Origin of the sequence: Gimibacter soli (assembly GCF_028463845.1) — a bacterium.
GTDB classification, from domain to species: Bacteria; Pseudomonadota; Alphaproteobacteria; order Sphingomonadales; family Kordiimonadaceae; genus Gimibacter; species Gimibacter soli.
Genome location: NZ_CP116805.1, coordinates 114,647 through 227,566 on the forward strand (window position 1 = coordinate 114,647; position 112,920 = coordinate 227,566).

At 62.0% G+C, this 112,920-nt stretch carries 109 protein-coding genes and 2 tRNA genes (2 of these 111 only partly in view); 50 read left to right on the forward strand and 61 right to left on the reverse strand.

Annotated elements, in window-relative coordinates; all coding sequences use genetic code 11:
- The 11 genes from PH603_RS00505 to PH603_RS00555 all read right to left on the reverse strand — a co-directional run.
- Positions 1-254 carry the 5' portion of a CatB-related O-acetyltransferase gene (locus PH603_RS00505; protein ID WP_289503957.1) on the reverse strand. The gene continues 385 nt to the left of window position 1, outside the view, so only the first 254 of its 639 coding nucleotides appear in the window; its start codon is at positions 252-254; its stop codon lies off the left edge, out of view.
- Between the two features lie 150 nt (positions 255-404).
- The gene (gene trmB, locus PH603_RS00510; RefSeq protein ID WP_289503958.1) at positions 405-1,127 is read right to left on the reverse strand and encodes a tRNA (guanine(46)-N(7))-methyltransferase TrmB; all 723 of its coding nucleotides are present in this window, start codon (positions 1,125-1,127) and stop codon (positions 405-407) included.
- Positions 1,128-1,173: 46 nt separating this feature from the next.
- The gene (locus PH603_RS00515; RefSeq protein ID WP_289503959.1) at positions 1,174-1,587 is read right to left on the reverse strand and encodes a helix-turn-helix domain-containing protein; all 414 of its coding nucleotides are present in this window, start codon (positions 1,585-1,587) and stop codon (positions 1,174-1,176) included.
- A 117-nt stretch (positions 1,588-1,704) separates the two neighbouring features.
- Positions 1,705-3,297: an apolipoprotein N-acyltransferase gene (gene lnt, locus PH603_RS00520; RefSeq protein WP_289503960.1), complete on the reverse strand. Its 1,593-nt coding sequence runs from the start codon at positions 3,295-3,297 to the stop codon at positions 1,705-1,707.
- Positions 3,290-4,180, reverse strand: coding sequence for a hemolysin family protein (locus tag PH603_RS00525; protein ID WP_289503961.1), 891 nt, complete (start codon positions 4,178-4,180; stop codon positions 3,290-3,292). Before PH603_RS00525 ends, lnt begins: the two co-directional genes overlap by 8 nt.
- The gene (gene ybeY / locus PH603_RS00530) at positions 4,173-4,640 is read right to left on the reverse strand and encodes an rRNA maturation RNase YbeY (protein WP_434783334.1); all 468 of its coding nucleotides are present in this window, start codon (positions 4,638-4,640) and stop codon (positions 4,173-4,175) included. Before ybeY ends, PH603_RS00525 begins: the two co-directional genes overlap by 8 nt.
- Positions 4,641-4,768: 128 nt before the next feature.
- Positions 4,769-5,821: a PhoH family protein gene (locus PH603_RS00535; protein ID WP_434783335.1), complete on the reverse strand. Its 1,053-nt coding sequence runs from the start codon at positions 5,819-5,821 to the stop codon at positions 4,769-4,771.
- Between the two features lie 126 nt (positions 5,822-5,947).
- On the reverse strand, positions 5,948-7,342 hold the full coding sequence (miaB, locus tag PH603_RS00540) for a tRNA (N6-isopentenyl adenosine(37)-C2)-methylthiotransferase MiaB (protein WP_289503964.1): 1,395 nt from the start codon (positions 7,340-7,342) through the stop codon (positions 5,948-5,950).
- Positions 7,343-7,436: 94 nt separating this feature from the next.
- Positions 7,437-8,351 carry a lysophospholipid acyltransferase family protein gene (locus PH603_RS00545; protein WP_289503965.1) on the reverse strand — a complete coding sequence of 305 codons (915 nt, stop codon included), beginning with the start codon at positions 8,349-8,351 and terminating at the stop codon, positions 7,437-7,439.
- Positions 8,352-8,395: 44 nt separating this feature from the next.
- Positions 8,396-8,821, reverse strand: a complete 426-nt coding sequence (locus PH603_RS00550; RefSeq protein ID WP_289503966.1) for a Fur family transcriptional regulator — start codon at positions 8,819-8,821, stop codon at positions 8,396-8,398.
- Between the two features lie 174 nt (positions 8,822-8,995).
- Positions 8,996-9,418: a Ros/MucR family transcriptional regulator gene (locus tag PH603_RS00555; RefSeq protein WP_289503967.1), complete on the reverse strand. Its 423-nt coding sequence runs from the start codon at positions 9,416-9,418 to the stop codon at positions 8,996-8,998.
- 165 nt (positions 9,419-9,583) lie between these two features.
- Between PH603_RS00555 and PH603_RS00560 the strand changes: the two genes are divergently transcribed.
- A complete protein-coding gene (locus PH603_RS00560; RefSeq protein WP_289503968.1) occupies positions 9,584-9,835 on the forward strand; it encodes a hypothetical protein in 252 nt (83 codons plus the stop codon).
- 28 nt (positions 9,836-9,863) lie between these two features.
- On the opposite strand, the gene PH603_RS00565 is transcribed toward PH603_RS00560, so the two are convergent.
- The gene (locus tag PH603_RS00565; protein ID WP_289503969.1) at positions 9,864-10,379 is read right to left on the reverse strand and encodes a GNAT family N-acetyltransferase; all 516 of its coding nucleotides are present in this window, start codon (positions 10,377-10,379) and stop codon (positions 9,864-9,866) included.
- The gene (gene tsaB, locus PH603_RS00570; protein WP_289503970.1) at positions 10,376-11,035 is read right to left on the reverse strand and encodes a tRNA (adenosine(37)-N6)-threonylcarbamoyltransferase complex dimerization subunit type 1 TsaB; all 660 of its coding nucleotides are present in this window, start codon (positions 11,033-11,035) and stop codon (positions 10,376-10,378) included. The genes PH603_RS00565 and tsaB overlap by 4 nt, the downstream gene beginning before the upstream one ends.
- A 126-nt stretch (positions 11,036-11,161) precedes the next feature.
- Between tsaB and PH603_RS00575 the strand changes: the two genes are divergently transcribed.
- Positions 11,162-12,211: a polysaccharide deacetylase family protein gene (locus tag PH603_RS00575; RefSeq protein WP_289503971.1), complete on the forward strand. Its 1,050-nt coding sequence runs from the start codon at positions 11,162-11,164 to the stop codon at positions 12,209-12,211.
- A gap of 28 nt (positions 12,212-12,239) precedes the next feature.
- Entirely contained in the window at positions 12,240-13,202 is a 963-nt protein-coding gene (locus tag PH603_RS00580; protein ID WP_289503972.1) for a proline iminopeptidase-family hydrolase, read from the forward strand.
- Here the strand turns inward: PH603_RS00580 and PH603_RS00585 are convergent.
- Positions 13,199-13,762, reverse strand: coding sequence for a NifU family protein (locus tag PH603_RS00585; RefSeq protein WP_289503973.1), 564 nt, complete (start codon positions 13,760-13,762; stop codon positions 13,199-13,201). The two genes, PH603_RS00580 and PH603_RS00585, sit on opposite strands and share 4 nt — an antisense overlap.
- A 61-nt stretch (positions 13,763-13,823) precedes the next feature.
- Positions 13,824-14,375: a TetR/AcrR family transcriptional regulator gene (locus tag PH603_RS00590; protein WP_289503974.1), complete on the reverse strand. Its 552-nt coding sequence runs from the start codon at positions 14,373-14,375 to the stop codon at positions 13,824-13,826.
- A 264-nt stretch (positions 14,376-14,639) separates the two neighbouring features.
- On the opposite strand from PH603_RS00590, the gene PH603_RS00595 reads away from it, so the two are divergent.
- On the forward strand, positions 14,640-16,754 hold the full coding sequence (locus PH603_RS00595; RefSeq protein ID WP_289503975.1) for a transglycosylase domain-containing protein: 2,115 nt from the start codon (positions 14,640-14,642) through the stop codon (positions 16,752-16,754).
- Here PH603_RS00595 and PH603_RS00600 read toward each other — a convergent pair.
- The 3 genes from PH603_RS00600 to PH603_RS00610 are packed head-to-tail and all read right to left on the reverse strand — an operon-like array spanning position 16,734 to position 18,553.
- Positions 16,734-17,504 (reverse strand): M48 family metallopeptidase, encoded by a 771-nt coding sequence (locus tag PH603_RS00600; protein WP_289503976.1) that lies wholly within the window; start codon positions 17,502-17,504, stop codon positions 16,734-16,736. The two genes, PH603_RS00595 and PH603_RS00600, sit on opposite strands and share 21 nt — an antisense overlap.
- 9 nt (positions 17,505-17,513) lie before the next feature.
- A complete protein-coding gene (locus PH603_RS00605; protein ID WP_289503977.1) occupies positions 17,514-17,942 on the reverse strand; it encodes a YcgN family cysteine cluster protein in 429 nt (142 codons plus the stop codon).
- Positions 17,942-18,553, reverse strand: coding sequence for an SCO family protein (locus PH603_RS00610; RefSeq protein ID WP_289503978.1), 612 nt, complete (start codon positions 18,551-18,553; stop codon positions 17,942-17,944). Before PH603_RS00610 ends, PH603_RS00605 begins: the two co-directional genes overlap by 1 nt.
- A gap of 194 nt (positions 18,554-18,747) precedes the next feature.
- Here PH603_RS00610 and PH603_RS00615 point away from each other — a divergent pair, with 194 nt between their 5' ends.
- From PH603_RS00615 to PH603_RS00630, 4 genes are read left to right on the forward strand one after another with little or no spacing between them, the layout of a single operon-like run.
- Positions 18,748-19,308, forward strand: a complete 561-nt coding sequence (locus PH603_RS00615; RefSeq protein ID WP_289503979.1) for an ankyrin repeat domain-containing protein — start codon at positions 18,748-18,750, stop codon at positions 19,306-19,308.
- A 43-nt stretch (positions 19,309-19,351) separates the two neighbouring features.
- On the forward strand, positions 19,352-20,302 hold the full coding sequence (locus PH603_RS00620; protein WP_289503980.1) for a hypothetical protein: 951 nt from the start codon (positions 19,352-19,354) through the stop codon (positions 20,300-20,302).
- Positions 20,289-21,593: an ActS/PrrB/RegB family redox-sensitive histidine kinase gene (locus tag PH603_RS00625; RefSeq protein ID WP_289503981.1), complete on the forward strand. Its 1,305-nt coding sequence runs from the start codon at positions 20,289-20,291 to the stop codon at positions 21,591-21,593. The genes PH603_RS00620 and PH603_RS00625 overlap by 14 nt, the downstream gene beginning before the upstream one ends.
- Entirely contained in the window at positions 21,593-22,123 is a 531-nt protein-coding gene (locus PH603_RS00630; protein ID WP_289503982.1) for an ActR/PrrA/RegA family redox response regulator transcription factor, read from the forward strand. The genes PH603_RS00625 and PH603_RS00630 overlap by 1 nt, the downstream gene beginning before the upstream one ends.
- 6 nt (positions 22,124-22,129) lie before the next feature.
- Here the strand turns inward: PH603_RS00630 and PH603_RS00635 are convergent, their stop codons facing one another.
- Positions 22,130-23,362 (reverse strand): EAL domain-containing protein, encoded by a 1,233-nt coding sequence (locus tag PH603_RS00635; protein WP_289503983.1) that lies wholly within the window; start codon positions 23,360-23,362, stop codon positions 22,130-22,132.
- Positions 23,363-23,401: 39 nt separating this feature from the next.
- Positions 23,402-24,193: a transglutaminase-like cysteine peptidase gene (locus tag PH603_RS00640; protein ID WP_289503984.1), complete on the reverse strand. Its 792-nt coding sequence runs from the start codon at positions 24,191-24,193 to the stop codon at positions 23,402-23,404.
- Between the two features lie 109 nt (positions 24,194-24,302).
- Between PH603_RS00640 and PH603_RS00645 the strand changes: the two genes are divergently transcribed.
- Positions 24,303-26,369: an HD domain-containing phosphohydrolase gene (locus PH603_RS00645; protein WP_289503985.1), complete on the forward strand. Its 2,067-nt coding sequence runs from the start codon at positions 24,303-24,305 to the stop codon at positions 26,367-26,369.
- On the opposite strand, the gene PH603_RS00650 is transcribed toward PH603_RS00645, so the two are convergent.
- Positions 26,366-26,755, reverse strand: coding sequence for an Hpt domain-containing protein (locus PH603_RS00650; RefSeq protein WP_289503986.1), 390 nt, complete (start codon positions 26,753-26,755; stop codon positions 26,366-26,368). The genes PH603_RS00645 and PH603_RS00650 overlap by 4 nt on opposite strands.
- 116 nt (positions 26,756-26,871) lie before the next feature.
- Here PH603_RS00650 and PH603_RS00655 point away from each other — a divergent pair, with 116 nt between their 5' ends.
- Positions 26,872-27,096 carry a DUF3126 family protein gene (locus PH603_RS00655; RefSeq protein ID WP_434783314.1) on the forward strand — a complete coding sequence of 75 codons (225 nt, stop codon included), beginning with the start codon at positions 26,872-26,874 and terminating at the stop codon, positions 27,094-27,096.
- Here the strand turns inward: PH603_RS00655 and PH603_RS00660 are convergent.
- From PH603_RS00660 to PH603_RS00675, 4 genes are all read right to left on the reverse strand, one after another.
- Positions 27,093-27,920, reverse strand: a complete 828-nt coding sequence (locus PH603_RS00660) for a substrate-binding periplasmic protein (protein WP_289503988.1) — start codon at positions 27,918-27,920, stop codon at positions 27,093-27,095. The genes PH603_RS00655 and PH603_RS00660 overlap by 4 nt on opposite strands.
- Positions 27,892-28,425, reverse strand: coding sequence for a hypothetical protein (locus tag PH603_RS00665; RefSeq protein ID WP_289503989.1), 534 nt, complete (start codon positions 28,423-28,425; stop codon positions 27,892-27,894). The genes PH603_RS00660 and PH603_RS00665 overlap by 29 nt, the downstream gene beginning before the upstream one ends.
- Before the next feature lie 126 nt (positions 28,426-28,551).
- A complete protein-coding gene (locus tag PH603_RS00670; protein WP_289503990.1) occupies positions 28,552-29,112 on the reverse strand; it encodes a cytochrome b in 561 nt (186 codons plus the stop codon).
- Positions 29,113-29,129: 17 nt separating this feature from the next.
- Complete coding sequence (locus PH603_RS00675; RefSeq protein WP_289503991.1) at positions 29,130-31,217, reverse strand: TonB-dependent receptor domain-containing protein; 2,088 nt, start codon at positions 31,215-31,217, stop codon at positions 29,130-29,132.
- 190 nt (positions 31,218-31,407) lie between these two features.
- On the opposite strand from PH603_RS00675, the gene PH603_RS00680 reads away from it, so the two are divergent.
- Both PH603_RS00680 and glk read left to right on the forward strand, forming a co-directional pair.
- Positions 31,408-32,457 carry a DUF6607 family protein gene (locus PH603_RS00680; RefSeq protein WP_289503992.1) on the forward strand — a complete coding sequence of 350 codons (1,050 nt, stop codon included), beginning with the start codon at positions 31,408-31,410 and terminating at the stop codon, positions 32,455-32,457.
- Positions 32,458-32,608: 151 nt separating this feature from the next.
- Positions 32,609-33,595, forward strand: coding sequence for a glucokinase (gene glk / locus PH603_RS00685; RefSeq protein ID WP_289503993.1), 987 nt, complete (start codon positions 32,609-32,611; stop codon positions 33,593-33,595).
- A gap of 314 nt (positions 33,596-33,909) precedes the next feature.
- Here the strand turns inward: glk and PH603_RS00690 are convergent, their stop codons facing one another.
- Positions 33,910-35,421, reverse strand: coding sequence for a tryptophan halogenase family protein (locus tag PH603_RS00690; RefSeq protein WP_434783315.1), 1,512 nt, complete (start codon positions 35,419-35,421; stop codon positions 33,910-33,912).
- A gap of 94 nt (positions 35,422-35,515) precedes the next feature.
- Positions 35,516-38,287: a TonB-dependent receptor gene (locus tag PH603_RS00695; RefSeq protein WP_289503995.1), complete on the reverse strand. Its 2,772-nt coding sequence runs from the start codon at positions 38,285-38,287 to the stop codon at positions 35,516-35,518.
- Between the two features lie 435 nt (positions 38,288-38,722).
- On the opposite strand from PH603_RS00695, the gene PH603_RS00700 reads away from it, so the two are divergent.
- The 3 genes from PH603_RS00700 to PH603_RS00710 are packed head-to-tail and all read left to right on the forward strand — an operon-like array spanning position 38,723 to position 43,806.
- On the forward strand, positions 38,723-40,315 hold the full coding sequence (locus PH603_RS00700; protein WP_289503996.1) for a sodium:solute symporter: 1,593 nt from the start codon (positions 38,723-38,725) through the stop codon (positions 40,313-40,315).
- Positions 40,316-40,327: 12 nt separating this feature from the next.
- Positions 40,328-42,181 carry an alpha-amylase family glycosyl hydrolase gene (locus PH603_RS00705; RefSeq protein ID WP_289503997.1) on the forward strand — a complete coding sequence of 618 codons (1,854 nt, stop codon included), beginning with the start codon at positions 40,328-40,330 and terminating at the stop codon, positions 42,179-42,181.
- A gap of 2 nt (positions 42,182-42,183) precedes the next feature.
- Positions 42,184-43,806 carry an alpha-glucosidase family protein gene (locus PH603_RS00710; protein ID WP_289503998.1) on the forward strand — a complete coding sequence of 541 codons (1,623 nt, stop codon included), beginning with the start codon at positions 42,184-42,186 and terminating at the stop codon, positions 43,804-43,806.
- Positions 43,807-43,812: 6 nt separating this feature from the next.
- On the opposite strand, the gene PH603_RS00715 is transcribed toward PH603_RS00710, so the two are convergent.
- Positions 43,813-44,856: a LacI family DNA-binding transcriptional regulator gene (locus PH603_RS00715; protein ID WP_289503999.1), complete on the reverse strand. Its 1,044-nt coding sequence runs from the start codon at positions 44,854-44,856 to the stop codon at positions 43,813-43,815.
- 213 nt (positions 44,857-45,069) lie between these two features.
- Here PH603_RS00715 and PH603_RS00720 point away from each other — a divergent pair, with 213 nt between their 5' ends.
- Genes PH603_RS00720 through glpD form a run of 4 tightly spaced genes read left to right on the forward strand, consistent with a single transcriptional unit; the run spans position 45,070 to position 50,912 of the window.
- Positions 45,070-45,789, forward strand: coding sequence for an ABC transporter ATP-binding protein (locus tag PH603_RS00720; protein ID WP_289504000.1), 720 nt, complete (start codon positions 45,070-45,072; stop codon positions 45,787-45,789).
- Positions 45,786-48,176, forward strand: coding sequence for an ABC transporter permease (locus PH603_RS00725; protein ID WP_289504001.1), 2,391 nt, complete (start codon positions 45,786-45,788; stop codon positions 48,174-48,176). The genes PH603_RS00720 and PH603_RS00725 overlap by 4 nt, the downstream gene beginning before the upstream one ends.
- A gap of 19 nt (positions 48,177-48,195) precedes the next feature.
- Positions 48,196-49,413, forward strand: a complete 1,218-nt coding sequence (locus tag PH603_RS00730) for an efflux RND transporter periplasmic adaptor subunit (RefSeq protein WP_289504002.1) — start codon at positions 48,196-48,198, stop codon at positions 49,411-49,413.
- Positions 49,410-50,912: a glycerol-3-phosphate dehydrogenase gene (gene glpD, locus PH603_RS00735; RefSeq protein WP_289504003.1), complete on the forward strand. Its 1,503-nt coding sequence runs from the start codon at positions 49,410-49,412 to the stop codon at positions 50,910-50,912. The genes PH603_RS00730 and glpD overlap by 4 nt, the downstream gene beginning before the upstream one ends.
- Here glpD and PH603_RS00740 read toward each other — a convergent pair.
- Both PH603_RS00740 and PH603_RS00745 read right to left on the reverse strand, forming a co-directional pair.
- On the reverse strand, positions 50,896-52,098 hold the full coding sequence (locus PH603_RS00740; RefSeq protein WP_289504004.1) for a hypothetical protein: 1,203 nt from the start codon (positions 52,096-52,098) through the stop codon (positions 50,896-50,898). The two genes, glpD and PH603_RS00740, sit on opposite strands and share 17 nt — an antisense overlap.
- A 62-nt stretch (positions 52,099-52,160) precedes the next feature.
- The gene (locus tag PH603_RS00745) at positions 52,161-52,595 is read right to left on the reverse strand and encodes a DUF1330 domain-containing protein (protein ID WP_289504005.1); all 435 of its coding nucleotides are present in this window, start codon (positions 52,593-52,595) and stop codon (positions 52,161-52,163) included.
- 199 nt (positions 52,596-52,794) lie between these two features.
- On the opposite strand from PH603_RS00745, the gene PH603_RS00750 reads away from it, so the two are divergent.
- Entirely contained in the window at positions 52,795-54,855 is a 2,061-nt protein-coding gene (locus tag PH603_RS00750; protein ID WP_289504006.1) for a methyl-accepting chemotaxis protein, read from the forward strand.
- Positions 54,856-54,884: 29 nt separating this feature from the next.
- On the opposite strand, the gene PH603_RS00755 is transcribed toward PH603_RS00750, so the two are convergent.
- From PH603_RS00755 to PH603_RS00770, 4 genes are all read right to left on the reverse strand, one after another.
- On the reverse strand, positions 54,885-56,468 hold the full coding sequence (locus tag PH603_RS00755) for an ABC-F family ATP-binding cassette domain-containing protein (protein ID WP_289504007.1): 1,584 nt from the start codon (positions 56,466-56,468) through the stop codon (positions 54,885-54,887).
- A 196-nt stretch (positions 56,469-56,664) separates the two neighbouring features.
- Positions 56,665-57,708 (reverse strand): LPO_1073/Vpar_1526 family protein, encoded by a 1,044-nt coding sequence (locus PH603_RS00760; protein WP_289504008.1) that lies wholly within the window; start codon positions 57,706-57,708, stop codon positions 56,665-56,667.
- Positions 57,705-57,866: a hypothetical protein gene (locus tag PH603_RS00765; protein ID WP_289504009.1), complete on the reverse strand. Its 162-nt coding sequence runs from the start codon at positions 57,864-57,866 to the stop codon at positions 57,705-57,707. Before PH603_RS00765 ends, PH603_RS00760 begins: the two co-directional genes overlap by 4 nt.
- Positions 57,867-57,996: 130 nt before the next feature.
- Positions 57,997-58,073 (reverse strand) — tRNA-Arg (locus PH603_RS00770).
- 158 nt (positions 58,074-58,231) lie between these two features.
- On the opposite strand from PH603_RS00770, the gene PH603_RS00775 reads away from it, so the two are divergent.
- Positions 58,232-58,723, forward strand: coding sequence for a hypothetical protein (locus PH603_RS00775; RefSeq protein ID WP_289504010.1), 492 nt, complete (start codon positions 58,232-58,234; stop codon positions 58,721-58,723).
- Here the strand turns inward: PH603_RS00775 and PH603_RS00780 are convergent.
- Positions 58,720-59,619, reverse strand: a complete 900-nt coding sequence (locus tag PH603_RS00780; protein ID WP_289504011.1) for a P1 family peptidase — start codon at positions 59,617-59,619, stop codon at positions 58,720-58,722. The genes PH603_RS00775 and PH603_RS00780 overlap by 4 nt on opposite strands.
- 3 nt (positions 59,620-59,622) lie before the next feature.
- On the reverse strand, positions 59,623-60,972 hold the full coding sequence (locus PH603_RS00785; RefSeq protein ID WP_289504012.1) for a sensor histidine kinase: 1,350 nt from the start codon (positions 60,970-60,972) through the stop codon (positions 59,623-59,625).
- Positions 60,973-61,283: 311 nt separating this feature from the next.
- Here PH603_RS00785 and rpmH point away from each other — a divergent pair, with 311 nt between their 5' ends.
- The 7 genes from rpmH to PH603_RS00820 all read left to right on the forward strand — a co-directional run bounded on the left by rpmH (position 61,284) and on the right by PH603_RS00820 (position 66,372).
- On the forward strand, positions 61,284-61,418 hold the full coding sequence (rpmH, locus tag PH603_RS00790) for a 50S ribosomal protein L34 (protein ID WP_289504013.1): 135 nt from the start codon (positions 61,284-61,286) through the stop codon (positions 61,416-61,418).
- A 113-nt stretch (positions 61,419-61,531) separates the two neighbouring features.
- Positions 61,532-61,963 (forward strand): ribonuclease P protein component, encoded by a 432-nt coding sequence (gene rnpA, locus PH603_RS00795; RefSeq protein WP_289504014.1) that lies wholly within the window; start codon positions 61,532-61,534, stop codon positions 61,961-61,963.
- Between the two features lies 1 nt (position 61,964).
- Entirely contained in the window at positions 61,965-62,198 is a 234-nt protein-coding gene (gene yidD, locus PH603_RS00800) for a membrane protein insertion efficiency factor YidD (protein WP_289504015.1), read from the forward strand.
- 25 nt (positions 62,199-62,223) lie between these two features.
- Positions 62,224-64,002 (forward strand): membrane protein insertase YidC, encoded by a 1,779-nt coding sequence (gene yidC, locus PH603_RS00805; protein ID WP_289504016.1) that lies wholly within the window; start codon positions 62,224-62,226, stop codon positions 64,000-64,002.
- Positions 63,999-64,658: a ribosome biogenesis GTP-binding protein YihA/YsxC gene (gene yihA, locus PH603_RS00810; protein WP_289504017.1), complete on the forward strand. Its 660-nt coding sequence runs from the start codon at positions 63,999-64,001 to the stop codon at positions 64,656-64,658. Before yidC ends, yihA begins: the two co-directional genes overlap by 4 nt.
- 128 nt (positions 64,659-64,786) lie before the next feature.
- Positions 64,787-65,137, forward strand: a complete 351-nt coding sequence (locus tag PH603_RS00815) for a YciI family protein (protein WP_289504018.1) — start codon at positions 64,787-64,789, stop codon at positions 65,135-65,137.
- Positions 65,138-65,157: 20 nt separating this feature from the next.
- On the forward strand, positions 65,158-66,372 hold the full coding sequence (locus PH603_RS00820) for an RNA polymerase sigma factor (protein ID WP_289504019.1): 1,215 nt from the start codon (positions 65,158-65,160) through the stop codon (positions 66,370-66,372).
- Here PH603_RS00820 and PH603_RS00825 read toward each other — a convergent pair.
- Positions 66,369-66,701, reverse strand: coding sequence for an Hpt domain-containing protein (locus tag PH603_RS00825; RefSeq protein WP_289504020.1), 333 nt, complete (start codon positions 66,699-66,701; stop codon positions 66,369-66,371). The genes PH603_RS00820 and PH603_RS00825 overlap by 4 nt on opposite strands.
- Positions 66,702-66,794: 93 nt before the next feature.
- Between PH603_RS00825 and bamJ the strand changes: the two genes are divergently transcribed.
- The 4 genes from bamJ to PH603_RS00850 all read left to right on the forward strand — a co-directional run bounded on the left by bamJ (position 66,795) and on the right by PH603_RS00850 (position 70,303).
- Complete coding sequence (gene bamJ / locus PH603_RS16490) at positions 66,795-67,781, forward strand: BamJ family beta-barrel-assembly machinery protein (RefSeq protein ID WP_353507358.1); 987 nt, start codon at positions 66,795-66,797, stop codon at positions 67,779-67,781.
- A gap of 159 nt (positions 67,782-67,940) precedes the next feature.
- Positions 67,941-69,113, forward strand: coding sequence for a ZIP family metal transporter (locus PH603_RS00840; protein ID WP_289504021.1), 1,173 nt, complete (start codon positions 67,941-67,943; stop codon positions 69,111-69,113).
- Complete coding sequence (locus PH603_RS00845; protein WP_289504022.1) at positions 69,113-69,874, forward strand: SDR family NAD(P)-dependent oxidoreductase; 762 nt, start codon at positions 69,113-69,115, stop codon at positions 69,872-69,874. The genes PH603_RS00840 and PH603_RS00845 overlap by 1 nt, the downstream gene beginning before the upstream one ends.
- A gap of 78 nt (positions 69,875-69,952) precedes the next feature.
- Positions 69,953-70,303 carry a hypothetical protein gene (locus tag PH603_RS00850; protein WP_289504023.1) on the forward strand — a complete coding sequence of 117 codons (351 nt, stop codon included), beginning with the start codon at positions 69,953-69,955 and terminating at the stop codon, positions 70,301-70,303.
- A gap of 31 nt (positions 70,304-70,334) precedes the next feature.
- On the opposite strand, the gene cysK is transcribed toward PH603_RS00850, so the two are convergent.
- The 3 genes from cysK to PH603_RS00865 all read right to left on the reverse strand — a co-directional run bounded on the left by cysK (position 70,335) and on the right by PH603_RS00865 (position 73,012).
- Complete coding sequence (cysK, locus tag PH603_RS00855; protein ID WP_289504024.1) at positions 70,335-71,246, reverse strand: cysteine synthase A; 912 nt, start codon at positions 71,244-71,246, stop codon at positions 70,335-70,337.
- 28 nt (positions 71,247-71,274) lie between these two features.
- Entirely contained in the window at positions 71,275-72,144 is an 870-nt protein-coding gene (gene epsC, locus PH603_RS00860) for a serine O-acetyltransferase EpsC (protein WP_289504025.1), read from the reverse strand.
- A 97-nt stretch (positions 72,145-72,241) separates the two neighbouring features.
- Positions 72,242-73,012 (reverse strand): lysophospholipid acyltransferase family protein, encoded by a 771-nt coding sequence (locus tag PH603_RS00865; protein ID WP_289504026.1) that lies wholly within the window; start codon positions 73,010-73,012, stop codon positions 72,242-72,244.
- Positions 73,013-73,137: 125 nt separating this feature from the next.
- Between PH603_RS00865 and PH603_RS00870 the strand changes: the two genes are divergently transcribed.
- Positions 73,138-73,473 carry a PilZ domain-containing protein gene (locus tag PH603_RS00870; RefSeq protein WP_289504027.1) on the forward strand — a complete coding sequence of 112 codons (336 nt, stop codon included), beginning with the start codon at positions 73,138-73,140 and terminating at the stop codon, positions 73,471-73,473.
- Positions 73,474-73,544: 71 nt separating this feature from the next.
- On the opposite strand, the gene PH603_RS00875 is transcribed toward PH603_RS00870, so the two are convergent.
- The 3 genes from PH603_RS00875 to PH603_RS00885 are packed head-to-tail and all read right to left on the reverse strand — an operon-like array spanning position 73,545 to position 74,988.
- On the reverse strand, positions 73,545-74,195 hold the full coding sequence (locus tag PH603_RS00875) for a glutathione S-transferase family protein (RefSeq protein ID WP_289504028.1): 651 nt from the start codon (positions 74,193-74,195) through the stop codon (positions 73,545-73,547).
- A 3-nt stretch (positions 74,196-74,198) separates the two neighbouring features.
- Positions 74,199-74,555 carry a DUF1428 domain-containing protein gene (locus PH603_RS00880; RefSeq protein WP_289504029.1) on the reverse strand — a complete coding sequence of 119 codons (357 nt, stop codon included), beginning with the start codon at positions 74,553-74,555 and terminating at the stop codon, positions 74,199-74,201.
- A 22-nt stretch (positions 74,556-74,577) separates the two neighbouring features.
- Entirely contained in the window at positions 74,578-74,988 is a 411-nt protein-coding gene (locus PH603_RS00885; protein ID WP_289504030.1) for a VOC family protein, read from the reverse strand.
- 116 nt (positions 74,989-75,104) lie between these two features.
- Here PH603_RS00885 and PH603_RS00890 point away from each other — a divergent pair, with 116 nt between their 5' ends.
- Positions 75,105-75,584 carry a MarR family winged helix-turn-helix transcriptional regulator gene (locus PH603_RS00890; RefSeq protein ID WP_289504031.1) on the forward strand — a complete coding sequence of 160 codons (480 nt, stop codon included), beginning with the start codon at positions 75,105-75,107 and terminating at the stop codon, positions 75,582-75,584.
- A 3-nt stretch (positions 75,585-75,587) separates the two neighbouring features.
- Here the strand turns inward: PH603_RS00890 and PH603_RS00895 are convergent, their stop codons facing one another.
- Complete coding sequence (locus tag PH603_RS00895; RefSeq protein WP_289504032.1) at positions 75,588-76,274, reverse strand: GntR family transcriptional regulator; 687 nt, start codon at positions 76,272-76,274, stop codon at positions 75,588-75,590.
- 191 nt (positions 76,275-76,465) lie between these two features.
- Between PH603_RS00895 and PH603_RS00900 the strand changes: the two genes are divergently transcribed.
- Genes PH603_RS00900 through PH603_RS00920 form a run of 5 tightly spaced genes read left to right on the forward strand, consistent with a single transcriptional unit; the run spans position 76,466 to position 83,136 of the window.
- Positions 76,466-78,022, forward strand: a complete 1,557-nt coding sequence (locus tag PH603_RS00900; RefSeq protein ID WP_289504033.1) for an amidohydrolase family protein — start codon at positions 76,466-76,468, stop codon at positions 78,020-78,022.
- A 5-nt stretch (positions 78,023-78,027) separates the two neighbouring features.
- The gene (locus PH603_RS00905; RefSeq protein ID WP_289504034.1) at positions 78,028-79,113 is read left to right on the forward strand and encodes a YkvI family membrane protein; all 1,086 of its coding nucleotides are present in this window, start codon (positions 78,028-78,030) and stop codon (positions 79,111-79,113) included.
- A gap of 12 nt (positions 79,114-79,125) precedes the next feature.
- Entirely contained in the window at positions 79,126-80,148 is a 1,023-nt protein-coding gene (locus PH603_RS00910; RefSeq protein WP_289504035.1) for an N-acetyltransferase DgcN family protein, read from the forward strand.
- A gap of 1 nt (position 80,149) precedes the next feature.
- Positions 80,150-81,151 (forward strand): dipeptide epimerase, encoded by a 1,002-nt coding sequence (locus PH603_RS00915; protein WP_289504036.1) that lies wholly within the window; start codon positions 80,150-80,152, stop codon positions 81,149-81,151.
- Positions 81,152-81,201: 50 nt separating this feature from the next.
- Complete coding sequence (locus tag PH603_RS00920) at positions 81,202-83,136, forward strand: serine hydrolase domain-containing protein (RefSeq protein ID WP_289504037.1); 1,935 nt, start codon at positions 81,202-81,204, stop codon at positions 83,134-83,136.
- 21 nt (positions 83,137-83,157) lie between these two features.
- On the opposite strand, the gene PH603_RS00925 is transcribed toward PH603_RS00920, so the two are convergent.
- Entirely contained in the window at positions 83,158-84,366 is a 1,209-nt protein-coding gene (locus PH603_RS00925) for a BaiN/RdsA family NAD(P)/FAD-dependent oxidoreductase (RefSeq protein ID WP_289504038.1), read from the reverse strand.
- A gap of 237 nt (positions 84,367-84,603) precedes the next feature.
- Here PH603_RS00925 and PH603_RS00930 point away from each other — a divergent pair, with 237 nt between their 5' ends.
- A complete protein-coding gene (locus tag PH603_RS00930) occupies positions 84,604-86,859 on the forward strand; it encodes a methyl-accepting chemotaxis protein (RefSeq protein WP_289504039.1) in 2,256 nt (751 codons plus the stop codon).
- Between the two features lie 151 nt (positions 86,860-87,010).
- Here PH603_RS00930 and PH603_RS00935 read toward each other — a convergent pair whose 3' ends face one another.
- Positions 87,011-87,397: a TonB family protein gene (locus PH603_RS00935; RefSeq protein ID WP_289504040.1), complete on the reverse strand. Its 387-nt coding sequence runs from the start codon at positions 87,395-87,397 to the stop codon at positions 87,011-87,013.
- 195 nt (positions 87,398-87,592) lie between these two features.
- Here PH603_RS00935 and PH603_RS00940 point away from each other — a divergent pair.
- Positions 87,593-87,682, forward strand: a tRNA-Ser gene (locus tag PH603_RS00940).
- A 235-nt stretch (positions 87,683-87,917) separates the two neighbouring features.
- Entirely contained in the window at positions 87,918-90,143 is a 2,226-nt protein-coding gene (locus PH603_RS00945) for a xanthine dehydrogenase family protein molybdopterin-binding subunit (RefSeq protein WP_289504041.1), read from the forward strand.
- A gap of 15 nt (positions 90,144-90,158) precedes the next feature.
- On the opposite strand, the gene PH603_RS00950 is transcribed toward PH603_RS00945, so the two are convergent.
- The 7 genes from PH603_RS00950 to PH603_RS00980 all read right to left on the reverse strand — a co-directional run bounded on the left by PH603_RS00950 (position 90,159) and on the right by PH603_RS00980 (position 97,174).
- Entirely contained in the window at positions 90,159-90,647 is a 489-nt protein-coding gene (locus tag PH603_RS00950) for a hypothetical protein (RefSeq protein ID WP_289504042.1), read from the reverse strand.
- Positions 90,648-90,735: 88 nt separating this feature from the next.
- On the reverse strand, positions 90,736-91,083 hold the full coding sequence (locus PH603_RS00955) for an ArsR/SmtB family transcription factor (RefSeq protein ID WP_289504043.1): 348 nt from the start codon (positions 91,081-91,083) through the stop codon (positions 90,736-90,738).
- Entirely contained in the window at positions 91,080-91,562 is a 483-nt protein-coding gene (locus PH603_RS00960) for an SRPBCC family protein (protein ID WP_289504044.1), read from the reverse strand. Before PH603_RS00960 ends, PH603_RS00955 begins: the two co-directional genes overlap by 4 nt.
- A gap of 82 nt (positions 91,563-91,644) precedes the next feature.
- The gene (locus PH603_RS00965) at positions 91,645-92,157 is read right to left on the reverse strand and encodes a DUF1697 domain-containing protein (RefSeq protein WP_289504045.1); all 513 of its coding nucleotides are present in this window, start codon (positions 92,155-92,157) and stop codon (positions 91,645-91,647) included.
- A gap of 146 nt (positions 92,158-92,303) precedes the next feature.
- Positions 92,304-94,469, reverse strand: a complete 2,166-nt coding sequence (gene katG, locus PH603_RS00970) for a catalase/peroxidase HPI (protein WP_353507430.1) — start codon at positions 94,467-94,469, stop codon at positions 92,304-92,306.
- A 281-nt stretch (positions 94,470-94,750) separates the two neighbouring features.
- A complete protein-coding gene (locus PH603_RS00975) occupies positions 94,751-96,580 on the reverse strand; it encodes a M2 family metallopeptidase (RefSeq protein ID WP_289504047.1) in 1,830 nt (609 codons plus the stop codon).
- Between the two features lie 120 nt (positions 96,581-96,700).
- Positions 96,701-97,174 carry an aminoacyl-tRNA deacylase gene (locus tag PH603_RS00980; RefSeq protein WP_289504048.1) on the reverse strand — a complete coding sequence of 158 codons (474 nt, stop codon included), beginning with the start codon at positions 97,172-97,174 and terminating at the stop codon, positions 96,701-96,703.
- A gap of 162 nt (positions 97,175-97,336) precedes the next feature.
- Here PH603_RS00980 and PH603_RS00985 point away from each other — a divergent pair, with 162 nt between their 5' ends.
- Positions 97,337-98,017, forward strand: a complete 681-nt coding sequence (locus PH603_RS00985; RefSeq protein ID WP_289504049.1) for a glutathione S-transferase family protein — start codon at positions 97,337-97,339, stop codon at positions 98,015-98,017.
- Positions 98,018-98,020: 3 nt separating this feature from the next.
- On the opposite strand, the gene PH603_RS00990 is transcribed toward PH603_RS00985, so the two are convergent.
- The 6 genes from PH603_RS00990 to PH603_RS01015 are packed head-to-tail and all read right to left on the reverse strand — an operon-like array spanning position 98,021 to position 103,667.
- Entirely contained in the window at positions 98,021-98,449 is a 429-nt protein-coding gene (locus PH603_RS00990) for a RidA family protein (RefSeq protein WP_289504050.1), read from the reverse strand.
- A 12-nt stretch (positions 98,450-98,461) separates the two neighbouring features.
- Complete coding sequence (locus PH603_RS00995) at positions 98,462-98,842, reverse strand: MGMT family protein (RefSeq protein WP_289504051.1); 381 nt, start codon at positions 98,840-98,842, stop codon at positions 98,462-98,464.
- Position 98,843: 1 nt separating this feature from the next.
- Positions 98,844-99,557, reverse strand: coding sequence for an aspartate/glutamate racemase family protein (locus PH603_RS01000; protein WP_289504052.1), 714 nt, complete (start codon positions 99,555-99,557; stop codon positions 98,844-98,846).
- Positions 99,558-99,561: 4 nt separating this feature from the next.
- Entirely contained in the window at positions 99,562-100,767 is a 1,206-nt protein-coding gene (gene purT, locus PH603_RS01005) for a formate-dependent phosphoribosylglycinamide formyltransferase (RefSeq protein ID WP_289504053.1), read from the reverse strand.
- 28 nt (positions 100,768-100,795) lie between these two features.
- A complete protein-coding gene (locus PH603_RS01010; RefSeq protein ID WP_289504054.1) occupies positions 100,796-102,190 on the reverse strand; it encodes an L-serine ammonia-lyase in 1,395 nt (464 codons plus the stop codon).
- Positions 102,191-102,230: 40 nt separating this feature from the next.
- A complete protein-coding gene (locus tag PH603_RS01015; protein WP_289504055.1) occupies positions 102,231-103,667 on the reverse strand; it encodes a helix-turn-helix domain-containing protein in 1,437 nt (478 codons plus the stop codon).
- A gap of 201 nt (positions 103,668-103,868) precedes the next feature.
- On the opposite strand from PH603_RS01015, the gene aceB reads away from it, so the two are divergent.
- From aceB to PH603_RS01045, 6 genes are all read left to right on the forward strand, one after another.
- A complete protein-coding gene (aceB, locus tag PH603_RS01020; protein WP_289504056.1) occupies positions 103,869-105,479 on the forward strand; it encodes a malate synthase A in 1,611 nt (536 codons plus the stop codon).
- A 35-nt stretch (positions 105,480-105,514) separates the two neighbouring features.
- Complete coding sequence (gene aceA / locus PH603_RS01025) at positions 105,515-106,798, forward strand: isocitrate lyase (protein WP_289504057.1); 1,284 nt, start codon at positions 105,515-105,517, stop codon at positions 106,796-106,798.
- Between the two features lie 299 nt (positions 106,799-107,097).
- Entirely contained in the window at positions 107,098-107,661 is a 564-nt protein-coding gene (locus PH603_RS01030) for a TIGR00645 family protein (RefSeq protein WP_289504058.1), read from the forward strand.
- A gap of 114 nt (positions 107,662-107,775) precedes the next feature.
- Positions 107,776-109,179 (forward strand): cytochrome ubiquinol oxidase subunit I, encoded by a 1,404-nt coding sequence (locus PH603_RS01035; RefSeq protein WP_289504059.1) that lies wholly within the window; start codon positions 107,776-107,778, stop codon positions 109,177-109,179.
- A complete protein-coding gene (gene cydB / locus PH603_RS01040) occupies positions 109,172-110,173 on the forward strand; it encodes a cytochrome d ubiquinol oxidase subunit II (RefSeq protein ID WP_289504060.1) in 1,002 nt (333 codons plus the stop codon). The genes PH603_RS01035 and cydB overlap by 8 nt, the downstream gene beginning before the upstream one ends.
- On the forward strand, positions 110,173-110,301 hold the full coding sequence (locus PH603_RS01045; RefSeq protein WP_289504061.1) for a DUF2474 family protein: 129 nt from the start codon (positions 110,173-110,175) through the stop codon (positions 110,299-110,301). Before cydB ends, PH603_RS01045 begins: the two co-directional genes overlap by 1 nt.
- An 18-nt stretch (positions 110,302-110,319) precedes the next feature.
- On the opposite strand, the gene PH603_RS01050 is transcribed toward PH603_RS01045, so the two are convergent.
- Positions 110,320-111,120, reverse strand: coding sequence for an acyl-CoA thioesterase (locus tag PH603_RS01050; RefSeq protein WP_289504062.1), 801 nt, complete (start codon positions 111,118-111,120; stop codon positions 110,320-110,322).
- A gap of 119 nt (positions 111,121-111,239) precedes the next feature.
- The gene (locus tag PH603_RS01055; RefSeq protein ID WP_289504063.1) at positions 111,240-112,022 is read right to left on the reverse strand and encodes an SDR family NAD(P)-dependent oxidoreductase; all 783 of its coding nucleotides are present in this window, start codon (positions 112,020-112,022) and stop codon (positions 111,240-111,242) included.
- Between the two features lie 157 nt (positions 112,023-112,179).
- Here PH603_RS01055 and PH603_RS01060 point away from each other — a divergent pair, with 157 nt between their 5' ends.
- Positions 112,180-112,920, forward strand: partial view of an AraC family transcriptional regulator gene (locus PH603_RS01060; protein ID WP_289504064.1) — the 5' portion only. It continues 183 nt past the right edge of the window; the window shows 741 of its 924 coding nt (coding positions 1-741); the start codon lies at positions 112,180-112,182; the stop codon falls past the right edge of the window.

Below are 112,920 nucleotides of genomic sequence, written 5' to 3' on the forward strand. Positions count from 1 at the left end.
GGGCTCATGATGAAAGTCGCCCCTTCGGCAATGGCACAGAAGCGGCCGATCACGAGCTTCTCCTTCATCCCCACGTGGCCATAGCGCACGTTGGTGCGCTCGAACGCCTCGGGATTTTCGGCGGCATGGTAATAGCTGAAGTCGCCGACCTCGATATAAGGCGCGGTGATGAAGGGCTTGAGGAAAATGACCTCGGCATTGCCGGGCAAGGGATAGCGGGTCGCCGGATCAGGCGCGTGCGGAAGTGCAGGCATCAGAACACTCTTTCTTTTCGAAAGGTCAAACGGTGCCGGTCACTGCCATCAGATGGCAGGCGGCGGGGTTCCGTATCAGTTCTGGTACTTGTCCATTGTCAGCGCACTCCCGAGATTAGCCGGGAACTATGCCAAGCCTGCCTCCGCAGGTCAACGCGGCAGGCGGCGGAAGCGGAAATAGGTGGCCCGGCCTTCAAGCGCCTTTGCCTCGTAGCGGGTTTCCGGCCAGTCGTCGGGGCGATTGAGCCAGTCCTCTGGCCCTTCGGCGAGCCATTCGAAATCGCTGCGCTGGCTCATCTGCAGGTTCACCCATTCGCGGTAGATCGGGTGATCGGTGCCGATACGGAACTCGGCACCGTCTTTCAGGATGCGGGCAATGTCATCGAGGTTCATCTGATTGACAAAGCGGCGGCGCGCATGGCGCGTCTTCGGCCACGGATCGGGATGCAGAAGGAAAAAGCGCGAAACGCTGGCGTCCGGCAGTTTCCAGATCACATGGCGGGCGTCGTCGCCGTAAATACGGATATTGGCGAGCTTCTCATCCTCGATCTGCGCCAGAAGCCCCGCCACACCATTGAGGTAAGGCTCGCAGCCGATGATGCCGACATGGGGATGGTTGGCCGCCTGCCAGTGCAGATGCTCACCCTTGCCGAAGCCGACCTCGAACCAGATGTCCGTCACTTCCGGCCCGAACAGGGTGAAGGGATCAAGCTTCTTGTCGTCACCCGCAGGCAGCGGCACGCCGATCTCGGGGAGCAGCGTTTCCATCAGGTTGATCTTGCGGGCGGTCAGCGGCTTGCCCTTGCGGCGGCCGAAATAGCGCTGCTCGGGAAGCTGGAAGCCGGGCTTCTGGATGTCATCGGGGTTCGTCATGCGCGCCCCTATAGCGCGTTTGAAGGCGGCTTGGAAGCCTTTCCGATCAGTCGGCGCCCGCCTGCTCGGCGTCTGCCACGGCGTCCAGAAGATCCTTCAGCCGCTGGCGCACACCTGATGCTTCGATCTTGTAAAAGACCCGGACAAGTTCCAGCGTTTCGCGGCGATTATAGCCTTGATCGGCTTCAAAGCCCTCAACTGCCTCATCCGCCATGCCCTTGCGGCCAAACCCGGCGATTTCCTCGGGCATGTCCTCGAAAAACCAGGACGGCGAAACATCAAGCACGCGGGCAATTTCCAGAAGCCGACTTGCACCCATACGGTTTGTGCCGCGTTCGTATTTCTGGACTTGCTGAAATGTAAGACCGAGTGCCTGACCTAATTTGTCCTGACTTAAACCAAGCAGTGTGCGCCGCATCCGTACACGAGAACCAACATGCACATCAATAGGATCGGGCATTGCCTCTCCCCGAAATAATTAAACTATTTTTTTTAGATATACCGTTCCAATTACGGTGGTCACAACAGGAAATACGCTGCGTTATGGTTAATTATTTCAAAAAAATGGCATTCGTTACTATTCGTTGTTTTTAATACTTATTTTTCCCCAGTAAATTGCGGCACCCGTGACTAGTGCCAAAAGGGCAGCGACCAGCAGCAGGCGCTGGCGCGTGGGGATGGCGGGGGCGGCCAGCGGCTTCGGCAGGCTGCTATCAAGCACACCCCGCTTGTTGAGCCCAAGCTTCGCGACCGTACGACCCAGGGGGTCAATCACTGCACTGATGCCGGTGGATGCCGCACGCACCAGCGGCAGGCCTTCCTCGATCGCGCGGAAACGAGCCAGCGCCAGATGCTGGTAGGGGCCGTCTGTCAGGCCGAACCAGCCGTCGTTCGTAACGTTCAACAGCCATTCGGGCCGGTCGCTGGCGTCGATGGCATCGCCGGGGAACACGGCTTCATAGCAGATCAGTGGCGACACAGGCGGCACGCCGGGCAGATGCAGCGTGGCGGGGCCGGGGCCATGATCCTGGCTGACTGCGCCTGTGAGGCTCGCGAGCCCGATGCTTTCGAGAAAATCGTTGAAGGGCAGATATTCGCCAAAAGGCACCAGGTGCGCCTTGTCGTACCGGGCATAGAGCGAGGTATCGGGGGCAACGGCGAAGAGGCTGTTATAATAGCGCACCTTTTCGCCGTCGATGTCGTAACGGATGCCGCCCGTGATGGCGAGGGCGCCGGGCTCCAGAAGCTGCGCCAGCCGCCAGCGCAGGATCGAGCCCTGACGGTCGAAGCTTTCGCGTTGCACGGCGGCTTCAGGCCAGATCAGCAGCTTCACATCGCGCGCCACCCCATCGGTGTCGCGGGCGCGGGACAGTTGCAGATGCTGGTCGAAATGATCGTCGATGAGCCACGAAACCCATTTCTCGCGCTGGGGGATATTGGCCTGCACAATGCGGAGCGTGGTTTCATTGTCATAGGCCGTCGGGTTGGCCGACAGGCGCAGGGCGCCGGCGACCCCGACAGCCGCGAGCGCCGCGAGCCCAGCCAGTGTCCAGCCGATCCGCGCGGTATCCTTGCTGCCGTCCAGCCACAGGATCGGTGTGGCAGCAGCAACCAGCGTGATGAAGGAAAGGCCGTAAAGCGTCAACCACCATGCCCCCTGCGCCATGAAGCCCCAATCGGACCAGAGCGACCCGATGGAATGCCAGGGAAAACCGGTGAGCGCCACGGCGCGGACCATTTCGGCAAGCGTCCAGACGGCGGCGAACAGTATGATGCGGGCGGCGCCCTTCGTGCCGAAGCGCTTCACGAACCAGAAGACGATCCCGTTATAGACCGCCAGACCGGCCGCGAGGGCAGCCACGGCAATGGGGGCGGTCCATGCCGGCACGGCGTCCTGCTGCGTGAAGCTGACGCCGATCCAGTTGATGCCGGCAGCATAGAGGCCGAAACCGACCCACCAGCCACGTCCGAACGCCTGTTTCGGCGTCTTCGCGCTGTCGATGGCCATTATCATGAACGGCACGGCGATCAGCAGCACCGGCGCCCAGTTTTCCGGGCTGAACACGCGCGACAGCAAAAGCCCCGCAATGAAGGCGGCAGCCGGCCAGACCGGGCCGGGCCGGGCATCCAGCCAGCGGGCGAAACGCCCTGAGAGCGTCGCCTCACTCATCGGTGATCGGGGCTCCCGGCTTCGGCGCATGGATCCGCACCTTGCGGATGCGGCGCGGGTCGGCATCCAGCACTTCGAAGCTGTAACCGCTTTCGTGCGGGATCACTTCGCCAATATCAGGCACGCGGCCAGCAAGCGAGAAGACAAGGCCGCCGAGCGTGTCCACGTCATCAGCATCTTCTTCGGGCAACAGGTCGAAGCCGAGCTTGTCTTCAAGCGCTTCAAGCTCAAGCCGTGCATCGGCATCGAAGCCACCGTTGCCGATATCGGTCAGCGCCGGCACATCGGTTTCGTCATGCTCGTCCTCGATCTCGCCAACGATCTGTTCGACAAGGTCTTCAATGGTCACAAGGCCGTCGGTGCCGCCATATTCGTCCACGACGATGGCCATATGGGTGCGGCTCTTGCGCATGCGGGCCAAGAGGTCCATCACCTTCATCGAGGGCGCCACAAACAGCACGGGGCGGGAAATGGAACTGACCCGGAAGTCGCGCGTGTCCGCCTCGTCCGCCACCAGTTTCAGCGCGTCCTTCACATGCACCATGCCAAGGATTTCATCGAGGGCATCGCGGTAGATGGGCAGGCGGCTATGACTGGCCGACGAGAAAAGCTTGATCAGGTCATCGAAGCCCACGGACGCCGAAACACCAACGATATCGGCGCGCGGCACCATGATGTCCTCAACCATCAGGGCGCTGTAATCTAGCACATTGAAAAGCATCGTCCGCTCGGCCTCGCCAAGGGCCGGGGCATCGGAATCTTCCTCATGCTCTTCAAGCGCCTCTTCAAGGCTTTCGCGCAGCGTTACTTCATTGCCGCGCCCGAATAGGCCACGCCAGAAGGCCGCAATGCTGCTTTCCTGTCGTTCCGGTTTCTCAGTCATGGATCAGTTCAACTTCATAGGGGTCGGCAATGCCGAGGTGGGCGAGGATATCGCGCTCAAGCGATTCCATCACTTCGGCCTCCTCGTCGTCGATATGGTCGTGGCCCGCCAGATGCAGCGTGCCGTGAACCACAAGGTGGGTGAGATGGTCGGCAAGGGTCTTGCCCTGCTCTTCGGCCTCGCGGGAGACAACCCCCCAGGCGAGCGTCATGTCGCCCAGCATCAGGGGCGGTCCGCCGGCGGCCGCAAACTCGGCGGCGTCCTCGATCTCGTCGGGTTCCACACCGGGGAAGGAAAGGACGTTCGTCGACTTGTCCTTGTCGCGGTAGTCGCGGTTCAGGCTGCGCTGGTCTTCATCATCCGTGAAAACCATCGAAAGCTCGGCGGGTACTGCAAGGATATCCACGCCGCCATCGTCGGCCTCGGCCTTCAGGGCGGCTGTCACCGCGCGCATGGCCATGGCCTCAAGGCCGCCGATCGTCTGCCACGCGTTGTCGCGTATCTCGATGTCGATGGTCAGGAGCGACGGCGAACCGGACGACCCGTCGGGCCGCGGTTCGCCGCGCCTACTAGAGGAACCGTCGCCGGTCATACAGCGCCCCCGGCTTCGGCGTCGTAAGCATCGACGATGCGGCCGACGAGCGGATGGCGCACGACATCCTTGTTGGTGAACCAGGTGAAGCCGATGCCTTCAACTTCCTTCAACACCTCCATCGCATGCACAAGGCCGGAATTGGTGTTGCGCGGCAGGTCCACCTGGCTCGGGTCACCGCAAATGACCATGCGGCTGTTTTCGCCAAAGCGGGTGAGGAACATTTTCATCTGCATCGCGGTTGTATTCTGGGCTTCGTCGAGGATCACATAGGCGTTCGAAAGCGTCCGCCCGCGCATATAGGCAAGCGGCGCGATCTCGATCTGGGTGCTCGCCAGCCGTTTTTCAACCTGCTCGGCGGGCATCATGTCGTAAAGCGCATCATAAAGCGGGCGCAGATAGGGATCGACCTTGTCCTTGAGGTCACCCGGCAGGAAGCCGAGATTCTCGCCGGCTTCCACAGCCGGACGCGACAGGATGATGCGGTCGATTTCACCCGCGAGCATCCGGGCCACGGCCATGGCAACGGCGAGATAGGTTTTGCCCGTACCGGCAGGGCCGATGCCGAACACCATCTCGTGGCTCGCCAGTTTCTCGATATAGTCGGCTTGACCCTGGCTGCGCGGCATGATCACCCGGTTACGGGTGGAAATCTTCATCTGGCTGCCGGGCACATTGCCGGCATCGTTGGAGCGCGGACGCGGCGCGGTATCAACGCGGGCGACCCCGTCATGCATGCGGATGATGCCATCCACGTCGCCGATCTCGATCGGCTGGCCGCGGCTGGCCATCATATAAAGTTCCTCAAGGATCGTATGGGCGAGGCGGGCGCGCACGGGCTCCCCCTCGATCACGATACGGTTGCCCCGATTGATCAGGACAACGCCCAAACGCTGCTCGATCCGCGCAAGGTTCCGGTCATGCTGGCCGAAAACGCTGGCGGCGAGGCGATTGTCGTCGAACTCGATCATCTGTTTACGGGGTGAGGAGGCGGAGTATGGCTTGCCGCGGTGATTGGCGGACGGGGCGGCAGAGGCTTTCGCGATGATGCTCAAACGGCTTCAGCTCCTTCCGGTCTTGCCGGATCAGCCGGATCACACCCGCACCATGCCGGTGTCTCACCGGTCGAGGGCCTGAGTGTTGTATCGCGGCCTGACCCCTTTCTATGAGGTCCGTCAGGCTGCAATTACGCCTCTCAGGTTTCCGGGTCCCGCGTCCCTTATCTCGACCCGGACCATCTGGCCCATGAGATCACTGTAAGTGGGAACGGTGCCCTCGTCCAGCGTGTAATCGCTGCCGGTTACATCGATGTGAACGGCCTGCAAATAAGGGCTGCGGCCAACCAGTTCGCCGGGCCGTTTTCCGGGCCGTTCGACCAGCACTTCAAGCGTCTTGCCAAGGCATGCCTCGTTGAAAGCAAGCTGCTGTTCGGAAAGCAGTGCTTGCAGTGCCGCGAGGCGCTCCGACTTCACGTCTTCGGGCACCTGGAAGGGCATGACAGAGGCCGGCGTGCCGGGGCGCGCGCTATATTTGAAGCTGAAGGACTGGGCGTAACCAACCTCGCGCACCAGCGCCATGGTCGCCTCGAAATCCTCGTCCTTTTCGCCGGGGAAACCGACGATGAAATCGGACGACAGCGCCAGATCGGGCCGCGCGTCACGCAGGCGGCGGATGACATCAAGGTAGCTTTCCGCCGTATGCTTGCGGTTCATGGCCGCCAGAATACGGTCCGACCCCGATTGCACCGGCAGATGCAGATAAGGCATGCAGGCCGCCACATCACGGTGGGCGCTGATCAGTGCGTCATCCATGTCGGTCGGGTGGCTGGTCGTATAGCGGATACGGGCGAGCCCGTCGATTTCGGCCAGCGAACGGATAAGGCCGCCAAGCGACCCTGTGCCGCCGTTGCCATCATCGCCGTGATAGGCATTCACATTCTGCCCCAGAAGCGTGATATCGCGCACACCTTTGGAGACAAGCCGCCGGGCTTCCTTCATCAGGTCCGCCACCGGGCGGCTGTATTCAGCGCCCCGGGTGTAGGGCACCACGCAGAAAGTGCAGAATTTGTCGCAGCCTTCCTGCACGGCCAGAAACGCCGCCGGGCCTTGCAGGTCGCTTTCCTCGGGCAGGAAATCAAACTTGCTCTCGCTCGGGAATTCGGTGTCGAGAAGATGGGCCGGCTTGCCGTTCTTGCGTCCGGCTTCGGCTGAGCGCACCAGTTCCGGCAGGCGGTGATAGGTCTGCGGCCCCAGCACCAGATCGATCACCGGGGCGCGCTTCATCATCTCGGCGCCTTCGGCCTGCGCCACACAGCCTGCGACCGCGATGGTCATTTCCGCCCCACCGGCCGCACAGCGTTCTTCCTTGATCATGCGGATACGGCCAACATCGGAATAGACCTTTTCGGCGGCCTTTTCCCGGATATGGCAGGTATTGAGGACGACAAGATCAGCCTCGTCCGGCGATTCCACCGTTTCATAGCCGTGCGGTTTCATCACGTCGGCCATGCGGTTCGAATCGTAAACGTTCATCTGACACCCGTAGGTCTTGATGAATAGCTTCTTCTTCAAGGTCGTCTCCTCGGCCTCCGGGGCCGTACTCCAAAGCCTCCGCATCCCGCGAAAGGCGCCGGAGACTAGCATCGAAGGCCGGAGAGTCAAGAAATCAGGCCGGCAGGCTGCCGTCCTCGAAGCCGGTATCCACCGCCTCGGGCGCCACCAGTTCCGGCAGTCGCTGCGGGCCGAAACGGGCTTCGTTCCGGTGGGCGCGTTCAAGCCCTGCCCGGATCGCGGTTTCGCAGTGGGTCGCCAGCACCTTGCGGCAGCCCATTTCCGTATAAGTCACAGGCTCATGAAACTCGACCGTTGCCGCCACCCGCCCGACGCCAATCAGCGCCTTCAGGTGGCCGACGAGTTCAGCATCGCCAAGCCATGCAACAATCGGCTTCAGCGCGCGGGTGAGCGGCATGCCGTTCACTTCTGTGTAGGCGATCGTGATCGGCTGGATGATCAGGTCATGATGCGCAGCTTCGTCAGCGCGTTCCGCGACCGAGAAAAGCGAGGATTTGAACTTCAGCACTTTCATGCCGTCCGTGGATGTGCCCTCGGGGAACAGGATCAGGCTCGATCCTTCCTGCACACGCTCGGCCAGCGAATCGCGCTGGGCCGCACTCGCGGTGCGGCGGGCGCGGTCCACATAAAGCGTGCGGTGAAGGCCGGCAAGCCAGCCGAACACGCCCCAGGTCTGCACCTCCGCCTTGGCAACAAAGCTCGCCTTCGGCAGCACGCCGCCAAGCACGAGGATATCGAGCCAGCTGATATGGTTCGCCACATAAAGGACAGGCTTGCCGTGGCGGCGGGGGGCCAGCCGCTCGATCCGGATACCGATCAGGCGGCAGGCGGTGCGATGCCAAAGCGTCGGCATCACCCACCAGTAGCGCGGCAGGATAACAAGAACGGTGCTTTGGATGGGAACCGTAACAAGGGTAATCAGCGCGACAACAGATGCGCGCCAAAGCCCTAGGGCAGACCAGCCCTTACCGGCCACATTCGCCTTCAATCCCGCATATTCAACGGCCACGTCCGGGGCACTCCTCCGCGCACCGGCATACCCGCCGGTGTCGATTACTTGTTGCGGCTCAGCGGCACGCCGTAAAGCTCCATCCGGTGGTCGACGAGCCTGAAGCCGTGCTTCTCCGCGATCAATTGTTGCAGACGTTCTATTTCATCATTGTGAAACTCGATCACTTCACCCGTTTCAAGGTTGATCAGGTGGTCGTGATGTTCGTCCGTCGCGGGCTCGTAGCGCGAGCGGCCATCGCGGAAATCGTGGCGCTCAAGGATGCCTGCTTCCTCGAAAAGCCGCACGGTGCGGTAGACGGTCGCGATGCTGATGCCGGAATCGACCTCGGTCGCGCGGCGATAGACCTCTTCCACATCGGGGTGGTCGGTGGCGGAACTGAGGATGCGCGCGATGACGCGGCGCTGGTCCGTCATCCGCATGCCTTTTTCGACGCAAAGCGCCTCGATGTCCACGGTGGCGTGTTTCATATTTCTTCTTCCCCTGGAATTCAGTCGCATCCGGCGTTGCGGATGCCCGAAGATGGCACAGCAGGTGCGCCCCCGCAAGCCGAAGCAGCCCCAAGCGGCGGCGAAAAGGGCATAAAAAAACAAAGGGTGGCACCGCTTAGCAGGCCACCCTTTGCAGAATTATTTCAGCGAGCCTTATTTGCGGCGACCGCGACCAAGACCAATCTGCTTTGCAAGCTTGCGGCGCTGGGCCGCATAGTTGGGCGCAACCATCGGATAGTCCGACGGCAGGCTCCATTTCGCCCGATATTCTTCAGGCGTCAGATTGTAGCAGGTCTTCAGGTGGCGCTTCAGCATCTTCAGCTTTTTACCGTCTTCCAGGCAGACAATATAGTCAGGCTGGACCGACCTACGGATCGGGACGGCAGGCTGCAGGGCGACTTCTTCTACCTTGGGTTGGGCACCGACCTCGGAAAGGGCTTTAAAGACATTTTCGATCAGACGCGGCAGGTCCGCCACGGCAACCGTATTGTTGGACACGTGCGACGCCACAATATCTGCCGTCAGCGCCAGCAACTCTTCAGTTGCAGCGCCTTTGCTGTTGTCCTGTTCATTCATTCCGAAACTCCCACGCTATACCGGAGAAACTATATTCTTCTATTTTCTTGCCAACCACTCGACTTGGTCGATATTCAGGAAACCAGAATTGCCCGTTTCCGGTTGCCTCCTATGGTTAACAATGAAAATATTCCGTTCCTTAACCTTGCAGGCGTCGGTTGCCCCATGGCTTTCGTACGCGCCCGCCTTTTCCTGGATGGCCTGCCTGATCGTGCGATCGCCCACATTATCTATGAGGAAACGGCAGCAAACGCACCTCTTGTCCGGTCCCTAAAGGCCCTTGGACACTGCGTCACCCCGCTACCTGCTTCTGCAATGACGGAATCAATCGAACGCGACCCGAGCCTCAAGGACACCCTTGAAAAGACTCGCGAAACACAGTTAACGATGATTCTCGTTCAAGTAAATAGCAATTGATAATTTTATATTCTTCAAATTTTACCAGTTAACAGGGAATGAGGTCCCGGCGCATACAAAGCGCATCCACCTTATGATTATCTAAGGTGGTATAATAATCCTTCCGCGCCCCGATATCGGCAAAACCAAGTCCGCGATAAAGCCGGATTGCCGGCTCATTGTCTTTGCGCACCTCAAGGAAAACTGTGCGAACACCGCACCCGGCGAGGCTTTTAAGACGTATTTCGAGCGCGCGGCGGCCGATCCCTTGCCCGGCCAGTGCCGGGATTACCCCGATGGTCACGATTTCGGCTTCATCGAGGATACGGCGGGTCATGGTAAATCCGGCCGGCTTGCCCTCAAGGATGATCGTGTGCGCTTCCATTCCCGGCGAGGCCAGAAGCGCGGTCATTGCAGCAGCATCCCAGCCCGCCTCGCGCTGCGGGGCATAGGCAGCCACATGCAGGGCAGACAGAAGCTCGGCAGCGGCATCAACGCCGGCCATGACGGGTTCGAGAACGGGCAAGGCCCAACCGGCCTTCGAAGGTTTCTGGGTGCGGGTCATACAGCTACTGGAAACAGGGGTGTTGCCTTCTTGGCGTCGGGCGGGCGGAAATAGGCGGGCTCCGGCGGGAATGCCGCCGGGTCGAGCCGTTCGGCAACGCGCGCAAGCCAGACGGGATCGATGCCGTCAAACGCGGCATCGGCACTACCTGCAGGCGTGGCACCGCTGCCGGCCACATGGCCCGGGCGCGCTGCAATTTTTTCGCGGATGATATCCATATCGAAGCAGCCGGCGTCGCTGACCGGGACCGGCAAGCCATCAGAATCAAATCCTTCGAAAGCCTGATGGAAGGCCTGCCCGCCGCGACCGTCAACCACGGCATGCACGGTGCCGCCCGTGCGTTCAAGCACCGGTCCCGCCACCAGCGACAGCCCCGTAATGCCGATCACCGGCTTTGAAAGCGCGAGACCCAGCCCGCGCGCCACGCTGAGGCCGATCCGGAGGCCGGTGAAGGTGCCGGGGCCAGTGACGACGGCCAGTCGCGTGACATCGCCAAGGCTGCAGCCGGCTTCCGCCATCAGTTCCTCGATCATCGGCATCAGGCGCTCGGCATGCCCGCGCCCGAGCTTCTCGCGCATCGAACCGAGGGCCGCGCCATTCGCGACAAGCGTGGCGCTGCACCAGGCTTCGGATGTATCGATGGCAAGAACAGACATGGGCGCCGGGGGCTCCGAGTTGGGGATTGCGCCCACATATAGGCCGCCTGCTGCCGTCTTGCCAGCCCCGTATCAGGCGATATGATGGCGCCACACCAAACGGGGACGGACAGGAAAGGACGGCTCATGGCCCTTCGGCAACGGTTTCTGCGGCTTCTGGCACCCCTCGGCGTGCTGGTAGCGGGCCTTGGAATTTTTCCAGTATCGGCAGACCAGTCGGCTGTGATCCTGATCTATCACCGTTTCGGCGAGGATAGCGTGCCCGCCACCAACGTGACCGAAGAACAGTTCCGGTCCCACGTTAACGAGCTGAAAGCCGGTGGCTATAATGTCCTGCCGCTTGAGGAAGCCGTCGCCAAGCTGCGCGCCCGGCAGGAGCTGCCGGCCCGCAGCGTGGTCATCACCGTGGACGATGCCTATACATCCTTCCGGACGCTCGGCTGGCCGATCCTCAAGGAAGCAGGTTTCCCCGTCACCCTCTTCATTTCGACCGACATGACCGACAAACCGGGCCAGGGCTATCTCGGCTGGAATGACGTTCGCGCGCTGCAGGCCGAAGGCGTGAAAATCGGCCACCATGGGGCCGCCCATCTTCACACCGTTCATGCCGGCATCAATGAAGCCAAGGCAGACCTTGCGCGGGCCAGCGCCCGGTTCCAGCAGGAACTGGGGAGCGTGCCGCCGATCTTCGCCTATCCTTACGGGGAATATGATCTGGCGCTGAGAAAAGCGGTGCAGCAGGCCGGCTTCACCGCCGCCCTTGCGCAGTTTTCAGGGGTGGCGGGTATGGGGTCCGATCCCTTCGCGCTACCGCGCTTCCCCTTCAACCAGAATTATTCGGGCCTCGACCGTTTCAAGCTGATCGCCAGCGCGCAGGCCCTGCCGGTGAGCGAGATCGTCCCTGCCGAACCGGTCCTCGCCGCTGATCGCAACCCGCCGCTTTTCGGCTTCACGCTCGAGCGCCCGGTGCCGGGCCTGAAGGCCCTCAGCTGCTATCCAAGCCATATGAGCGAACCGGCCAAAATCACCGTGATCGGCGAGCAGCGCGTGGAGGTCCGGTTCGACAAGCCCTTCCCGCCGGGCCGCAGCCGTATCAACTGCACCATGCCGGGGCCGGACCGCCGCTGGTACTGGCTCGGTCAGTTCTTCATGGTGATGGGCGGCACGCTCGATTGAGGCCGGATATTCTGAAGGGGGAAATTTCGTGAGCAAATTCATCAAGGCATTCATCGGGGCGCTCGTGCTCGCGCTCTCCTTCAGTGCGGCGCCCGTTTTGGCGCATACCGACCCCGAGGTCGCGGGCTATATCCCGGTTGATGGCGGGCGCGTCTGGTATCGCCTGAACGGGGCGCGCCATCTGGGCAAGAAGCCTGCGATCATCGTGATGCACGGCGGCCCGGGCGGCACTCACCGCAGCAACATGCCTTATGTGAAGCTTTCGGATACCTATCCCGTCATTCTTTATGACCAGCTCGACACCGGAAACTCAGACCGGCCGGGCGACCGCCGTAAATGGACGGTCGAGCATTTCGTCAGCGAGATCGATGCGATCCGCCGCGCGCTTGACCTGAAGGAAGTGATCATCGCCGGGCACAGCTGGGGTGGTACGCTCGCGGCTGAATATGCCGTCCGGAACCCGAAGGGCCTCAAGGCCGCCATCCTGTCGAGCCCGCTGCTGAATACCCGGCAATGGATCGCCGATAACCGCGAATGGATCGAGGCCATGCCCGAAAAGGAACGCACGGCGATCATCACGCATGAAGAGGCCGGCACAACCAACCACCCGGACTATCGCGCCGCAGAGGACGCCTTCTATGCCCGTCATATGTGCCGGAAATCCCCGTGCCCGAATGCGGATGACCGCACCGGCGGGCCGGAGAAGAATAATGACGTTTATGAATATATGTGGGGCCCGACCGAGTTTTTCGCACCCGGCACGCTGAGGGACTATGACGTGACGGCACGCCTTGACGCCATTCAGGTGCCTACGCTGGTGATCTGCGGCGAATTCGATGAGGCCGCCCCGAAATCATGCCGGAAATATACCGGCATGATCAAAGGCGGCGATTATCACACGATCCCCGATGCCGGTCATTCGACCATGCGGGAGAACGAGGCCCTGTATCTGGAAACGGTTCGGGCGTTTCTGGCAGGCGTCAGGGACTAAAGATCAACGGCGCGGACGTCGACAACTTCCGGCACATAATATTTCAGCAGGTTTTCGATCCCGTTTTTCAGCGTGATCGTGCTGCTGGGGCACCCCGAGCAGGCGCCCTGCATCTGCAGGTAAACCACGCCTTCCTTGAAGCCGTGATAGACGATATCGCCGCCATCCTGCGCCACGGCCGGGCGGATCTTCTCGTCCAGAAGCTGGCGGATCTGCGCGATAATCTCGGCGTCTTCCTCGGCGTCGCCCTGTCCGCCCATGGAGGCGAGATAGGCGGGATCGATGACCGGTGCGCCGGAGGCAAAGAAGGTCATGAGCGTGCCAAGCACCGCCGGCTTCACCAAAGACCAGTCGCTTTCGGTCGCTTTCGTCACGGTTACGAAATCATAGCCGACAAAAACCCCGCGCACGTCGGCAAGGCCGAAAAGTGCGGTGGCAAGCGGCGAGCCCTTGGCCGCATCCACATCGGTGAAATTGGCGGTGCCTTCATCCATCAGCATGCGGCCGGGCAGGAATTTCAGCGTGTCCGGATTGGGCGTGGCTTCGGTTTCGATAAACATGACGAATTCCTTCAGGATTGTTCGCCCCTCATGTGGCCCCGCGCGCGGCAAAGGTCAAGGGCTAAAGTCCGCCTCGCAGGGATGTGAGCGCGGCTTCAAGCGGGGCACGACTGCCCTCGACCCGGCAAAGGACCAGCGCCCCCTCGATCCGCTCCAGCGTCTGGCGGGCCGTATCGCGGGCCGCTGCTGTCGGCTTTCCGGCAGCTTCATGAACACCCGCCAGTGCCTGTTCCCACGCTGCGACGCCGCCAGCGACAATGGCGCCGAAGAGGCCACGGCCCTCGCCGACCAGAAGGCTGTTCATCAGCGAGCCCGGAATATCGCCTTCATAAAGTCGGGCGACGCCTTCAAGGCTTTGGCCAAGGCGCTCCGCCGGGCTTGCCGCTGAATGGAGAGGGGCGATCACCAGCGTTTGCAGCCGCGCACCCGCCCGCGCCAGCACGGCAGCGGCCATGTCGCGTTTGCCGTTCGGGAAATGATGATAAAGGCTCGCCTTCGAAAGACCGGCCGCCTTGGCGAGGAGCGACAGGCTGGCGCCTTCGTATCCGTAAGCCTCAAACACCGGGGTCAGCCGGTCCGCAAGCCCTGCCTTCGATAATTGCGCCTTCATCATCTGCCTCCCTGCCCGGTTTGAAGCATCCTAGCACGAGTGATTCACGTGAAACAGACCGAACGTTCGGCTACAACATTATGACGCCATATCCGGAATTGCGATGGAATGTGGCGCCGCGCCCACAAGATGCCGCAATCACGGGGCAAGGTGCCCCGGCCTGCCGACCCGACCTTTGCAATCCGGGCCGGTTGGGGGTAGGAACAAACGAGGTATCGAGTGGGACGATAGCGGCAAGGCATCGTCCACAATCCAATCGGCAGAAGCATGGCAGGCGATCAGGACGGCAAGGCAAAAAGGGCAAGCGGCGCGAAGCGGTCGGCGGGGGCATCCCGCGCGAACGGGCGGCGCGGCAGCGCACCCGCATCCAAAGCCGCCGACACTCCAAAGCCCAAAGCCAGCGCCCCGGCCAAAAAGCCGGCTGCACCGAAGAAACCGGCCAGCCGCCCGCGCGCGCCAGCCAAGAAGCGCTCCATCCTCGGCCATATCGTCTATGCCGGGGCCGTCCTTGGTGTCTGGGCGCTGATCGCGGGCATGATCGTCTTCGCCTATTTCGCGCACGACCTGCCGGACCTTGATAACCTGCCTGATCCCGGCGCCAACGACCCGGCTGTGGTCGTGAAGGCAGCCGGCGGCGAAACGCTTGTCCGCACCGGCCCGTTGCATGGCGACTGGCTGATGTTCGATGAAATTCCCGACGCCATGGTCTGGGCCATCCTGTCGATCGAGGATCGCTATTTCTTCGATCACGGCGGGATTGACGGGCGCGGACTGGCGCGCGCGGCTGCCACCAATCTTCGCTCCGGCGGGGTGCGGGCAGGTGGCAGCACGATCACCCAGCAGCTTGCCAAGAATATGTTCCTTACCAACCAGCGCTCCTTCAAACGGAAGGCGCAAGAAGCGTTGCTCGCCTTCTGGCTGGAGCAGCGCTTCACCAAGGAACAGATCCTGACGCTTTATCTGAACCGCAGCTATTTCGGCGGCGGGGCCTACGGGATCGATGCGGCGGCCCACCGGTTCTTCGATCACGGTGCCCGCAACCTTTCGATCCCCGAAGCTGCGATGCTCGCCGGCCTCGTACAGGCGCCCTCGCGCCTTGCCCCGCATATCAACCCCGAGGGGGCATGGGACCGCGGCAAGGTCGTTCTCAGCACCATGGCGGAATCAGGCCACCTGCCGACCGAGGCCGCCCGCAAGCTGATGGCCCGCCCGCCCAAGGTCGTGAAAGATTCGGTCGGCCCCGATGTGCGCTATTTCACCGACTGGGTGGAAGCCGAAGCCCGGCGCCTGTTGCCGAACGTAGGCAATATCAGCATCACGATCCATACGACGATTGACCTGAAACTGCAGCGGGCGGCCTCCGCTGCCGTCGAGGAAGGCCTCGCAGGCGAAGGCTCCACCGTGAATGCGGGCCAGGGGGCGCTGATCGCACTTGGCCTTGATGGTGCCGTACGCGCCATGGTCGGTGGGCGTGATTACCGGAAAAGCCAGTATAACCGTGCAGTGCAGGCCTCTCGCCAGCCGGGTTCCGCCTTCAAGCTTTTCACCTATCTCGCGGCGTTCGAGCGCGGTCACAAGCTGAACGAGATTGTCTCCGACCGGCCGATCACCATCGGCAAATGGAGCCCGCGCAACTATACCAACCGCTTCGACGGCGATGTCCGCCTGCGCGACGCGCTCGCCAAATCCACCAACACGGTGGCGGTACGCCTGTCGCAAGAGGCCGGCACCCCGTATGTCGCATCCCTTGCCAACCGCATGGGCATCACGACGCAAATCGCCCCGCATCCGAGCCTCGCGCTCGGCACCGAGGAAGTGAAACTGATCGACCTCGCCAACGCTTACCGCACCGTCGCAAGCGGCGGCATGGCAGCGTCCCCCTACGGCATTGTCGAGATCACCGAACTTGGTGGCCGTGTGCTTTACCGCCAGCCGCCCATGTCGATGCGGCAGGCAATTTCCTATGAAGTAGCCGCCACCATGACCGAGGGCCTGCAAGGCGTGATCGAATATGGCTCAGGCCGTGCTGCCAAGCTTGATCGCCCCGCCGCCGGAAAGACCGGCACCACACAGGACAGCCGCGATGCGCTGTTCGTGGGCTACACGAGCGACCTTGCCACCGCCGTCTGGGTCGGCAACGACAGCTTCGCTCCGATGAAAGATGTGACCGGTGGCCGCCTGCCCGCCCGCATCTGGGGCGCCTTCATGAAGCAGGCAAGCGAAGGCACACCGGTACGCCCCCTGCTGGCCGATGCAGGGCTCTATATCGCCTCGGCCCAATCCATGTCCCCGGACGAGCCGACCGAACCCGCCGAGAAAGAAGACGGCTGGCAGAAAACCAAGAAAAGCCTGTGGGAACGCCTATTCGGCAGCCGCGACTGAGGGCTCGCCTTCGGTGCCGCCGTCCAGCCGCACGGCCATGAGCGCAGCCCCTTCCTGCCGCAGCCAGCGGCGGGATTCCCCCCAGTTCGGCACCAGCCGCGCCACATGCGCCCAGAAGGCCGGAGAATGGTTCATCTCCAGAAGATGCGCCACTTCATGCGCAGCGACATAATCAAGGATAGGGCCGGGCGCGAGGATCAGCCGCCAGCTGAAGCGCAAGGTGCCGGTCGAGGAACAGCTGCCCCAGCGGCTGGACATATCGCCAACCGAAATCCGGCCATAGTCGACACCCAGCGCCGCCGCATGCCGGCGCACGCAAACCTCAAGATCGCCCTTGGCTTCTGCCTTCAACCAACGTGACAGGCGCGCCGATGCCTGATCAGCCGGGCCACCCACATGGATCGCGCCGTCTGCCACCGTCACCTGCCGGGGGCTGATGCCGGTGAAATGCAGCGCATGATCTTTGCCCCTGAAGGGCAGCAGGCCACCGTGCGCGAGGCTCGGGACCCCTTCGTGGCTCCGTCGTTCATTGAGGAGCCAGCCTGCATGCTTGGCAGCGAACCGCTCGACCGTCGCGGCCTTCGCACCCTTCGGCACCGTCACCCTTGCGCTGTCGGTGCGGGCGTCATAGCGCAGCACCATGCGCCGCGCCGTCGCATGCGGGCGCACCGCAACCCGCATCATGCCCCCGTCCGGCAGCGTGACATTCAGCTCGTCAGGCAGCGGGGTTATGAGGAGGCGACCGAGCATCCGTGCCCCCTATTCCGGCCAGCTAACGATATGGTCTTCAAAATCACCCGCCACGCGCTCGTCCACCGCGCGGCCAGCGACCGTCTGGCCGGCGGCCAGCGTGCTGGCAGGATCGCCGGTCACCAGCGGATGCCAGTCCGGCAGGTCCTTGCCTTCGGCGAGCAGGCGGTAAGCGCAGGTCGACGGCATCCAGGCGAAGCTTTCGATATTCTTCGCCGTCAGCACCGTGCAATTGGCGACATAGCGCTTGCGTTCGGGATAGCGTTTGCAGCGAGCGGTCGTCAGGTCGAGCATCCGGCAGGCGACATCCGTATAATGGATCTCGCCCGTGTCCTCGTCCTCAAGCTTGTGCAGGCAGCACTTGCCGCAACCATCACACAGGCTTTCCCATTCAGCCTGCGAAAGGGCGGCCAGCGGCTTGTCGTGCCAGAAGGCCATCAGGACGCTTTCTGAAGCAGCGGCTTCAGCGCTTCGGCGATGCTTTCCGGCGTATCGCGCGAGGTGAAGAGACGCTCATATTGGCCGTCCTTGCCCATCAGGAAAATGACCGACAGGTGATCCATCAGATAGCCCATGGCGCTGCCGGTATCGACCTTGCGGTAATAGACCCGATATTTCTTGGCGAGCTCGGCGATGGCTTCCGGCGTGCCGGTCAGGCCGATGAGGCGCGGGTGGAACTGCGGCACATAGCCCGCGAGCTCCTCTGTACTGTCGCGCTCGGGGTCCACACTGATGAAAATCGGCTGGATCGGCGTCGTGTCGTAGCCTTCGGCTTCAAGGTCCAGAAGGGCTGAAGTCAGCTTCTGCAGCTCCAGCGGGCACACATCGGGGCAGGCGCTGTAGCCGAAATAGACAAGCATGTAGCGGCCGGCGAAATCCGTGTCCGAAACGGTCTCGCCCGTGTGGCTTGTCAGCGTGAAGGCGCCGCCCGGCGTGGCGGCACCGAGGTCGGTCTTGGTCGGCTCCGGCGCACCGGTGAGAAGCCGCACACCGATCAGGACGACCAGCGCGGCAACGAGGGCCCAGGCAACGACGCGAATGATTTTCATGGCAAGCTCCGTAACAATCCGGCAACAATCCCGTGAACAGCGCGGATTGGCGGCTGGTCGGGACTTGAGAATCCAGTCCTTATATAGAAAGATGGGGCCGCAATGTCACGGGGGCGCCGTCACAAACGGCCCGCCGCTCCCGTAAATCGGCAGCACGCCTCAGCGCGCGCCGGAAAACTGACGATGGAGTTAACATGAAGATTCTCGCCCGCCTGGGGCTTGTCCTGTTTATGTCGCTGTTTGCGGCGAGCCACGCCGCCCATGCCATGAGCGACCAGTATGAACTGCTGAAGGCCGTTGAAACCAACGATATCGCCAAGCTGACCGAACTCCTGAACAAGGGTGCCTCCCCGAACACGCGCCAGCGCACAGGGGGCCAGCCGGCGATCCTGATCGCCGCCCGCAAGGGCAACCTTGTGATCATGAAGATGCTCCTTGATCATCAGGCCAACCCGGACATGACCGACCGCGGCGGCAGCGAAACCGCGCTGATGGTGCGGGCGATTTCGGGGGATGCCGAAGGGATCAAGATGCTGCTGGACGCGGGCGCGGATATCAACCGTACGGATGCGAGCCTCGAAACCGCGCTGACCAAAGCCGTGCGCAACCGTCAGTTCCGCGCCGCCCAGATTCTGATCGCGAACAAGGCAGACCCCAATGTGCAGGATGTTACCGGCAAGTCGGCGCTCGATTATGCCAAGGAACGTCGCAACAGCCGCATGATCCGCCTTCTGGAAGACGCCGGGGCCAACTGACCCCGGCCACCCGCCCCACAAGCCGCCTCGGAGCAAGCCCCGGATGACCGTCGCCGAAAGCATCGCCAACTGGAGCTTTCTCCTGATCGCCGCACTCTTGGTGGACCTTGCCCTCGGGGGCCGACGGCTTCTGGGCCGCCTGCCGGGGCCTGACCATCTGCTTTACGGACTAGTCGCTGCCATCGCTACGCGGCTCGACAGGCCAGGTCGTGGCGAGGGCACCAAGATGGCCCGCGGCTTTTTGCTGATCCTCATTCTCGCGCCGGCCCTCGCCGGCCTCGGCCATATGGTCGATCGCGTGGCCTTTGACGGCCGCACCGGCAGCCTTCTTGCCCTCGTGCTGCTTGTCCTCACGATCGGCCAGCGGGCGGTGTGGGACCTGACCCGCGCTATCGGCAAGGCACTGGCCGACGGCACCCGGCGGGCGGACGAGAACCGTTTCGGCGCGGCACGCTGGGCGCTGGAGCGGCTGGTGTTGCGGTTTACCGATGGCCTTGTCGTCAATGCCGCCCTCCTGATGATTGGCGGCTTCACGCTGCTGCTGCCCTTCCGTCTGATCGCGGTAGCCGTTTCGACAGGTGCACCGTCGGGTCTCCTGCGTCCCAAGGGGGCGTTCCACCGCGTGGCTGTGATCCTGCACGAGATCATTGCCTTCCCCGGCACGCTGATCGCCGGGCTGATTGTCGCCACCGCCCAGTTCTTTGCACCGCACGGATCTTTCCGCACCTTCCGGGGCTTCCTGCCGCGCAAGGGGCCTTATCTTCTATCTCGGGCACTTCCGATGGGCGCCCTTGCCTACGGCCTTGGCCTCAATTTCAAAAGCGATACGGAAATGCGCGATGATGCGGCCCTGTGGTTTGGCCCAGCCGATGGTCGCGCGCGACTGGGGCCCGCTGACATTCGCCGCTGCCAGCTCGTGGCGATTGCTGCAACGCTGATCATGTTCCTTCTGCTGATCGCCCTTCTTGCCGGAGCCCTGCATGTCAGCCGCTGACAGTTCCAGCGATAGCCTGATCGCACCGCTCAGCATCGGCGGTGTCGTCCGTCTTGGCAGCCTTGTCCAGATTCGCTGGATGGCGGTCGCCGGCCAGTTTGCCAGCATCCTTGTCGTCAATTTCTGGCTGGGCTTCAACCTGCCGCTTCTGGCGACCCTGCTGCTGATCGGCCTTTCCGCCTTCGTGAATGTGGCGGTCGGGGTGGGGCGCGACGCCAACACCCGCATCAGCGACGGCGAAGCCGCCCTGCAACTGGGGTTCGATCTTGTCGTCCTCGCTCTTCTCCTGTTCCTGACCGGCGGGCTCGCCAACCCCTTCTCGGTGCTGCTGCTGGCACCGACAAGCGTGTCGGCATCGGTCTTGCGCGCCCGCAGCACAGTCGCGCTTCTGGCCCTTGCGCTTGCCGCTGTTACCGGGCTTGCCTTCACACCTTACCCGCTGCCGTTCGGCGTTCATGGCTATACGCTTGATCCGCTGCATCTGGCGGGCGCGTGGGTTGCGCTTTCCTTCGCCATGATCTTTCTCGCGGCCTATACGGGGCATCTCGCCCGCGAAAGCCGGTCGCGCGCCGATGCGCTGGCGGCGAGCCATATCGCGCTTGAACGCGAGCAGCGCCTGTCGGCACTTGGCACGCTGGCCGCCGCTGCCGCCCACGAGCTTGGCACGCCGCTTGGCACCATCTATCTCACCGCGCATGACCTGAAAGACGCCTGCCCCGAGGGCAACCCGGCGCACGCCGATATCGAACTGATCATTGCCGAAACCGCGCGCTGCCGTGAAATCCTCGCCGAGCTTGGCGCCAGCCGGCAGGGCGCGGTGGACCATTTCGCGCAGCAAAGCCTTGAGGCGATCCTGCGCGAGGCTGCGTCCCCGCACGAACATCGCGGCATCCGTATCCGGTTCGAAGCCGTGGGCGACGTGCCGCAGATGGCACGAAGCGCCGAGGCCATCCACGCCTTCCGCAACATCATCGAAAATGCCACGGGTTTTGCGACCGGCGAGGTGACCATCCGCTTCGGATCGGAAGGTGGCCAGACGCTGGTGATTATCGGCGATGACGGGCCGGGGTTCGATCCGGCCATTGTGCGCGACCTCGGGGAGCCGTATGTAACGACACGCGAGATCGAAGCCGGACGCGATGGCGGCATGGGGCTCGGGCTATTCATCGCCCGCACGCTTCTGGAACGCACCGGCGCACGGGTCAGCTTCGGCACAAGTCCCGAAGGCGGTGCCGAGGTCGGCATCATCTGGAACGCGCCACCGAAGACGCCAGGGGAAGGAGATACCTGATGACGACAGACGACCGCCGCCTTCTGATCGTGGAAGATGACCGCGCCTTCCGCACGCGCCTGCAGCTGAGCATGGAGCGCCGCGGCTTCACTGTCGCAGCGGCTGAAAGTCTTGAAGAAGGCCAGCGTCTGGCGAGCGAAAACCCGCCTGCCTTCGCGGTACTCGATATGCGGCTGACGGACGGTAACGGGGTCGATCTGGTGCCCATGCTGCGCGAGCTGAACCCCGCCATGCGGATCGTCATCCTCACCGGATACGGCAATATCGCGAGTGCTGTGGCCGCCGTGAAAGCCGGCGCCGTTGACTATCTGGCGAAGCCGGCTAGTGCTGAGGAAATCGAGGCTGCCCTCATGGCGATCCGCGAAGCACCGCCGCCGCCCGACAATCCGATGTCGGCCGACCGGGTGAAGTGGGAGCATATCCAGCGCGTGTACGAGCTCTGCAACCGCAATGTCTCGGAAACTGCCCGACGTCTTGGCATGCACCGCCGCACGCTGCAGCGCATCCTCGCCAAGAAATCACCCCAGTAAGATGGATCAGATCGTGGCGGGCGCCACGGCCTTGCCCTGGAAAAGCGTCACGCCTTGCTTGGTCGCGACTTCGAGATCGCCCTTGTCATCGATCCCGTCCATGATCACCCGTGCCTTGCCGACGGCATCAATCAGATAGGCAACTGCCTTCTTGACCGGGGTCTCCCACCAGCCCGGCACGTCGCCCGCCGGGCAGCGCACCTTGAAGAATTCTACGGGCACGTTGCCGGGCTGGAACCAGGCAAGACCTTCGGCGCCGACATCCGATAGCGCAAGGCGGAAGCCGCGTTCGCGGGCAAAGTCGCATGCCTTGTTAAACTCGGCCGGCCGTTCGATGGCGTCCCGCGCCGAAAATTCAAGCACCACCTTGGCACGCGACAAGCCGCCGAGCGAACGTTCGAACATCTCGAAACCCTTGCTGTTCACCGCGTGGCTCGTCACCCGCACCATCGAGGCAAGCGAATGTTCGTTTGCCATGTTCGGCCCGCTCGCCAGCAGGCGTTCGGTCACGAAGTCCTCGATATAACCGGCAAGCCAGCGGTCGCTTTGCAGCTTCACGCCCGCAAGCAGGGTTTCCGTGATCACCGAAAAAGGGATCGAACGGTGGACCATCACCGGCGTTTGCGGCGCCCCCGGCATGACCGCCACAATGCCCTGCTTGCGCACAAGGCCGCTCACATCCGCGCCGTGCAGAGCCTTGGTGAGCGCCAGGAACAGCTCGGGGTCCAGCGATTTGACCACCGTCTGCTTGTCGGGCCGGTCAACCGGCACCAGCGAAATCTTCTTGGGCGCAATGCCTGTGGGCTTGGGATTGGCAATTGCCAGTTCCTCGCGCACCAGTTCATCCATCTGCGCCTTGAAGGTGGCACCATCGGTATCGAGATTATACCAGCCGACAAACATGTCGCTTTTGCCGGGGGCCGGGTTAAGCCCCTGAATGACGTCGGAATCCTTCAGGTCTTTCCGCGCCTTGACGAGATAGGCCTCGATTTCGACATCATCGATCCCGCGCACCGTGAAGACAATATCGCCAAGGCCTGCCATCGTCTGATGCAGCACACCGGGACGCGACAGCAGCGGCTTCAATGTTGCGGCCAGTGCGCGGCGGAAATAGCTGTCCCTGAAGTGCCGCTCAAGCCCCGAAAGGCGAACATGCACAGCGCGCCGTCCGTCCGGGTGTGCGACGGCGTTGGCGACAAAATCGGTGAACTGTTTCAGGGCTTTGGGATCAACCGCCATTCTTGTTTTTCTCAAATTCTGGATATTGGAGTGCCAGACTCAGGACCGGGCGCGGCGGCGCTGATGAAGCCACCAGCCGGTCTCATTGATCGAATAAACCGGTCGGTAATGCAATATCTTTTGCTGCGGCAACACGGCATCCACCTGATTGTCGAGGATGAATACATCCGATCCGAGTGTGACCGCGAGGACCGCGTGTGCAATCCGCAGGTTTTCATCCTGCACGATCACCAGCCTCATGGCAGCGGGATCGATGCCCAGCCGCTTCAGCGTCACATATTTGCTGATCGCATAATCTTCGCAGTCGCCGTCCTTCAGGAAAAATTCGCGGGGTGTCGCCCAATAGTCCGGCACGCCCCAGTTTTCGGGATCGATGATATAGGGCGTGCGGTTCATATAATCATTGACCGCCTTCAGCTTTTCGGCTGGCGATCTTTGCTGTGCTTCGGCGACCAGCTTCTCCCAGGATTCCCTGCCGCAAACGAGCCGTTTGTCGCGCCCGCAGGCTTCTGCATCCTGCGCGCCCTGCACAGCGGCGGCAGCGTCAGCCCTGCCGATCTCATTGCGGTCGGCGGCGGTGCGGCGCCACATATCGCTCCATTTCGTGAAGGCGCTAAGATCCTTCGACGCGATCTCGGTGCTGCCGAACAGGCCGGGCACGGCTTTGGCCGGTGCAGGGGCTTGTGTCGGTGCAGTTGCTTTTACCGGAGCCGACTGAGCGGCCACAGGGCGGGAAACGGGCGCAGAGGCGGGCACCGGCAGGGCCATTCCCGCGTCCGGAGGCGGCGCCAGCCATATGCAAAAAACGATCGACTGGATAAGCGACGCCATCTGGCCTCTCAAAACAATTGTACCGATTCCCATTCTGATTCAACATAGTCGCCGTTTCAACCGACAGCTAGCATTGCTGTCGGAACCGGTGCGTGACGAGGGGGCGACAATGCAGACGATGGATCAGGGAAAAACCGGCTGGTGGATTGGCGGCGGACTCATCGCGCTGGCGCTTGTCACCGGGTTCCTGCTGATCAACCGTTTTGCCGATGCCCGCGAGGCCGAAGACCTTGGCCGCTGGCGCGACCGCATGGAAATCGTCGCCGACAGCCGCGCCGCCGACGCGTCCGCCTGGCTCAACCGGTATCTCGCGCAAGTCGAGGAAATCGCCGCCGACCCGACGGTCGAGCTTTATGCCGCTGGTCTCATGGGGATCGACGACCCCGCCGTTGTCGAAGCTCAGCGCAGTTATGTGCTGAACTATCTGTCGGCAGAAGCCGACCGTAGCGGCTTCCACGAGCAGCGCGCGCTTGACCCCGTCAATGCCAATGTAAAGCGCCCGCAGCGTGCCGGGCTCGGCCTTCTGTCCGTCAACGGCGGCGCCCCCCTCGTGGTAACGCGGGGCATGCCGTCGCTCGCCGGGCATGACTGGCGCGAAGGCCGCACCGGCAGCTTCATCGCACTCGGCCCCCAGCTTGAAGACAAGACACCGCTTGTGCTGTTCGCGGCCCCGGTGCGAGCGCCGGAAGGCGCCGCTGCCGGCCTCACCGCCGCATGGGTTATCGGTGCCCGGCCGCTCGATGAGGATTTCCTGGCGACCCTGAAGCAACCGGGTGATGCCACCCGCACGGCGGAAACCTATCTCGCCATGCCAGCAGGTGCGAGTGGCCCCGACACCGTCATCTCGCTGACCCCGCTTGCCGGTGGCGGCCGTGTGGGCGAGGTCCGCCGCGACGTGGCAGCGAGCCATGCCATCGCAACCCCCGGCGGCTTTGCCACTCTCGCGGGCTATACGGGCGACAAAGTACTGGTCACCGGGCGCGAACTGACAGCCCCCGTGCCGTGGATACTGGTCCACACAATCAGCGCCGCTGAAGCCATGGCCGATATCGAAGCCCGCCGCACCAGCCTTGAAATCACGCTCGGCATAACGGGCATCGCTCTTCTCGTTGTCCTTGTGCTTGTGTGGCGTTACGGCGTGTCGCAGCGCCTGATGACGGCCTACCGCACACAGGCGGCCCTCAGCACCGAGAACGAGCTTCTGAGCCAGTTCCTGCAGCATGTGAGCGACGCGCAGCCGACCGCCATTGCGGCCCTTGCCGACGATGGCACCGTGCGCTTCGTGAACCGCGGCATGACGGCGCTTGTCGGGCTTGACCGTGCCGACATGATCGACCGCCAGTTCCTGCCGGTGTTTGACCGCGACACCGCCCGCGCGCTCGGCGATGGCATTACCCATGCGCTTGCAGGCGACAGTTCACAGACTCTGGTGACCCATATTCTGGGCGGTCGCCAGCGTCATTTCCAGGTCGATTTCGTTGCGGTGGACGATGCGTCGCAGGGCACCTCGACCCTTGTCGTGATGCAGGACATCACCGACCTGATCGGCGCCCACGAGCGGAGCGAGGCGCTCCTCGGCCAGTTGATCGGGGTGCTGACCGATATCATCGATTCCCGCGATCCCTTCAGCCGCCACCATTCGGCACGGGTTGCCGAGGTCGCTGAAGCCATCGGCGCCGAACTCGGCTGGGATGAAGTGCGCCTGAAAGCCGTTTCCATCGCTGGCCGGCTCGTCAATATCGGCAAGATTTTTGTGCCGATTTCGGTACTGACGAAAGAGAGCCCGCTTGATGCGTCCGAGCTCGCGCTGGTGCGCGACAGCATCCGCAAGGGGGCGGCCCTTCTGAAGGACCTCGATTTCGAAGGCCCGGTCTATCGGAGCCTCGCCGAACTGCAGGCGCATATGGATGGCAGCGGCGATCCCGCCGGCCTATCGGGCGACGCGATCGAGCCCGCTGCCCGCGTGCTGGCTGTTGCCAATGCCTTCATCGCCATGGTCTCCGCCCGTGCCCACCGGGGTGGCCTCGGGTTCGACAAGGCGATGGCCCTGCTGATGGAAGAAGCCGGCAAGCGCTATGACCGCAAGGCCGTTGCCGCACTCCAGAATGTGCTTGAAAACAAGGGTGGCCGCGAAGACTGGGCTGGCTTCGGGGAAGTGCCAGGCACCGACGCCTAGCGCCCCGCCAGCACCTGCAGGCGCGCAAGCAGGCGTTCGCCTTCCGGACCGCCATCGCCGGGCATTGGTGTGTCGATGATCTGGATGATCGCATCAACATGAGCGCGCACCACATCGGTGCGGAAGTCGGCTGTCGGGCCGACATATTTGATATAGTGGCAAAGGCCACCAGCCACATCGGTCAGGAGCGCGAAGCCGAACGTAGAGCCGATCCCCTTGAGATTGTGGCTATGTTCGAAAATTTGTGTAGCCGCTTCCCGACCACGGGTATCCATCTCGGCACTGCAGCGCGCGAGCGTCCGCGCACTTTCCGAAACGAAGGCTGTAAATTCTGCGATGATTTCTGGGTCGAGGAATGGCTGATCCCCGGTTCGTCCATATTCCATGTCTGCCTCGCATCGACCCCGATTACATAATGAAAGATTTTCACAAGCTTGCCACGCTTTTTCTTGCATCCCCGCACCGGGCTTCGATACATGAACACACTGCCCAGCCAAAAAGGATGCCGCCCGTGAACGCGAAAGAGACCACCCGCCTGCAAGCCTATCTGCGCGACCTGTTTCAATCGGATGGGATAGTCCTCAAACGCCGCCCGAATGTTTCCGATTCGGTCGAGGTGATGCTGGACGATGAATTCATCGGCGTTGTGTACCGCGACGAGGATGAAGGCGAGGTTTCCTATCAGTTCCAGATGGCGATCATCGAGGAAGACCTGCCCGAGGCCTAATTGGCCTCTGTGAATGGGTCTTCTACCATCACCGGGAAGGTGCGGAACAGCGCCTGCCCGCCTGATCGTTCCAACAGCTTCGGCCATTCTTCGCTTGCCTGAAACCGCTCGATCGCGTCGTTGACCGCTGAAAGGTCGTCTGCCGAAAAATCGCGGCGCGACAGCGACAGCACCAGCGGCACCCGGTTCAGGGCGCGCGGCAGGAACGCATAGCGCCCCTTGAAGCCTGCCTTGTTGAATTGCCATGTGGCGCTGATCGCATTCACCACCGCCAGATCCACCCGGCTGCTGAGGAGCATGGTAAGGCTCGCGAGGTTGGTGTTCATGCGCATCATCAGGATGCCGGGTACGGGATCGATCGCCGGATAGGCGAAGCCGATACGACCGGCAACCGGATGCCCCACCAGCGCTTCAGGGCTTTCGATCAGGAACTGTTCAACTTCACCCGTCCGCACGATGAGTGCGGCATATTCGGTGATGATTGTGCGGGTCAGCCAGCCGTTCAATGCACGTTCGGGAGTCGGGAAAGTATCAAGGATGATGGCGTTTTTAGGCTCCATCTCCGGGTCCTGAATACGGTAGAGCCGCCCTTCCGGCACATTGCCCACAACATGCAGCTCCCAGCCAAGCTCACGGATCACATGCGCCGCCGTCTCGCCGACCACGCCTTGCAGTTCACCCGTCTCGGACACACTGACAAAGGGCGGGTTGTGCCGTGCATAAACCGTCACCTCGCGCGGTAAGGCCTGCGCTTCCGTTTCAGACGCAGATACCGGCGCTGCAGCGAGGCCGAGGCTAATGATGATTGGTGATGACCACCGCATGCAGGAGGACGCCGCAGATGACATCGGCCTCGCGGCTGTAGGGAACATAAAGCCCGCGCGCTTCATAATGCGGACGACCCGGCAGGATGCGCGGCACGCGGACTGCCACAGGGCGGCGAACCCGCCGGATAAACTGGATAACATCCCGGAAGCGCCGATCAGCATCGGCGTTGATTGCCTGCAGGCTGAGCAGGCCACGTTTGAGGCCATACCGGCTCGATAATTCCTCACCCACGATTGTGGCATTGGCGGCGAATTCTCCGTCATCTTCGAACCGAATATCTATCATGGCGATGTTTGGCAAGGCCACCGCAAAATCCTGCGGATGGATGGCGCTGCGCGGGACAACGCCATCGACAAACCGGGTGACACGGCCAAGCACCTGATCCAGCACAAACCGTGCCTGAGGATGCAGGTCATAGGCAGGCTGCAGGGGTGCGCCTTCCGAAACAAGTTCGACCGGTTCAAACGGGGAAAACTGACGTGCTGACGACGGGGCGGACATAGCCTTCCTCATCTCTGGAAACACATACAGTCGGGAACAGAGATGAGAATATCACAAAAATGACATGGTTAACATAAAATTAACCATGTCATTGGGTCAGCCTTGATGCTGATAATCTCTTTTATTTCAGGACTTTCCGGCGAACCACATGCGCCGCAGCGTGCCATCTTTCTGCACAAATGCGTGATAAAGCGCCGCCAGCACGTGAAGCCCGACAAGGACCATGAGCGCAATCCAGGCGCCTTCGTGGATTTCCTCATAAAGATGATGGAGATCCATGTCGCGCTCGAACGGCGACGGGATTTCAAACAGCCCGAAGAAGGGCACCGGCGTGGCGGTGGTCAGGATACTCATCATCCCCGCAGCGATCAGTGCGAAGACGTTGAGATACAGCAGATGGTGCATACCCACCGCCAGCTTGGCCTGCAGCGGTGTCGTGGTCTCAAGATCGGCGGGGCGGCCGGACCGCACCCGCCAGACAAGGCGAAGGACCATGAGGAAAAGCAGCAGAAGCCCGGTCGAGGCATGCATGTTGCGCAGCGCCGTTTTTTCGTCCCCGCGTGGCAGGTCGGAAAAATAGAGGCCAACGATGCTGAGGCCGAGGATCAGGAGCACTGCAATCCAGTGCAGGCCCTTGGCCGTGGCGTTATAGGAAGTAACCTGCGTTCCCTGCTGTTCTTCAGTCATTCAATCCCCCCGGATTTTCAGAAGCTCCCGCTCCAGCTGACACGGACCTTGGCATTGCGGCCAGGGTCAACGACGCCAGCGAAGACGCGCTCGACCTCTGTATCAAACAGGTTGTCGATGCGAAGATCAATACGCAGTCCTTCCAGCGCGCCCTTCGGCGCCCAGTTGAAGAAGATATCGACGGATTCGTAGGCCGCGCGCGCGTCCGCGGGGTCGGCGACCTTGTCAAACTTGCCGGCGATATCGAACCGCGTGCCGATGCGCGCGTCGATTTCCGGCAGTTTCAGCTCGCCCGTCATCAACAGGCGATTCGGCGCGAGGATGCCAACATAGTCGCCGGTCTCCAGATCTTTGCCATCAATCGTGCTGTAGGCCGCGACAATGCGGAAGCGGGGATGGTCGTAGGAACCTTCAAGTTCGATCCCGTCGAGCCGGGCTTCGCTTGTGTTGATATTGCGGCTGGTGCCGGCGTTGCAGCCACCGGGCATGCCCGGGATGAAACAACCGGGCGAGAAGGCGAAGTTGACCTCAAGATCGATCAGGTCTTTCACGTCCGAACGGAACCAGCCGCCTTTCAGTGTCAGCCGGTCACCGGTCGTCATCAGGTTTGCCTGATCGACGCCCGCGCCAAATTCCCAGCCCTTCGAGCGCTCGGGCGCCAGATCGGGGTTCGGGACGAAATAGTTGGGCGCCACCACCCCCGGCATCAGCGGGATTTCAAAGTGCAGGTCGTCGGCGAAAATCTCGTTGAAGGACGGCGCGCGGAAGGCCTCGCCATACTGGCCGTAAAGCATGAAGCCCTCGACCGGTTCCCATGTCACACCGATCTTCGGCGAGGTTGCCTTGTCGGTCGGGCGCTCGCCGCTGCCGATGGCTTCATTCTTGAAATGGTCGTAGCGCACCGCCGGGATGATCAGGAAATCGCCAATCGCCGTCGATGTGGCAATTTCAGCCTGCATGAACAGGCCCAGTGTCTTGGCCTTGGCATCCGGCACGCCGCCGCGAGTGCCGTCGACTGTCGTGTTATCGGTGCCCGTTTGCTTGTCTTCATAATATTCACCGCCATAGGTGAAGGTGATCGACGCGCCTTCGCCCAGCTTGAAACGGCTGCGGTTATCAAGCGCCACGCCGTTCGTCGTCACGCTGCGGCCGATTTCGCGGTCGCTATCCAGTTCGGCTTCATCCACCCGCGCCTTGTTCACATAAGCCACGAGCGAGGCATCGACATACTGGCTATCAACCGGGGCCAGATGCAGGTTGGCGCGGTAGGTGTCCGAACGGACCTTCTTGTCCACAAGGTCGCCCGTATTGTTGCCAAGGCCGTTGTTGGGCTCGATGGCATCGTTGCGGTAACCGACCCAGCCGAAGCTCGCTGTCAGGGCTTCCGATACCTTCACGGTGCCCTTCAGGAGCCCGGAGCCGATATCGTCATCCGACGGCAGCGTGGTGCCGTCGCCGAGCTTGATATCGCCCGAGCCGCGCTTGGTGAGGCTGGCCACACCATCAAACTTGCCGTCAGACGAACGCCCGAACAGCGTGGCGCTGCCCATCCATTCGTCGCTGCCATCCTGATAGCCGGTCGCGAGCCGGTAGCCCGCCGTTTCGCCTTCCTTCAGAAGGTCCGCCGCATCGACCGTGCGGAAGGCCAGCACGCCGCCGACCGCGCCCGAACCATAAAGGGCCGAGCCCCCGCCCCGCACCACTTCTGCCGATTTCAGAAGATCGGGTTCGATGAAGAAACGGCCATCATGACCGGAGAGGAAATTCTGGCGCACGCCATCGAAAAGGACGACAACGCCCTCGCCGGCCTGACCACGGATCGCCGGGGTTTCGCCGTTGCGGCGCGGACCGCCGTCGAACATCAGGCCCGGTACGGTCGCGAAAATGTCAGAGATGCTGGAAGCCACCATATCGTCGATCTCGGCCTTGTTCACCACGCTGACCGAACCCGGCACCGTGAAGGCCGGCATCGGGTTGCGGGTGGCAACAACGCTGATCTCGGTCATGTCTGCTGCACCGCCGGCGTCTGCCGCGAATGCAGGCGCGGCACTTGCCGCAACACCTGCCAGAAGCACCAGCCTCATTGTCCTCGTCCGGTTCGTCATTTTCTCAACCTTTCTTCCCTGGACCGGCTGACGGGTCTTGCACCTCGTTGATCGCCGGTTATAATTTGCGAACGATTCGCATTTGCGTTACACCCGTCTAATCCTGTCCAAATGCGATTGCAAGTGAGAATCAATCCTATTAAAAGGTTTTGAGAATCCTGACCGGACGAGAATGCGAGGACCAGAAACCATGAAACGCACACCCTTCACCTGCCTGACGCTGGCAGCCGCCCTGATGCTTGGCGCCTGCGCCGGCACCGGCCATCCGTCGGCCACGGCGCCCGCGCCTGCCATGGCAGCGGCATCCGTGACCGACCTTGCCGCCGACCGCACCGCCATCAAGGCGATGGCCGGCGACTATAAGGTCACCTTCCATTTCATCGAATCCGCCGCCTTCGTTGACGGCTACGAGCTGAAAGAGCCGAAAAAGTCCGGCGCTTACGAGGTTGTCCGGGTGATCGAGGAGCGGCCCGATTTTATCAGCCTGCAGCACATCCTTGTGGTGGGCGACGGCAAGGAAATGCCCTTCATGCCGATCAAGCACTGGCGGCAGGACTGGACCTTCGAGCCCAGCGAAATCCCCGATTATGTGGGCGCCAACACCTGGGTGCGGCGCGACCTGAGCCGGGCTGAGGCCAAAGGCAAATGGTCGCAGGTTGTCTATCAGGTGGATGATGCCCCGCGGTATGCCGGCCTTGCCGCCTGGAGCCATGAACACGGCGAGCATTCCTGGGCCTCGAACCGCAGCTGGCGCCCCCTGCCCCGCCGCGACGCCACCACGCGCAGCGACTATCACGCCATTGCCGCGGTCAACCGCCATGCCATCACCCCCACTGGCTGGGTGCATGAGCAGGACAACCAGAAACTTATCCTCACCGGCAACCAACCGCAGGTGCTGGCCCATGAGGTTGGCATCAACACCTACAAGCATTTCGACGGTTTCGATGTGGCGATTGCCACCGACTATCTGGAAAAAACCGAACCCTTCTGGGCGCTCATTCGCGCTGAATGGACGAAACTCGAACGTGACCATCCGAAATTCGGCCTGACGATCCAGGGCGAACCGATGGAAATGTATATGCCGATCCTTGGCATCGCCGGTGACGTGGCGGACGGCAAGCGCGCACCCGCAGAGGCGGCAAAAGAAGCCATCGATGTGCTGAAATCCTACGTCACCCTGAAGCCCGGCACAGTGCGCGAGCGTCTTGCTGCCGACAGCGCTGAGGCCAAACAGGACTAACCCGGAGACCCTCCCCTAGGGGTTTCCGGAACGGCCGGGGAAGCCCGACTTCCCCGGCCGTTTGCGTGTCTTAATTGACAGCGCTGTCAATGGTCCGTAAAACGATTGCAGAAAAGTTTCAGCACGTTTGTCCAGAATTGAAGGCCGCCAGATGGGAATGAAACCCGCGCCCCTTAATCGTCCGCTTGTCGTCGCCGATATCGGTGGCACCAACGGCCGCTTTGCGCTCGCTTCCACGGACACCCATACGGGCGGTATCCGGCTTGATGGCATCCAGCGCTATGCCTGCCGCGAATTCCCGAGCCTTGCCGTGATGCTGGGCGCCTATCTTGAAACGCTCGGGCAAGACGACCGTCCGTCGGAAGCGCACCTCGCGCTCGCCGGCCCCGTGCGGGCCACCGGCGGCCGCATCACCAATCTCGATTGGACGATTGATGCCGAAAGCGTGGAACGCGACACGGGCCTTGGCACCGTTTCCTTCCTGAATGATTTCGCCGCCCTCGCCCACGCCGTGCCATGGCTTGGCGACAGCGAAAGCATGGTCATCCGCGAAGGCCGCAGCGAGAAGGGCGCGCCGATCAGCGTCGTTGGCCCCGGCACCGGTTTCGGCGTCGCGATCCTGATGCCCACGAACGGCAACTGGACCGTGGTGCCGACCGAAGGCGGCCATATCGGCTTCAGCCCGAGCGATGACCGCGAACAGGCGCTTGTCAGCTTCCTGCAGCCCGATGCGGTGCATGTATCGGTCGAGCTGCTGATGTCCGGCCGTGGCCTCACCCGCATCTACCGTTTCCTCAGCCGCGAGGCGACGGGATCGGTCGTTGAACTGTCGGCCGCCGATATCAGCGCTGCTGCCGAAGCGGGCACCGACCCGCTGGCGGTCGAAACCGTTCATATGTTCCTCGATATCCTGGCGCGTACGGCGGGCGACATGGCGCTGGCCCATGGCGCGCGTGGCGGTGTGATGATCGGCGGCGGCATCCTGCCGAAGCTCGCCCATTTCATCGACCGCGACCGTTTCGCGAAGCTCTTCAGCGAAAAAGGCCCGGTCACCGATTACCTCACCCCGATCCCGGTTCGCCTCATCACCACCGATGCGGCAGCGCTGATCGGGGCGGCGCTGGCGTCCCCGGCCTGAGGGCCCGGGCGGAGACCAAAAAAAACCACGGGACAGTGACTGCCCGTGGTTTTGAGGGTCCCCAATGTAAGCTGGAACTGACGTCCGCCGAGGCGGGGCCGGTTCGAAACTTAAGGCTTCGCGCACGATTCGCCACGAAACCTGTGCAAATGGTAGCTGGTTTTATGCAAAAATCAAGCCAATTATCATGTTTTTGCATAAATAATTTGAACCACCGCCAGCCCGGAATTCGGCGATAGGTGTTTATCTATAGGTAGTTATGATGCCGACCCCGAACCGGATCGGCGATCCATCTTGTCATATTTTTGCAAAAATCAGACGGCGGATGCTATAAGCCGGGCGACAGCCTCGCGGTGGCCGGGCAAGCGTCCCGCGTTCGCATCGATGATCTGCCGCAGATCGGCGAGATACCGCCCCAGCTGATCGTCCGACAGCTTGTCGGCGAGCGGCGTGAAGCTTTCCGGCATCAGCCCCTGCCCCACCATCACCTGCAGCCAGGCAACTTCGGAAAACAGTTCATTATTTTCGCGGAAAATCCGCCCGGTCTGCCGGAACAGGTCCAGCCGGTGGGTCAGGCTTTCGGGCACTGCCATCTCGCGGCATGCCGTCCAGAAGGCGCTGTCGGTGCGGCGGTTGAGGTGATAGTGCAGGATGATGAAATCGCGCACGCGTTCATATTCGAACCCCACCTGCGCGTTATATTCGGCGATATTGGCGGCGGCGAAATTCAGATCCGGGAACATCTGCACCAGCCGCACGATGCTTGTCTGGATCAGGTGGATGCTTGTCGATTCCAGGGGTTCCAGAAAGCCCGACGACAGCCCGACCGATACACAGTTCTTTTCCCAGAATGTGGCCCGCCGCCCGGTGCGGAAGCGGATGGTGCGCGGATCGGCGAGCGGCTTGCCTTCAAGGTTGCCCATCAGGATGGCGGCTGCCTCGTCCTCGCTCATATGGTTGCTGGAAAACACATGCCCGTTGCCGGCGCGGTGCTGCAGCGGAATACGCCACTGCCAGCCTGCCTTGTGGGCGATGGACTGCGTATAGGGCCGAAGCCGAGGTCCGTTCTCGGCAGGCACCGCGATGGCGCGGTCGCAGGGCAGCCAGCGGGTCCAGTCCTCGTAACCAACCCCAAGCGCCTCGCCGATCAGCAGTGCGCGGAAGCCCGAGCAATCGATAAAAAGGTCGCCTTCAACCGTCTCGCCGGATTTCAGCGTCACCGACCGGATGAAGCCGTTTTCGCCGTCGCGGTTGACGCCCATGATCATGCCTTCGATCCGCTTCACGCCGCCCGCTTCGCTGCCTTGCCGCAGGAAACGCGCATAAAGGCCTGCGTCGAAATGATAGGCTTCAACGATGCCTTCAAGCGGCGAATTGGGGATACGGTCAAGCCGGGCGTAGCGGTCACGGGAAGCCGCCTGATAATTGAAGCTATAGTTCCAGAGGCTCCCGGCATCTGCCCTGCCCGCCTGCCGGGCGCGCAGCCAGAAATTATGGAAGGGTGTGAGGCCTAGCGGGCGGCCGATGGTGCCGAAGGCATGCATGTAGCGGTCGCCAAGCCCGCCCCAGTTTTCAAACTCGATCCCGAGCTTGAAGGTGCCGCCGGTGGCCTTCACGAAGTCGGCTTCATTCATGCCGATAGCCTGATTGAAAACCTGAATGGGCGGGATCGTCGCTTCGCCCACACCCACAGTGCCGATCTCGTCGGATTCGATCAGCGTGATGGAAAGCCCGGTGCCCAGCACCTTTGTCAGCAGGGCAGCGCTCATCCAGCCGGCGGTCCCGCCGCCCACAATCACCACCCGCCTGATCCGCATATCCTGCATCCGTGCCTGCCCTTCGTTTCCCGGAGGCTAGAAAGAAAAGCCCCCACCGGCAATACCAGCGGGGGCGATTTTAGAGAAGCACGCTTCCCGGACCTTACATCTTGTAGGTCACGCCGAAGAGGAAGGTGCGGCCATAGTTCTGGAAGTCGCGAACCTGACGCGGGTCGTTGTTATAGTAGGAGGTGAAGGGCTCGTTCGTCAGGTTGTTCACCTGGAACAGCAGGGAAAGGCCTTCAATACCCACTTCCGACAGATCGTAGCCGATCTGCGCGTCAACGATGGTCTCAGGCTTCACGTCCACAAGGGCGCGCGCAAGGCTGAGGGTCGAAACCTCGCCAAGGAAGCTCGAACGGTGACGCAGGCTGGCGCGAGCCTGGAAGCCGTGCTTTTCGTAGTAGATCGTGCCGTTCAGCACGGTCTTCGAAAGGCCCGGCATCTTGATCGGATCGCTGTCCGGGGTCTCGCGGATCGAGCTCTTGGTGAAGCTGGCCGAACCGAGTACGCCGAAGCCGTCAAGCGCCTCGGAGAACATCGAGAAAGGCACGCTCATCGAAAGTTCGACACCATAGATCTTGCCGCCATCGATATTGCCCGGACGCTCGATGAGGCCGGTATTCGAGGCTGCGTCGGTGATCCCGGCATTCGCCAGAACGTCGGTGAAGTCATACTCTTCGAAGGTCGTGAACGGGAAGCTCTGGACCTTCTTGTAGAAGCCGGCAACCGAGGCATAGCCGCCTTCACCGAAGTAGGTTTCGTAAGCGAGGTCGAACTGCCACGTCTTGAACGGCTCGAGGCGCGGGTTGCCGCCCTTGCCGCGAACGATGCGGGTCGTCTGGTCATAGCCGAGCTCGAAACCGGCATTCATCTGGTCCATGCGGGCACGGGCCAGAACCTGCGCGACGCCAAGACGGATCTTGTTGTCGTCATTCAGGTTGAAGGCGACGTTCATGCTGGGCAGGAAGTCCCAGTATTTCTTGCCGTCGGTCACTTCGAGAAGTTGGACGGTGTTCACACCGTTTTCAGCGACCACACGAACCGCCGAACCGGTCGAGCTCTGGTCCGAATGAACCGCCTGCACGCCGATGTTGCCGGTAACCGGCAGCTCGCCGAGCATGGTGTCGATATTGGCCTGAACATAGAAGTTCGAGACTTTCTCTTCGACAAGCCAGCTGTTGGTGGAGCGCGAAAGCTCGCTCTCGGATGCATCGGTCACGAGATAGGCGCCGGATTCGTAAAGCGCGCGGGCGTCATACGAAAGCATGTTGCCCATGCCGATGAATTCAAGCGAGGTCGGATCCAGGAGATACTGCGACGGAACCGGGAGCGTGTTGAAGGTCTGGTCCGCAGCAAACTCTTTCAGGGTCAGGAAGAAGCCCTGATCAAGCAGGCTCTTGGTGCGCTTCGAATAACGCGCGCCATATTCGATCGACGACAGGAAGCCGTTATCGAGCGTCTGTTCGGCACTCAGGTGAACAGCCCAAAGCTCGTCATCGGTTTCAGGCGCGTTGACGAAGCCGTCCTGGCCGCGGTCGTTGTCGAACACACCGGCACCGATCAGGCCACCACCCCAGCTGAGCGGACCGCCAAGCTGGATGAGGTTCGGGTCGGAATAGTCAAGACCGTGGGTGAAGATGGCACTACCATCCGGCGTGATGGTGAAGCCGATATTATCGGTCGCACCTACACCTGAACCACGGCCGGTACCGGAATAGGTCTCGGTGTTGCGCTCGGTGCGGTCAACGCTCGAATAGCTGAGGTCGGCTTCAAGGTGCCAGGTCTCGCTCAGCTCGTATTTGGTGTTCCAGCCGAGGGCGAGGGTTTTGGCCTTGCGGTCCACGAAGTCGTTACGAACCACAACCTCGGCGCCATTGAACTGGCCTTCGGTGATAAGGCCGTTATCTGCCGTCCAGCCGTCCTGCAGCGAAGCACCCGACCACGACAGCGGAATTTCGATGCCGCGCAGGGTCTGCTCGTCGTCGAATTTCGAATAATAGGCGTCAATCGTGGTGCTGAAGGCGCTGTCATGCGGCGCGAATTCGAGCACGCCAAGGAAACCGTCGCGAGTCAGTTCGTTCGACTTCACATAGGGCTTGGCACCACCGATGACGAGGTTGCCATCTGCATTGCCGTTATCGCTCGGGAAGCCCCAGGCATTCCAGCGCTCTTCCTGCGTCGGTGACAGCATGCGGGCATAACCGAGCGCGAGGCCGATGGTGTCGTCCGCGAACTGGTCAACGTAGGAAACGCTGCCGCGGTAGCCCCAGGCCGACGTGCCGGAGTTGAGGGCACCGAGATCGGCATATTCCGCGCGGGCGTTCACAACCAGTGCCTGCTTGCCATAAGCAAGCGGCTTGATGGTCTGCAGGTCAACGGTACCGCCGACCGCCTGGCTCGTCAGGCTCGCGTCCGGCGTCTTGTAGATCACGACGCCGTTGATCAGTTCCGACGGATACTGGTCATATTCCACCGCGCGGTTGTTGTTGGCCGAAACCTGTTCGCGGCCATTCAGCGTCGTGGTGGTGAAATCGGGGGCAAGGCCACGGATCGAGATCACGTTGGCGCGGCCATCAAGGCGCTGGGCAGCAAGGCCCGGCAGGCGCGCGATCGATTCAGCGATCGAGGCATCGGGCAGCTTGCCGATATCTTCCGCCGAAATGGCTTCTACGAGCGAGCTTGAAGCACGCTTCTTTTCAACCGACGACAGGATCGAGGCACGGATACCCGTGACGACGATCTCATCGAGTTCAGTTTCGTCAGCGCCCTGATCCTGCGCCGAAACACCGCCGGTTACCGCGAAAGCAAGCGCAGCACCGGTCGCCACACCGGCCAGCAGCCGAATGCGGAAATCCTTCTTAGTCGTTTCCATGACCCTCTCCGAAGAATGCACGTTTTTCCCTCCCGTACCGAACCGGCCACCCGATTTTGAGGGGCGGCGAAAGACGGCGCACACCCCCTTCCGGTCTGCTCCGCCAACGTTCGGTCGTTTGCAAAAATTATCCAACATATTGCAAAATACAAGCTGATTTTTGAAATTTGTTACAATCTTTGCAAAAGTTTGCATTGCACAAAAGATTAGACCAATTTTGCCGCAACGCACAAAAAATGGCTGAATACAACGTTTTTTCTTGATTTACCCGATAAGTCCTGATCCATAATGCGCCTCAAGATCGACCGAACATTGGTTGAAACGTTTTGCAAAAACGATGCGTAATTTTGCAAAACCATAGAAACGGCAAGCCGCTCCGGGCGATGCTTGCAACAAGGGGTCGGACCGCCACAGTGCGGCCAGGGGAGTGAATCGATGGTGTCATCTGCCAGTGCCATGCTCGGCAATCTCGATTATTCGATCATCGGCATCTATTTCAGCGCCATTTTCCTTCTCGGCATCTGGTTCGCCAAACGGTCCCATTCGGCCGAGGACTATTTCCTCGCCGGCCGCAAATCGACCTGGCCGATCATCGGCCTGTCGCTTTTTGCGTCCAACATCTCGGGTACCACGCTCGTCGGGCTCGCAGGCGACGCCTACGCCACGGGTATCTCGGTCTATAACTATGAATGGCTGGCTGCTGTCATCCTCGCTTTCTTCGCGATCTTCGTGCTGCCGTTTGTGCTGCGTTCCCGCGTCTTTACAATGCCAGAATATCTGGAACGGCGCTACGACAAGCGGGCGCGGGTCTATTTCTCGGTACTCACCTTGTTCCTCACCATCGTGATCGATACGGCCGCCACACTTTATGCCGGCGGGCTGATGCTGAAGCTCTTCTTCCCCGACACGCCGATGTGGGTAACGATCACCGGGCTCGCCACCTTTGCCGGCGCCTACACCATCGCCGGCGGGCTGGCGGCCGTGATGTATACCGATTCCGTCCAGGCGGTCATTCTCCTTGTCGGCTGCACCGTCATTTCGGTCATTGCCTATAATACGGTCGGGGGCTGGGATGCGATCACCGCCGCTGTACCAGAAACCAAACTTAGCCTCATCCGTCCGCTCGATGATCCGGGCATGCCATGGCTCGGCCTCCTGCTCGGGGCGCCGCTCCTTGGCTTCTATGTCTGGTGTAACAACCAGTTCATGGTGCAGCGCGTGCTTTCGGCCAAGTCGATCGAGCATGGCCGCTGGGGCGCGCTGTTCGGTGGCCTGCTGAAGTTGCCGGTACTGTTCCTGATGGTACTGCCGGGTACCGCCGCCATCATCCTGTTCCCGGAACTCGAACGCGCTGACCTCGTGTTCCCCACCCTGCTGACGCACCTGCTGCCTACTGGCCTTCTCGGCCTTGTGCTCGCCGGCTTCCTTGCTGCGATCATGAGCCAGGTGACCTCGACCGTGAATTCCGCCGCCACGCTCGTGACGATGGATTTCATCAAGCCGCGCTGGCCGGAACTGAAGGCCGACCGCATGGTCGCCGTCGGCCGCCTTGTCACGCTGTGCATCCTGCTCGCCGCGATCCTCTGGGCGCCGCAGATCGGCAAGTTCGATTCGCTCTTCAAATATCTGCAGAAGATCCTGACCTATGCGGTGACGCCGACCGTGGCGCTTTTCATCCTCGGCAGCTTCTGGCGCGGTGCGAACGCCACGGGGGCGATTGCCACGCTCGGCCTTGGCACGCTCGCCGGTGCCATCTGCTTCGTGCTGATTGAAGTCACCGGCACCTTCCATCTGCACTTCCTCTATATGGCGCCGATCCTCTTTGCCTTCTCCTGCCTCGTGCTGGTGGTGGCAAGCGGCCTGAAGCGCGGTTCGGAAGTCTCCGACGTCGAAAATTATGTCTGGACGGTTGCAGGCTACCGCGCCGAGACCGAGGCGCTGAAGGCTCTGCCCTGGTGGCAGAATTACCGCCTGCACGCGCTCGCGCTCACCGTGATTGCCACCGTCATTGTTGTCTCGTTCCGGTAAGGGGGTTGCCGAATGATTAGTCAGAAGTTTCTTACGGGCGCCTTCGCCAGCGTATCGCTTGCCGCCCTTCTTGCCGCCTGCAGCCCGGAGCAATCAACCGAACAGGCGAAAGCCCCTGCCGAGGCAACCGAGGGCGTGAAGGTTACAAGCCCCGCTGACCGGCCGGCCACGAACGAGGTGATCTATTTCATCCTGCCCGACCGCTTCGCAAACGCTGACCCGTCGAACGACCGTGGCGGCATCGCGGGCGAGACCCCCGACCATGGTTTCGACCCCACCCACAAGGGTTATTTCCACGGCGGCGACATCAAGGGCATCACCGAGAAGCTCGATTATATCGAAGGGCTGGGTGTCACCGCGATCTGGATGACGCCGATCTTCAAGAACAAGCCGGTGCAGGGCAACCCGGGCGACCAGTCGGCGGGCTATCACGGCTACTGGATCACCGACTTTACCCAGATCGATCCGCATTTCGGCACCAATGACGACCTGAAAGCGCTAGTGGCAGCGGCCCACGCGCGCGGCATCAAGGTGATTTTCGATATCATCACCAACCACACGGCGGACGTGATCAAGTATCTGGAATGCGCCGGGCCAGATACCGGCAAAATGATGCCCGAACAGGCCGATTGCCCGTATCGCCCGCTGGGCGAGCCCAAATATACGGCCTATGTGCCTGCGGCCGAAGCCGGGATCAAAAAGCCCGAATGGCTGAACGACACGCGCTATTATCACAATCAGGGTAATTCGACCTTCAAGGGCGAAAGCAGCCTTTATGGCGATTTCGCCGGGCTTGATGATCTGGATACCGACAATCCCGAAGTCGCCGCCAAAATGGCCGACATCTACAAATGGTGGATCAGCGAGTTCCGCATCGATGGCTTCCGCATCGATACCGCGCGCCATGTGAATGATGAATTCTGGCAGAGTTTTGCACCCGCGATCATCGAGCATGCCAAGGCCGAAGGCCTGCCGAACTTCTATATGTTCGGCGAAGTCTATGAATTTACGCCAAAGCAGCTCAGCCATTTCACCAATGTGGCGAAGCTGCCGTCCGTGCTCGATTTCGCCCTTCAGTGGACGATCCAGAAAACCATCGTCGGCATCCCGGAAGCCGGCAGCCAGCAGGCCATTTTCTCGACGGGCTTCCAGTCGGAGACTGCCCCGAAGGCAGGCTTCGCCCCCACACAGGCGCTTGCCGACCTTTTCGATGGCGACATCGAATACACGGGTGTGGCAGGCAAATCTGCGACCTTCCTGCCGACCTTCCTTGGAAACCATGACATGGGCCGCTTCGGCTTCTTCCTGCAGCAGGCACACCCGGGCGCAGACCCCGCAGAACTGCTGAAGCGGGCCGAGCTTGCCAACGCGCTTCTCTTCTTCGCGCGCGGCGTGCCCGTCATCTATTACGGCGACGAGCAGGGCTTCACCGGCGACGGCGGCGACCAGGCCGCCCGCGAGAATATGTTCCCGAGCCAGGTTGAGAGCTACAACGACAATGTCCTGATTGGCTCGGACGCAACCACCGCCGGGGACAATTTCAACCCCGATCATCCGCTTTACCGCCAGATCGCGACGCTCGCAGCGGTTCGCAAGGCCGAACCCGCCCTGATGCGCGGCAACCAGCGGACAGTCGCTGCCGGGGACGCGCCCGGTATCTTCGCCTTCGACCGCACCGATCTCGCGTCGGGTAGCGAACTGGTCGCGGCGATCAACACAAGCACCGAGGAAGCAAGCGCCGTTCTGGCGGTCGCCAATCCCGCCGGGCTTACCCCTGTTCTTTCCAGCGGCACGGCGGAACTCAGCCCTGATGGCACGCTCCGCCTTGCGCCGCTTTCCTACATTCTTTACCGCCGGACGAACTGATCATGACCGCACCCGCATTCAATCATCCTGCTGCTGTCGCTGCCCCCGACATTGTCTGGTGGAAGGGCGCGGTGATCTATCAGATCTATCCGCGCAGCTTTGCCGACAGCAACGGCGACGGCATCGGTGACCTGAAGGGCATCACCGCCCATCTCGACCATGTGGCAGCGCTTGGCGTGGACGGCGTCTGGATATCGCCCTTCTTCAAATCACCGATGAAGGATTTCGGCTATGACGTCGCCGACTACTGCGATGTCGACCCGATCTTCGGCACGCTGGCCGATTTCGATGCCCTTCTCGCCCGCGCCCATGCGCTTGGCCTCAAGGTCATCATCGATCAGGTCTATTCGCACACGTCCGCCGAATGCGAATGGTTCAAGGAAAGCCGCTCCTCGCGCGATAACCCCAAGGCCGACTGGTATGTGTGGGCCAACGCCAAGGCAGATGGCACCCCGCCCACCAACTGGCTGTCGGTCTTCGCAGGCCCGGCCTGGACGTGGGACGCCGGACGGCGCCAATATTATCTGCATAACTTCCTGTCGTCGCAGCCGGACCTCAACCTCCATAACCCCGACGTGCAGGAAGCCGTTCTTGCCACCGCGCGCTTCTGGCTCGATCGCGGTGTCGATGGCTTCCGGCTGGATGCCACCAACTTCTATATGCATGACCCGGAGCTTCGCGATAACCCGCCCTATCCGGGGGCGGCGGCGCGCGAGAGCTATACCTTCAACTTCCAGGAACAATGCTATAACCAGTCGCACCCCGATATCCTGCCGTTCATCGAACGTTACCGGGCACTTCTGGACAGCTACAGCGGCGACCGCTTCACGGTTGCCGAAATCGGCGGCCGCCGCGCCATCGAGGAGATGAGCGACTATACGAAGGGCAACAACCGCCTTTCGACCGCCTACAGCTTTATCTTCCTCGAATCGCCCGAACTTTCGGCCGGTGTCATCCGCAAGGCGCTTTCCGACTGGGATGCCGCGACCGATGCCTGGCCTTCGTGGACCTTCTCGAACCACGACCGGCCCCGCACGCTCGGCCGCTGGGGCAAGGAGGCAGACCCCGCCACCTTTGCCCGCACCATGAACATGCTGCTCCTCAGCCTGCGCGGCACCATCTTCCTCTATCAGGGGGAAGAGCTCGGCCTGCCGCAGGCCGATGTGCCCTTCAACCGGTTGCAGGACCCGGAAGCCCTCGCCAACTGGCCGAAAACACTTGGCCGCGACGGCACCCGCACCCCCATGCCGTGGAAGGCGGATACCCAGTTCGGCGGCTGGAGCTGCGATCCGTGGCTGCCGCTCGACCCGCGCCATATCTCCCTTGCCGCCGATGTGCAGACATCAGACCCCACTTCGACGCTCGCCTTCACCAAGGCCCTCCTCTCCCTGCGTCGGAGCCATCCCGCCCTGCGCGTCGGCGGCCACCGTTTCCTCGACACGCCCGAGCCGATCCTCGCCTTCACGCGGGAAGCGGACGGCGAAACGCTCCTCTGCGTTTTCAACCTGTCGAACGGTGATGTGCGCTTTGAGGGAGAGACCGGAACCGTGCTGCAAACCAGCGGCACCTGCGACCCGGCCACCGGCGCCATGGGGCCTTTCAGCGGCTGGATCGTGAAGCTTTAACCGGCTTCACGCCCCGCAGGATTCGCGAACGATCAGTTCGGTGGGCAGAAGGGCGGAGCGGACACGTTCACCCGCGATGCGGCGCAGGATTTTCGAAACGAGCAGCCGGCCGGCCTTCGCCACATCCTGCTTGATGGTGGTCAGCGCGGGGCTTGAATAAGCCGCCACATGGATATCGTCATAGCCGACGACCGACACATCCTTCGGCACCTGGATACCGTTGCGGATAAGGCCGCGAATGGCACCCATGGCGATCATGTCGGACGCCGCCACAATTCCATCCAGCGCGGTATTTTCTTCCAGAAGCACCTCGACCGCTTCCATTGCGGATTCGGGGAAGAAATGCGCAGGTCGCACGAGCTCGGGCCGCAGCTTGATGCCGGCGTCGGACAGGGCTGCCTTGTAGCCTTCGAAGCGGAGGGCGGATTCAGGCGCGTCGGTATCGCCGAGAAACGCAATTCGCGAACGGCCGAGCCGGATCAGGTGGTTGGTGGCGCGGTAGCCGCCCTGCCGGTTGTCGGACCCGACCGAACAATAGGCCTGATCCTGCATATGCGCCCCCCACACCACGAAAGGCGTATCGGTGGCGGCGAGCGCGTTGAGCTGCCGGTGCAGCGTGCTTTGACCGAGGAAAATCAGCCCGTCCGTCCGCCCGCCGGAGACAAGCGCGGTCACGGCTTCAACTTCCGTCGGCATCAGGTGCGAAATCAGAAGGTCGCAGTCACGTTCCCGAAGCGCGTCACCGATCCCGCCGATGAGGTCCAGAAGGAACGGTTCCGACAGGCGGCTGTCGCGACCTTGCGGCGGCGGCACCACGATCGAGATCGTCTTGGCGGGCTCGGCAACCTCGACCCGTTGGCGGGTACGGCCCACATAATTGTTGGCTTCGGCGATGGCGAGGATGCGGTTGCGGGTCCGCTCGCTGACCAGCGAACTGCCGGCAAGGGCGCGCGACACGGTGGAGATCGAGACCCCGGCGAGTTCCGCCAGGTCCTCAAGCTTGTTCAGCGCACCTTCTTCGCCGTCTTCCGGCTTCACCTTCGTCGTCATTCAGTCCTCGCAACCGGCCCATCCTTGTTTGCAAAATTTTTCAGGGCCACCCCAAGAGCTTAGCAGGGCAAAACAGGCGATGAAATTACTTTTTGCAAAACGGCGGGGCCTGCCACAGGGGCGGCAAGCCCGCGTCAATCCGCCACGCTTGGCAAGACTGCAATGCTGCCCATAAGATAGCTTTTGCAAACGAACGTCGTCAGGGATGCAAAGATGACACGCCGGGAGCGTGCCCCCTGTTTCGAAATCGGGGGGCTGACCAAGATTTACGGCGAAGGCGAAGCCGCCGTTGCCGCACTCAGGGGGATCGACCTCACCATTGGTGACGGCGAACTTGTTGTGCTTCTCGGCCCCTCGGGCAGCGGCAAATCCACCTTTCTCAATATCCTTGGCGGGCTCGATGCGCCAACGGACGGCCATGTGCGTTTTCACGGCGCCGATATCACAAAGTTCGAGGACAGGGACCTGACCCGCTGGCGGCGCGACAGCGTGGGCTTCATCTTCCAGAGCTATAACCTGATGCCGGGTCTGACGGCGGACGAAAATGTGCGGCTGGTGACCGAAATTGCCACCCACCCGATGCCGGTTGGCGATGCCCTTGCCGCTGTCGGGCTTGCGAAACGCGGCAAGCATTTCCCGTCCGAACTTTCAGGGGGCGAACAGCAGCGCGTTGCCATCGCCCGCGCCATCGCCAAACGGCCAAAGGTGCTGCTGTGCGATGAGCCGACGGGGGCACTCGACAGCGCCACCAGCCGCAAGGTGCTTGAAGTGCTGGTGGACGTTGCCCGGAAGGAACAGGCGACCGTCATCATGGTCACCCACCATCAGGGCATCGCCCCGCTTGCCGACCGGGTGATCCGCTTCCGCGACGGGCAGGTGGAGGAAGACGTGATGAACGACAATCCGCTGACAACGGCGGAGATTGTGCTGTGATCGCGCTCCTTGCCCGCCTTGGCCTGAAATCCCGGCCGCTGACCCTGAAGCTGATCCGCATGCTCGGCTCCATGCGGTTGCAGGTGCTGGCCGTTTCGCTTGTCGTCACCGCCGGCACCGCCGTGCATGTGATGATGAACGGGGTGGTCAATTCGCTCTTCATCACGCGGGATACCTATTATGCCGAGGCGATGATGGCGCATCTCTGGGCGCCCGCTGTGCGCATCCCCGGCGGCATCGTCGAAACGCTGGCGCACCACCCCGGCGTTGCCCGCGCCGAGCCGCGCATTGCCGCCGCCGCGATCCTTGACATGCCGGGCGAAGCCGCGCCGGTGAAAGCCCGGGTGATATCCCTGCCCGAAGGCCGTCAGCCCTTCATCAACCGGCTGCATCTGACAGGCGGCCACCTGCCCGATGCCCACACCGACGATCTGGTGATCGCCGACGAATTTGCCGAGGCCCACGGCCTGAAACCCGGCGATACGATCGAAGCGGTGCTGTACGGCGCCAAGAAAAGCTTCCGCATCACCGGCACCGCCCTTTCAGCGGAGTTCATTTACGCGATCCCGCCGGGCGAGCTGATCCCCGATCCGCGCCGCTTTGCCGTTTTCTGGATGCCCGAACGGGCGGTCTCGCGTGCCTTCAAAATGGAAGGCGCCTATAATGAAATCCTGATCCGCCTGCTGCCCGGCGCGATGGAAGCCGATGTGAAAGCGGCAGCCGACCGGCTGCTGCTGCCCTATGGCGGTGGCAACACCTATGGCCGCGATACCCAGCTTTCAAACCAGTTTATCGAAAGCGAATTCCAGCAGCTGAATGTGACAGGCGGCATCATCCCTCCCATCTTCATGGGGGTGGCGGCCTATCTCCTCAATATCGTTGTCTCGCGCATCACCGATCAGGAGCGCGGCCAGATCGGGCTGATGAAGGCCTTCGGCTACACCGATGCCGCCATCGCCCGCCACTATCTGATCTTTGCCTATGCCATGGTCGCCCTTGGCGTGGCCGCCGGCTTCATCGTCGGCACCCGAATGGGCGGGGGACTGGCCGAGATTTACCGGGCCTATTACCAGTTCCCGTCGCTGGAATTCACCGCGGGCCTGCCCGTTTACCTGCAAGGCTTGGGGCTCGCCTTTCTGGCCGCCACCGTTGGCGTTTTCATCGCCATGCGCCGGGTGATCGCGCTCCGCCCCGCTGTCGCCATGGCGCCGCCTGCGCCCACCGACTATAGCCATCTCCGGCTCGATAGCCCGCTCTTTGCCAAGCTCGACCAGGGACTAAGGCTCATTCTCCGGCATCTGGTGCGCTGGCCGGTGCGGTCGGCGCTTACCTGTCTCGGTATTGCGCTCGGCATGACCATCATGGTCGCCGCGCATTCGATGTTCGACGGCGTCAATTTCATGATGCAGCTGCAGTTCCAGTCGCTGAACCGGCAGGATGTGACCGTCGGCTTCATCGAAGACCAGGGCGAGGGCATCGTGCATGAAATGGCAGCCCTGCCCGGTGTGCAACGGGTGGAGCCCTTCTATGCCGCCCCCGCGATCCTCAAGGCCGGCACCTATGAGCGGGCCCTGTCGCTGACCGGGCGCTGGCCGGACACGAAACTGAGCCTGATGGAAAACGAGGCCGGCGAAGCCGTGCCGGTGCCGCCCTACGGCCTTGCCATTTCGGAAAGTCTGTCCGAACGCCTGCAGGTGGGTGTAGGCGACACGATCCATGTGGAGTTTCGCACGGGGGCCCGCAAGCGGGTGGACCTGCCGGTTGTTCACATCTTCACCACCTATATCGGCCTCTCGGCGCTTATCGACCATGACGAGCTTGCATCCCTCACCGGGCTCGGGCCGCGTGTCTCCGGCGTGCATCTGGAAGTGGACCCGGCCCGGATGGACGATCTTTACGCGGCACTCAAGAAGGCGCCGAAGGTGGCAGCGGTGACATCGAACGCCAACGCCTACAAAGTGATGCGGGCGATGATGGATGAAAACCTGAATACGATGAACCTGTTCAACACCGCCTTCGCCAGCCTCATCGCGTTCGGCGTGGTATTTTCAAGCGCGCGCATATCGTTTGCCGAGCGGGTCCGCGAGATTGCCACGCTCCGCGTCCTCGGCTTCAGCCGGGGGGACGTCAATCTGGTGCTGCTGGGTGAGCTTGGCATCCTGATTTTTCTGGCACTGCCGCTTGGCGGTTTCATGGGGCGGCAGCTCGCCGGCATGCTGGCGACGGAAATGAGCAGCGAGCTTTTCCGCGTACCCGAAGTGACTGCACCCTGGACCTATGGCTATGCCACCCTGATCATCGTCATCGCTGCCGCCATATCGGGCTGGATGGTGATGAAACAGGTGCGCACGCTGGATCTCGTTTCCGCCCTCAAATATTCTGACTGACAGACAAGGACATGCGACCGTGAAACTGAGCCCGAAACATATCCTGTTCGCCGCCATGGGGGCCGCTGCCGTTGGGGTCATCATCTGGGGGGCGATGCCGAAACCCGTGGATGTGGCGATGGGCAAGGTGGCCCGGCGCACGCTTGAAACATGGGTCGAGGACGATGGCTTCACCCGCGTGAAGGAGCTGTACACGGTTCATGCGCCGGTCGCCGGCCGGGTACTGCGCCTGCCGATGGAACGCGGCGACACGGTGGTGGGCGGCGAGACAATCGTTGCGACCCTGTTGCCCGCCGACCCAGCCTTCCTTGACGAACGCCGCGAAAGCGAGGCCGCCGCCACCATCGCGGCAGCTGACGCGGCGGTTGCCGCCGCACGGGACGAAGCCACCCGCGCCGAGGCCGCGCTGACGCTTGCCGAGGCTGATTATGCGCGGGTCGAACCGCTGGCGGCGAGCGGCACCTATGCCCCCGCGCGGCTGGATGCTGCCCGGCAGGCCCGCGACAGTGCCCGCGCCGCCCTTGCCGCATCCCGGTCCGCCGTGCGCGCCCGGGAAGCCGACCTCCGCGCCGCCCGTGCCTCGCTTATCGGCCCCGGCACCAGCGGCAAGGCCGGTGGCATCATCGAGCTGCGCGCCCCCGTTTCCGGCAAGGTCCTGACCCTGCTGCACGAAAGTGCGGGGGTGGTGGCCGCCGGCACGCCACTGATGGAAGTCGGCAACCCCGAAGACCTTGAAATCGTCGTCGATTACCTGAGCCAGCGGGTCGTGAACCTGCCACCCGGCACAAAGGCCGAAGTGCGCAACTGGGGCGGCACCGCCTTCCCGGCCCGCCTGCGGCTGATCGAACCCAAGGGTTACACCAAATATTCGGCGCTCGGCGTTGAAGAACAGCGGGTGGACGCGGTGATCGATTTCGACACCAAGGACGTGCCAAGGGTGGCGGGCGGGCTGCAACATGGTTACCGTGTGGATGTGCGGCTGATCGTATCAAGCGATGCGAATGCGCTGACGGTGCCCATTTCGGCACTGGTGCGCACCGGCGGCGATGGATGGGCGGTGTTCCGGGTGGACGGCGGCCGTGCCCGGCAGATGCCCGTCACGGTCGGGGCCATGAACAATGCCCATGCCGCCGTGATCGACGGGCTGACGGACGGCGACACGGTCGTCCTTTACCCGCCAGAAGGGCTTGAAGACGGCAGCAAGGTGCAACCGCGAAACGGCGAGATCGAACAATGAGCGATGCGACCGACGATCCCTTCGACCTTCTCGTCATCGGCGGCGGGATCAATGGTGCCGGGATCGCGGCTGATGCCGCGCTCCGCGGTTTTTCGGTCGCGCTGGTCGAACAGGCCGATCTGGCGAGCGGTACATCATCTGCGTCATCTAAGCTCATCCATGGGGGCTTGCGCTATCTTGAGTACGGAGAGTTTCGACTTGTCCGGAAGGCATTGAAGGAAAGGGCGCGGCTCCTGTCGCTGGCGCCGCACCTGATCAAGCCGCTGCGCTTCCGCTTGCCGCACGAGCCGCACCTGCGCGCCGTGCCGCTGATCCGGCTGGGGCTGTTCCTTTACGATCACCTCGCCATGCGCGGCAGCCTGCCGGGGTCGGCGGGCGTCGACATGGAACGCGACGAAGCTTTCCTGAAGCCCGACTTCAAACGCGGGTTCGATTATTCCGATGCCTGGGTCGATGATGCCCGGCTTGTGGTCATGAATGCCATCGCAGCGCGTGAGGCCGGTGCCTCGATCATGACCCGCACGATGGCCACCGGGGCACACCGGCACGGCAAGCACTGGCATCTGGCGGTCCGCGACCTTGAAACCGGGTCCGAAGGCACGCTCCGCGGTCGGGCCCTTGTCAATGCATCCGGCCCGTGGCTCGGGCAGGTTTCCGACCGGATCGAGGGCAGCGCCCCCACCCCTGTGCGCCTTGTGGCCGGCAGCCATATCATCGTACCGCGCTTCGCGAGCAGCGAGCACGCCTATATCCTTCAGCACGCCGATGGCCGCATTGTATTCGCCATTCCCTATCTCGACCGTTTCACGCTGGTCGGCACCACCGACCGCGCCTATTCGGGCGACCCGGCGGCAGTGAGCGCCAGCGAGGAAGAGATCAGCTATCTACTGGATATCATCGGCCATTATTTCCGCGAGGCACCAAAGCGCGCCGATGTGGTGGCAACCTATGCAGGCGTGCGGCCCCTGATCGGGGACGAGAGCACCCCGGCCGCTGCCCTTTCACGGGACTATAGCCTGCGGCTTGAAGGCGGGAAGGGCGAGCCACCACTTTTGACCATATTGGGCGGCAAGATCACCACATACCGTGTGCTCGCCGAAGAAGCCGTCGACAAGCTCGCCGAGACTGTCAACGACCGGCGCCGGGGTCGCACCGCAACCACCCCCTTGCCCGGCGGAGATATCGGCTCGTTCGAAGCGGGGATGGCGGCGATTACGGCCAAATATCCATGGGTCGCCGAAACCACTGTCGAGCGGCTGGTGCATGCCTATGGCAGCCGGGCGGACGCCATCCTGAATGGTGCGGAAGGCCCAGCCGGGCTTGGCACCCATTTCGGGGCCGATCTTTACGAGGCAGAAGTCCGCCACCTGATCAATGCTGAATGGGCGAAAAGCACGGACGATATCCTGTGGCGGCGCACCAAGCTTGGCCTGTCGCTTTCGGATACCGAGGTTGCGACCCTCAAGGGCTGGATCGACGCCTTCAGAAAACGGCTCTGAGGCTCACCTGCAGCTGATTGGCATATTCCACCCGCGCGAGACCGTCGGCTTCCCGCGCCGGCCGGGACTGGCGGCTGTGCAAGCCTTCGACCCACAGCTCGGCCCAGTCATTCAGGCGCCGGGCAGCGGCCAGCGTGACGGCATGGCCTGACTGGTTGTTGTTATCGATATTGACCCAGCTTCGGTCCGCGACCTCGAAAAGATCGACACGGCCGGACACCCGCCAGCCCTCGCCCCGCGCGCCCGGTAAGCGGACGCTGAGAAGCGCGTAGGCCGAACGGAAATGTGCGTCCACCGCGCGGCGGTCGGGTTCGGCCTTCAGGGGCCAGCCCATCTGGGTCGCCCCTTCCATGCCCTGCAGGATATAATGCCAGTCACGCCCGATATCGCCTTCAAGGCTGAGGCTCAGGAAGCGGGTATCCCAGCCATACTGGCCGTTCTCGACCTGCTGCGGGTCGGCGCGGTTGCTATAGTAAAGCGCGTCAACAACCGGCCCTTTCGGTGGTTGCCAGCGGGCGCGGAGATAATAGCCCAGCCGGTCGTCGACCTCGTAAACCGGCTTGGTATCCCACGCCTGTTCGGGGAACGCTGCTGGCAGCGCCGGCACCTGGCGCAGGGTGACCCCTTCATACGCCCCGACCATCCGGTCTGTCAGCGCCCAGCCGCGCCAGGCGAGCAGCGTACCCGCCGTGTCGTTGAAGCCGAACAGGGCAGCCGACAGCAGCAGATCATGCCCGCCGGCGCGCCAGCGCCAGCTTGCCTCGCTACCCAGCACCTTCAATTCCTCGCCAACCCAGCTGTTGATCGCGGACGGCGTGATCGTATAGGGGCTTTGCCAGCCATCGGCCACATTCTCGCGCGAGACGGGCGGGAACATCAGGCCGAAGCGCAGCGAAAGCGTGCGGTCCGGTGTCTGGTAGCGACCATAGGCTTCTATCAGGTCAAGCCCGCCCTGCGTATCGTAACGGACCTGAAACAAGCCATCGAACGTGCGGCCTACATAGGGGCGCAGCTCCAGCGAGGCAAAGGCAAGGCGCGCCGCGTTTGCCCCTTCGCCAAAGCGCACGAGCGATTGCCCGCCGGCGTGCGCGCCGCTGCCGTCAGCGTCCGAAAGGGTGAGGCGCACATCGGCGACCGTGACAAGGTCGATACCGGCCTCTGCCGCCACCGAGGGTGCTGCAGCCAAAAGCCCCGCCCCCAGAAACACTGCACGCCTTAAAAACCGCCCCATCACGCCGCTTGCACTCCTCAGAACATGTCGCCGCTGGTGTCCGGCGTGAACCGCATCAGGCGGCTGGTCAGCACAGCAGCCTGCCGGTGGACGACCGCGAGCCTGTAGTCGGGGTCGGTGACCATCGCGAGGAAGGCACCCGCGTTCGGATACTGGGCGATGAAAACATTGTCCCACTGTTTGTCATCCGGCCCGATCACCATGCCCTCGAACCGCCCGCGCCACAGGATGCTGCCGCCAAGCCGCGTGAAAATGGGGCCGGATGCCTTGCCATATTCGGCGTAAGCCTCGGCCCCGGTCAGCCCCTTGCCAGCCAGCGCATGGCCTGCCGGATAGGCGGCTTCCGCCCGGTAGCGGATCAGGTTCAGCATGTGGATGGGTGTATCGCGCGGCAAGGCCTTGAAGGCCTCGAACGCCTCACGATCCGGGTCGATATACCGATCTTCCGCCATGAACAGTCCCCCCTTATGGCAACCAGTAAGGGAGCCTAACAGGTGGCGCGAATGAACGCTACCAGACAGGACGCGCGTCGATATCTGGATAGTCCACCCAAAGGTGAAAATGCGCTCAAAGTTAACCGAATTTTGAGGCAATCCGTGCCTATGATCAGGCAACATTCGAAACACACATACTCTGACGTGGTGGCTGCCGATGTTTTCCTCCCTCAAGATCAGTGTCCGTATTGTTTTCTCGCTTATTCTGGTGGCAATCGTGACAGGGCTTCTGATTGCCCTTGTCAATGCCAGCATCCAGTCATCGGTGATTGCACAGGCCGAGGAGCGCGAGCTTCAGGCCTATAACCGGCAGTTGCTGGGCATGCTCGAACAGGAAGCTGGCAGCGCCGCCGCACTTGCCGAACAGGTGGCATCGATGCCGGTTGTGCAGGAAGCGATGGCCAATCAGGACCGTCAGGCACTCGCGGACCTGTTCGTACCGGGCTTCGCCACCATGAAACGGGACTATAATGTCGAGCAGTTCCAGTTCCATCTGGCACCGGCTGTATCTTTCCTGCGCGTCCACAGACCCGAAAAATTCGGCGACGACCTTTCGGAAATGCGGCCGTCTCTCGTTGAGACCAACAAGGCCGTCAAAAGTGTCAAAGGGCTTGAGTTTGGCGTAGCCGGGCTGGGCGTCCGGGGCATTACACCAATCCGCTTTCAGGGTCAGCATGTCGGTTCGGTTGAATTCGGCATGTCCTTCGGGCAGCCTTTCTTTGAAAGCTTCAAAGCGCGCACAGGTGCCGAGGTCGCTTTGCTTCTGCTCGAGGGGCAAGGCCTGAAGCCTTTCGCGTCGACCTTCCCAGAAAGCGTCTTGGATCTCGCCGACGCAACATTGCTATCCGCCCGGAACCAGCAAGCCATTCTGCAGCATGTCAGCTTCAACAGCAGGGAATATGCCCGCATCGCCGCCCCCATTGCCGACTATAGCGGCAAGACGATCGGTATTTTGGTCCTCGGCGTTGACCGCAGCTATTTCACTGCGCAGCAGCAATCTGCCACCCGTTCAACCATGCTGGTCTTTGCGCTCGCAATCGCGACGGCCGCTGTCCTTGCCTATTTCATCAACCGGTCGATTTCCGGCCCTGTTCTCAATCTGACCAATGTGATGCAGCGATTGGCCTCCGGTGCGCTCGATACAATCGTGCCGGACCGTGAACGGCGCGACGAAATTGGTTCGATGGCCAATGCTGTTGAGGTCTTCAAGCAAGCCAGCATCGAAAAAATCAGGCTGGAGCAGGCCGCTGAAGCCGAACGTATAGAGGCCGAGCGCCAGCGCGAAGAACGGCGCCTTGCCGAGCTCGAGGCCGAGCGTCAGGCGCGCGCTGATAAAGAGGCGCAGGAGACAGCCGCAGCCAACCAGCGCAAGCGCGACCGTCTGCAGATGGCCGATAATTTTGAACGGCGCATCGGCGACATCGTGAATGGCGTGAGCAGTGCCTCAAGCGAAATGGCCTCAACGGCCGAGATCCTGACGACCATTGCCGGCAAGACGACGGCCGAGACTGCTGCTGCGCTCAATGCCACCAAAACCGCCGAGGAGAATGTGCATTCGGTCGCAAGTGCGTCCGAGGAACTTTATGCCTCGGTGCAGGAAATCAGCGCCCAGCTCGCCAATGCCGCCGAGGTAACCCGTGGTGCCGTGGTACAGGCCAATACGGCCGCCGAAAATGTGGAATCGCTCAAGCTCGCAGGCGACAAGATCAGCAACGTGATCGACCTGATTAACGACATTGCCGAGCAGACGAACCTCTTGGCGCTCAATGCCACCATCGAGGCCGCCCGGGCGGGCGATGCGGGCAAGGGCTTTGCCGTTGTCGCCAGCGAGGTCAAAACGCTTGCAACCCAGACGGCAAGAGCCACGCAGGAAATCTCCGCCCAGATTGGCAATATGCAAAAGGCGACAGTTGAGACCGTATCCGTGGTTGGCCAGATCACCAAGACGATCGAACAGGTCAATTCGATCTCGGTCACCATCGCCAGCGCTGCAGAACAGCAGGCTGCCGCCACGCAAGAGATCAGCAAGAGCACGCAATATGCCGCTCAGGGCACGATGACGGTCACGCAAAGTATCTCGAGCGTATCGCGGCTGACGGACGAGAATGATGCTGCGACGACCGAGGTCCGCGAAGCTTCTTCCGAGCTCGCGATGCAGGCCGAGAAGCTGAATGAAGCGCTGAAAACTTTCCTTCAGGAAATCCGCAGCGACGCCTGAGGTCAGTATTGCCCGAGCCCCGGGGCCTCTCAGGCCGCCTTGCGGTCGGCCTGTGCGCGGTAGCGTTTATAGTCGAGAAGATTGCCGTCAAACTCGCTGACCGTGCCCTTGTCGATGAGCCAGTAGCGGTCAACCACGGTTTCGATAAGCGATGTATCGTGCGAGACGAGCACGACGGCGCCCTCAAATTCCTGCAGCGCGAGGGTGAGCGCCGCCCGCACCTCAAGGTCAAGGTGGTTGGTCGGCTCGTCAAGGAGCAAGAGGTTCGGCCTGTCCCAGATGATCATGGCAAGCACAAGCCGTGATTTCTCGCCGCCCGACATGGTGCCGGTTTCCTGGAACACGGTCTTGTCCGAGAAATCGAAGGTGCCAAGATAAGTGCGCAGTTCCTGCTCGCGCGCCTGCGGGGCCTTCTTCTTCATGTGCCAGAGCGGTGATTGCTCAGGGTCCAGCGTTTCCAGCTGGTGCTGGGCGAAATAGCCGATATTGAGCTTGCGGTCGCGGATCACTTCACCGCCAGCACTTTCGATCTCGCCAGCGATCATCTTGATGAGGGTCGATTTGCCGGCACCATTGCGGCCGAGAAGGCCGACCCGCGTACCCGCCCCGATATTCAGGGTGATATCGCCTAGGATTTGCTTGCCGGGATAGCCGGCATCAGCGCCGAGCGCTTCCCAAAGCGTGGTTGCCATCGCATCGGGCTCGCGGAACTTGAAGGTGAAGGGCGTGTCCACATGGGCGGCTGCCACGCGCTCCAGCTTCGCCAGCGCCTTGATACGGCTTTGTGCCTGACGGGCTTTCGAGGCCTGCGCCTTGAAGCGGTTGATGAAGGACGACATATGGGCGATCTGGCGCTGCTGCTTTTCATAAAGCGACTGCTGCTGCATCAGCTTCTCGGCGCGCATATTCTCATAATCCGAATAGCCGCCGGTATAGAGCGTGAGCGTGCCACCGGCGAGCTCGAGGATGCGGTCCACGGTGGCATCCAGGAAGTTGCGGTCGTGCGAGATCATCAGCACGGTGCCGTCAAACGCCTTCAGCCAGTCCTGCAGCCAGACGATGGCTTCAAGGTCAAGGTGGTTGGTGGGCTCATCGAGAAGCAGCAGATCCGACCGGCACATCAGCGCGCGGGCAAGGTTCAGCCGCATCCGCCAGCCGCCCGAGAAAGACGACACCGCATTTTCGTGAACGGCCTCATCGAAGCCGAGGCCGACCAGCAGCTCCGCCGCGCGGCGCTCGATCGAATAGGCGTCGATCCGCATGAACTCTTCATGGATACGGGCGATCTCGAAGCCGTCTTCGGCTTCCTCGGCCTTTGCAAGCTCGGCTTCCAGCGCGCGCAGCTCGATATCGCCGTCAATCGCGAACTGCAGGGCCGATTGCGGGCTGCCTTCGGTTTCCTGCGCCACATGGGCGATGCGCCACTTGGCCGGGAAATCGACCGTACCGCCCTCGGCGATCAGCTCGCCGCGCAGAAGCGCAAAAAGCGAAGACTTGCCAGCGCCGTTGCCGCCCACAAGGCCCATCTTCTCGCCGGCGTTCAGATTGAAGGAACCGTCCTTGAACAGCAGCTTGGCCCCGCGCCGCAGCGCCACGTCGGTGAAGGTGATCATGTGAGACAGTCCCGTGAATGCAATGAGCTGCGCTTATACAGAGTTCCACGCTGCATCGCACAAAAATATTGCTGTCGCTTTAACGCAAACAAAAAGCCCCGCCGGAAGGCAGGGCTTTTTGTTGGTCAGGGGGAAGTGGCGCGCGAGAGCGGGTGAAAATCAACGTAAGGTGATACTTGCCGCCATTAAGGGAAATCTATTTGATCCAAATAGATAAATCTGCACTAAATGAACTTACCCTCTTAAGATTTGCGTAAGCGATTGCGATACCTACTGAAGTCAACTCAAGATGCTTCAGAGGTGTCGTTTGCCATAACTCCACGAGATGCGGCAACTCATCAAAATACTTCTTACCATTCTCAACGAACTGCTCTTGGTTCATTACGCCCTCCATGTGAGCATTCCAAACCTGTTTCGCCTTATCTTCAATAGAATATTTTCTCATGCGCTCTACGAGGGACTCCAGATTTAATGCATCAGCCTGAAAGGCTGTTCCTCCGTTTATGCAGCCCACAATTATACCTGGGTAATCACTCTCAAAATTTTCTCCAAGTATAGCGGCGAATTTCTTACGTGGAGTACCTAGCGAAATAAGCCCACCATACGTGCCACTCATCATGTCCATAAAATTAATGGTTCCGATTTCAACGGACGCGCAAGCTTGAGCCGCGAGATACGAATAGCTCGAAGATTCTCTTGAAATATCTTTAAGTAGAGGACTGGAGGTCTCTTTTAGGTTCTCAACCAGTGCGCGGAAGTTAGTCAGCCCCAATTTCCGAGTAAAGCGAAGCAAGAAGGCAAGGGATAACTCTGCAAATTCGTTTTTGGTTAACAATGCCGAGCGCTCAACGGCATCATTCAAACTGAGCGTTAATCGCGATCTCTCGGCTTGCAACGACCGTTCGGCAATTAAGTCCACTAAGACATCTGCTGTTAATTGGTCTCCTGACCGTGCAAAAGCCTGCTGCGATTTGCCGAGTAAGTACTGAAAGTCCGGGTCTGAGAATGCCTTAGGATTTGCGCTTTCCGATGTCGAGAAGCGGTCCATGATTTTTTCTTCAAATGTTTTAAGCCTAGCTTCTACAATCTCAGCAGCAATTGCTGCGTATTTCGGCATTTGATCTGCCAGAGTCTCAACGATTTGCCGCATCTGCTCTGGCGACACGCCCAAATTGGTATCACGCCCACTTTGAATTACTGCGGAATTTGTTCCTGTAGTGATTTTCTGTGTAGGGATCATTTGATTTTCGTGTCCCTCCCTGACTGGATCACCACAGAAGCATCTCCCGTTCGAGCACGCTGGCGGGTCTTCTGGTTGACCTTTTTCACACCGATGAATGCCAACAAAATCGTAATTAAAATACCAATTGCCCACAAAACAATCTCAGAAACGCTCATGCCACCCCCCTTACGTCAAAAACGGCCAATAAGGCTTCTGAATGTTACCACTTTAGTGCGAGAAAATGAGACCAATAAAACAAAAAGCCCCGCCGTTTCCGGCAGGGCTTTTTCGTCGATCAGGGGGAAATGGCGCGCCCGAAGAGATTCGAACTCCTGACCCTCAGATTCGTAGTCTGATGCTCTATCCAGCTGAGCTACGGGCGCGCATTCCTCAGGGGCCGTCAAAACCGGCCCCGGCTGATGTGGGGCGCAACCTAATCAGATTGCCCAGCCAATGCAAGAGGGAAATGACTTTTTCTTGGCGGGGCGGGAAAAGGCCATTAGCGTAGCCCCCGAACCGACCGAAGAACGGGACAAAAGTGATGATCCTGCGCCCGCCCGCGCCCCTGATACCTGCCCTTGCTGCCGCCTTTCTCGTCGCCGGATGCGCCGGGCAGGCCGACTGGCCGTCGCTGACCGATCCGCTGCCGGATGCGGCGGCGCGCACCACGCCCTACAAGGACCCGAACGCCCGCCCGCGTGAGGTCGCACCGCCGACCGCGAGCGACGAGGCGGTGGATGCGATGCCCGAATCGGCGGAAGAAGCCGCCAGCCGCTTCGCCGAGGTTGAGGCGGCTTACGGGGCTGCGCTGAAGGCCTACGCCGATGTTCGCGATTCGATTGGCACTGCCCCCGACAAGGATGTGGCGGGGGATCGCTGGCGCGAGGCGCAGCTGCTGCTGACCCGGGCGAGCTTCGTGCGGGAACGCCTGATCCCCCTGACCGGGCTTTCGGAGGCGGCAGCCGCCCTTTATGCAGCGTCTGACAAGCTGGTCGCGACCGAGCGGCAGAAGCTGAAAGCCCTGACGCCCTAACCGGCAGCGGCGGACACGGCCTTTTCCACGGCGCGCGCCACACAGTCCGCCGCGAGCGTGCCGAGGATGGCAAGCGTGGTGGCCAGCGGGCCGGATGCCGCCTTTTCGCCGGTTGCCATCGCAAAAATCGTGTCGCCGTCAAACGACGTATGGATCGGGCGAATCGTCCGTGCGAGACCGTCCTGCGCCATGATGGCAAGGCGCCGGCAGGCGGCTTTATCGAGCACCGCATTCGTTGCCACGCAGCCGATTGTGGTGTTGCCGCCCACGAGGCCAAGCTTGGGCAGGGTCACCTCGCCGTGCTGCATCGCGCCCGGTGCTACCTCCCCGAAACAATTGACAGCGATTAGGGCGGCGACCGCCGTGCCGTCCGCAAGAACAAGGCTTGCCGTACCGATCCCGCCCGGCTGGCCGCCGGCAAGCGCGCCGTATCCCGCACCCGCGCGGCCCTGCCGAATCGGCTCCCCCGCTGCCATGAGCGCCTTGATGCCCAGATCGCGGTAAGGCGGCGTGTCGCCCCAGTCCTTGTCGCCGCCATTCGCGAGATCAAAGAGGATGGCCGACGGCACCACGGGTACAGCGCGGGGGCCAAGCGGCAGGCCAATGCCACGCGAGGAGAGCATTGCCGTCACGCCGTCGGCCGCCGCCAGCCCGAAGACGGACCCGCCCGACAGCACAAGGCCGTGAACCTTTTCAACTAGGCAGGTGGGGTCAAGCGCATCGGTATCCCGCGTGCCGGGCGCGCCGCCGCGCACATCCACCCCCATCGCAACAGGGGCGTCGGGCAGGATGACAGTGGTGCCGGTGCGGACACGGGCATCCTCCGCCTGCCCGACCTTCAGCCCCTTTATATCAAGGAGCGAATCACCGGGGCCGGGGCGGGCGGAAACCTGCATGGCTCAGTCCTCGCCGTCGGGATCGGGGCCCGGCAGGCAGACCCGAAAGGTGGTGCCGCCCTCGCCCGTTTCCTTCAGCCCGATCTGGCCGCCGTGGGCGAGTACGATATCGCGCGCGATGGCAAGGCCGAGGCCGGAGCCGCCCGCCTTGGCAACCGCCAGGAACGGCTTGAACAGGTTCGGCACCAGATGCGCCGGGATGCCGGGGCCCGTGTCGGTGATATCGATATGGAAGGTGCCGGTGTCATCCCGTTCCGCCGTGAAGGTGATCGAGCCCGATTGGCCCTGCGCCTCGTGCGCGTTGCGGGCGAGATTGAGGAACACGCGGTGCAGCTGATTGCCGTCACCCCAGATCCAGAAGTCTTTCGGGAAGTTGAAATAGACCTTGAAGTCGCCGTCGTCATCGAGCCCGAGCGTGGCGGCGACATCCTCAAGGAGCGGCAACAGCGGGGTTTCTCCCTTCACGGGTGCGGGCTCATCGGCGCGGCCATGGCGGAGCGTGCGTTCACAAAGGGCCACTGCGCGGCTTACCGAGGTCATCAGGCGGCGCGCCACCGGCACGATGCGCGGATCATCAACCTTCGAGAGCCGGTCGGTCGCCAGCTGCGCCGTCGTCAGGATATTCCTGAGGTCGTGATTGATCTTGGAAACCGCTTCGCCGAGCTCGGCAAGGCGGGTCTTTTCCTTCAGGTTCGCCTGCAGCTCGTCTTGCATGCGGACAAGTTCGCGGCTCACCACGCCGATCTCGTCGCGGCGGCGCACCAGCCGGCGGTGCGGGCCTTTGGCTTCGGGATGCAGGCGGAAGCTGACAATGGTGTTCTTCAGCCGCCGCATCGGGCGGACCATCAGCCAGTGAAGGGCAAGGTAAACACCGAGCCCCACCATCACCGAAACGATTATGGATAGAATAAGGACGTTGGAGCTGTAGGCCACCATGGCTTCATAGAGGCCCATTTCGCTCATGGTGATCTCGACCCAGCGGGTGCCAGGGAGCGATGGCTCGCCTACCACCCGGATGATACGCCCGCCTTCGGCCTGGAACGTATCGAAGGCATCGGCGATGAGCATGCCAAGCGACGCCTGACGGAGGTCGATCACTGCATCGGCTTCGGCCGGCATCAGGTCGAACCCGAGCATCAGGCTTTTGTCTTCCCGGCGCACGATCACGGCAATCACACCGGCGGTTTCCAGAAGCTGCTGTTCAAGCCGCGGGCTGACCATATGGCCCGGTGCTTCTTCAAGCGACAGGGCTGCCACCTGCGCGGCAATCAGCCGTTCTTCAAGGAAACCCTGCCGGTACGCGGCGATCCAGGGCATGAAGACAAGCAGCTCCACCACCGTGATGAAAAACACGGTGAGCGCCAGCAAACGGGAGCGCAGAGAGGAGGTGATGGGTCTGTATCTGTCTGGCATCTTTTTATCTGTTGGCGGCGCATGGCCGCGTGAGGTCAGATGAAACTATGCGGCCTTTCAAGCGCTTGGCAAGCCTTGTTCGCACCTCTATGATGGCAGGCGAAAAATTACGGCGCTTGTCCGTTTCGCCCGAAAATCGACCATTCCACGGTTGACTCATGCCATGGGCGGGGCTATACAGCGCGCTCGAATTTGATGCGCAGGCAGCCCCCATTGCGGCGGAACCGCGCGATAAAGCTGGAGTTGGACACGTGAAACGTACCTATCAACCGAGTGTGCTCGTCCGCAAGCGCCGTCATGGTTTCCGCGCTCGCAAGGCAACCGTTGGCGGTCGCGCCGTCCTTGCTGCCCGCCGCGCGCGTGGCCGCAAGCGCCTGTCGGCCTAAGGCCTGACACGGAGCGACGCGGGGCGCCATGGTGCCCCGGCGGAAAGCTGCATTTCGAATGCCGACCGAGAGTTATCCGGTCGGCTTTCGTCTTTTGAGGGGCTGAACAAGGCATGAGCGGGCAAGAGGCCAAGGCCGCCAAGGCGCTCCATCGGGTCACCGAACGGCCCGACTATCTCGCCATTGCCGCCACCGGCCGCAAATGGATCACCCCCGCATTCATCCTGCAAGCCCGCCCCGGCGAAACCGACGTGCCACCGCGTACCGGCTTCACGGTTTCCAAGAAGGTCGGCAATTCGGTGATCCGCAACAGGGCCCGCCGCCGCCTGAAGGAAGCCGCCCGGGCGATTCTGCCCGAAAAAGGCGTGCAGGGCTGGGATTATGTGCTCGTCGGCCGGCAGGCGGCTGTCGACTATCCGTTTGAAAAGCTGAAAGCCGATCTCGCCTGGGGCCTTTCAAAGCTCGGTGCCGGCGCTGACCTCACAGGTGGCAAGGCGAAGCCCGAGCGGCGCGAAAATGCGCAGAAACCCAAGGGAAAGCCTTGAAATGCGGTCCCCGCTTGCCATTTGTCTCACGGGGCTCGTGCGCTTTTACCGTTATTTCCTGTCGCCGCTTCTTGGCCAGAACTGCCGTTACCAGCCCACCTGCAGCGCCTATGCGCTTGAAGCTATCCGTCTTCATGGTGGACTTAAGGGTGGTTGGCTGGCAATAAGGCGCGTCACGAAATGCCATCCGTGGGGCGGCTCGGGTTACGACCCGGTCCCGCCCGCGGATAGATAAAGTCTAATCGGGATGAAACGTCACTATGGGTGATAACAAGAATCTGTTCATTGCGCTCGGTCTCGCGCTCCTTGTCATGATCGGCTACGACAAGCTTTACCTGCAGCCGAAAATGGAAGCCGCCCAGCGCGAGCTGGAAGCGCAGGACGCGCTGAAGAAAGCGGGCGAGCCCGGCGACGCGCTGTCGACCGCAACCCCTGCCCCGGCCGATGACCTTGCCATCGCCCCGCATGATGATCTCGGCACCGCCGCAGCAGCACCTGCCACCAAGGCTGTTGCTGCGCTCCCCGACGCCGGTTCGGTGAAGATCGAAACGCCGGAGCTGAAAGGCTCGCTGTCGCTGCGCGGCGCGCGGTTCGATGACCTTGTGCTTGTGAAGCATAGCGTTTCGCTTGAAGACGACCGCCCGGTTCGTCTCCTCTCGCCCCTCGCTGACGAGCGCTCCTATTATGTGCGCTTTGGCTGGGCTGCCAAAGGTCAGGGCACGGATTTCGTCCCCGGTGACCAGACGGTCTGGACCGCCGACAATGCGACCCTGAGCCCCGACAGCCCTGTCACTCTCTCCTGGACGAACACTGCCGGTGTGCGCTTCACCCAGAAGATCGAGATCGACAAGGAATTCATGTTCAAGGTGACCCAGTCGGTCACCAACTCCTCAGGCGAAGCGCTTGAGCTTGCCCCCTACGGCCTCATTAACCGGGACGGCCAGGTGAAGACCGAAGGCCTTTACATCCTTCACGAAGGTCCGCTTGGCGTATTCAACGGCACGCTTGAGGAAAAAAGCTATTCGGACCTTGAAGACGACGGCAACTTCGAAACCTCGTCCAAGGGTGGCTGGCTCGGCATCACCGACAAATACTGGATGACTGTCCTGATCCCCGATCAGGAAGCCGACCTTTCGCGCGCCCGCTTCGTGCGTCAGGCAACGGGCGGCATGCTGCGCCACCGTGTCGACTATGTTGAAAACTGGCAGGCCGTGGCCGCCGGCAACAGCCGCGAGGACGTGACCCACTTCTACGCCGGTGCCAAGATCGTTTCGGCGATCGATGACTATGAAACCAAGCTCGGCATCCCGCTTTTCGACCGCGCCATCGACTGGGGCTGGTTCTACTGGCTGACCCGCCCGATCTTCAAAGGGCTGCATTATCTCTTTGAACTGACCGGAAACTTCGGCATTGCCATCCTTGTGATGACCGTCCTGATCAAGGCCGCACTCTTCCCGCTTGCCAACAAATCCTATGTGTCGATGAGCCACATGAAGATGGTGCAGCCGAAGATCAAGGCCCTGCAGGAACGCCACAAGGACGACAAGGCCCGCCTGCAGCAGGAAATGATGGAGCTTTACAAGAAGGAAAAGATCAACCCGCTGGCCGGCTGCCTGCCGGTGCTGGTGCAGATCCCGATCTTCTTCTCGCTCTACAAGGTGCTGTATGTAACGATCGAGATGCGCCACCAGCCCTTCTTCGGCTGGGTGCAGGATCTGTCGGCACCGGACCATTTCACCCCGGTCAACCTCTTTGGTCTGATTCCGTGGGACCCGCCGGCCATGATCGCCATCGGCGTATGGCCGATCCTGATGGGCCTCACCATGTGGCTGCAGCAGAAGATGAACCCGCAAACGGGCATGGACCCGACGCAGGCGAAGGTCATGATGTTCCTGCCGATCATCTTCACCTTCATGCTGGCGCAGTTCGCCGCAGGCCTCGTGATCTACTGGACCTGGAACTCGCTTCTGTCGGTTGCCCAGCAATGGGTCATCATGCGCCGTGAAGAAGCCCGTGTTGCACGGAGCTCCAAGGCGTGACCGAAGAAGCCCGCTTCACACCTGAACAGATGGAAACCGGCCGGCTGATGCTGGCCGGTCCCGTCGAGTTCGTCATGGGTGCCGTGAAGCTGGACCAGCTTCTGGGTGCCGACCGCCCGGAAGTGGCCTTTGCCGGCCGCTCGAACGTCGGCAAATCGAGCCTTGTGAATGCCCTGACCGGCCGCAAGACACTGGCGCGTACCTCGAACACGCCGGGCCGCACGCAGGAACTGAACTATTTCCGCGCAGGTGAAGAGATGAACCTGCCGATGTATCTCGTCGACCTGCCAGGATACGGCTATGCCAAGATCGAGCGCAAGCGCGTGGAGCGCTGGACCCATCTGGTGAAATCCTTCCTGCGTGGTCGCCCGACCCTGCGCCGGGTGCTCCTTCTCATAGACAGCCGGCATGGCCTCAAGGAAAACGACCGCGAGATCATGAAGATGCTTGATGACGCTGCGGTCAATTACCAGATCGTGCTGACGAAGCTCGACAAGCTGACCACGCCCGAACGCGCCAAGATCATCGAGAAGACCGCGGCTGACGCCAAAACCTTCATCGCCTGCCACCCTGTCGTGCTTGCTACATCGAGTGAGAAGGGCTGGGGCCTTGAAGAAGTGCGCGCCGAAATCGCCCAGATCGCCGCGAACGGCTAAGGCCTTCCCGACTTTATTTTCACGCCCTGTCGAATCCCGCCTGCGTCCTGCGTCATCAGGATACAGCGCCTGCAAGCTTGCCCGGTTTGCCGCGCGCTGGCACGCTGGCAACCAAAGGGAGACACACAATGGCGCAATTCATCCTGTTCCTGCACGACCGCACCGATGCCTTCGCCGGCCTCTCGGGCGACGAGATGATGGCGATCATCAAGGACTATATGGCCTGGACCGAGAAGATGAAGGCCGAGGGCCGCTATGTCGGCGGCCAGAAACTGACAGACGAGCCGGGCCGTGTGATGGGCACCAAAGGCGGATCGGTTGAAATCCATGATGGCCCCTTCGCCGAAGCCCATGAAATCCTCGGCGGCTATATGACGATCGAGGCCGCCGACTATGACGAGGCCTGCGCGCTCGCCAAAACCTGCCCCCATCTCAAATATGGCCGGATCGAAGTGCGGATGATCGACGCAATAGAATGAAGCCCGGGTCCGACAGCCCCTTGAACGAAACCCTCGACCAGCTGTTCCGCCGCGAGGCCGGACGGCTGGTCGCCACCATTGCTCGCAGACTTGGCGCCGGGCAACTGGCCCTCGCCGAAGACATCGCACAGGATGCGCTTGTCGCTGCAGCCCGCGCCTGGACCTACGAAGGCCCGCCGGAAAATCCTGCCGCGTGGCTCCACCGCGCCGCCTACAACCGGATGATCGACCGCCTGCGCCGCACCCGGCCGGAAACCGGGCTCGACGAGACCATGGCGGGCCACAGCAGTGACCCGACACCGGGGGTCGAGGACGACGAGCTGCGGCTCATCCTCCTGTGCGCCCATCCCGATTTGGCCGAACCCGACCGGCTGGCGCTCACGCTCAATACCGCGCTTGGCTTCACGGCACGCGAAATTGCCGGGCTCTTTCTCGTGCCCGCCGCGACGATGAGCCAGCGCCTGACGCGTGTGAAGGCCCGCATTCGTGATAGTGGCCTCACGCTCGACTGGCCACTGCCCGCCGATCTTGCTGCTCGGCTGGAGACCGTCCACAAGGTCATCTATCTGGCCTTTTCGCTCGGCTATGCACCGAGCATGGGGGAAGGTGCCGTGCGGCGCGATGTGGCGCTTGCGGCCCTGCGTCTTGCTGAAACCCTGGCCGGCGCCAAGATGACAGCCTCGCCGGACGCCAGTGCGCTCGCCGCCCTTCTGAACTTTCAGGCGTCCCGGCTGGGGACCCGAACCGATGAAGCCGGGCGCTTCGTGCGGCTGGCCGATCAGGACCGAAGCCGCTGGGACTGCAATAGTATCGAAAACGGGTTTCTGTATCTGAGGCATGCACAGGGGGCGAACCGTTTGAGCCGCTATCATCTGGAAGCCGGGATCGCCGCCGCCCACGCTGTCAGCCCCGACTGGGCATCAACCGACTGGGAGGCCATCTGCACGTCCTATGATCTTCTGGCTGAAATGACAGGTTCACCCATTGTCGCACTCAATCAGGCGATTGCCACCGCCATGCGCGGTGACGCCGGTGCGTCACTCGCCCGGCTTGATGCATTGGCCGCCCATCCAGCGCTGGCGACCTACGGCCTTTACCATGCGGCGCGCGGTGAAATCCTGCTGACCTGCGGGGATGCAGCGGGTGCAGCGACCGAGTTTCGCGCCGCCCTCGCCCACGGCGGTACGACCCCCTCGGTGGAGCATCTGGAAAGCCGGCTCGCGGCCTGTTTCTAGGTAGTGGCCTCAAGCGTGGCGATAATCGTCTCGCGAAGCATCGCCATCGCTTCCTCGCTCACGCCGCCGGCTTCCGCTTCCTTTTCGACCCGTTCCGCCGCCTCGCCAAGCGCCAGCGCGCCGAAGGTGCGGGCCGTACTTTTCAGCGCGTGGGATTCGACATCCAGGAGTGCCCAATTCCCGCCATCATGATGGGCGAAAAGGGCCTCGAGTGCGTCTTCGACCTCGGCCCGGAAGCTCGCCATCAGCACACGGGCGGTTTCTTCGCCCACATCGGCCTTTATGCGTTCGAACGGGTCTGGATCGAAGGTCGGAACGTCGGTCATCATTCAGCGTTTCCTTACGGCAACCTGCATTATTTCCTTTCCCCTACCCCATGGCTTCGCTAGTGTCGCGCCAATTCTGAACCCGAGGAAACCATCATGCGTCAGCATACCGCCCTGCAGAATATCCTTGCCACCGCCCTCCTCAGCCTTGCCCTTGTCGCCTGTGACAGCAGCAAGCCGAAGGAAGCGGAAGCCCCGAAGGACGAAGCCGCCACCGAAGCACCGGCCGGCACCGAGGCAGGCACCGAGACCAATACCGAAGAAGAAAGTCCCATCGATATGACCGCACTTGCCGCCTACAAGGAAAAGAACGAAGCGTTTCTCGCTGAGAATGCCGCCAAGGAAGGCGTAAAAGTTGCCGAATCCGGTCTGCAGTATGTTGTCGAGAAAGAAGGCGAAGGCGCCGCACCGACCGCTGAAAGCTATGTGGTTGTCCATTATGCCGGCCGCCTGATCGACGGCACCGAGTTCGATTCGTCGTTCAAGCGCGGCGAGCCCGCCACCTTCCCCGCCGGTCGTCTGATCAAGGGCTTCACCGAAGCGCTTCTGATGATGAAAGAAGGCGGCAAGATGCAGATCACCATCCCCGCCGAGATCGCCTATGGCAACATGGACCGTGGCCCGATCCCCGCGAACTCGACCCTCATCTTCGATCTTGAACTGATCAAGGTGACGAGCGAGGAAGAACTGATCGCCGACATGAAGGCACCGCAGGACGCCTATCTCGCCGAGAATGGCAAGAAGGCCGGTGTCACCACCACCGCTTCGGGCCTGCAGTACAAGGTTGTCGAATCCGGCAGCGGCAAAAGCCCGACCGACACCTCAACCGTTGTCGTTCACTATGCCGGTCGCCTGATCGACGGCACTGAGTTCGACAGCAGCTACAAGCGCGGCGAGCCGATCGACTTTCCGGTCAATGGCGTGATCGCCGGCTGGACCGAAGCGCTCCTTCTGATGAAGGAAGGCGACAAATGGGAACTGACGATTCCGTCCGACCTCGGCTACGGCGCCCGCGGTGCCGGCCAGGATATCCCGCCCTATTCGACCCTCGTGTTCGATGTGGAGCTTCTTGAAGTCCGCTAAGCCGGGCTTATATCGAGATAAGCGGAAGGGGCCTTCGTGGCCCCTTTTTGCTGGCCTCGCCCCAAAATTTATCGGTGCTGGCCAAGACAAATGTAATATTGTAACAGTTTCGCGCCGGATGGATGGTCCGCCCGGCCCTGTTGGAACCCGTTCCTGCCGATGCTTCTTGCCCTGATCCTGTCGATGATGGCCGTGCTGGCTGCGCCCCTTCTGGCGCGGCTCACCGATGGCCGCCCGGGTTACCGCGCCGGGCTCGACGGTTTTGTGATCGTGGTCGTGTTCGGGCTCATCTTCCTGACCCTCCTGCCCGACGCGCTGGCGCATGGCGGGCTCGTGGCATTTCTTGTTGCCGCCCTCGGCTTCGCACTGCCGTGGCTCGCCGAACTGATGCTGCACCATGCCGAAGCCAAGGCGCACCGGGCCTTCCTTGTCATCGCCTTCATCGCCATCCTGCTGCATGAAGCGAGCGACGGGGCCGTCCTGGCCCTCGCCGCTGGCCACGAAGGGGCTGCCTTTGTGGCAACCGGTATTGTGGTGCACCGGATCGGCGTTGCCGTGGCGCTGTGGTGGCTGTTCCGCCCGTTCCTGAGCCAGAAGGTCGGTTACCTGATGCTTGCGGTGCTCGCCGCCGTCTCCGGGCTTGGCTATGGTGCCGCCAGCATCGCGCTTGACTGGCACGGCATTCCCATCGTCGGCTACTGGCAGGCCTTTGCGGCCGGATCACTGCTGCATATCGTGCTGCATCCCCTGGAAGAAGACCCAGCGACCGAACGCGAGGCCCGCCGGGGCCAGCAGGCCGGTACGCTTGCCGGCGTGCTTCTCCTTATGGCCTTCGCGCTCAGCCACATGATGCGCAGCGGGCACGCCGGCCATGTAGCAGGCGATGAAAGCCACGCCAATGCCATCGATCTGATGGCGACGACCGGCCACACGCTGGCGCCGCTGCTTCTCGGCCTTGTCCTTTCGGGCATCGCCTTTGGCTACGTGCGCCACCGCCACAAGCGGCTGGAGGGCTGCCGCGACGGACTGGACCTTGCTGCCCCCTGGTCGCTTCTCCTGTGGCTTGCCGTCACCGTGATCGCGCTTCTGCGGCCCGGCTGGTTCCCCGAACCGCCGGTGGGCACCGTGCGGATCGATCTGCCGCTGATGCTGTGGAGCATCCTGACGCTGGCGTCGTTCCTGCGCATGGGGGCCCGGCGCTTTGTCGGCACGCTGATGCCGCGCACCCCCTTCGCGCGCCTCCATGCCCATCATACGGTCGGGCATCACCATCATCATGGACATGGCCACGAAAAGGGCCATTCCCACCATCATCACGAGAGACAATCCTGATGCGTTTCGAGGGTAAATCGATTGTCGTCACCGGCGGCACCTCCGGCTTCGGCGAAAGCATCGTGCGGGCCTTTGTGGCCGAAGGCGCCAATGTCTGGTTCTGCGGCCTGATCGATGCCGAAGGCGAGCGCGTTGTCGCCTCCCTGAAAGATGCGCCGGGCCAGGCTTTCTACCGCCATGCCGACGTGCGGGAGGAGCCATCCGTGCATGCCTTCATCGATGCGGCAGCGGGTCAGGCCGGCGGGATCGACATTGCCGTCAACAATGCCGGGATCAGCCACAAGGCCGCCCGCTTCGCCGATCAGGACCTTGCCATCGTCGAGGATGTCTGGCGCACCAATGTGATGGGCGTGTGGCATGCCATGCGGCGCGAAATCCATCATATGCTGCAGGCGGGGCGCGGCGGCGCCATCGTCAACACGGCGTCGATCCTGTCGAAATCCGGCGCGGAATGGATGACGGCATATGGCATGAGCAAACATGCGGTTGTCGGCATCACCAAATCGGCAGCGATGGATTATGCGGCCGACGGCATCCGCATCAATGCCATCTCCCCCGGCCCCATGCGGACCCCGATGCTGGACCGCGCACTGGCCGATATCGGCGGTGACATGAGCAAATTTGCGGGCGGTTTCCCGAAGGGCGGCCCGGCGGACCCGGCCGTTGTTGCGCGCACGGTTCTGTATCTTGCCAGCGACGAAGCCGCCTACATGACCGGCGCCAACGTCGTTGTGGACGGTGCCACGAGCGACACAATCTGACGCTCGGGATTTACAAGCGCCTGAAAAGGTTGCAATATCCAAAAAACTTGAACTATCGCCGATTGATCGAGAGCCAACATGATCCTCGAATCCCGCAGCATCATCTTTTCGCATGACGAACTGGCCACCGCGCTGCGTCCGCTGCTGGAGCAAAAAGGCATTTTCGATGAAATCGCCGGCGAGGCCCTGAAAGCGAGCCTCGACGAAGAGGGCGAGGTTCAGGTGAAAGTCACCGCCGATGGCTATGACGAGATGGCCCCGATGAACAGCCGCGAGGTTGGCGTTGCGGTGCTCAATCATTGTATCGACAAGGGCATTCCCCTGCCGCGCGGTTCCTACAAGGAACTGGCGCTGAGGGGCGATCATATTGCCCTGATCGTGCGGCTGCAAACGGGTGAGCCCGAAGCAGCCGGCGCGATGGGCTTCTGACCGCCCGCTCCTTTATCCCTTATTCAGGCCATTATTCGGGCAGGAAGTCCGGTACCGAAAGGTAGCGCTCGCCCGTGTCGTAGCAGAAGCCGAGCACACGGCCCTTGCCGATCTCGTCAAGCTTCGAGGCAATCGCCGCAAGCGTAGCGCCCGAAGAAATCCCCACAAGGATGCCTTCCTTGGTTGCCAGTTTGCGGGCCATGTCCTTGGCGGCATCAGGCGCGACCTGCACCACGCCGTCCGTCTGCTTCAGATCCATCACGTCGGGGATGAAGCCGGCACCGATCCCCTGAATGGGGTGCGGCCCGGGCTGACCGCCCGAAAGGACCGGCGACAGGGTCGGCTCCACCGCATAGACCTTGAGGCCCGAAAAACGCTTCTTCAGCGCGCGTGCGCAGCCGGTGATATGGCCGCCGGTGCCGACACCGGTGATCAGGTAATCGAGCCCGTCTGCGAAATCGACCGCGATTTCTTCCGCCGTCGTGCGTTCATGCACCGCGGCGTTTGCCGGGTTCTTGAACTGCTGCGGAATCCAGCCGCCGGGCGTGCCGGCCAGCAATTCCTCGGCGCGGGCCACGGCCCCCTTCATGCCAAGCTCCTTGGGCGTCAGCACAAATTCGGCACCGTACGCGAGCATCAGGCGGCGGCGCTCGATCGACATCGATTCCGGCATCACAAGAATGAGCCGGTAGCCTTTGACAGCAGCGACCATGGCAAGGCCGATCCCGGTGTTGCCGGAGGTCGGCTCGATGATCGTGCCACCGGGCTTCAGGGCACCGCTCGCCTCCGCGTCCTCGATCATGGCCAGCGCAATCCGGTCCTTGATCGAGCCGCCGGGGTTGGCGCGTTCGAGCTTCAGCCAGACATCATGATCCGGAAACAGGCGCGCAAGGCGCACATGCGGGGTCCCGCCAATAGTGTCGAGAACGGATTGGGCTTTCATCTGATTTCCCCCAGAAAGGATTGTCGGGTCACGCCTTGCGGCGGGTATCGATCGGAATGATTTCCTCGGTGTCGCACGGACGGAACATCACGCGCGACCAGGCCGGGACCGACCGGGTGAGCCACACGTTACCACCGATCACGGAATTCGCACCAACAACCGTATCGCCGCCGAGAATCGTGGCGTTCGCATAGATCACCACATTGTCCTCGATGGTCGGATGGCGCTTCTTCGACCGCATGCTTTCGTCCACCCGGAGCGCACCGATGGTGACCCCCTGATAGATTTTCACATTGTTGCCGATGATGGCGGTTTCGCCGATCACCACCGACGTGCCGTGGTCGATATGAAGCGATTTGCCGATCGTCGCACCCGGATGAATATCGATCCCCGTGCGGTGATGGGCGAATTCGGTAATCATGCGTGGCAACAGCGGCACGCCGAGCTTCAGCAGGGCATGCGCCACCCGGTAGGCGGTGATCGCATAGAAGCCGGGATAGCTGAGGATCACCTCATCCAGGGATGTCGCGGCCGGATCGCCTTCACGCAGCGCCTCGGCATCTGCATGGCAGGCGTCGGCAATCGCCGGCAGCTGATCCAGAAACGCGCAGGTGATGGCATCGGCCTCGTGCGCGCGTTCGGGCAGGAGTGCTGCGATCAGGCGGGCAAGCTCATCCCGCGCTGCTGTCAGCATTCCGTCAACCGGCGTGTCCCGCTCGCCCTCGGGGAGGAAGTGCGGGAACATCAGGGACAGGATGCGGCAATAAAGCTGACCGCCCGAGCTGATCGACAGGGGCGGAATACGGCCATACCGCGCGCGCTGCGCGGTTAGCCGTGTTTTCAGGTCACCAGCCGGGGCCGGTGCATCGGTGGCAGAAATCTTTTTTGAACTGTTCATGGCGCCTCTCCTCGCTGCGCCTCCATAGTTTAGACCTATCGGGCGGCGCTACAAGGGGACCTTGCGCGAGAATTTCTTCACAAATTCGAGACTTGGCCTACTTATCCTTGTCCGCCGAGGCCGGCAGCAGGTGTCCGAAGCCCGCTTCCACGAAAAGTTCGTCGCTGCGTTTCACCACGTCGCGCTCGATTGCCTTCATGAATGCGTCCTTCGACAGGCCCGACGGGATCGGTGCGCCGATCTCGAAAACAGCAGTACCGGAACGGTGGAAAAAGCCCTTGCGCCAGAAAAGCCCGGTGTTGGTGGCGACCGGCACAACAGTGAGGTCACCGGCCTTCTGGATGAAATAGGCACCGGATTTGAGCGGTCGGTACTGGCCGGGCTTGGTGCGCGTCGCCTGCGGGTAAACGATGATCGGCTGGCCGCCGTCGTGGACGATCTTCGAAACCGCATCCATTTCCTTGTGGGCGGTGCCGGACTGGCGGTCCACCCGGATGATGCCGACTTTAGAGAGGATCGGGCCGATGAAGGGCAGGCTGAACAGCTCTTTCTTTGCAAGCGCCGTTACATCCTGCCGCACGTTATAGGTGAGGATCGGATCCAGGTTCGACTGGTGGGCTGCTGCAATGATCACCGGGCCTGTCTTCGGCAGGTTCTCAAGACCGCGATATTCCCACCTGATCCCCATCACGATGCGCGCGATCCAGGCCGAGCCAAGGCAATAGCCATGGATGCCCTTGCGCACGAACGCCTGGCTGACCGGCAGGTAGCAGAAGATCGACAGGATCCCGGTATAGAGGATCGTGAAGGGATAGAAGGTCAGGTTGAACAGGACAGACCGCAGGGCGTCTATCAGGCGGTGAATCACGATGCTCTCTCCCTTCGGGGCCGGTTTCCAGCCACTTGCGCGACCTATTGGCATTCGCCGGTGCGTTGACACAAGCAGAAAAAAGGTTAGCGTGTCGAAAATCAAGGCCGAAGGGGGACAGGTTGATGATTGACCGCGCTGATGACAAGCGCCGGGACGAGCGGCTCGACGTTGCATGGGTTGGCACACTGACGCTGGAATCCGGCGATCAGTATGATTGCCAGGTGCAGGATGTGGCGCTTGCCGGCACGCTCGTACATTGCATCGCGCCCGTGAAAGTCGGCGACGAAGCCCTCCTGATGATCGAAGGTCTTGGCGAGTTTGCCGGCGAAGTGCGCTGGGTCGGCAGCGGTGCCTTCGGCATGGGGCTGGTGATCGGTCCCGACATCAAGCTGAAGCGCTATGCGGAAACAGCGGGCGCCGACCTTTCGCAAAAACCCGAACTTCCCGACGAAACCTGAAAAAAAGCGCCCCGGGGGATGGCCGGAGCGCTTGTATCGGGCGGAGGGCGCCCGGGTCGGTGGTCCGCTCGTTACGCGGCTTCCTCATCAAGATCAGCGAGCTGACCGGCCAATGCCTTCTGGAAAGCAGGCCGGGCCTCGCAGCGGGCAAGATAGGCCGCAAGTTTCGGCTGACCCGCCACCAGATCGGTATGCCGCAGGATCCGCAGGACGGTCGCCATCAACAGGTCGCCCGCCGAGAAACTGCCTTCCAGATAATCCTTGTCGCCCAGCCGGTCGGCGACCGCGGCAAGGCGGCGTTCGATCATCGTCACCACCTCGGGGCGGCGTTCCTTGGCCCACGCTTCGTTCGGATAGAACAGGTCGATGGTCGCCAGCTGCTGCACCACGCCTTCCACCGAATTGAGGGCGGCAAACATCCAGCTGATCGCCTTGATCCGCGCTTTCGGGTCCTTCGGCAGCAGGGTTTCCGACTGTTCGGCGATATTCAGGACAATGGCGCCGGATTCGAAAAGGTCGACACCATCCTCGATATAGACCGGCACCTGCGCGAAGGGCTGCAGGGCGCGGTATTCCGGTGATTCCTTCTCTTCATGGCTGATCAGGCGAACATCATAGGGAAGACCGGCCTCCTCAAGCGCCCAACGCACGCGCAGGTCGCGCACCAGCCCCTTGGCAAAGGGCGGCACCCATTTGAAGGCGGTAACTGTCCGTTTGGTCATGGTTCAGGCCTCCACAATCGTGTTGAAACCGCCGAAGATCATGCGCTTGCCATCGAAGGGCATATCGCTCATCGGCATATCCTTGAAACGGTCATCTTCCATCGCCGCCTTGTTGCCAGTGTCGCGGGCGGCGCGGGACGGCCAGGTGATCCATGAGAAAACGACTTCCTCGCCTTCCTCGCATTTCACTGCCATCGGGAACGAGGTCAGCTTGCCCTCGGGCACGTCATCCGCCCAGCATTCGACCACCGAAAGGGCCCCGTGATCCTTGAACACGACCGATGCCATCCGGGCGAGATCGACATAGGCCTGTTTCTTGGCTTTCGGCACGGCCAGTACATATCCATCAACATAGGTCATTCTTTGTCTCCCTTGTCCCTGATCAATTGCCGCATTCGCGCGGACCGCCAAGCGGCTGCAGCATGCTGAGGCGGTTACCCTCGGTGTCAGTGAAAGGCACATAGCGGCCAACGCCGGGGATATCCATCGGCTCGCCGAGGATTATACCACCAGCCGCGGCCACTGCCTCCATCGCTGTTTCGACCTCGTCCACCTCGATCACCACGGAGGGCGCATCGGCATTTGGCATCTTCGGGTGGAAGCCACCATTTATGGCGCCGGGATCGATCGGCCCCATCTCGCCCGAGGGCGCAGTAGCCGCGAGGACATAATTGCCCATCTCTTCGCCGAGCATCGTCGTCTGCCAGCCGAAGGCTTTGGTGTAAAAGGCCGCCATGCGGCTTCTGTCGTCATAGGGAAGTTCAAAATGCACAACGGCATTCATGCGGGCCATCAGGTTTTCTCCTTGGCTGTCGTGACCGGGATTTTTTGCTGGTTTTTCAACGGAAAACTGGCCAAACGCCCCACTTTTGCGCTTGACAAATACGTTGATATCAACATAATTGGATCATGTCAAGCATCGAAGCCATCACCCTGGATAACCCCGTTCCCTTCAGCACCACGCTTGAGGTGCGGGACGCCTGCCTTTGCCTTTATGTGCAGCGCGCCGCACGGGCGCTGGCCCGGCGGTTTGACAACGCCTTCCGGCACCTTGGCATCACCAATGGCCAGTTTTCGCTGCTGATGTCACTCAATCGCCCACACCCTGCCCCGATGGGGCCGGTCGCCCAGCTGTTGGCGATGGACCGCACCACGCTGACGGCCGCCCTGAAGCCGCTGGAGAAAAAAGGCCTTCTCGCCATCACGCCGGACCCGAACGACCGCCGCAGCCGGCTTCTCAGCCTGACAGACGAAGGCCGGGCAGTGCTCGCCAAAGCGGTGCCGATCTGGCGCAGCGAGCATGCAGCACTGGAAAACGAGCTTCCGCCCGAAAGTCCCGCGGATGCCATGCGCGCCGGCCTGATGGCCCTGGCGTTCGGCAACGAGTAAGCGTCAGAGCCGCAGGTCCTGCGTATAGAATTGTTCGTTCCGGAAAATGGTGGCGAGGATGCGTTCTTCGGTTTGCGCCAGCATGTCATGGATCACGGTCTTGATCCGGCCGGGCTCGTCGCTTTTCATCACATCGATGGTCATGCCCTGCTGCTCGCTTGAATAAGGCAGTCCCTGTTCGGTCTTCAGATACAGCCAGTAGATCCGCATCGCGATATCCTCCAGCTGCCGCACCCAATCAAGCATCAGCGGGTAGCCGACATTTTCACACAGCGCGAGGTTCATTTCCTTGTTCTTCTTGAGGAAGGCAAGGGCGGTTTCGTCGTCCTTCATCGCCTTCATCGCTTCTATCTCGCGGTTCAGCCGGTGCAGTTTCTCGAAATCGGCACGCGGGCCGGTCAGCGAGAAGATCGAGGGCAGCAGCATCTTTCTGAGCGTGAAATTCTGCTTGATATCCAGAAGGGTCAAGGGCGCCACGATGGTGACGCGGGGGGACACGGAAACGAGGAAATGCTTGGCGATCAGGCGTTCGATCAGGTTGCGGGCCACGGTGCGGCTGATGCCGAACATATCGCTCAGGATATTTTCCGACACCTTCTGGCTCGGCGCCAGCTTCTGCGTGACGATGGCATCCATGATGGCCTCATAGGCCACACGGGCATCCTCGTTCTGCAAGTCGTCCGTCTGCACGTCATTCCTTTCCTGCGGGCTCGGTCGTGTCCGTCCTCTATAGCCCCTCGGCGCCTGCTTACAACAGGGAAAGTCGCCTCACAGCCGATTTAGGCTGCTATATACACATATAACACAGCCATAATCTTCTTGTATTGGATATTAATGCAGCTAAACTCGCCTTCGAAGTGGAATGGGCTCCGGAGGAAACAATGAAAAAGCTGAACCGCCTGATCATGGCCGGCACCCTTGCCGCGCTTGCCGGCCTTGCACCCGCAAAGGCCGCTGAAACCTACGATATCGTCATTTCAGGCGGGCGGGTGGTGGACCCCGAAACCGGGCTCGATGCAGTGCGCAACGTCGGCATCAAGGGGGACAGGATCGCCGCCGTCAGCGAAAAGGCCCTGAAGGGTGCCCGCGTGATCGATGCCAAAGGCCGCGTCGTCAGCCCCGGCTTCATCGACATGCATGCCCACGGCCAGAGCATCCTTGCCGGCCGCGTGCAGGCGCTGGACGGTGTCACCACGGCACTTGAACTTGAAGCCGGGATGCTGCCGGTCGGCGACTATTACAAGCGTCTCGCCAGCGAGGGCCGCCCGATCAATTATGGCGCGTCGGTCAACTGGGCGAATGCCCGCATCGCCACCTTCGCCAATCTTGAACCCAAGGACGATCTCGCCTGGTTCGAGGAAGCTTTCGCCCGCCCCGACTGGCAGCAGGAAGTGGCAAGCCCCGAACAGCTTGAAAAGATCACCGCGATGGTGAAAGAGGGCCTTGATGAAGGCGGGCTCGGTGTCGGCATCCTTATCGGCTATGCCCCCGGCACCGGCCACAAGGAGTTTTTCGCCGTCAACAAGCTGGCGGCCGAGCGCGGGATGCCCACCTTCACCCACGCCCGGTATCTTTCGATGCTGGAGCCGAAAAGCTCGTTTGAAGGCATGCAGGAAATCGTGGCAGCTGCCGCCGGCACCGGCGCGCACACCCATATCGTTCACATGAATTCGATCAGCCTGCGCGACACGGATATCATCGCTGACCTGATCTCGAACGCACAGAGCCAAGGCCTGAAGGTAACGACAGAAGCCTACCCTTACGGCGCCGGGGCGACCGGCATCGGGGCCGCCATGTTCCGCGAGGAACGCTGGCGCGAACGCCTTGGCGGGGTCGATGCTTCCAACTTCGATGTGAACGGCAAGCGACTGACGGAAGAAGAGTTTGCCCGCCTGCAGGCCGAGGCCCCGGCCACCGGCACCGTCATCCATTTCATCGAACTTTCCGACCCCAAAGACATGGCCATCCTGTCGAAATCGGTACTGTTCCCCGGCGGCGTGATCGCCTCGGACGGTGGTGACTTTATTGTGGACGGCAAGCCGATCCCGCAGGAAACCTGGCCGCTTCCTGAAAACGCATGGAGCCATCCGCGCAGCGCCGGCACCTATGCCCGTTTCCTGCGCCTGTATCTGCGCGAGCAAAAAGCCGTCAGCCTGATCGAGGCGATCCGCCGCGTCAGCTACGGCCCTGCCCATATCCTTGAAGACGCCGTCCCGCAGATGAAGCTGAAAGGCCGCATCCAGAAGGGCGCTGACGCCGATATCGTGATCTTCGACCCCGAGACGGTTGGCGAACAGGCCGACTTTGACCATCCGGGCCGCACCTCCACCGGCTTCAGCCATGTCATCGTCAACGGGACCGTGCTGGTGAACGACGGCGTGGTGGATACGAACGCCCTGCCCGGCAAGCCGGTGCGCAATACCGTGAAGGCAAAGTGAGCCGCATGAGCGCCTTTCGCACATATCTGCTGCCGGGGCTGATGTTCCAGTCCGTCGTCATCGGCGGCGGCTATGCCACGGGGCGCGAGCTTGTGGAGTTCTTCTTCGCAAGCGGGCCCATGGGCGGGCTTTTTGGCCTTCTTGTTGCCGGGCTCTGCTTCGGGATCGTGCTGGCAGCGGGTTTCGAGTTTGCACGCGTCACCGGCGCCTATGACTACCGGCATTTCTGCCGCGAGCTTCTGGGGCGTGGCTGGGTCGTGTTCGAGATTGCCTTCATGGCGCTTCTCCTCCTGATCATGTCGGTGATCGCGTCCGCCGCCGGGGAGCTGGTCTCCCTCAGCTTCGGCCTGCCGCCGCTTGCGGGCACCATTGCCCTGATGGCGCTCATTGCCCTTCTGACCTTCTATGGCACCGAGACGATCAAGCGCGTCCTCGCCTTCTGGTCCTTCGTGCTTTACGCCGTTTACATCCTCCTTTTTATCTTCGCCTTCACCCATTTCGGCGACACCATCGCCGGGGTTTACGAAAGCGCGGATGCTGGTGAGGGCTGGCTCAAAGGTGGCATCCTTTACGCGGGCTATAACCTCGCCGTTCTGCCCGCCGTGCTGTTTGCCGTGAAGGGGCAGACAAGCCGCAAAGAGACCGTCACTTCCGGCCTGCTCGCCGGTGCTATTGCCGTGATCCCGGCGGTTCTATTCTTCATCGCCATGATGGCGCTTTACCCGGCCATCGGGGACGAGCCCGTGCCCGCTGCCGCCCTGATGGCCGCGCTTGACGTGCCCGGCTTCGGCCTCCTCTTTCAGATCGTTGTTTTCGGCACCTTTGTCGAAACCGGCACCGCCCTTCTCCATGCCGTCAACGAACGGCTGGACAGCAATTTTACCGAAGCCGGAAAAAGCCTGCCCCGGCAGGCCCGGCCGCTTGTCGCTGTCGTCGTGATTGCCGCCGCCATCCTTGCCGGCACCTCCTTTGGCATCATCGACCTGATCGCGCGCGGCTACGGCTTCCTCACCCTCGTTTTCATCGGCGTCCTCGTCCTGCCGCTCCTCACCAAAGGGGTATGGCGGGCGTTCCGGGCACCGACCACCTGAAGGAAAAGAAAAGTGAAAACTGTCGAACTCAAAGCCCCCTATCTTATCTTCACCGGCAGCGAATCGCGCCCGACCTACGCCAAAACCGGCGCCGGCCTTGTTGAGTGGCGGCGCGAGCTGTGCCTTGGCCATCTGCGCCTGTCCGGCAGCACGCTGGACCTCGGCCTGCCCGACATGACGGTGGCTGAAGCCAAGGCTGCCGGTATCCGCTCGCTCGTGATCGGCACCGCGCTCGTCGGCGGGCGCATCCCTGATGACTGGCTCGATATCCTCGAAGAAGCTGTTCTTCTCGGCCTTGATATCGTCGCCGGCGTCCATTCGCGGCTCGCCGATATCGAACGGCTGGCGAAAGCCGCTGCCAAGTCGGGTGCGTCCCTCATCGACGTACGCGTCCCGCCCGCCGTCCTGCCCGTCGGCACGGGCAAGAAGCGCAGCGGCAAGCGCCTCCTCACCGTCGGCACCGATTGCGCCGTCGGTAAGAAATACACCGCCCTGCAGCTTGAAAAAGACATGCGGCGCGCCGGCCTGAAGGCCGATTTCCGCGCCTCGGGGCAAACCGGCATCATGATCGCCGGCCAGGGCCTGCCGATCGACGCCGTAATTTCCGATTTCGTGTCGGGCGCTGCCGAGCTTCTGTCGCCCGACAATGACGCCGACCACTGGGACGTGATCGAAGGCCAGGGCGGCATCTTCCACCCCGGCTATTCGGCGGTCACCATGGGGCTGCTCGTTGGCTCGCAGCCCGATGCCTTCGTCGTCTGTCACGAGGCGGGCCGCACCCATATCGAGGGCTGGGAAGATTTCCCCCTGCCCACCATCGAAGCGGTGATCGAACGCACCATCCTGATCGGCCAGCTGACGAACCCGAACATCACCTGCGTGGGGGTCAGCGTGAATACGTCCTCGCTGTCGGCGGACGAGCGCGGCAAATATCTCGCCGACCTTTCGGACCGGCTCGGCCTGCCGTGTGTGGACGCCCTCAAGACCGGCACCGATGCCATTGTCGCCCGTCTCGGCAAACTGAAAGTCGCGTAAGATGCATGATGCGCCCCTGGGCCCCTTGAAGGTCGAGATCACGAAGGTCTCCTTCCCGCTGAAGAAGCCTTTCACGATCACCGGCCACACCTTCACCGAAACCGATGCCGTGCATGTGACGCTGACAGCCGACGGCGTTTCGGGTCGCGGGGAAGGCAACGGCGTCTATTATCTGGACGACACGGTCGACACGATGATGAAACAGCTGGAGGAGGTCGCACCGCTGGTCGAGCGCGGCCTCAGCCATGAAAGCCTCCTTGATATCCTGCCCGCCGGCGGGGCACGCAACGCGCTCGATTGCGCCTACTGGGACCTTGCTGCAAAGGAGACCGGTGTGCGTGTCTGGGAACGGCTGAGCATCCCGTTCAAAACCCGCCAGACCTTCTTCACCATCGGTATCGGCAGTGCGGACGAGATGGCACGAAACGCCGATGCCGCCGGTCGCTACCCCAACATCAAGATCAAGCTTGATGCCGATGATCCCGTCGGCAAGCTCGCCGCCATCCGCCGGGCGCGGCCGGATGCCCGCCTCATCATCGATGTGAACCAGGGCTGGACCTTTGACGAGCTGCAGGAATATGCGCCCGCCTGCGCGCATCTCGGCATCGCGATGATCGAGCAGCCCCTGCCGCGCGGCGGTGACGAGGCACTCGAGGGCTACCGCTCGCCCGTGCCGCTGGGCGCCGATGAAAGCTGCCTTGACGCCAGCGAATATGCAGCGGCGGCCCGGCGCTACGATGTCATCAATATCAAGCTTGATAAATGCGGCGGGCTTTCGGCGGGGCTGACGCTCGCCGGCCTTGCGCGCCGTGATGGCAAACAGCTGATGGTCGGCAACATGACGGGTTCGTCCCTGTCGATGGCGCCGTCCTATGTGATCGCCCAGTTCTGCGACTTTGTGGATATCGACGGACCGCTCCTGTTGGCAGCGGACGTTGACGCCGCCCTGGCCTACGGCCCTGACGGCACAGTGGAGGTGCCCCCGGCTGAACTTTGGGGGTGAATGATAAACAGGGACGGGGCGACGACCCCGGGGAAGAAGTGAGGAAACCGATGAAACAGAGGATACGCACCCTATTCGCGGCGTTCGGCATGGCGGCTGCCCTGCCCGGCGCTGTCATGGCACAGGAGCCAGTCGCGGAAGCTGCACCGGCGGTGGAAGCGCCCGCCGCGGCTGAACCCTATCCGGGGCTTGCCACCTTCGTCGATGGCATGCTGGCAACCCAGCTCGCCACCATGGAAATTTCGGCAGCGACCATTTCGGTCGTCAAGGACGGCGAGGTGATCTTCGCCCGCGCCTATGGCATGCAGGATATCGAGGCAGACGTGCCGGCCACCGCCGAGCTGTCAACGTTCCGCATCGGCTCCACCTCCAAGCTCTTCACCTGGACCTCGGTGATGCAGCAGGTGGAAGCGGGCAAACTTGACCTTGATGCCGATGTGAATACCTATCTCACCGGTTTCCAGATTCCGGCAACCTTCCCCGAGCCCATCACCCTGCGCCATATCCTGACGCACACGGCGGGTTTCGAGGACGGCGCGCTTGGCTTCCTCATCGGCTATGACACCGACAACATGCTGTCGCTGCAGGATGCAATGGCGAAGCATATCCCGATGCGCGTCAACAAGCCGGGCGCCTATACGTCCTACTCGAACTATGCAACGGCCCTTGCCGGGCTCATCGTGCAGAATGTTTCGGGCATGCCCTTCAACGACTATGTGCAGACCCACATCCTTGATCCGCTTGGCATGCAGCGCACCACGTTCGACGAACCCCTGCCCGAGCGCCTGAAGGATGGCCGCACCGTTGGCTACAGCCGCGAAATGGGCGCCCTGAAACCCGAACGGTTCGAACTAATCGCCGGCTTTGCGCCCGCAGGCTCGGTCTCCTCGACCGCGACCGACATGGCCCGCTTCATGATGGCGCACCTGCAGGACGGCGAGCTGGATGGCGCCCGCATCCTGAAGCCCGAGACCGCCCGCCAGATGCATTCGGTGATCTTCCAGGGCGACAAGCGCCTTGGCGGCATGGCGCATGGTTTCTATGAGGAATATCTGAACGGCCACCGGCTGATCGGCCACGGCGGCGACACCAACCAATTCCACACCAACATGCTGATCGACAAGGATGAGCAGCTGGGCATCTTCGTATCCTACGCCACGGGCTCGGACACCAAGGGCCGCAACACCTTCGTCGAGACCTTCTACGACCGCTACTATCCGGTGGAACTGGCGAAACTCACGCCGCCCGCCGACTTTGACGAGCGCGCGGCGCGCTATGCCGGCTCCTACAAATTCTGGCGCCACAATGCGAGCACGATCGAAAAGGCCATTTCCGTCCTCATGAATGATGTGGAAGTGGCACCGACGGGCGAAGGCACGCTCTTCCTCGCCGGTCTCTGGGGTCCGCAGCAATATGTGGAGATCGACAAGAACCTGTTCCGTCAGGTTGACGGCCAGCGCCGCATCGCCTTCATCGAGGATGCCAACGGCAATGTGCAGGATCTGTATATCGACGGCCTGCCCTTCATGTCGCTGAGCAAGGCACCGGCCTTTGAATCCAAATTCTTCAAGCAGCTTGTGCCGGGCTTCGCGCTCATCCTGTTCCTGACCGTCTTCACCGGCTGGCTTTACCGCCGCCGCGAATACAAGACGATGCAGCCGGGCGAGCGCGCAGCCATCCGCTTCTCGCTCGCGGTGGCGGGTGCCAACTGGCTCTTTGTCCTTGGCCTCGTGATCGTCATCAGCATCTACAAGGAAACGCTGTTTGAAGGCATCCCGTTCGCCTTCAAGGCCAATCTGGTGCTGCCGATCCTCGCCTCGCTCCTCACCATCGGTGTGATCTATCACGCCGTGCAGGCATGGAAGCAGGGCTATTGGCGCCTTGGCCGCCGCGTCCACTACACGCTCGTGGCGCTCGCGTCCGTCTATATGGTCGTCTTCTATTACTACTGGAACATTCTGGGCTTCCAGTACGCGACCAACTGATGAAGGGATGGCGGCAGGGGCCTAAAGCGCTTCTGCCGCCGCCCAGCCGCTGGCCCATGCCCACTGGAAGTTATAGCCGCCAAGCCAGCCGGTGACATCGACACATTCCCCAATGAAATGGAGGCCGGGCACCGCTTTGGCCTCCATTGTTTTGGAGGAAAGGCCGTCTGTTGCCACGCCGCCCCTGGTGACTTCCGCCTTGGCAAAGCCTTCAGTGCCGGTCGGCGTGATCATCCAGCTTTTGGCAAGCGTGGCGATGCGGGTGGTTTCAGCGAAAGAAAGCCCCCCAAGCGGCTCGTGGCCCGCACGGGTATCGCCCACCAGCGTATCGACGAAGGCGGTGGCGAACCGTTCCGGCCACTGGCGGGCGGCCCATGTTTTCAGCATCTGTTTGGGGTGCGCCTGCCGCTCGGCCTTCAGGGCGCTTTCCACATCCGCCATGTCGGGCAACAGGTCGATCTGCACCGCCGCGCCGGGCGACCAGTAGCTTGAAATCTGCAGGATTGCCGGGCCGGACAGGCCCCGGTGGGTGAACAGCAGATTTTCGCGGAAGGCAGCCTTGCCGATCGAGACCCGACAATCGACCGCGACACCGGCAAGCGGCTTCATGAGCGCGAGGTCACCCGCGGCAAACGTGAAAGGCACAAGGGCCGGTTCGGGCGTCACGATAGGGAGGCCGAACTGGCGGGCGATATCATAGGCCCAGCCGGTAGCGCCAAGCTTGGGGATCGATAGCCCGCCGGTGGCGACCACCAGCTTTTTCGTCGCCACCTGCCCCATCCCGGTTTCGAGAAGAAAGCCGTCTTCCGACTGCGTCACCTTGTTGACGGCCACCCCGGTTCTGATCTCGGCGCCGTTCGCCGCGCACTCGGCAAGCAGGATTTCAAGGATGCGCCCTGCACCCGCGTCCGAAAACAACTGCCCGAGCTTTTTCTCGTGCCAGGTGACGCCGTGTCTGGCCAGAAGGTCCATGAAGTCATGGGGCGTGTAACGCGCAAGGGCAGATTTGGCAAAATGCGGGTTCGCTGAAATATAGGCGGCTGGTCCCGCTTCTTCGTTGGTGAAGTTGCAGCGCCCGCCGCCCGAGATCAGGATCTTGGCGCCGGGTTTGGCGCTGCGCTCAAGGACAATAACCCGCAGGCCGCGCGCCGCTGCCGCTTGCGCGCACATCAGGCCCGCGGCACCTGCACCGACAATGACGGCATCAAAATTTTTTGGCGCAGGGGGCATGACGCGCTCCTTCAAGGACCGGGATGCGGTTTTCTAGCGGCAAAGCCATAGGAATGAAAGGATTGGGTTGAAGAAGGCGGTGCAGACGCTAGTATCCGATTGACCATTGCCGCGAGCTCCCGAGTTTCGGAGAAGCGTCTGTTTGTATTTTATTAAGCTGGATGGTGTACAGGGGCACAAGGGCCCTTTCGGGCCGTGTATAGTTTCCAGCCTAAAGCAGAGGGGGTTGCTGCGCTCATGAGCACGCAAAACGCCAAATCCGACGCCCGTATTTTCAGTATCCGCAACCTGCTGATCGTCAGCACCGCGCTCCTCATGCTTGCCGTGGGTGGACTGACGGTGAACATGATGTTCGAAGCCATGGACAACCGCGCAAGGGCGGAACTTTCCATGGAAGTGAACCGCATGGTCGATGACCTGGCCCAGCTCAAGATGGCCGTGGCCGGCGAACGTACCGCCGCCCTTACCGGCCTCGGCTTCGAAGGCATTCCCCCTGAAAGCTTCCTCAAGAATGTGCAGGCCCAGCGCCGCGCAGTGAACGGTGCCTACGAAACGGCACTTGCCGATATGGAAGTGCTGCCGCCGTTCGATCGCCGCGAAGCCGCCCTCGCCAAGTTCCAGAAAGCCTACAAGGCCTATGCCGACCTTGAAGCACCGCTCGCCGACGAGCTGGGCAAGGTGAAGGAAGCGCGCCAGATGCGCACCCGCACCGTGTTCAACACGCTTGGTGACCTGATCGACGCCGCTGCCGAACTTCGCGGCGCGCTTGAAACTGCCTACAGCATCGACAACAGCCGCATCGTGGCGATGTCTCGCCTGAAGCAACAGCTGTGGTTCATGATCGAATATTCGGCCCGCGAAAGCGCCTCGATCGGCGAAAGCATCGCAGCCGTTGAAAAGATCGGCGATATCCAGCTCCTGCTCGTTTCCAAATATGGCGGCTCGGTTGACGCCGGCTGGCAACAGGTGAAGAGCCTTGCGGGTTCGGGCCAGCTGCCCGAGAGCATCCGCGGCAAGATCGGCTCCATCGAAAAAGGTCTGTTCGAGGACTTCACCCGCGTACGCGACAGCATCTATGCGGCATCCGATACCGCCACGACGCGCACCGAAGTGATGGACGATTTCACCGAAAAGACCATCACCATCATCAATTATCCGATGTCTGCCGAGGAATGGGTGGCTGCCGCCAACAAGGCTTCGGCCCCGGTTCTGGCCATGAGCGCCGAAGCCGACAAGTTCGCGCTTGAACTGAACGAAGAGCTGCTCGGCGATGCCAACACAGCTTTCATCACGTCGCTCCTTATCCTTGTCCTGATTGCAGTACTTGGCGCCGGTTCCTTCTGGGTCGTGCTGCGCCGCGTGGTAAAACCGATCAACGAGCTCTCGAGCACGATGATGGTGCTTGCTGACGGCAATCTTGACGTCGAAGTCCCGAACGCTGACAGCAATGACGAAATGGGCGACATGGCCCGTTCGGTGCAGATCTTCAAGGAAAACGCCGTCGAGCGTCTGCGCCTTGAAGAACACCAGCGCCAGCGCGAGGAAGAAGAGCGTGCCCGCCGCGAGGAAGAGGAACGCAAGGCTCGCGAAGCCGAGGAAGCCCGCCGCGAGCGCGAGGAAGAACAGGCACGCGTCGCCCGCGAGGAACGCCGCCGTTCGATGCTCGAGCTTGCCGACCAGTTCGAGGCGTCGGTCATGGCCGTGGTGGAAGGCGTTTCGCGCTCGTCCGCCGAAATGGAAAGCGCAGCCCGCCGCATGGCCGAAACCGCCGAGGATACCTCGGGCAAATCGGATGTGGTGGCCCGCGCCGCCCAGCAAGCCAGCGCCAACGCCCAGATGGTGGCCTCGGCCGCCGAGGAACTGTCGGCATCGGTGCGTGAAATCACCACCCAGACCAACCAGTCTTCGGCATCGGCCCGCGATGCGGTGAACCGCACCGACAAGGCCTCGACCGATATCGCCCAGCTGGTGGACGCCGCCCAGAAGATTGGCGACGTGGTGAACCTCATCAACGATATCGCCGAGCAGACCAACCTTCTGGCCCTCAACGCGACAATCGAGGCTGCCCGCGCCGGTGACGCCGGCAAGGGCTTCGCCGTTGTGGCAAGCGAGGTGAAGAGCCTCGCGAACCAGACCGCCAACGCAACGAAGGAAATCGGCGATCAGGTTTCCGGCATGCAGCAGGCCACCAAGCTTGCCGTGGACGCCATGAACGCGATCAAGTCGATCATCGGCGAGATCGACAGCACCGCCGTTTCCATCGCTTCGGCCGTGGAAGAGCAGGATGCCTCGACGCAGGAGATCGCGCGGAACGTTGGCGAAGTGTCGACCGGCACCGAGGAAGTGACCTCGAACATCCACGAAGTGAGCGAAGGCGCAACCCAGACCGGGGCAGCCGCCACGCAGGTTCTGTCTGCCGCCCAGCTTCTGTCGCAGCAGTCGATCGAGCTGCGCGAACAGGTGGAAAACTTCCTCTCCACCATTCGCGCCTGACGGCCAGAGACACAACAAACAAAACCGGGCGGCCCCGATATCGGAGCCGCCCGGTTTCTTTTTGCGGGCACCAGTCCCCGAAGGCGTGCTGGCACACAAAAGGAAAGGGGCCCCGAAAGGCCCCTCCTGATCGCTATCCTTCAGTCTTCGCTTACTGCAGGCGCCACGAAAGCGGCAGCACGAAGGTAAGGTTGCTGTCCGGCACATCATCCGGCGGCGGCGGTACCGGGTTCATCCGGTCCAGCATCTGCGGGATCGTTTCATCAAGGATTGCCTGACCGGTTGGCTCGACAATCTCGTAAGTCACGATGGTGCCTGCCCGGTCGATCGTCAGGCGAACCTTCGCCGTGCCTTCCACTTCCTGCTGGATCGCCGAACGCGGATAGATGTGTTTGTCGATGATGTGTTTCACCATCGCCTTGCGCCAGGCGCCCACATCTGCCATCGCGCCGGGTACGCCGACTGTCGTCGCCGCCAGAACACCGGCGACCGCCAGCGCGGACAGGTGTTTCAGTCCGGAGACTTTAAAAAAGCTCATGCCACTCCTCCACATTTCAAGGCCCTTTGCCCCAAGCCTAAGAGAACATCGTAAACAGATAATAAACAGCGCGACAATGCAAGGGGTTCGCAGTGATTTCCTTACATTTCCTGCTTGCGCGGGGCAGCAACTTGACTATAGTGCCGACCGCACCACCGCCCCGCCGCTCGGGGCGACGTGGATCATGATTGGTGCGGAGCGATGGCCGAGCGGTTTAAGGCGCACGCCTGGAAAGCGTGTTGGGGGGCAACTCCCTCGAGGGTTCGAATCCCTCTCGCTCCGCCAGTCATAAAACGAGCCCCCGGAATGGGGGCTTTTTTTATGGCTCAATATCGCCATGACACAGGCCCCGGTCGCTCATGCGGGTGCCGATTTTTGTGCACCCTCCAAAATTCCGAACCAAAGTTGCATGCAGATCGCTTAGTTCGGCGACGAGCCGAGCCCCGGATGCGATGAGCCGGCGTTTCAAAGACTGGCCCAAGTGCTAGACTTTACTCCGCATGGAATGGGGAGGGGTGCGATGTCGTTTGCCGTCAATCGTCGTGAATTGTTCCGCTATGCGCTGTCCGGTGGCGCTTTGCTCGTTGTTGGCAAAATCCCTCTCACGCGGGCTGCCCTTGCAGCCGATGCGGCTGAAAGCATCACCCCCATGGTGGAGATTGCACCGGATGGCGCAATCCGCTTCTTCTGTCCAAGCCCGGAAATGGGCCAGGGCGTGATGACATCGGTTCCGATGATCTTTGCCGAAGAAATGGATGCCGATTTTGCGCGGATGACGGTCGAGACAATGCCGCTCTGGCTCGCCAAAGATGCCGAAGGCACGGTCAACTGGCGGGTCGTTCCCCAGTTTTCAGGTGGATCAACCGGCATCCCCCGCGCCTGGACCGACGTGCGACGGCTGGGTGCCGCCACCCGGGCTTTGTTTCTGGAAGCTGCAGCAAAACGCTGGGGTGTCGCCGCCACTATGTTGAAAACAGAACAATCCGTGGTCCGCAATCCGGCAACGGGCGACCAGCTTGGCTACGGCGACCTCGTCGCAGACGCCAACCGGATTGTGCTGCCCGCCGATTTCGAGCCCTCGTTCAAGCCTCGCAGCGAATGGCGCCTGCTTGGCAGGCCACAGCGCGACAAAGGGCTTCCTGATATCGTTACGGGCCGAACGGTCTATGGGCTCGACGCCACCTATCCCGGTGTCAAGACAGTGCTGATCGCCCGCTCACCCTGGCTTGACGGTGAAGTCCGCGCTGTGGACGACACCGCAGCAAGGGCGGTGCCGGGGGTGCTTGATATTGTGGTGTTGCCGCGCCCGGATCTTGACAAGGATTATACCTATCTCGCTGCCGGCGTTGCCGTTGTGGCGGAAACTTTCTGGGCAGCGAAAAAGGGCCGCGACGCGCTGGTGATCGATTGGGACAAAGGACCCCATACCGATGAAAGCACACGCGGGTTTGACGCGCAGTGTATCCGCCTTCTGGACGGCGAACAGGGGCAGATCGTTCGCGACGACGGCGATGTGGACGCTGCTTTGAACGCGCCCGGCGCACGGCTTTTCCGTCAGCGGTATCGCCAGCCGTTCGTGTCGCATGCCCAGCTTGAGGTTCAAAACGCCATTGCCCACGTGAAGGCAGACAGCACCATTGTTATCGGCCCCTTCCAGAGCCCGTCCGGCGCATCGCGCTTTGCCGCAGCCTTCACCGGCCACGACCGCCTGAAGATTGAGGTGATTGTCACCCGGCTCGGGGGCGGCTTCGGACGGCGGCTAACGTCAGACCATGCTGCGGAAGCTGTCTTCGTATCCAAAGCCTGCGGAATGCCGGTGAAGATTATCTGGACCCGCGAAGACGACATGGCCCACGATCATTACCGCCCGGCCGGCCATCATGAACTGGTCGCAACCGTCGATGCAGATGGCAGACTGACCAGCTGGCAGCACCGACTGGCAAGCGCCTCGAAATATGGTCGCCGTGACAACGTGACTGCCGATCAGAAATGGACGTCAGAACTTTTCCCCGACGACTTCCCTGCCGGGCTGGCCGATAATCTGAGGCTCGAATATTTCGCGGCGGCCTCCGGCATGCCACGCGGCAGCTGGCGCGCCCCGGGGCATGTTGCCAACGCTTTCGCAGTGCAAAGCTTCCTTGATGAAATTGCCGCCGAACTTGGCGAAGACCCGCTCGCATTGCGACTGCGGCTGCTCGGAGAGCCGCGCGAGCTGCCCTATGAAGGTCATGGCGGCCCGGTCTTCGATACGGGCCGGCTGGCATCAGTGCTGAAGGCAGTCGCCCGTCTTGGCAACTGGGGACGCCCGATGCCACAGGGTCAGGCACAGGGTATCGCCGCACATTTCACCTTTGGCGGTTACTGCGCCCAGATTGCCGAGGTGACCCGGCGGACGGACGGATCGTTCCGGGTCGACAAGGTCTATGCTGCCGTCGATGTGGGAACCGTCATCAACCCGGAAGGGGTGCGCAAACAGGCGGAAGGCTCAATCATCGATGGCCTTTCGGCGGCGATGGGGCAGGCGGTTCTTGTGGAAGGCGGCCGGGTCGAAACGCTCAATTTCGATACCTATCCGCTCCTGCGCATGGAAGAAGCCCCGCGCGAAATTGTCGTTGAAATCATCAATAGCGAGAAAGACCCTTCCGGCATGGGTGAGATCGCCATTCCGGTTACAGCACCCGCCGTGGCCAATGCACTGGCCCGGGCCGGCGGGCCGCGTGTCCGCAGCCTGCCTTTCAGGGCCTGAGCGGACCTATCGCGGCTAAACCGCCGCCAGTAGCCGGTACTTCAGGAACCGGCTTCCCTGATAGTCAATCTCGCCCACAAAGGTGGCGCCAAGGCTGGTGAAGGCGCGGAAGCGGGTGCGCGAGGGTGGCAGCAGGAAAGTGACATACGGGATGCGCGGGTCTGACCGTGCAAAGGCAAGCGCCTGCCGGGTGATGGCGGGGCCAGCCCCGAAGCAGTCGGGCCTCAGCACCAGCCCGAAATCCCATTCATCCCCTTCTTTCTGGAAACCGCCCCAGCCGACATAGCGGCCGTCCTGTAGGAACGCCCAGTGGCCGAGCCCGTCGCGCTGCCACGAGGCTTCCTTGGCGGCCACAAAGTCGGCGATCCGCGCCTCATCCCATGTGAAGGTCAGAAGCGGCATATGGCGTGCAAGCCGAGGGTCGGACATATGCGCCATCAGCTCGCCCACCGGAATTTCCGGCAGGCGCGCGAATGTGATCGCCCCTGTTCGGCTGTTGTTCATGCCACGTCTCCCCGCAATCCTTGTGCGGATACTGACTGGCAAGGGAACATCCGGCGATCAAATCACCACCGATCAACAGCCTGTGTGGTCAGCTGTTTTCGCCCTCTTCCTCGTCCAGAAAGGCACCAAGCCGGTCGAGGCGGCGTTCCCACAGGGTACGGCGCTCGCTGAGCCAGCGTTCGGCCAGCGCGAAGGTTTCGGGCATCAGGTGGCAGGTGCGCACCCTGCCCTGCTTCTCAGTACGGACAAGGCCGCTTTCCTCAAGCGCCTGGATATGCTGCACGACGGCGGCGAGCGACATATCAAGCGGCCGGGCGAGATCGGACACCGACGAAGGCTGCGCACTGAGCGCATCAAGGATCGCCCGGCGGGTAGGGTCGCCAAGCGCCTGGAAGATGCGATCCACCGTCGCTGGTTCGAGCCCTGCGCCGATCATAATGTGCCCTCAAGGAAACGGGCCAGCCGGTCAATCAGCTCTTCCCAGCCCTGCTGGCGCATTGCGATCCCGTCGCCGCCCGCGAAGAAGGCTGCCTGCTCGGTGAAGATAAGCTTGGAGCCGGTGCCATCAGGCAGGAATTCGACCGTCGCCAGCGACGATGAAATCCGCGCCTCCCCGACCGTCATCGTATAGGCCGTGACGATGCGGGCGCCCTCGACGATATCCATATAGACGGTATCGTTGATGCAGGGCGTGCCTTCCTCGATCGGCTTGTCCGCCACAAAGCGGAAACAGGACCGTTCGGTGCCGCCCACACGAAAATCCATCTCGAAGGAATCGACATGGAAGCCATCGCTTTCCACAAACCAGCGGCGCTTCTTCGCCGGGTCGCGGAAGGCGTCGAAGGCCTTGGCGGGGCTCGCCCTATAGTGCCGCACAATCGTGAAATTGCCGTGGATGACGGTCGGGTCGGACATGATTTTTCCTCGCTGATATTTGTTAAGTTGAAACTTAACTATACCGGCGCCCGATAATAGTCAAGTGATAACTTAAGTGTCATCACAAGGCGTCTGCCATCGCGACAAGCTTGGTGACCGTGTTGATATTGCGGGAGGTGCCAAGGGCGGCGGCGGGCACCTGCAGCTTCGATCCCGCCATGCCGTCACCATAGAAGATATAAATCTCGCGGTCGCCCAGCACGATCTGCTCGTCCATGTGATGACGCGCGCGGGTGATCGTATCGGCGGGCGGCGGGTCGTTGAGGAAGGTGACAAGGGTGCGGTTGGGCGCCTCGCCGGGGAAGGGGTTGGCGGCAAGGGCGGCAGCCATCCCTTCAGGCTTCCGGGTGATCACGCCCACAGGCTTGCCCGCATAGGCCAGAAGCCGCGCTTCCAGCGCCTGCCGCACCTCGGCCTCGGCAAGCGGGCTTTTGAACAGCACATTGCCGCTGGCGATATAGGTTTTCACAGCCGAGAACCCGATTTCCTCGCACATGGCCTTCAGTTCCACCATCGGCAGCTTGCCCGTGCCGCCCACATTCACCGCCCGCAGGAGCGCGATATAGGTTTGCATCTTATCCCTCTTCTTTTCCTCGCTACACCCAAGTATGCGGGGCCGGCACCGGCACAAGCAAGACGCGGTTTTTGCGGCGGGGTATCCCGGGCAGCAAAAAGCCCCCGACATATGCGGGGGCTTTTCAGGTCTCACGCCGGCATTCCTCAGGCGAGGTCGAACCGGTCGGCGTTCATCACCTTCACCCAGGCGGCGACAAAGTCCCGCGCGAACTTTTCGCTGGCGTCATCCTGCGCATAAAGCTCGGCGATGGCACGGAGGACGGAGTTGGAGCCGAACACCAGATCGATCCGGGTCGCGGTCCATTTCACCTTGCCGGTCTTGCGGTCGCGGATCTCGTACAGATTGTTCGCGGCCGGCACCCAGCTGTTTGCCATGTCGGTGAGGTTGACGAAAAAGTCGGTCGTCAGCGCGCCTTCCCGTGCGGTGAACACCCCATGCTTGGTGCCGCCGTGGTTGGTGCCGATCACCCGCATGCCGCCCACCAGCACCGTCATTTCCTTGGCGGTGAGGCCCATCAGCTGGGTGCGGTCCAGCATTAGTTCTTCCGGGCTGACGGCATAGTCCTTCTTCAACCAGTTCCTGTAGCCGTCATGGATCGGCTCCAGCACGTCGAACGAGTCTGCATCTGTCTGTGCGTCGGTCGCGTCGCCGCGGCCTGCGGCGAAAGGCACGCTGATATCGAAGCCCGCCGCTTTCGCGGCCAACTCAATGCCAAGGTTGCCACCAAGCACGATCACATCGGCAACGCTCGCACCCGTATCCTTTGCGATACCTTCATAGACCTTCAATATCTTGGCGAGGCGCTTTGGCTCGTTGCCTTCCCAGTCCTTCATGGGGGCGAGGCGAATGCGGGCACCATTGGCGCCGCCGCGCATGTCGGACCCCCGGAAGGTGCGGGCACTATCCCATGCGGTCGAAACCAGATCGCTGACCGAAAGCCCGGCAGCGGCGATCCGCGATTTCACATTGCCGATGTCATACTGGCGGTTGCCAGCTGGTACCGGGTCCTGCCACAGCAGGTCTTCTGCCGGTACATCGGGGCCGATGTACCGGGCTTTCGGCCCCATGTCGCGGTGCGTCAGCTTGAACCATGCACGGGCGAAGGTATCGGAGAAATAATCCTGATCCTTGGCGAAACGTTCGGAGATTTTCCGGTAGGCCGGATCAACCTTCATCGCCATGTCGGCGTCCGTCATGATCGGCATGCAGCGGATCGACGGGTCTTCCACATCCACCGGCATATCTTCAGGCGTGATCGAGACGGGCTCCCACTGCCAGGCACCAGCCGGGCTCTTTTTCGATTCCCATTCATGATTCAACAGCATCTTGAAATAGCCATTGTCCCACTTGGTCGGATGCGTGGTCCAGGCGCCTTCAAGGCCGCTTGTCACCGAATTGCGCCCGATCCCCCGCGATTTTTTGTTGAGCCAGCCAAGGCCCTGATCTTCCACGGCACCGCCTTCCGGGTCCGGCCCGAGCACCGAGGCATCACCGTTGCCGTGCGCCTTGCCAACCGTGTGGCCACCGGCGGTGAGCGCCACGGTTTCCTCATCATTCATTGCCATGCGGGCAAAGGTGACGCGCACATCCTTGGCCGACTTCATCGGGTCGGGCACGCCGTTCACGCCTTCGGGGTTCACGTAGATGAGGCCCATCTGCACAGCCGCGAGCGGATTTTCGAGGCTTTCGCGGTCCTCGCCGTCATAGCGGCTGGAGCCGAGCCAATCCTTCTCCGCGCCCCAGTAAATGTCCTTTTCCGGATGCCAGATATCCTTGCGCCCGAAGCCGAAGCCGAAGCTTTTCAGCCCCATCGATTCGTAAGCCATGGTGCCGGCAAGGATGATGAGATCGGCCCAGCTGAGGCTGTTGCCGTATTTCTTCTTGATCGGCCACAGGAGGCGCCGGGCCTTGTCGAGGTTGCCGTTATCGGGCCAAGAGTTGAGCGGTGCGAAACGCTGGTTGCCAGTGCCGCCACCGCCGCGCCCGTCTGCGGTGCGGTAGGTGCCCGCCGCGTGCCACGCCATACGGATGAAAAGGCCACCGTAATGACCCCAGTCAGCCGGCCACCAGTCCTGGCTTTCGGTCATCAGTGCCTTCAGGTCGGCCTTGAGGGCCGCCACATCCAGCTTCTTCACTTCTTCGGCGTAATCGAAATCCGCCCCCATCGGGTCGGTCTTGGTGTCGTGCTGGTGCAGGATGTCGAGATTGAGCGCTTTCGGCCACCAGTCCATGACTGTCGTGCCTGTTGCCGTAATCCCGCCGTGCATCACGGGGCATTTGCCAGTGGTGCGGCCGTCGCTTCCATCCATCATGATATCCTCCTTCAGGGACCGTATGCGTGCAGATGATGCAGCTTCAAAACCCGAACACCGTGTGAAACGGTGCGAAATTCTGTGAACCGGTAAGTCAGGACAGATACTGGCGAGCGATACACCGTGATGAGGCCCGCTGCCTTCGTCCGGTCTTTCAAATGCTCGCAGACGCAGCCTAGGGCGTCCAATTGAACGATAGTATGACTGTGATCAATTTTCCCAATAAAAAAGGCCCCCGCGAGATGCGGAGGCCTTTGTCTGGTCGCTAGCGGGAAGGATTATTCCCAGCCGCAGTTGCGGTCCTTGTTCTGCTCGTCGAGCCAAGCCTGAAGCGGCGCGAAATAGGCCAGAACAGCCGAGGCATCCATGTCGCGGGTACCGGCGAAAGCTTCCAGCGCTTCGGGCCACGGCTTCGAGGCGCCCATGGCCAGCATGGCCTTCAGCTTCTCGCCCACTTCCTTGTTGCCATAGAAGCTGCAGCGGTGCAGCGGGCCATCGAACCCGGCCTGTTCGCACGCAGCCTTGTAAAGCTGGAACTGCAGGATATGGGCAAGGAAATAACGGGTGTAAGGCGTGTTGCCCGGGATGTGATACTTGGCACCCGGATCGAAGTCAGCCTCGGTGCGTTCCACCGGTGCCGACAGGCCCTGATACTGCCGGCGCAGCTTCCACCAGGCTTCGTTATAATGATCCGGCGTGATCTCGCCGTTGAACACGCCCCAGCGCCAGCGATCGACCATCAGGCCGAACGGCAGGAAGGCAACCTTGTCGAGCGCCTGCTTGAGAAGGAGCCCGATATCGGCCGCAGCGTCCGGCTGCTCATCCAGGAGACCGAGTTCCACCAGATAAGCGGGCGTCGTGGAAAGGGCCACGGCATCGCCGATTGCCTCATGGAAGCCATCATGCGCGCCACCGCGGAACAGGATGCTCTGCGGGGCATAGTTCGTGTAATAGAAGATGTGGCCAAGCTCGTGGTGCATGGTGCGGAAGTCTTCGCCCGTCACCTCTGTGCACATCTTGATCCGCACGTCCGACGTGGTGATATCCCAGGCGGACGCATGGCACTGCACATCGCGGTCGCGCGGTTTGGTGATCAGCGAACGTTCCCAGAAGGTTTCCGGCAGCGCCGGGATCCCGAGCGAAGTGAAGAATTGTTCGCCCGTCTTGGCTATCTTCATCGCGTCATAGCCCTTCTCGTTCAGAAGGGCGGTGAGGTCATAGCCGGGGTCGGCGTCGCCCGAGGCAACCAGATCGAAAATCTCGCCCCATTGCTGCGCCCAGACGTTACCCACAAGATGCGCCGGAATGGTGCCGTCCTGCGGCATGGTGCGGCTGCCGTAATAGTCGGAAAGCTTGGCGCGCACATGGCACTGCAGCGATTGGTACAGCGGCTTCACCTGCCCCCAGAGGCGTTCGGTTTCTGCCGTGAAATCGTCGGCCGGCATGTCATAGCCCGACCGCCACAGCGCGCCGGTGTCGGCAAAGCCGAGGTCGCGCGAACCGGCGTTCGCCAGTTCCACCATGCGGGCATATTTGTCCTTCATGGGGGCCGAGACCTGACGCCAGCCAGCCCACACGTCCTTCAATTCCTCCGGATCGCGGGAGCTTGCCATGATGCGGATGATGTCGCGGTCATTCAGGCAGGTGCCGTCTTCCTTGCAATATTTGCCGGTGGCATACATGGAATCGAGATCGGCCTTGATGGTGGCGAGCTCCGACGCCAGCGCCGGGTCGGACGGGGCCGGGATGGTCAGGCCCTGCTTCATGATTTCAAGCTTGCGGCGGGTTTCGGCGTCCACTTCCACATCGTTGAAGCGAGCGGCATCCTTCGCCAGTTCCATCGACAGCGCGGTCGAGGCCTCGTCGGCGCGGGCGGCAAGGAAGCTCGTATCCACGGTCACGAAGTTGGCCTGCACCCAGGCGGCGCGGGCAGCATATTCGCGGTCGGTTTCAAGCCGGGCTTCGGCTTCAGTCACGAAGGCCATGGCTTCGGCAGCGGTCGGCGCGGCCGGTGCTTTTGCCTCTTCCTTCTTGTCTCCGCACGCGGCAAGGGCCGTGGCAAGTGCAATGGCAATCGCAAGCCGCGAAACGCTAGCTGGTCGTATCATGATATCCCCCTGGAAATTTGTTTCTGTTGAAACACACTTCACGGAAAGGCACCGACCTTGTCAATGCCCTGTGCGGCGAACCGATGCCGAAAGCCTGTGGCCCGTGCAGGGCGCCGTGCCCTAGTGCCGGCGGGCGATGGTGGCGTGTTCGGTCTTGCCGTCCATCAGCCGGGCAAAGGCATCGCGCTTCACATGCACGAGCGTGGTGTGATCGCCAGCTTCGAAATAGATATCCTCGATGCCATCAAGCCGCTTGTCGACGATGGTGCGCATGTCATAGGCGGTGCCAAGGGCCGGCACGGCGCCGGGGTCGCAGTCCGGGAACATGCGGCTGGCTTCGGCTTCGCTCGCAAGCCCCAGCCGTTCATCCAGCCGGTGGCTCAGTTCGGCAAGGTCGATCTGGTGCGAGGCGGGCACCACGGCCACCAAATAGCCGTGATCGGATTTAAGGAGCACGCCCTTGGCGAGCTCGGCGCCCGGAATATGGGCGACGCGGGCGATGCGCTGCGCGGTGACGGCGCGGTCGTGCGGCATCAGGTCGAAGGCGACACCCTTCTTCTGAAGATAGGTCTGGATCGTGGGGGACATAGACATTTTCGGCCTCCTAGCGGTCGGGGTTTCAGGACCAGTCGGACGCAATACAGATGTAGGGCAAGCATATCACAAAGCCCCCAAAAATCCCACCTGCAGGTTGGGGGAGACGGGCGCACATTGACACTGTAGGCTCGGCCCATTGACCGGAAGGGGGAGCCGCCAATGGCGCTGACACTGCACTATCATCCGCTATCGTCCTATTGCCACAAGGTGCTGATCGGCCTTTATGAGCTGGACGTGCCCTTCACCCCGGCCATCCTCAACCTGATGGACCCGGCGGAGCGCGAACGATTCCTCGAAATCTCGCCCATGGGCAAGATGCCGGCACTGGTTGACGAAACGCGCGGAGAAACGGCCACCGAATCGTCGATCATCATCGAATATCTGGATCAGCATTATCCCGGCGCCCGGCCCCTGTTGCCGACCGATGCCGACGCCTGCCTGATGGCTCGCAAGATGGACCGGGTTTTCGATCTTTATGTGATGACGCCCGTGCAGAAGATCATCGGCGACGGCTTCCGCCCGGAGGGCGGGCACGACACCATCGGCGTAGCTGAAGCCCACACCACGCTGAAGGCGGCGTACGGGATGCTCGACCGGCATTTCTATGGCCGCACTTGGGCGGCGGGGGACCGGTTCAGCATTGCTGACTGCGCGGCGGCCCCTGCCCTGTTCTATGCCCGCACGCTGGAACCTTTCGGGGAAGATAACGACCTTCTCGCCGCCTATTTCGAACGGCTGTGCGAGCGGCCATCCTTTGCGCGCGTCCTTACGGAAACCAGGCCCTGGTTCCATATGTATCCGCGCGTCGATGCCGTCGAAGCGCGGTTCCTGGCCGACTGAAAGCTACTTCTTCGCGATACACTCAAGCTCGACCTTCGCACCCATGGCGAGGCCATTGGCCCCGAAGGCGCTGCGGGCCGGCTTGTTGCCGGGGAAATAGGTGACATAGACCTTGTTGAAATCGGCCCATTCGCTGATGTCCGCGAGGAAAACCGTGCATTTCACCACCCGGTCCATGCCCACACCGGCGCGGGCGAGCGCTGCCTTGGTGTTTTCCATCGCCTGACGGGCTTCGGCGGCCATGCCGCCCTCGACGAGCTTGCCGTCCTTGTCACCGATCTGGCCGGAGGCGAAGACGAAGCCGCCCGCTTCCACCGCCGCCGAGAAAGGCAGGTTGGCGTTAGCGCCTTCCATGCTGTGGAAAACGATATCGTCGGCCGAGGCCGCAAAGGTGAAACCGATGCTGGCGATCAGGATGGCTGCAGCTCTCATGAAATCCTCCCATTAACCCGGCCAGTGCCGGATGATGCTCATATAATCGACCATATCGAAGCCCGTGGCCTCGCACCAGTCCGGGCCGGGCCCTTCCCAGGCGACTTTCTTCCAGTCCACCTTGCCGGACTTTGAAAACTCGATCCCTTCGGCCTCAAGCGCGATGCGCTGGCGCTCCGATCCGGGCCGTGGGCTGATGCCGCCCGAGGCATTGATAATACGCTGCCATGGCACATCGGTATCCGTCGGCAGGCCGTTCATGGCAAAGCCGACGATGCGCGGGGTGGAGCCGGGCACGAGGGTGGAGATCATCCCGTAGCTCGCCACCCGCCCCGGCGGGATCATCCGCACCAGATCATGGATCGCCGCGAACAGCCCCTCGCCCGCCGGCATGTCAGGGCTCCAGCGCCATGGCGACCGCCGCGTCCACATGAAGCCCGGCGGTATCGAACATCGGGTAATCGGGCCGGTCAGCCTGAGCGATCAACAGGCAAATCTCGGTGCAGCCCATGATCAGGCCTTCGGCGCCTGCCGCCCGGTATTTGTCGGCGATTTCCAGATAGCGCGCTTTCGAGGCCAGGCTGATCTCGCCCTTGCAAAGCTCATCGAAAATGATCCGGTCCACATCGCGCCGCTCGGCTTCATCCGGCACCATGATCTCGAGCCCGAAATTGCGGGCATAATAGTCCCGCATATAGGGCGCCGACATCACAGGGTATGTGCCAAGGAGGAGGATGCGTTTCAGCCCCGCCGCCCTGATCGCAGCACCGGTCGGGTCCGCGATATGGAGGAAGGGGATGCTGATGCCGTCAGTGAAGCGCTCATATACCCGGTGAACGGTGTTGGAAGCGCAGATCAGGAAATCGGCCCCGGCGCGTTCGGCGGCAACCGCCTTTTCGGCGAGATAGTCGCCAAGTGCGTCCCAGCCGTCGTTCCGCACCCAATATTCGATATTGCCGAAATTGACCCCGATGATCACCGTTTCCGCAATATCCCAGCCACCAAGCCGCGCGTTCGCGGCGGCGTTGATCATGCGGTAATATTCGCTCGTCGCCTCGGCGCTCATGCCACCAAGGAGTCCTATCTTCTTCTGCTTCAGGGGCCGCACGCGCTCAACCCTTTACCGGACGCACAAGGGACGCTGCTTCCTTGGCGCGGGCGCGGGCCTCGGCAACTGTCTCGCCGCGTGCCACGGCCACGCCCATGCGGCGGCGGGCAAAGCTTTCGGGCTTGCCGAAAAGGCGCACTTCGGTTTCGGGCACACGCAGGGCTTCATCCAGCCCTTCAAAGGCGATGCCTTGCTCTTCCATGCCGCCATAAATAACGGCGCTTGCCCCCGGCGACGCCATCGCCGTATCGGTCGGCAGGCCCAGCAGCGCACGGGCATGCAGTTCAAATTCCGACTGGTGCTGGGTCACAAGCGTGACAAGCCCCGTATCGTGCGGCCGCGGGCTGACTTCCGAGAACCAGACCTGATCGCCCTTCACGAAAAGCTCGACCCCGAAAATGCCAAGCCCACCAAGGGAATCGGTCACGGCCTTGGCAATGTCGCGGGCGCGGGCAAGGGCCGTCGGGCTCATGGGTTGCGGCTGCCAGCTTTCCACATAGTCGCCCGATTGCTGCACATGGCCGATGGGGTCGCAGAAGCTGGTTTCAACAAGCCCGCTGGGGCCTTTTGAGCGCACGGTCAGGAGCGTGATCTCGAACTCGAAATCGATAAAGCCTTCCACGATGACCCGCGCACCCTTCACGCGACCCGCCGCTTCGGCATAGTCCCATGCTTTGTCCACATCATCGGGCCCCTTCAGGAGGCTCTGCCCTTTGCCGGAGGAGGACATCACCGGCTTCACGAAGCAGGGATAGCCAGTGCCCTTGTTGCCTTCGATCGCCTTGCGGATTTCATCAGCGGACGATGCAAAAGCATATTTGCTGGTCGGCAGGCCAAGTTCTTCAGCTGCCAGCCGGCGGATGCCTTCGCGGTTCATGGTCAGCTGCACGGCGCGCGCCGTCGGGATCACCGTGGCGGCGCCCGACGCCTCGATCTCGGCGAGGGCGTCCGTGGCAATCGCCTCGATCTCCGGCACGATATAGTGCGGCTGTTCCCTGGCGATCAGCGCCTTCAGGGCACCCGCATCCGTCATGTCGACCGCGTGCGCGCGGTGCGCCACCTGATGGCCCGGCGCTCCTTCGTAGCGGTCCACAGCAATCACCTCGACCCCGTAGCGCTGCAAGGCGATGATGACTTCCTTGCCAAGCTCGCCGGCGCCCAGAAGCATCACGCGGGTGGCGGTGGGTGAGTTGGGGGTGCCGATCTTCATGGCCGTTTCCTTCCCTTGTGAAGCGCCGTCAGCAATCGACGACCGTCGCCTCAATCGGTACGGTGACAGCAAGGCCGCCCCGCGCCGTTTCCTTATATTTGGATTTCATGTCACGCCCGGTGAGGCGCATGGTGCGGATCACCTTGTCGAGGCTGACGAAATGGGTGCCATCGCCCTTGAGCGCGAGGCGCGCCGCATTGATCGCCTTGATCGAGGCCATCGCGTTCCGCTCGATACACGGCACCTGCACAAGCCCGCCGATGGGATCGCAGGTGAGGCCAAGATTATGCTCCATCGCGATCTCGGCGGCGTTTTCAACCTGCGCCGGCGTGCCGCCCATTACTTCAGCCAGTCCCGCTGCCGCCATCGAGCAAGCCGAGCCGACCTCGCCTTGGCAGCCGACTTCCGCGCCCGAGATGGACGCGTTTTCCTTGAAAAGCATGCCAACGGCCCCGGCGGTCAGCAGGAATTTCACAACGCCCGCGTCATTCGCACCGGGCACGAAGCGGGTGTAATAGTGGAGGACCGCCGGCACGATGCCCGCCGCCCCGTTGGTGGGCGCGGTGACCACACGGCCCCCGGCGGCGTTTTCCTCGTTCACGGCGAGCGCATAAAGATTGACCCAATCGAGGATCGTCAGCGGATCGGTAAGGGCGGCTTCGGCGCGGTTCGCGAGCTGACGATAAAGGCTTGATGCCCGGCGCTTGATCTTCAGGCCCGGCATGATGCCATCCGAATTGCAGCCGCGCTTCACGCATTCCTGCATCACCGCCCAGATATTCAAAAGCTCCGCCCGGATCTGGTCAGCCGAGCGCATGACCTTCTCGTTCGCGAACATGATATCGCTGATCGATTTCTCGGCCTTTTCGCAGTGGGCGAGAAGCTCGGCCCCCGACGAGAAGGGATAGGGCACCTTCACGGGCGGTGCCTTGAAGGCATCCTTCGCGGCCTCAGCTTCCGAGACGATAAAACCGCCGCCGATGGAATAATAGATGACGTTCGCAAGCTCGGTGCCGTCAGCGGCTTCCGCCGTGAAACGCATGCCGTTCGGGTGGAAGGGCAACCGTTCGCGCGGCAGCAGCACCAGATCGGTGCCTTCCTCGAAGGGGACAGGGCGGCTACCGTTCAGCCGGATGCTGGCACGCTCACGCACCTCGGCGATCATGTCGGCGGCCTTGTCCACATCCACGTTTGCCGGTTCCTCGCCCATCAGGCCAAGAATCACCGCGCCGTCCGACCCGTGACCGCGGCCCGTGGCCCCGAGCGAGCCATAAAGCTTCACCCGCACGCGCGACACAGAGCCAAGCTTGGCTGCTTCCTCAAGGCCATTCAGGAAGGCGCGGGCAGCCCGCATCGGCCCCACGGTATGCGAGCTTGAAGGCCCGATGCCGATGGAAAAAAGGTCTAGAACGCTTGTTGTCATAGAAAGGCCACCCCTGAGTTTGGCCCCTTATATAGCAGACCTATTCCGAGGAGAAGCGATAGGACGAAATTCCGCGCGACCGTTCATCCAGGATCAGCGCCCGGGTGAGCGGCGGATGCGCGCGCTGCGGGCAGTTCGGCCGTTCGCACAGGCGGCAATCGGGGCCAACCGGTGTGGCATCGATATTCTCGAGATCATGGCCTTTGGCGTAAATCAGGTCCCGCGCGTGGCCGATATCGCAGCCAAGGCCAATGGCCACCTGCTGGTCCGGCGCGCCGAAGATGGCCCCCACCCGCCGCACCGTGCGCGACAGGGTGAAATAGGTCGTCTTGTCCGGCATCTCGATGATCTGCGTGACGATCCGGCCCGGGGTGGTGAAGGTGTCATGCACGCTCCACAAGGGGCAGGTGCCGCCGAAGCGGGTGAAATGGAAGCGCCCCGCCGAATAGCGCTTCGACACATTCCCCGCCTTGTCCACCCGCACAAGGAAGAAGGGGATGCCGCGCTCCCCCGGTTTCTGCAGCGTCGTCAGCCGGTGGCAGACCTGTTCGAAACTGCAGCCATAGCGGCGGCCCAGATGCTCCACATCATATTTCAGCGCGCGGGCATCCCTCAGAAACCGGCCATAAGGCATTATGAGGGCAGCAGCGAAATAGTTGGCGAGGCTGATGCGCAACAGACGATGCGCTTCATCCGTCTGAAAGGTCGGCATCTCCGACAGGCGCTGGATCAGCGGGCGCTGTTCGAGAAGTGCCAGCTGGAACGCGATCTGGAACTGGCGGGCCTGCCGGTCCAGCAGTTCCGAAAGCTGCAGCTGCCGCCGGTGGAAATCGAAATGCCGGAGCGTTTCCGGCATCACCTCGTGCGGCATGATCCGCACGCGCACGCCGTGCTCTTCATCAAGCCGGGCGGAAAGCAGCAGGAACGGGTCGTCGCGGTCGAGCCCGAGTTCCGTATGGAGCGATTCGGCAGCTTCATCAAGCTCGGGGAAATAATTGCGCCGGTCATGCAGGAAATCGCGCACCTCATCCACCGGCACCACGGTTTCAGTCGCCGCCCCGGTGCGGTCTACCACCTGATTCGACAAATCACTCGCCGCCTGCCGGGCTTGCCGCAGCGCACTGTAAAGAAGGTTGAAGGCCTCGACCCCTTTCGGGGCGGCATCGGCCATGTCCTGCATGTCCCCACGCGTGAGGCCGAGCGACTTGAACATCGGGTCGGCCATGATCTCGGTGAGGTCGGCGAAGGCGCGGGCCTCGTCGGTGCCGGCGAATGTGGCCAGCTCCACGTCGTAAACTTCAGCGAGCCGCAAGAGGAACTGGGCCGAAACCGGGCGCTGGTTACGCTCCACCAGATTCAGGTAACTCGTTGAAAAACCGAGGGCCGCCGACATCTGCGCCTGGCTGAGGCCAAGCTCACGCCGGAGCCGCCGGATACGCGGCCCCGCGAAAATCTTTTTCTGGGCGGCTTCGGCCATGGCCCTGCTCCTTCAAATCACGCCTTTCATCCTACTCATACAAAATTTACATATCAACTTTTTTACATAAACAAACACATACAATCAGACACTTTTTGTAACATTTCGCAATTGCACAAGAAATATCAGGTGGGATACTGGTCCTGTCACCGCAACATTGTTGCCGACACATTCGTTACGATTGAAGAAAGGGACAGGAACATGACGGCTTCGACGCTCCAGAAAAGCGCTCCGCTCAGCCTTACGATCACCGGCAAGACCGATGAGCGCACGGCGCGTGTGCTGACGGCGGACGCGGTCGCCTTCATTGCTGACCTTGAAGCCCGCTTCGGCGCGCGTCGCGCCAAGCTCATCGAAGCCCGTGCCGAGCGCCAGAAGCGTTTCGACGCCGGCGAGCTGCCGGATTTCCTGCCCGAGACCGCCGACATCCGCAACAAGCCCTGGACCATCCTCGGCACGCCGGCTGACCTGAAGGATCGCCGCGTCGAGATCACCGGGCCGGTTGACCGCAAGATGATGATCAACGCCTTCAATTCGGGCGCCAATGTTTTCATGGCCGATTTCGAGGATGCCTCGGCGCCGACCTGGGCCAATATGATCGACGGCCAGATCAACCTGATCGATTACGCCGACGGCAAGCTGACCTTCAACGATCCGTCGAACGGCAAGTCCTACGCCCTCGGCGAAAAGACTGCTGTTCTGAAAGTTCGCCCGCGTGGCCTCCATATGCTGGAGGCCCACGCCGAACTGAACGGCCAGCCGATCTCGGCCAGCTTCTTCGATTTCGGCCTTTATGCCTTCCATTCGGCAGCCAAGCTGCTGGACCGTGGCACCGGCGCCTATTTCTACCTGCCGAAACTGGAGAGCCACAAGGAAGCTGCCCTTTGGGACGATGTCTTCGCCTATGCCGAAGCCGCCCTCGGGCTGCCGCATGGCAGCCTGAAGGCCACGATCCTGATCGAGACCCTGCCCGCCGCGTTCGAGATGGACGAGATCCTCCATGCCATGAAGGATCATATCGTCGGCCTCAACTGCGGCCGCTGGGACTATATCTTCAGCTATATCAAGCGCATCGGCAAAAACCCGGCGTACCTGCTGCCGGACCGCGCCGAAGTGACGATGGGCAAGGCCTTCCTGCGCGCCTATTCGCTTCTCCTGATCAAGACCTGCCACAAGCGCGGCGCCCATGCGATGGGCGGCATGGCAGCCCAGATCCCGGTGAAGAATGATGAAGCCGCCAACGAGGCCGCCTTCAACAAGGTCCGCGCCGACAAGGAACGCGAAGCCGCCAACGGCCACGACGGCACGTGGGTGGCGCACCCCGCGCTCGTGCCCGTGGCGCTTGAGGTCTTCAACAAGCTGATGCCGCAAGCCAACCAGATCATCCGCAAGCGCGAGGATGTGACCATCACCGCCGCCGATCTGCTGGAACCACATCAGGGCCAGGCGACCGAGAAGGGCCTGCGCGAGAATATCCGGGTCGGCGTTCAATATATCGAAGCCTGGCTGCAGGGTAAGGGCGCTGTGCCGCTTTATAACCTGATGGAAGATGCCGCCACGGCCGAAATCAGCCGTACCCAGATCTGGCAGCAACTTTATCACGGCGCCAAGCTCGATGACGGCCGCACGGTCGACCGCGCCCTCGTCCAGTCGCTTTATGACAGCGAAATGGCGGGGCTGAAGGAAGCGCTGGGCACCGAAACCCTTGAAAACGGCCGCTTCAAAGATGCCGGCAAACTGTTCCTCGATCTCGTCTTCGCTGACGAGCTCGCCGAATTCCTGACAACCCCGGCCTACGGCCTCATCCAATAACCGAAAAAACCAGTTCCCCGAACGGAGTAAGTGACATGACCAAGGAAACCTTCGAATCCTACCTCGGCGTTGAAAAAGACCGCTACAAATATATCGAGCGCAACTACACGCTCGAAGATGTGAAGCGTCTCGCCGGTTCGGTACAGGTTCAGCACACGCTCGCCGACCGTGGCTCGCGCAAGCTGTGGGATCTCCTCAATACCGAAGACTATGTCCACAGCCTCGGTGCCATGACCGGCAACCAGGCCATGCAGATGGTTCGCGCCGGCCTGAAGGCCATTTACCTGTCGGGCTGGCAGGTAGCCGCCGACAGCAACACCGCGAGCGCCATGTATCCGGACCAGTCGCTCTATCCGGCGAATGCTGCTCCTGAGCTTTGCCGTCGCATCAACCGCACCCTGCAGCGTGCCGACCAGATCGAACATGCCGAGGGCGGTGCGAAGCGCGACTGGTTCGCCCCCATCGTTGCCGACGCCGAAGCCGGCTTCGGCGGCAAGCTGAACGCCTTCGAGATCATGAAGGCCTTTATCGAGGCCGGCGCCTCGGGCGTTCACTTCGAAGACCAACTGGCAGCCGAGAAGAAATGCGGCCACCTCGGTGGCAAAGTGCTGATCCCGACGCAAGCGCACGAGCAGAACCTGCAGGCCGCCCGTCTGGCCGCTGACATCTGCGGTACGCCGTCGATCATCATCGCCCGTACGGACGCCGAATCCGCCAAGCTCATCACCTCGGACGTTGACGAGCGCGACCATGCCTTCATCCTGAAGGACAAGGGCCGCACCTCGGAAGGCTTCTTCCATCTCGATGCCGGCGTCGACCATTGCATCGCCCGCGGCCTTGCGTTCGCCAAGCACGCCGACCTGCTGTGGTGGGAAACCTCGACCCCGAACCTCGAAGACGCGAAGAAATTCGCCGAAGCGATCCAGAAGGCCTATCCCGGCAAGATGATGGCTTACAACTGCTCGCCGTCGTTCAACTGGGAAGCCAAGCTGGACAAGGACACGATTGCCAAGTTCCAGCGTGAGCTGGGCGCCATGGGCTACAAATACCAGTTCGTGACGCTGGCCGGTTTCCACAGCCTCAACTACGGCATGTTCGAACTGGCTTCGGGCTACCGCGACCGCGGCATGGCTGCCTATTCGGAACTGCAGCAGGCCGAGTTTGCTTCGGAAAAAGACGGTTACACCGCAACGCGCCACCAGCGCGAGGTTGGCACCGGCTACTTCGACGAAGTTGCACAAGCCATCACCAAAGGTCAGGCGTCGACCACCGCCATGGGCGAATCGACCGAGACCGCACAATTCGTGGCGGCCGAATAACAGCCACCCCGCCTGTTCCGCTTCTTTAGCCTTGGCGGAACAGGCGGCCAGTCCACGGGGCAGCGGAGGGCGCCCCGCCCGGACTGACAGAATTGCCGGCCTTGTCCCTTGGGAGGGGAGGCGGGGTCGGCGCCCACTTGTCCCTCACATCCTGACAAGGCCCCCTTGAAAGGATGTACTCACGGGGGCCGGTTCCTTAGAGACCGGCCCTCTTTTTCTTTGTGCCGGTTGCGCTTGCCGGGCCCTGTCCCTATCTGCTAGAGGCCGCCAAGCCCCCAGAAAGGAAAACAGGGACAATCATGACCGACCAGCCTGCCGCCCATCCCGCCCCCCTGAAGCCGCTGCGCCCCCTGCCGATGCTGATCTTCAGCTCGCGCTGGCTGCAGCTCCCGCTTTATATCGGCCTCATTGCGGCGCAGTGTGTGTATGTCTTTCTGTTCCTCAAGGAACTGGTCCATCTCGTCAGCCACGCCACCACTTTCTCGGAGCAGCAGATCATGCTCGTGGTGCTGGGCCTCATTGACGTGGTGATGATCTCGAACCTTCTCGTGATGGTCATTGTTGGCGGCTATGAAACCTTTGTCTCCCGCCTTGGTCTGCAAGGGCACCCCGACCAGCCGGAATGGCTGAGCCATGTGAATGCCGGTGTCCTGAAGGTGAAACTCGCGATGGCGATCATTGGCATATCGTCGATCCATCTTCTGCGGACCTTCATCGAGGCCTCGTCGATCGGGCTTGAAAATGCCCGCATCACCAGCGAGGCGGTGATGTGGCAGACGATCATCCACAGCGTCTTCATCCTGTCTGCCGTCGGGATCGCCTATGTGGACCGGATGACCCAGGTCAAGCACCCGCCTCGCTGACACCCTGCGGCAACCTGCCGCGCGCTATCCTGCCGCATTGTGTGACCGGCCTTCCCATGGGACACTCTCCTTCATCGTATCAGGAGATGCACCTTCAGCCAGGGAGGGTCCCCCATGCCGGAATTCCTGACGGCCGAACTACTTGCCCGTGCGCAGTTTGCCTTCACCGTTTCGTTTCACATCGTCTTTCCCGCCTTCTCGATCGGGCTTGCTTCCTATCTTGCCGTGCTCGAGGGCCTGTGGCTGAAGACGGGGGATGAAGCCTATCTCACCACCTTCCGCTATTGGCTGAAGATCTTCGCCGTCGCCTTCGGGATGGGGGTCGTCTCTGGCATTGTGATGAGCTACCAGTTCGGCACCAACTGGGCGGTCTATGCCGACAAGACGGGGCCGGTGCTCGGGCCCCTTCTCGGTTACGAGGTCCTTTCGGCCTTCTTCCTCGAAGCCGGGTTCCTTGGCATCATGCTGTTCGGGCTCGAACGCGTGGGCAAGAAGCTGCATTTCATGGCGACCCTCATGGTTGCCGTCGGCACGCTCTTCTCGGCCTTCTGGATCCTCAGCGTGAACAGCTGGATGCAGACCCCGGCGGGTTACGGCATCAACGAGGCCGGCCAGTTCATCGTCGAGGACTGGTGGGCGGTTGTTTTCAACCCCTCCTTCCCCTACCGGCTGGTTCATATGACGCTTGCCGCTTACCTCACCACCGCCTTCGTGGTTGGCGGGGTGGGTGCGTGGCATCTCCTCAAGGACCGCAGCAACCGCCCGGCGCGCATCATGTTCTCGATGGCCATGTGGATGGCGCTGGTCGTGGCACCCCTTCAGGTGATCGCGGGGGACATGCACGGGCTGAACACGCTTGAGCACCAGCCCGCCAAAGTGGCCGCGATGGAAGGCCACTGGGAAACCGGCAGCCGGGTGCCGCTTCTGCTGTTCGCGGTGCCGGACAACGAGGCCGAGGGCAACCATTTCGAGATCGGCGTGCCGGCGCTCGCGAGCGTCATCCTGAAGCACGACCCCGACGGCGTGATCCAGGGCCTGAAAGACTGGCCGAAGGAAGACCGCCCGCCCGTTTTCATCGTCTTCTGGTCGTTCCGCATCATGGTGGCCATCGGCTTCCTGATGGTCGGCATCGGCCTGTGGAGCCTGATCGCACGGATGCGCGGCAAGCTTTATGAAAGCCCGCTCCTCGGCAAAGCCGCTGTCCTGATGGCACCGTCCGGCTTCATCGCCGTGCTAGCGGGCTGGGTCGTCACCGAGGTCGGCCGCCAGCCCTATACGGTTTACGGCCTGCTGCGCACCGCCGATTCGCTTTCACCGGTGGAGGCCCCGGCCGTTGCCACCTCGCTCGCCATCTTTGCTGTCGTCTATTTCATCGTGTTCGGCGCGGGCACTGTCTACATCCTGCGCCAGATGGCCGAACGGCCCGGCACGCCAGCGCACGTCCCGGAAGGCCCGACCCGGGCCGCCGCCTACACGACCGACTATGTGAAGCTCGCCGAAGGAGGCCGCCATGATTGATCTGCCGCTTCTCTGGGCGCTCCTTATCGCCACCGCGATCCTGATCTATGTGATCCTTGATGGCTTCGATCTCGGCATCGGTATCCTTTTCCCCTTCCTTGAAACGGATGAGGACCGCGACACCGCCATGAACAGCGTGGCCCCCGTGTGGGACGGCAACGAAACATGGCTGGTGCTTGGTGGCGGCGGACTTTTTGCCACCTTCCCGCTCGCCTATGCCGTGCTGATGCCGGCCCTTTATGTGCCGGTAATCCTGATGTTGCTTGGCCTCATTTTCCGAGGTGTGGCGTTCGAGTTCCGCTGGAAAAGCCGGGGCCACCGCAAGGCATGGGACCATTCCTTCACTATCGGCTCGATGGTCGCAAGCTTCTGCCAGGGCATCGCGCTTGGCGCCTTTGTGCAGGGGATCGCCGTCGAGGGCCGCGCCTATGCCGGCGGCTGGTGGGACTGGCTGACCCCCTTCAGCCTGCTGACCGGTCTCGCCCTCGTCATCGGCTATGCGCTCCTTGGCGCCACATGGCTGGTGATGAAAACCGAAGGCCGGCTGGGGCTCAAAGCCGTGCGCTATGCCCGCGTCACCATGATCGGCACCGTGATGTTTATCGCGCTCATCAGCCTCGCGACCCTGTCGCTTGACCCCCGCTTCATGGCGGCATGGACGGCGTGGCCCGCCATCCTTTATGTGGCGCCGGTGCCCTTTGCCGTGGCCCTGCTCGCCTTCTATCTCTGGCGGTCGCTTGGTCGCGCGATGGACCATCGGCCGTTCCTCGCCACCATCGGGCTTTTCGTGCTTTCCTTCGTCGGGCTCGGGATCAGCCTTTTCCCCTATATCGTGCCGATGGAAATCACCATCTGGGAGGCAGCGGCCCCCGACAAAAGCCTCAGCTTCCTGATGGTCGGCACCGCCTTCCTGTTGCCGCTGATCCTCGGCTACACGGGCTATGCCTACTGGGTGTTCCGCGGCAAGATGAAGCCTGGGGAAGGCTATCACTGATGGCAGGGGAACCAGATAGCGAACAACGCCCGCTCGGCAAGCGGCTCCTTTGGTTTGCCGGGCTCTGGCTCGCCAGCGTCATCGCCCTCGGTATCGTTGCCTACGGGATCAGGGCCGTGCTGCTTTAGCGCTTTTACCGCGCTTCATCATTGTGCAAGCGGCACAGGACGGTGGGTGGCGTCCACCGCGACCATCACAAATTCGCCCCTGCCACACTGGCGGCGCACGTCCGTGTGCAGGTTTTCGGCCCAGAGCTGCACCTCCACCCTGACCGACGAGCGCCCGGTGGCAAGGATTCGCGGCAGGGTGATGACCACCTCGCCGTTCTGGATCTGGTTGGTGAAATCGACCCGTTCGGTGCCCGCCATCACCACGGTTTTCCGGGAATGGCGCGAAGCCGCGATGAAAGCGGCCTTGCCCATCGCGGCAAGCGCATGGCCACCATACAGGCTGCCATAATGGCTGGTGCGTTCGGGGAAGACGATCTCGACCATCGCCGAATGCAGGGCCGGGTCAACCGGTGCCGTCGGCGCGGGCGTCAGGGGCGGCAGCACACCGCCGATTGCCGCAAGGCGCGGCCCCACCGCCACCATGTTGAAAATCCCGCGCGAGCAATGGCGGCGCTCGCCCGTGATCGGCCCTTCCGCCACCATATCGACCTCGACGGAAAGCGACTTCCGCCCGACGCGGACGACCGATCCGGTCAGTTCCACAATATCGCCGATCATGGCCGGCGCCTCGAAATCGATCCGCTCGCACGAGGCGGTGACGAAATCGACATGGGCATGGCGCGAGGCGGCAATGAAGGCCACCTTGTCCATATGCGCGAGGCCAGTCCCGCCAAACAGCGTGCCATGATGGTTGGCGTCGCCCGGGAAGACGATATCGGCAAGCCGGGTGGGGCCGGCGAAAAGGGGATGATCGGGGGTCATGCTGCTGCCTTCCATATTCTTTCCCGCAGGAATGGCCGCGAATGCGCCGGGGTGCAACTGGAAAGTCAGTGGCTATGAAAAACGCCGGGCAGTGCAACCACTGCCCGGCGTTCCTGTTGGCCCCGAGGTGACCCTCAGAGGAGCATGCCGCCCGACGCTTCGATGCGCTGGCCGGTGATCCAGTTGTTATCGTCCGACAGGAGTGAGGCGACCATCGGACCGATATCGCCCGGCAGACCAACCCGGCCAAGCGCCGTGATCGAGGCGATCTGCTGGTTGAGATCGGCATTATCGCGCACCGCACCACCGCCGAAATCGGTCTCGATGGCGCCGGGGGCAACCGTGTTGACGGCAATGCCGCGCGGCCCCAGTTCCTTCGCGAGATAACGGGTCAGCACCTCGATCGCGCCTTTCATGGCGGCATAGGCCGCATAACCCGGCATGCTGAAACGCGCGAGGCCCGACGAGATATTGATGATCCGGCCGCCATCCGCGATCAGCGGCAGCAGGGTCTGCGTCAGGAAGAAGGTGCCCTTGAAGTGGGTGTTCGAAAGCTGATCGAAGGCTTCTTCGGTCGTCTCGGCGAAGGAGGCATGATGGCCGGCCCCGGCATTGTTGACGAGATGGTCGAACTGGCCGGTATTCCAGTTGGCCTGCAGGGCTTCTTTCACCTGGGCTGCGAATGCCTTGAAGCTGGCGGTGGCGCCCACATCCAGCTGCAGGGCAACCGCCTTGCGGCCGAGGGCCTCGATGGCGCGCACGGCACTGTCGGCTTCGGCCTTGTTCGAATGATAAGTGAAGATAACGTCGGTGCCTTTGGCGGCCAGGTTCACCGCCGTGTTGCGGCCAAGCCCGCGGCTGCCGCCGGTGATGAGGGCGATACGCTGGGCGCGGACGGGGAATTCTTTCTTGTTCATGTCGCTTTCTCCTGTTGGGGGGCTGTTGTCGAGGGTGACTATGCCCCGCCCGGAAAAATGCTGCATGCCCGATACCGGGAATTTCTTGCCTAATCCTGCAAAGCGTATTGGCCGGCAGGCCGATTGGCCTTAAATTCATGCTTGAAAGGAAACCGTCATGTTCGCAGCCCTCAGAGAAGCCGCTGAAGCCTTCACCGCCCCCCACCAGCCGGAAGACGGGCTGATCGCCACGCCGCTGGCTGACCTTGTGTTCATGAAATGCGGGGTGCAGACCCTGCCCCGCCATGTGCTTTACAAGCCAGCCCTGTGCGTGATCCTGAGCGGTGCCAAGGAAGTCACCCTGTCGGACCGCAGCCTTGAATATTCGGAAGGCAAGATGCTGGTTGTCGGGATCGACCTGCCGGCGCGCAGCGGCATCACCAAGGCACCTTACCTGGGCATGGCGCTGGAGCTGGATGCCGGCATCATGCGCGAAGTGATCGCCGGGATCGACATGCAGAAAGCCCCCCCGACTGAAGGCGGGCTTGGCATCCTTGTCAATCAGCTGAGCGACCCGGTAGCCGATTGCCTTGCCCGGCTGATACGGCTGTTCGAGCGGCCCGAGGCCGTGCCGGTCCTCTACCCTTCACTCGCCCGCGAGCTTTATTACTGGCTGCTGACCGGCCCGGGCGCGCAGGAAATCCGCCGGCTGGTGCTGACCACCGGCCACACCCAGCGCATTGCCAAAGCGATCCATGCCCTGAAAAGCAATTATGACCAGCCGATCCGCATCCAGGACCTGGCAGAAACCGCCTGCATGAGCGCGTCATCATTTCACCAGCATTTCAAGGCGCTGACCTCGATGACGCCGCTGCAGTTCCAGAAGCAGCTGCGACTGCTGGAAGCGCGCCGCCTGATG

Excerpts from the sequence above, each read along its gene's own strand:
- PH603_RS00750 (WP_289504006.1), top strand. The coding sequence starts at position 52,795 with ATGTTTTCCTCCCTCAAGATCAGTGTCCGTATTGTTTTCTCGCTTATT.
- PH603_RS00670 (WP_289503990.1), bottom strand. The coding sequence starts at position 29,112 with ATGACTGAAGAACAGCAGGGAACGCAGGTTACTTCCTATAACGCCACG.
- epsC (WP_289504025.1), bottom strand. The coding sequence starts at position 72,144 with ATGAACAGTTCAAAAAAGATTTCTGCCACCGATGCACCGGCCCCGGCT.
- cydB (WP_289504060.1), top strand. The coding sequence starts at position 109,172 with ATGATTGATCTGCCGCTTCTCTGGGCGCTCCTTATCGCCACCGCGATC.
- rnpA (WP_289504014.1), top strand. The coding sequence starts at position 61,532 with ATGAGCGGGCAAGAGGCCAAGGCCGCCAAGGCGCTCCATCGGGTCACC.
- PH603_RS00635 (WP_289503983.1), bottom strand. The coding sequence starts at position 23,362 with ATGGCGGTTGATCCCAAAGCCCTGAAACAGTTCACCGATTTTGTCGCC.
- PH603_RS00905 (WP_289504034.1), top strand. The coding sequence starts at position 78,028 with ATGAGCGCCTTTCGCACATATCTGCTGCCGGGGCTGATGTTCCAGTCC.
- PH603_RS00960 (WP_289504044.1), bottom strand. The coding sequence starts at position 91,562 with ATGTCCGACCCGACCGTCATCCACGGCAATTTCACGATTGTGCGGCAC.
- PH603_RS00600 (WP_289503976.1), bottom strand. The coding sequence starts at position 17,504 with ATGCTCGGTCGCCTCCTCATAACCCCGCTGCCTGACGAGCTGAATGTC.
- PH603_RS00920 (WP_289504037.1), top strand. The coding sequence starts at position 81,202 with ATGAAACAGAGGATACGCACCCTATTCGCGGCGTTCGGCATGGCGGCT.
- PH603_RS00780 (WP_289504011.1), bottom strand. The coding sequence starts at position 59,619 with ATGCAGGTTTCCGCCCGCCCCGGCCCCGGTGATTCGCTCCTTGATATA.
- PH603_RS00815 (WP_289504018.1), top strand. The coding sequence starts at position 64,787 with ATGGCGCAATTCATCCTGTTCCTGCACGACCGCACCGATGCCTTCGCC.
- PH603_RS01010 (WP_289504054.1), bottom strand. The coding sequence starts at position 102,190 with ATGACAACAAGCGTTCTAGACCTTTTTTCCATCGGCATCGGGCCTTCA.
- glpD (WP_289504003.1), top strand. The coding sequence starts at position 49,410 with ATGAGCGATGCGACCGACGATCCCTTCGACCTTCTCGTCATCGGCGGC.
- PH603_RS00985 (WP_289504049.1), top strand. The coding sequence starts at position 97,337 with ATGGCGCTGACACTGCACTATCATCCGCTATCGTCCTATTGCCACAAG.
- PH603_RS00875 (WP_289504028.1), bottom strand. The coding sequence starts at position 74,195 with ATGACCAAACGGACAGTTACCGCCTTCAAATGGGTGCCGCCCTTTGCC.
- PH603_RS00755 (WP_289504007.1), bottom strand. The coding sequence starts at position 56,468 with ATGATCACCTTCACCGACGTGGCGCTGCGGCGCGGGGCCAAGCTGCTG.
- bamJ (WP_353507358.1), top strand. The coding sequence starts at position 66,795 with ATGCGTCAGCATACCGCCCTGCAGAATATCCTTGCCACCGCCCTCCTC.
- tsaB (WP_289503970.1), bottom strand. The coding sequence starts at position 11,035 with ATGTCTGTTCTTGCCATCGATACATCCGAAGCCTGGTGCAGCGCCACG.
- purT (WP_289504053.1), bottom strand. The coding sequence starts at position 100,767 with ATGAAGATCGGCACCCCCAACTCACCCACCGCCACCCGCGTGATGCTT.
- PH603_RS00775 (WP_289504010.1), top strand. The coding sequence starts at position 58,232 with ATGATCCTGCGCCCGCCCGCGCCCCTGATACCTGCCCTTGCTGCCGCC.
- PH603_RS00630 (WP_289503982.1), top strand. The coding sequence starts at position 21,593 with ATGACGACAGACGACCGCCGCCTTCTGATCGTGGAAGATGACCGCGCC.
- PH603_RS00850 (WP_289504023.1), top strand. The coding sequence starts at position 69,953 with ATGATCCTCGAATCCCGCAGCATCATCTTTTCGCATGACGAACTGGCC.
- aceB (WP_289504056.1), top strand. The coding sequence starts at position 103,869 with ATGACGGCTTCGACGCTCCAGAAAAGCGCTCCGCTCAGCCTTACGATC.
- glk (WP_289503993.1), top strand. The coding sequence starts at position 32,609 with ATGGGAATGAAACCCGCGCCCCTTAATCGTCCGCTTGTCGTCGCCGAT.
- PH603_RS00660 (WP_289503988.1), bottom strand. The coding sequence starts at position 27,920 with ATGCGGTGGTCATCACCAATCATCATTAGCCTCGGCCTCGCTGCAGCG.
- PH603_RS00700 (WP_289503996.1), top strand. The coding sequence starts at position 38,723 with ATGGTGTCATCTGCCAGTGCCATGCTCGGCAATCTCGATTATTCGATC.
- aceA (WP_289504057.1), top strand. The coding sequence starts at position 105,515 with ATGACCAAGGAAACCTTCGAATCCTACCTCGGCGTTGAAAAAGACCGC.
- PH603_RS00955 (WP_289504043.1), bottom strand. The coding sequence starts at position 91,083 with ATGATCGGCGCAGGGCTCGAACCAGCGACGGTGGATCGCATCTTCCAG.
- PH603_RS00515 (WP_289503959.1), bottom strand. The coding sequence starts at position 1,587 with ATGCCCGATCCTATTGATGTGCATGTTGGTTCTCGTGTACGGATGCGG.
- PH603_RS01035 (WP_289504059.1), top strand. The coding sequence starts at position 107,776 with ATGCCGGAATTCCTGACGGCCGAACTACTTGCCCGTGCGCAGTTTGCC.
- PH603_RS00710 (WP_289503998.1), top strand. The coding sequence starts at position 42,184 with ATGACCGCACCCGCATTCAATCATCCTGCTGCTGTCGCTGCCCCCGAC.
- PH603_RS01030 (WP_289504058.1), top strand. The coding sequence starts at position 107,098 with ATGACCGACCAGCCTGCCGCCCATCCCGCCCCCCTGAAGCCGCTGCGC.
- PH603_RS00760 (WP_289504008.1), bottom strand. The coding sequence starts at position 57,708 with ATGATCCCTACACAGAAAATCACTACAGGAACAAATTCCGCAGTAATT.
- PH603_RS00645 (WP_289503985.1), top strand. The coding sequence starts at position 24,303 with ATGCAGACGATGGATCAGGGAAAAACCGGCTGGTGGATTGGCGGCGGA.
- PH603_RS00935 (WP_289504040.1), bottom strand. The coding sequence starts at position 87,397 with ATGAGCTTTTTTAAAGTCTCCGGACTGAAACACCTGTCCGCGCTGGCG.
- PH603_RS00690 (WP_434783315.1), bottom strand. The coding sequence starts at position 35,421 with ATGCAGGATATGCGGATCAGGCGGGTGGTGATTGTGGGCGGCGGGACC.
- PH603_RS00890 (WP_289504031.1), top strand. The coding sequence starts at position 75,105 with ATGTCAAGCATCGAAGCCATCACCCTGGATAACCCCGTTCCCTTCAGC.
- yidC (WP_289504016.1), top strand. The coding sequence starts at position 62,224 with ATGGGTGATAACAAGAATCTGTTCATTGCGCTCGGTCTCGCGCTCCTT.
- PH603_RS00675 (WP_289503991.1), bottom strand. The coding sequence starts at position 31,217 with ATGACGAACCGGACGAGGACAATGAGGCTGGTGCTTCTGGCAGGTGTT.
- PH603_RS00965 (WP_289504045.1), bottom strand. The coding sequence starts at position 92,157 with ATGCAAACCTATATCGCGCTCCTGCGGGCGGTGAATGTGGGCGGCACG.
- PH603_RS00665 (WP_289503989.1), bottom strand. The coding sequence starts at position 28,425 with ATGTCCGCCCCGTCGTCAGCACGTCAGTTTTCCCCGTTTGAACCGGTC.
- PH603_RS00525 (WP_289503961.1), bottom strand. The coding sequence starts at position 4,180 with ATGACTGAGAAACCGGAACGACAGGAAAGCAGCATTGCGGCCTTCTGG.
- PH603_RS00870 (WP_289504027.1), top strand. The coding sequence starts at position 73,138 with ATGATTGACCGCGCTGATGACAAGCGCCGGGACGAGCGGCTCGACGTT.
- katG (WP_353507430.1), bottom strand. The coding sequence starts at position 94,469 with ATGGATGGAAGCGACGGCCGCACCACTGGCAAATGCCCCGTGATGCAC.
- PH603_RS00595 (WP_289503975.1), top strand. The coding sequence starts at position 14,640 with ATGGCAGGCGATCAGGACGGCAAGGCAAAAAGGGCAAGCGGCGCGAAG.
- PH603_RS00915 (WP_289504036.1), top strand. The coding sequence starts at position 80,150 with ATGCATGATGCGCCCCTGGGCCCCTTGAAGGTCGAGATCACGAAGGTC.
- cysK (WP_289504024.1), bottom strand. The coding sequence starts at position 71,246 with ATGAAAGCCCAATCCGTTCTCGACACTATTGGCGGGACCCCGCATGTG.
- PH603_RS00565 (WP_289503969.1), bottom strand. The coding sequence starts at position 10,379 with ATGACCCGCACCCAGAAACCTTCGAAGGCCGGTTGGGCCTTGCCCGTT.
- PH603_RS00975 (WP_289504047.1), bottom strand. The coding sequence starts at position 96,580 with ATGATACGACCAGCTAGCGTTTCGCGGCTTGCGATTGCCATTGCACTT.
- PH603_RS00640 (WP_289503984.1), bottom strand. The coding sequence starts at position 24,193 with ATGGCGTCGCTTATCCAGTCGATCGTTTTTTGCATATGGCTGGCGCCG.
- PH603_RS00620 (WP_289503980.1), top strand. The coding sequence starts at position 19,352 with ATGACCGTCGCCGAAAGCATCGCCAACTGGAGCTTTCTCCTGATCGCC.
- PH603_RS01015 (WP_289504055.1), bottom strand. The coding sequence starts at position 103,667 with ATGGCCGAAGCCGCCCAGAAAAAGATTTTCGCGGGGCCGCGTATCCGG.
- PH603_RS00845 (WP_289504022.1), top strand. The coding sequence starts at position 69,113 with ATGCGTTTCGAGGGTAAATCGATTGTCGTCACCGGCGGCACCTCCGGC.
- PH603_RS00995 (WP_289504051.1), bottom strand. The coding sequence starts at position 98,842 with ATGCCGGCGGGCGAGGGGCTGTTCGCGGCGATCCATGATCTGGTGCGG.
- PH603_RS00945 (WP_289504041.1), top strand. The coding sequence starts at position 87,918 with ATGTCGTTTGCCGTCAATCGTCGTGAATTGTTCCGCTATGCGCTGTCC.
- PH603_RS00585 (WP_289503973.1), bottom strand. The coding sequence starts at position 13,762 with ATGTTTATCGAAACCGAAGCCACGCCCAATCCGGACACGCTGAAATTC.
- ybeY (WP_434783334.1), bottom strand. The coding sequence starts at position 4,640 with ATGGCCATGCGCGCGGTGACAGCCGCCCTGAAGGCCGAGGCCGACGAT.
- PH603_RS00555 (WP_289503967.1), bottom strand. The coding sequence starts at position 9,418 with ATGAATGAACAGGACAACAGCAAAGGCGCTGCAACTGAAGAGTTGCTG.
- PH603_RS00680 (WP_289503992.1), top strand. The coding sequence starts at position 31,408 with ATGAAACGCACACCCTTCACCTGCCTGACGCTGGCAGCCGCCCTGATG.
- PH603_RS01050 (WP_289504062.1), bottom strand. The coding sequence starts at position 111,120 with ATGGAAGGCAGCAGCATGACCCCCGATCATCCCCTTTTCGCCGGCCCC.
- PH603_RS00925 (WP_289504038.1), bottom strand. The coding sequence starts at position 84,366 with ATGCCCCCTGCGCCAAAAAATTTTGATGCCGTCATTGTCGGTGCAGGT.
- PH603_RS01045 (WP_289504061.1), top strand. The coding sequence starts at position 110,173 with ATGGCAGGGGAACCAGATAGCGAACAACGCCCGCTCGGCAAGCGGCTC.
- PH603_RS00705 (WP_289503997.1), top strand. The coding sequence starts at position 40,328 with ATGATTAGTCAGAAGTTTCTTACGGGCGCCTTCGCCAGCGTATCGCTT.
- PH603_RS00745 (WP_289504005.1), bottom strand. The coding sequence starts at position 52,595 with ATGGCGGAAGATCGGTATATCGACCCGGATCGTGAGGCGTTCGAGGCC.
- PH603_RS00880 (WP_289504029.1), bottom strand. The coding sequence starts at position 74,555 with ATGACCTATGTTGATGGATATGTACTGGCCGTGCCGAAAGCCAAGAAA.
- PH603_RS00980 (WP_289504048.1), bottom strand. The coding sequence starts at position 97,174 with ATGTCTATGTCCCCCACGATCCAGACCTATCTTCAGAAGAAGGGTGTC.
- PH603_RS00605 (WP_289503977.1), bottom strand. The coding sequence starts at position 17,942 with ATGGCCTTCTGGCACGACAAGCCGCTGGCCGCCCTTTCGCAGGCTGAA.
- PH603_RS00610 (WP_289503978.1), bottom strand. The coding sequence starts at position 18,553 with ATGAAAATCATTCGCGTCGTTGCCTGGGCCCTCGTTGCCGCGCTGGTC.
- PH603_RS00650 (WP_289503986.1), bottom strand. The coding sequence starts at position 26,755 with ATGGAATATGGACGAACCGGGGATCAGCCATTCCTCGACCCAGAAATC.
- PH603_RS00715 (WP_289503999.1), bottom strand. The coding sequence starts at position 44,856 with ATGACGACGAAGGTGAAGCCGGAAGACGGCGAAGAAGGTGCGCTGAAC.
- PH603_RS00825 (WP_289504020.1), bottom strand. The coding sequence starts at position 66,701 with ATGATGACCGACGTTCCGACCTTCGATCCAGACCCGTTCGAACGCATA.
- PH603_RS01055 (WP_289504063.1), bottom strand. The coding sequence starts at position 112,022 with ATGAACAAGAAAGAATTCCCCGTCCGCGCCCAGCGTATCGCCCTCATC.
- PH603_RS00695 (WP_289503995.1), bottom strand. The coding sequence starts at position 38,287 with ATGGAAACGACTAAGAAGGATTTCCGCATTCGGCTGCTGGCCGGTGTG.
- PH603_RS00590 (WP_289503974.1), bottom strand. The coding sequence starts at position 14,375 with ATGATGAAGGCGCAATTATCGAAGGCAGGGCTTGCGGACCGGCTGACC.
- PH603_RS00575 (WP_289503971.1), top strand. The coding sequence starts at position 11,162 with ATGGCCCTTCGGCAACGGTTTCTGCGGCTTCTGGCACCCCTCGGCGTG.
- PH603_RS00840 (WP_289504021.1), top strand. The coding sequence starts at position 67,941 with ATGCTTCTTGCCCTGATCCTGTCGATGATGGCCGTGCTGGCTGCGCCC.
- lnt (WP_289503960.1), bottom strand. The coding sequence starts at position 3,297 with ATGAGTGAGGCGACGCTCTCAGGGCGTTTCGCCCGCTGGCTGGATGCC.
- PH603_RS00560 (WP_289503968.1), top strand. The coding sequence starts at position 9,584 with ATGGCTTTCGTACGCGCCCGCCTTTTCCTGGATGGCCTGCCTGATCGT.
- PH603_RS00765 (WP_289504009.1), bottom strand. The coding sequence starts at position 57,866 with ATGAGCGTTTCTGAGATTGTTTTGTGGGCAATTGGTATTTTAATTACG.
- PH603_RS00550 (WP_289503966.1), bottom strand. The coding sequence starts at position 8,821 with ATGAAACACGCCACCGTGGACATCGAGGCGCTTTGCGTCGAAAAAGGC.
- PH603_RS00615 (WP_289503979.1), top strand. The coding sequence starts at position 18,748 with ATGAAGATTCTCGCCCGCCTGGGGCTTGTCCTGTTTATGTCGCTGTTT.
- PH603_RS00930 (WP_289504039.1), top strand. The coding sequence starts at position 84,604 with ATGAGCACGCAAAACGCCAAATCCGACGCCCGTATTTTCAGTATCCGC.
- PH603_RS00900 (WP_289504033.1), top strand. The coding sequence starts at position 76,466 with ATGAAAAAGCTGAACCGCCTGATCATGGCCGGCACCCTTGCCGCGCTT.
- PH603_RS00885 (WP_289504030.1), bottom strand. The coding sequence starts at position 74,988 with ATGGCCCGCATGAATGCCGTTGTGCATTTTGAACTTCCCTATGACGAC.
- PH603_RS00655 (WP_434783314.1), top strand. The coding sequence starts at position 26,872 with ATGCCGCCCGTGAACGCGAAAGAGACCACCCGCCTGCAAGCCTATCTG.
- yidD (WP_289504015.1), top strand. The coding sequence starts at position 61,965 with ATGCGGTCCCCGCTTGCCATTTGTCTCACGGGGCTCGTGCGCTTTTAC.
- PH603_RS00720 (WP_289504000.1), top strand. The coding sequence starts at position 45,070 with ATGACACGCCGGGAGCGTGCCCCCTGTTTCGAAATCGGGGGGCTGACC.
- PH603_RS00625 (WP_289503981.1), top strand. The coding sequence starts at position 20,289 with ATGTCAGCCGCTGACAGTTCCAGCGATAGCCTGATCGCACCGCTCAGC.
- PH603_RS00990 (WP_289504050.1), bottom strand. The coding sequence starts at position 98,449 with ATGAGAGCTGCAGCCATCCTGATCGCCAGCATCGGTTTCACCTTTGCG.
- trmB (WP_289503958.1), bottom strand. The coding sequence starts at position 1,127 with ATGACGAACCCCGATGACATCCAGAAGCCCGGCTTCCAGCTTCCCGAG.
- PH603_RS00950 (WP_289504042.1), bottom strand. The coding sequence starts at position 90,647 with ATGAACAACAGCCGAACAGGGGCGATCACATTCGCGCGCCTGCCGGAA.